Genomic DNA, 95,470 nt, shown 5'->3' on the forward strand with positions numbered 1-95,470 from the left:
CCGTGGGCGTCGTTCGGGTGGCGACGGGCCAGCACGAACGTGGGCGAGATGATCCCCTCCACCGCTCCCAGGCCGCGACCCAGGCCCTGCGTGAAGGTCGTCTTGCCGGCCCCGAGGGGGCCGTCCAGCAGGATCAGGTCACCGGCTCGCAGCTCGCGTCCCAGCCGCTCGGCCAGGCGCTGGGTCTCGATCGCCGAGCCGACCTGCACGGTGCGCTCCCAGCGCGGCGCGCTGCCGTCGGACTCAGTCATCGGCGCGGCCCTGGCCCGTCTCGGATGCGTTCGCCCGAGCGTGGGCCGCACGCTCCTGCGCCACCCGGTCGAACGCGAGGTCGGCGCGGGTGTCCACGTGCACCCGCTGCACGCGCGGGGAGATCCGGGTGATGATCTCGTAGTCGATCGTCCCGGCGGCCTCGGACCACTCGCGCACCGAGGGGGCGCCCTCGCCGCCGAAGAGGACCGCCTCCGCACCCAGCAGATGGCTCATGTCCTCCGTGGTCCGCAGGTCGACGACCATCTGGTCCATGGCGATCCGCCCGACGACCGGGTAGGTGCGGCCCTCGATCATGACCGGGGCCCCGGTGGCCACGCGCGGCACGCCGTCGCCGTAGCCCATGGGGATCAGCGCGAGGGTGGTCGCCTCGGAGGTGTGGTAGCTCAGCCCGTAGGACACCCCCTGGCCCGAGGGGACCCGCTTGATGTTGGCCACTGAAGTCCGCAGGGTCATGGCAGGCAGCAGCCCGAGCTCCTGGGCGCTGCGATCGGCGAACGGCGAGACGCCGTAGAGCCCCACGCCGGTGCGCACGATGTCCCCGCGCATGGTCTGCGGATCCGCGAGCGCACCCGGCTGCCCGAGCGACAGGGTCGCCGGCGTGTTCGCCAGGTGGGTGAACCGCGGGGCGAGCCCCGCCTCCCGTGCCTGCCGCACGGCGGCGGCGAAGGCCTCGACCTGCTCATCGGTCTCCGGGCGCTCGGGCTGATCGGCCACGGCCAGGTGGGAGAAGATCCCGTCGACGCGCAGCGCACCGCCTCGCTCCAGCCCGCGGACGGTCTCGAGGACCTGCGGCCACTGCGACAGCGCGAAGCCGTTGCGGCCCAGACCGGTGTCGACCTTGAGGTGGATCCGAGCCGTGCGCCCGATCCGCTGGGCCGTCGCGGCGATCTCGAAGAGCTCCGCACCGGAGACCCCCAGGGCGATGTCCCGCTGCAGCGCAGTCTCGAAGTCGGTGTCCACGGTGTGCAGCCAGGCCAGGATCGGGGCGCGGATCCCGGCCTCGCGCAGCTCGAGGGCCTCGCGCACATGCGCCACGCCCAGCCCGTGCGCCCCAGCGGCCAGCGCTGCACGGGCCACCGGCACCGCGCCGTGGCCGTAGGCGTCAGACTTCACCACGGCCATCAGGGCAGCCGGATGGGCGAGCTCGGCCAGCAGCCGCACGTTGTGGCGGATCGCGGCGAGATCCACGACGGCGCTGCGCTCGGCGGCCGCGCCTGGTCGATGGACATCCTGCGCGACGAAAGCCGCGGCAGGCGGCTGGCTGCGGGTGTCAGGGGCTTGGGGATCGATGCTCACCGGACCATTGTGGCACCGTAGTCGCGCGCCCAGCGGCCCTAGAGTGTTCGCGTGCTCACCTCCGAAGATCCCTGCGCCGCTCCGACCGGTCCGTCGCAGAAGTGCCTGCGCATTGCGATGCTGTGCCTGCACACCTCTCCCCTGCGCCAGCCCGGCCAGGGAGATGCGGGCGGGATGAATGTCTACGTCCGGCACCTGGCGAGTGAGCTGGCCCGGCTCGGCCATGCGGTGGACCTGGTCACCTTGTGGCGCGACAGCGAGCACCCCGGGCAAGCCCGACCGGTGGAGACCGTCACGGCCCAGCCCGTCGGCGATCCGCCGGGGCTGCGGCTGGTGAGCGTGACTCTGCCCGAGACCGCGAGCGCGACCAAGGACGAGCTGCCGCGGCACCTGCCCGCCGTCGCCACGGCTCTGCGGACCGCCGCTGCGCAGCTGCTGCCCCGCCCCGATGTCCTCCACGGGCACTACTGGCTCTCCGGGGAGGTCGGCCGGGATCTGGCGCAGGACTGGGACATCCCGCTCGCGCTGACCCTGCACACCAGTGCCCGCGGCAAGAACGCGCAGGCGGCCGCCGGGGAGTCCCTCGAGCCGGAGGTCCGCGAGCGCGCCGAGCAGCGCCTGATCCGCGAGACCTCTGCCCTGGTGGTCAACACCGCCGCCGAGGCCGAGCAGATGCGCGAGCTCTACGACGCCGACCCCGCCTGGACCCACGTGATCGCCCCGGGCGTGGACCTCGAGGTGTTCCGCCCGGACAGCCCGCAGCCTCCCGATGCTCCGTCCTCCGAGCCGCAGTCCGTTGCCCGTCAAGTCCACGAGCCGGTGATCGGCTTCGCGGGGCGCCTACAGCCGCTCAAGGGCCCGCAGGTCCTCCTGGAAGCCCTCGGCTTGCTGGCCGCCAACCGGCAGGCGTCGATCCCCCGCCTGCTGTTGGCCGGGGTGGGCGACGACGCCTTCACCGACTCCCTGCACCAGCAGGCCCTGGCTCTGGGCATCGAGGACCGGATCGAGTGGCTCGGCTCGCTGCCCGTGGCCGAGCTGGCCGCCGCCATGCGCCGGGCGGATGTGTGGGCGGTGCCCTCGTCGTCCGAGACCTTCGGCTTGGTGGCCCTGGAGGCGCAGGCCTGCGGAACTCCGGTGCTCGCCTCGGATGCGGGAGGGCTGCGCTCGGCGGTCGACGACGGCCGCACCGGCTGGCTCGTCAGCCCGCGCACGCCGGAGGCCTGGGCCGAAGCCCTGCGATCGGCCTTGGGAGATCCCGCCGAGCTGGCTCGGCGTGGCCGGGCCGCCGTTGATCGCGCCGTTCGCTTCTCCTGGGCGGCCGCAGCCGAGGCTCATGTGGACCAGGTCTACGCTCCCTTAAGCCGCCGAGCGGCTCGTTCCCCTCAAGACCTAGAGTTGCCGACGTGACGACTTCAGCGATGAGCCCCCAGGACCTGGCAGACCACCTCGATCGCGTTCACGCGACCGGCCCAGTGGCCACGCCGCGGGAAGCCAATCTGGCGAACATCCAGGGCTTCCTGGACTCCTCCGAGCACCAGTACATGGGCATCACGCCCGCCGCTGGCACCACGTACGACGACGTCTTCCGCCTCATGATCGAGCGCGTGGGCATCAGCGACGACCCCGAGTTCACCGAGGGCGTGGACACGATCAGCGCCCAGCTGTGCATGGCCGCGCTCGAGCGCTACGCCGCGGTGCTCGCCGACGCCGTGCGACCCGGCGCCACGATCTTCTTCGCCACGGCTCATCCCGCGGCCCTGCCGCCGATCTACTCCCGACTGGCCGCGGCCGCCCGCGCCGCCGGTGCCGAGGTGCTGCACATGCACGGCGGCATCGCCTGGGACGACGGCCAGGTGCGGCAGGTCTCGGACGTGATGATGGTCGAGCAGTACGGCGGGCTGCGGCATACCCACCGCCCGGAACCCATGGAGCTGGCCCTCGACCGGCTGGCCGAGCAGGCCGGCGACCCCGCGTTCCTGCCTGATCTCGTGGTCTCCGATCACGGCATGGCCGGTGCCGCCGGGACGCGCGGCGCGCGCGTGATCGCGATCGCCGACTGCAACGACCCCGCGCCGTTCGCGGGTGAGCAGCAGGGTCTGATCGAGGTCGTGGTGCCGATGGACGACAACATCCCGCCCGAGGCCTACGCGCCGCTGACCGATTTCGTGCTCGAGCGCGCCGGGCTGCCGATCGGCTGAGCGTCCGGTCGCCGCAACGGGTGACGGCACGACGAAGGGGCGCCTCCGGACGGAGGCGTCCCTTCGTGCAGCCGAGCCGCTGACCGGCGCTCGTCCCGTCAGCGCTCCGCGATCACTCCTTGGTGGACTCGGTGGCCTTGGCCCAGATGTTCACGCCGGCGTCCTGGGCGAGCTCGTCGATGCGGGAGAGCTCGTCCTGCGAGAACTCGAGGTTCTCCACGGCCTTGGCGCTGTCGGCGATCTGCTTTGCCGACGAGGCGCCGACCAGAGCGGAGGTGACCTGACCGCCGTCCTGCGGGCGCAGGGTCCAGGCGATCGCCATCTGCGCCAGGGTCTGACCGCGCTGCTGAGCGATCTCGTTCAGCCCGCGGATGCGCTCGAGGTTCTCTTCCGTGAGCCATTCGGGGTTCAGGGACTTGGAGGCCGCAGCGCGCGAATCCTCCGGGATGCCGTTCAGGTACTTGTCCGTGAGCATGCCCTGGGCCAGCGGCGTGAACACGATCGAGCCCATGCCGGCCTCCCCCAGCACCTGCACCAGGTTCTTGCCGCCGGCCGGGCCGTCCGCGTTCTCGGAGGGCTCCTCGATCCAGCGGTTGAGCAGCGAGTACGACGGCTGGTGGATGACCAGAGGCGTGCCGAGCTGGCGCATGATCTGCTGCGCCTCGGCGGTGTCGTCGGCGCTGTAGGACGAGATGCCCACGTGCAGCGCCCGGCCGGAGCGCACGATGTGGTCGAGGGCGCGCATGGTGTCTTCGATCGGGGTCTCCGGGTCCGGACGGTGGTGGTAGAAGATGTCCACGCGGTCCAGGCCCATGCGCTCGAGCGACTGATCCAGCGAGTCGATCAGGTACTTGCGCGAGCCGCCGAAGCCGTAGGGGCCCTGCCACATGTCCCAGCCGGCCTTGGAGGAGATCACGATCTCCTGGCGCAGGTCGGCGAAGTCCTCCTTGAGCACACGGCCGAAGTTCAGCTCGGCCGAGCCGTTGGGCGGGCCGTAGTTGTTGGCCAGGTCGAAGTGGGTGATGCCCGAGTCGAAGGCCTGGCGCAGGATCTGCTTCTGCGTGGCCATGGGCTTGTCATCGCCGAAGTTGTGCCACAGCCCCAGCGAGATCGCGGGCAGCTTCAGGCCCGAGGTCCCGAGCGTGCGGTAGGGCATGGACTCGTAGCGGTCCTCGGCGGGCGTCCAGCGGGTGTCATCTCCGTAGATCAGCATGTGCCCATCCTTCCACCGCCCGGCGACAGCGCAATGGGAGCAGCAGGGCGCACCGCTTCGGAGCCGAAGCGGCCTCCGCTCCCTGGAGGAAGCGGAGGCCGCTGGATCATGGCGGACCGTCCAGCACAGCCTCTCAGGCCCTGAGCACCGCTGCGCCGCTGCCCTGGAGGCGGATGGACTCCCCGGCCGGCTCCTCGGCGCCGTGGCTCCACAGCACCGACGAAGCGGCACCGCCCAGCGGCACGTCCACGGCGTCGTCGCCGAAGTTGAAGGCTGCGGACACCGGGCCGCGGTGCAGCACGAGCCAGCGGCCGTCCTCATCGAACTCGGTGCGGATCGTCTCGAAGCCGCCGCGCAGCTCGGGGGTGCGTCGGCGCAGGTCGATCAGTTCCCGGTAGGCGGCGAGCACCTTCGCGTGATCGCCCTGCTCACGCTCATCCCACTTCAGGATCGCCGAGTCGAAGGTCTCCTGCGCCTGGGGATCCGGGACGGAGTCCTCATCCCATCCCATGCGCGCGAACTCGGCCTTGCGGCCGCTGCGCACGGCATCGGCCAGCTCGGGCTCCGGATGCGCGGTGAAGAACGGCCACGGGGTCGAGGCCGCCCACTCCTCGCCCTGGAAGATCATGGGCGTGTACGGCTGGGTCAGCAGCAGGGCCGCGGCCAGGATCAGGCGATCCGTGGACAGCGTCTGCGGGAAGCGGTCGCCGGTCGCCCGGTTGCCCACCTGATCGTGGTTCTGCGTGTAGGTCACGAACTGCCACGGCTTCTGCCGCTGCGGGTCGACGGGCCCCCCGTGGGAGCGGCCGCGGAAGGACGAGAACGACCCGTCGTGGAAGAACGCGCCGGTCATCGACTTGGCGAGCGCGCCCAGGGAGGCGAAGTCCTCGTAGTAGCCCTGCGACTCCCCCGACAGCGCCCAGTGCGCGCCGTGGTGCCAGTCGTCGAGCCACTGACCGTCCATGCCCAGACCGTTGCGCTGCGTGTCCTCGACCATGCGGACGTCGTTGAGGTCCGACTCCGCGATCGTGAAGGCACGACGACGGGTGCGCTGCGAGGTCTCCGCCACACGGTCCGAGATCTGCTGGAGGATGTGGCGGGCGCGGGAGTCCTTGAGCGCGTGCACGGCGTCGATCCGGAAGCCGTCGATGTGGAAGTCCTCCTGCCACATGCGCACATTGTCGAGGATATGATCGCGCACCCCGTCGGAGCCGAAGTCATCCAGGTTGATCTGCTCTCCCCACGAGGAGGCACCGGCGGTGAAGACCTCGAAGAACTCGGGCAGGTAGTTCCCGGAGGGGCCCAGGTGGTTGTAGACGACGTCCAGCACGACGGCCAGGTTGCGCTCGTGGCAGGCATCCACGAAGCGCTGCAGGCCGATCGGCCCGCCGTACTCCTCCTGGGTCGTGTACCAGGCCACGCCGTCGTAGCCCCAGTTGCGCGAGCCGTTGAACCCGTTGACGGGCAGGACCTCGACGGCGTCGATGCCCAGCTCGGCGAGCGCATCCAGGTGCTCGATCGCGGCCTCGAAGGTGCCCTCCGGGGTGAAGGTGCCGATGTGCATCTCGTAGAGCACGGTGTCCTCGAGATCGGCCCCGCCCCAGTCGTGGTCGGTCCACTCGAAGTCGGCGGGGTCGTAGGTGCATGACAGCTCGTGCACGCCCTGCGGCTGGCGCATGGAGCGCGGATCCGGCAGCACGGCCGATTCGATCGTGCGCTCCTCGGGCGTGCCCGGGTCCAGGACCTTGGAGAGGATGTAGCCGTAGCGCACCGTCGTGGACGGCACGGACTCGGCGGCCTCGTCCGGCAGCGTCCACCAGCCCATGGGGCTGTGCTCGCCGGAGGCGTACTCGGGAGCCGGCTCCAGCCCGCGCGGGCTGTGCCCCGGCAGGTCGAGGGCCTTGATCATCTCGTGGTCCTGCCCGTCGATGCGCACGACGACACCCGCGGCATGCGGGGCGAAGACGTCGAAGCGATCCAGAGGGGCTCGGCCGTTTCCTGCGGAGTAGGACATGTCGTCCTCCGTTCTGCGGTGGGGAGACGATGCGTGCGCCCGCCTCGGAGAATGCTCGTTCGGTATGACGGTGGAACAGCTCAGTCGCGGACCAGCAGTGCAACAGGCAGCAGGTCGAGCACCTCCCCTACCCGCACGGTCCCGCTGAAGCTGCCGCCGGTGAGGGCATCCTTCCATTGCCCGTCGGGCAGCACCAGGTTCGTCTCGCCCCAACCGCCGGCAGCCTCCAGCCCCACGGGAAGCCGCGTCGCCAGGGTCAGCGCACCGCCGCGGTCGAAAGCGAACAGGTGTTCTGCCTGCTCGCCCTCCGCCTGCAGCGGTGCATAGTCCGAGAACAGCTCCGGGTGGTCGCGGCGCAGACGCAGCGCGCGCGAGGTCACCAGCAGCTTGGCATCGCCGGTCTCGTCCACCGCGGGCACGGAATGCTCGCGCGCCACCGAGGGATCGTCGCGGCGCTCGTCGAGGGCGGCCAGTCGCTGCGCGATCTCGGCGTGGTCCACCGGGCGGCGGTTGTCCGGATCCACGAGCGCAGGAGCCCACTGCTCGGAGCCCTGGTAGACGTCCGGCACGCCGGGCACGGTGAGCTGGATCAGCTTCTGCGACAGCGCGTTCGACCAGCCCGGTGCCTGGACTCGACGCACGATGCCCTCCACCGTGCCGCGCACGGCCGGGTCCTCCAGCACCAGGTCGATCAGCCCGCTGAGATCCGCCTCGAAGGCCTCATCGCCGTCGACCCATGCGGTCGCGGTCCCGGACTCGCGGGCGGCCTTCAGGGCGTAGTCCACAGCGCGCTCGCGGCTGATGGGCCAGGCCCCCACCATGGCCTGAAGCACCAGGTTCACCAGCGTCCGATCGGCCAGCGGACCGACGCCCCTGGCTTGGGCATCGCGCTCCACGGAGGCGAGCGCCACGGCCCACTCCTCCCCGATCTCGGCGAGCACGCTGATCCGCGCGCGCACCGACTCCGAGCGCTTGGTGTCGTGGGTGGACAGGGTCGTCATGGCCAGCGGCTCGTCGCGGTGACGACGCGCGAACTCGTCGTGGGCCTCCTGAGCGGACAGCGAGAACGACGACGGATCCCCGCCCACCTCGGTGAGCGAGGTGAGACGGGAGTAGCGGTAGAACGCACTGTCCTCCACGCCCTTGGCCATGACCATGCCGGAGGTCTGCTGGAAGCGTCGTGCCGCCGGAGTCAGCTCCGACTCGTCCTCGACCCCCAGCCCCAGGACCGGGCCCAGAGCGGTGAGCACCTCGGCCAGCTCCGGACGGGAGCCCTGCGAGGCCTCCAGCGCCTCGGCCAGGTGCTCCGAGCCCCACGGCAGGTAGGTGCGGTAGACGCCGAAGCAGCTGAGGACCTCGCTCAGGGCGTCCACCAGGGTCTCGTGCGAGACGCCCTCCAGGGCGGGCTCGACGGAGGCCTCGCGGGCCAGGCGCTCGACCTCGGCATGCAGGGACCCGTCCGTCACGGCCCGCTTGGTCCCGTGGATCATCCGCTCCCAGTCGCCCTCCTGAGCCTGCTCGGCGCTCGAGCCGGCGCGCAGGGAGGCGTCCAGAGCGGTCAGCGGGTACTCCCCGTCCGGGTCCACGAGCAGCCGGTCGATCACACCCAGGGCGTCGTAGCCCGTGGTGCCGGCCGTCAGGCCCTGCTCCAGCCATTCGCGCGGCAGCAGCTCCCCGGGCTCCAGGATCTTCTCGATCAGGGTGTAGCGCCCGTCGGTGAGCTCGGCCAGCCAGCCGAGGTACTGCGCGGGATCGCGCACACCGTCCGGGTGATCGATGCGCAGCCCGTCCACCAGGCCCTCGTCGATCCAGCGACGGACCTCCACGTGCGAGTCCTCGAAGACCTGGCGGTCCTCGACCCTGATCCCCGCCAGGGTGGCGATCGTGAAGAAGCGGCGGTAGTTCAGGGCAGCATCCCCGCGGCGCCAGTTGACCAGCTGGTAGTTCTGCCGCTCGTGGATCATCCGGGCAGGCTCCGTGGCCCGGCCGTCGTCATCGAACATCGCCGTGCCCTCGGCCACCGGGTAGACGTTGTCGAAGTAGGTCAGCACCGGCTGCCCATCGCGCAGCTCGACCTCGAGCTGCTCCAGCGCCTGGTCGGCCCGACCCGGGCGCGGGGTGCCGTCCTCGTCGGCGTCGTCGCCGAGCACCGGGATCATCACCCGGTCGCCGAAGGACTCCCAGTCGACGTCGAAGGCCTGCGCGTGCTCGGAGCCGCGTCCGTCGCGCAGCAGCGACCACCACCACGGGTTCTCCGGCGGGGAGGCCACGCCCTGGTGGTTCGGCACGATGTCCACCAGCACGCCCAGGTCCAGCTCGTGCGCCGAGCGGCAGAAGCGGTCGAAGGCCTCCCTGCCCCCGCGGGCCGGGTCGACCTCGGTGGGATCGGCCACGTCGTAGCCGTGGTCCGAGCCGCCCACGGAGCGCAGGACCGGCGAGAGGTAGACCCAGTCCGCGCCGAGCGCATGCAGGCGCTCGAGCTGCTCGGCTGCTGCGGTGAGGTCGAAGTCGGGGGTGATCTGGAGTCGGTAGGTCGAGGCGGGAATGCGCACGTGGTCTCCTCGTGTGCTGGTGCAGGAGCACCTCTCCTGCTGCGGGTCCTGGGTGGGAGGGCCGGCCCCGATCGGTCGGGACCGGCCCCAGTCTCAGGCGAGCCGGGATCACCCGGCTCGCGGCTCACTCGTCCGGCTGGGCCTGGGACGCGTAGGCGGCGACGGAGGCCGCCACCGAGGTGTCCGGCTCGTCCTCGGGCTCATCCCACTGGCGCAGCACCACCATGGACTTGGCCTTGAGCACGAACTCCGTCGAGTGCGTGAGCACCGAGCCGTTGCCGTGCTCGCCGGCGGTGTCCAGCAGCTCCTCCCACGTGGATCCGTACTCGGCGGGCGGGAGGGTGCACGTGATGTCCTCCGGGGAGGAGTTGAACCACACCAGGAAGTCGACGTCGGTGATCTGGCGGCCGCGGGCGTCCTTGCCTGCGATGCCATGGCCGTTGAGCCACATCCCGAGCGTGCGGGCCAGGGGCTCGTCCCAATCGGCCGGCGTCATGGCCGAGCCGTCGGTGCTGATCCAGGCGATGTCCGGCATGGGATCCTCGTCCGTGCGCTCGTCCATCTCGACCGGACGGCCGTCGAAGAACTGCGCGCGGCGGAACGTGGGGTGATCCCGGCGCAGGTGGATCAGCGCGGAGGTGAACTCCATGAGCGGGACGTCGGCGGCGTCCCAGTCGATCCAGGAGATCTCGTTGTCCTGGCAGTACGTGTTGTTGTTGCCGCCCTGGCTGCGTCCGAGCTCGTCGCCGTGCAGGAGCATGGGGGTGCCCTGGGAGAGCATCAGCGTGGCGATGAAGTTGCGCTGCTGCCGTGCGCGCAGCGACAGGACATCGGCGTCGTCCGTGGGGCCTTCCACACCGCAGTTCCAGGAGCGGTTGTGCGACTCGCCGTCGTTGTTGTCCTCGCCGTTGGCCTCGTTGTGCTTCTCGTTGTAGGACACGAGGTCGCGCAGCGTGAAGCCGTCGTGGGCCGTGACGAAGTTGATCGAGGCGAACGGACGGCGTCCGCTGTTCTCGTACAGGTCCGCCGAGCCCGTGATGCGGGAGGCGAACTCGCCCAGGGTCGAGGGCTCGCCGCGCCAGAAGTCCCGCACGGTGTCGCGGTACATGCCGTTCCACTCGGTCCACTGCGGCGGGAAGTTGCCCACCTGGTAGCCGCCGGGGCCGACGTCCCACGGCTCGGCGATCAGCTTGACCTGGGAGACGATCGGATCCTGTTGCACGAGCTCGAAGAAGGTCGAGAGCTTGTCGACGTCGTAGAACTCGCGAGCCAGGGTCGAGGCCAGATCGAAGCGGAAGCCGTCGACGTGCATATCGGTGACCCAGTAGCGCAGCGAGTCCATCATCAGCTGCAGCGCATGGGGGTGGCGCACGTTGAGCGAGTTACCGGTGCCCGTGTAGTCCATGTAGAACTTCGGGTTGTCCTCGACGGTGCGGTAGTAGGCGTTGTTGTCCACCCCGCGCATGGACAGCGTGGGCCCCAGGTGGTTGCCCTCCGCCGTGTGGTTGTAGACCACGTCCAGGATGACCTCGATGTTCGCCAGGTGCAGGGCGCGGACCATGGCCTTGAACTCCTGGACCTGCCCGCCGAGGGTCGAGGTCGAGCAGTAGTCGTGGTGCGGGGCGAAGAACGCGATGGTGTTGTAGCCCCAGTAGTTGCGCAGGCCCTTCTCCAGCAGCGTGGAGTCCTGCACGAACTCGTGCACCGGCATGAGCTCGATCGCGGTGATGCCGAGCTTCTTCAGATGCGAGATGGTCGCCGGGTGGGCCACGCCGGCATAGGTGCCGCGCTCGTTCTCCGGGATCTCGTCGAGCTGCTGCGTGAGCCCCTTGACGTGGGCCTCGTAGATCACGGACTTGTGGTATTCGCGCTTGGGCGGGCGGTCGCCCTGCCACTCGAAGAACGGGTTGATCACCACGCCCTTCATCATCAGCTCGGCCGAGTCCTCGTCGTTGAAGGAGTCCTCGTCACCGAACTCGTAGGAGAACAGCGGCTGGCCCCACTCGCGCACGAAGCCGTCCACGGCCTTGGCGTAGGGATCCAGCAGCAGCTTGGAGGGGTTGCATCGCAGGCCCTGCGACGGGTCCCACGGGCCGTGCACGCGGTAGCCGTAGCGCTGACCGGGCTCGACGTTGGGCAGGAAGCAGTGCCAGACATAGCCGTCGACGGCCTCGACCTCGATGCGCTCCTCGGTGCCCTGGTCGTCGAACAGGCACAGCTCGACCTTCTCGGCGACCTCGGAGAACAGAGCGAAGTTGGTGCCCGTTCCGTCGAAGGTCGCCCCGAGGGGGTAAGCAGTTCCGGGCCAGACTTCGGTCACGACGATGATCTCCTGAAGGTGTAGGGGTTCGGGATCCGCCGCCTGACCCTCGAGGAACGCAGACGGAAAGGCCTCCCGGTGCGTCGGCGCACTGCACCGAGCCTAGCGCAGGTGCCGACATCAGGGCCGGACGGCCCCCGTCCGTTCGCGCTCGCCCCCCTCAGCTGCCCAGATCCGCCCCGGATCCCGCGTCCCCGCGGGTCAGGGCCGCGCGGATGTCCTCGGGGCGGCAGGGCTGCGGGCCCTCTCCTCCTCGCCGCGAGGCGCGCCCCTGCAGCACCACGGCCAGCGCCGCCAGCAGCGACCAGCGCCCGTCGCCTGCGAGCCGGTCGCGCAGACCGCCCCGCAGATGCTCGGGCAGCGGGCTGTCGGCCAGCCACGGGCCCAGGGCGCGCTCGAGCCGCTGCGGCTGGGCGGAGTCGTGGGCCAGCAGCGTTCCGAGCATGCCGGCCAGGCAGTCCCCGGAGCCGGCGGTGGCCAGCCACGGGCTGCCGTCTCCGGCCGTCAGGACGCAGGATGCGCCGTCCCGGTCGTCGTCCGGATCCGGCGCGCCCTCCGCGGTGCTCGGAGCCGCGACGGTCGTGGTGGCGCCCTTGAGCACGACGGTGGCCCCGGTCGCCCGGGCGGCCGTTCGCGCCCAGTGCACGGGGTCCGCCTCGATCTGCTCGCGCTCGGCAGCCGCGACGCCCTCCGGAAGCCGGTCCCAGGCCTCGCACCAGCGCAGCAGCTCGGCCAGCTCGCCTGCATGCGGGGTGAGCACGATCCACGGCCGCAGCCGCGTGTCGGCCAGGCTGCGCCCGGCGATCTCCAGGGCTCCGGCATCGAGCACCGCAGGGATCCTGCGCTGCAGCGCTTCGGCCAGCGCCTGCTCGCAGCGCTGCTGCTGCGCCTCGTCGACGGCGCCCGGGCCCGAGATCCAGGCCTGCACATGCTCGTCGGCGGGGGCGCCATCGGAGACCACGGCCTCGGGGCTCGTCAGGTTGACCATCCTGCGCGTGGACTCATCGCCCAGGTAGCGGACCATGCCGGTCCCGGCGGCCAGCGCCGAGCGCACCGTCAGCAGAGCGGCCCCCGGGTACTCCTCGGACCCGGCCACGATCCCGACGACGCCGCGGGTGTACTTGTGGTCCGAGCCGACCGGGCGCGGCCACAGCGCCTCGAGATCGCGATCCTCGAGCCGCAGGACGTCCGGGGATCGCAGGTGCGCCTCGATGCCGATCGGCACGACCTCCACACGGCCGCACAGCCGATCGCCGGGGGCGGTGAGCTGGGCCGTCTTGGCCGCGCCGAAGGTCACGGTGGAGGCGGCGGGAAGCACAGGACCCTCGAGCGCCCCGCCGTCGGCGCTGAGCCCGGAGGGGACGTCGACGGCCACGACGACGGGCCCCTGCCCCCCTGTCTCCTGCGAGCGCTGGTCGAAGGATCCCGCGAGCTCGGCCATGGCACCGCGCAGCCCGCCGGAGGCCCCGGTGCCGAGCACCGCGTCGATCACCAGGTCCGCGCCGAGCAGCAGGTCCAGGGCCTGCTCCACGTGCTCGTCGTCCAGCGGCCATGCGCTCACCACTCCGCCGGCCTGCCGCAGAGCGCGAGCGCCGTCCTCGTGCAGCGAGTCGGCCGTGGGGATCGCCGTCACCGCCACACCGGCGCGGCGCAGCGCAGCGGCAGCCCAGAGCCCGTCCCCGCCGTTGTTGCCCTTGCCCGCCAGGACCACGGCGCGGGATCCGGCGACCCGCCCCCGACGAGTGCGCAGGAGGCGCCGGCAGTGCAGCTGCAGGCCGTGCGCGGCCACCGCCATCAGCGCCGGGCCCCTGCCCTGCTCGAGCAGCGGCTGCTCGGCCGTGCGCACGGCCTCTCCCGAGAACCCCGGGCGCATCACAGCACCGCCTCGGCGTCGTCGGGATCCGCCGAGCCGAGCGATTCCGGATCCGCTGAGCCCGTCGATTCGGCGATCACGTAGGCCATGGCCAGGCCCCCGTCGTGGGACATGCTCAGGTGCCACCGGTCGATCCCCTGACGGGCCGCCTCACGGGCCACCGTGCCCTCGGTGCGCAGGATCGGGGCGCCCCATTCGGTCTTCTCGATCCAGCAGTGCCGCCAGATCATGCCGGGCGGCGCCTTCAGCGCCTTGGCCGCGGCCTCCTTGGCGGCGAAGCGCGCCGCGAGCGACTGCGGCGGCAGCACCCGCTCGCTGGGCACGAACAGACGCTCGCGCAGCCTGGGCGTGCGCTCGAGCTGCCGCTCGAACCGCTGGATGTCCACCACGTCAATGCCGCTGCCGATGATCATGCGAGCCAGCCTAATCCCGGTGCGCTGCCCCCGATCCTTCGCAGGAGGTCATCACGGACCGCCTGGATCGGGGTGCGCCGCCTCGGCGGACTACGATGGCGCCGATGAGCACAGCCCCCGGAATCCACCGACTGTCGCCGTTCGTCGAGCTCGACCGGCTGACGTGGTCGCGCCTGTCCGATGAGATCGAGCTGCCGCTGGATGAGGCGGAGATCGAGAGCCTGCGCGGCCTGGGAGATCATCTGGACGCCGACGAGGTGCGCGAGGTCTACCTCCCCCTGTCCCGGCTGCTCACCCTCTACGACACCGCCGCCACCGCGCTGAACAACTCGACCAATCAGTTCCTGGGCCAGGAGCACGCGCGCACCCCGTTCGTCATCGCGATCGCGGGGTCAGTGGCCGCCGGCAAGTCCACCACCGCCCGCCTGCTGCGCGAGCTCATGGCCCGGTGGCCGTCCACGCCCAACGTCCAGCTCGTGACGACCGACGGCTTCCTGCACCCCAACGCCGAGCTCGAGCGCCGGGGCCTGATGCACCGCAAGGGCTTCCCGGAGTCCTACGACCGTCGGGCGCTGCTGCGGTTCGTGGCCGAGATCAAGTCCGGGGCGCTGGAGGTCCGGGCGCCCAAGTACTCGCACGTCACCTACGACATCCTCCCGGACGAGGAGGTCGTGGTCACCGCCCCGGACGTCGTGATCATCGAGGGCCTCAATGTGCTGGCCCCCGCCAAGATCGGGCCCGATGACCGCGCGGCCCTGGCCCTGAGCGACTTCTTCGACGTCTCCATCTACGTCGACGCCCGGACCCAGGACATCGAGCGCTGGTACGTGGAGCGCTTCCAGCAGCTGCGACACGGCGCCTTCGCCGACCCGGACTCCTATTTCCACCGCTATGCGAGCCTCTCCGACGAGGAGGCCGAGGAGGTCGCCACCGACATCTGGCGCCGCATCAACGAGCCGAACCTGGTCCGCAACGTCCGGCCCACCCGCGGCCGAGCGCAGCTGATCCTCTCCAAGGACTCGGACCACTCGATCCGCCGCGTCCTGCTGCGCAAGAACTGACCCCCCGAACATCCGCACCGCGCCCCCGAGCATCGGAGCCCGATCATGACCACCCCCCTCCCCCGCCGCCTGGCCGCCTCCGTCACCCTGCTGGGCCTTCTGGGCCTCTCGGCATGCGGATCCGAGCAGCCGCAGGAGGACTCCAGCAGCTCCGCCGCCGCGGACTCCGCCCAGAGCGGCGGCGCGGAGGCAGAAGCTGAATCCGGCGCGGCCGCCGTGTCCGACGCCGACGTCGACACCTCCACCTCGACCGATGTGGTCGTCAACAAGGCGCGCCCGCTGGATCCGGAGGACTACGCCCCGGAGCCGCTCGAGGACATCGAGGGCCAGCAGCTGCGCGAGGACGCAGCCGGAGCCGCCCAGCAGATGCTCTCGGACATGCGAGACGAGGGCATCACCGTGAGCATCACCTCGGCCTACCGCCCCTACGACGAGCAGGTCACCACCTATCAGCACTGGGTCGACGTCAACGGCCAGGAGACCGCCGACACCATCTCGGCCCGCCCCGGGCACTCGGAGCACCAGACGGGTCTGGTCATGGACATCGCCGACGGCTCCGGCTGCGACCTGCAGGAGTGCTTCGCCGACACGGCAGCGGCCCAGTGGGCCGCCGAGCACGCGCAGGACTACGGATTCGTGCTGCGCTACCCCCAGGACGGCGAGGACGTCACGGGCTACGCCTACGAGCCCTGGCACTTCCGCTACATCGGCGAGGAGCGCGCCCAGGAGTTCGCCGACTCCGGAGCTGCCACGCTCGAGGAGTTCTACGGAACGGGCCCCGCACCGGACTACTCCTGACGCCCCAGGTCACGACGGGGTCGCGACCGGAGAGCAGTGTGACGTAAATCACCACCTGAGATCCGAGAAAAAGCTTCCCGGCAACAGGTTGACACGTCCTTCACCGCTACTGTTGCTGTCATGCTTCAGGGTTTCAAGGAATTCATCATGAAGGGCAACGTCATCGACCTTGCCGTCGCCGTCATCGTGGGCGGCGCGTTCGCCCCCGTCATCTCCACGCTCGTGGACTCGGTCATCATGCCGCTGATCTCGGGCCTGATCGGGTTCCCCAACTTCGATCAGTTCCTGGCCATCCAGGTCAACGGCACCGAGAACTACGTCCGTCTGGGCGCGTGGCTCACCGTCATCGTCAACTTCCTCATCATCGCCGCGGCCCTCTACTTCGTGGTCGTCATGCCGATGAACAAGATGATCGAGCGCCGCAACCTGCGCCTCGGCATCAACCCGGATGAGGAGGAGGTCGACCCGCAGGTCGCCCTGCTCACCGAGATCCGCGACGCGCTCGTCCCGGGCGCCGGCCAGGCCGAGAGCGTCTCGCCCAAGGACACGCCGTCCGTCTGAGCCCCACAGGCTCCACCACCCCCATTCACCTCATGATCTGAGAGCACAGCGCCGGGCGGCGCTGGGAGAGAGAAGAAGGCCCCTGCCGCGACTCGCGGCAGGGGCCTTGTTCTGCGCTCGGAGCCGCTGATCAGAAGCAGGAGGAGCCCCGACGGGCGACGCCGTCGGGGCTCCTCCTCATCCTGCGCCGCCGCTTCAGTCGAGCAGGCAGCGGGTCTCAGCCGGGGCTTCAGCCCAGGGCGAGCCGCTGCCGCACGACCTCGGCCAGCGCGGCGGCCTCCTCGTCGGCCTGCTCCTGCGTGGCGGCCTCGACCATCACGCGCACCACGGGCTCGGTTCCGGAGGGACGCAGCAGCACACGGCCGGTCTCCCCCAGTCGCTTCTCCGACTCCGCCACGGCCTCCGCCACGCCCTCGTCGGTCGAGGCGGCGGAGCGGTCCACGCCCTTCACGTTCAGCAGACGCTGCGGCAGGCGGGTCATGACCGTGCCCAGCTCGGACAGCGGCAGGCCGGTCCCCGCCACCTGAGAGGCCAGCATGAGGCCGGTGAGCAGGCCGTCGCCGGTCGTAGCCCAGTCCGCCATGATCACGTGACCGGACTGCTCGCCGCCCAGGTTGAAGCCGTGCTCGACCATGGCCTCGAGGACGTAGCGGTCCCCGACCTTGGTCTCGACGATCCGGATGCCGCGCTCCTGCAGGGCGAGCTTGAGACCCAGGTTGGACATCACCGTCACCACCAGGGTGTCGTCCTTCAGGCGCCCGGCCTGGTGCATGGCCACCGCCAGGATGCCCATGATCTGGTCGCCGTCGATCTCCTGCCCCTGGGCGTCCACGGCCAGGCAGCGATCGGCGTCGCCGTCATGGGCGATGCCGAGATCCGCCCCGTGGGCCACCACGGCCTCCTTCAGCGGCCCCAGGTGCGTCGAGCCCACGCCGTCGTTGATGTTGAGGCCGTCCGGCTGGGCGCCGATCACGACCAGCTCGGCCCCGGCATCGCGGAACGCGTCCGGAGACGGACCGGAGGCGGCGCCGTGGGCGCAGTCCAGAACGATCTTCAGCCCCTCGAGGCGGTGCGGGATGGCCGCGACCAGGTGCATCACGTAGCGGTCCTCGGCGTCGGTGAGGGTGCGGATGCGTCCCACCCCGGCGCCGGTGGGCCGACGGAAGTCCTTGGCGTCGTAGACGGCCTGGATCCGGTCCTCCACGGCGTCCGGCAGCTTCTTGCCGCCGGCGGCCAGGAACTTGATCCCGTTGTCCGGGGCCGGGTTGTGCGAGGCGGAGATCATCACGCCGAAGTCCGCCTCGGTGTCGCCCACCAGGTAGGCCAGCGCCGGGGTCGGCACGGTGCCGGCGTCCTCGACGTCGACGCCTGAGGCCGCGAGCCCGGCGGCTACGGCCGCACCCAGGAACTCGCCCGAGGCCCGGCCGTCCCGGGCGAGCACAGCCCTGGGACGGCGGCCATCAGCCGCATGGTCGTGGCCCAGCACGATGGCCGCTGCCTGAGAGAGGTCCAGGGCCATGTCTGCCGTGAGCAGCTCATTGGCCAGACCGCGTACGCCGTCGGTTCCGAAGATTCGTGTCATCGATCCAACATCCTAGGCCCGTGGGCCGCGCTGACGCATTCCATCCACCACATGCGGGGTCGTGGCTCGGCTGGACACTGGGCCCGGGTCTCGCCGCCGACGAGTCGCAGCGGCACGGACAGCCGCCGAGGAGTCCCGTCGCAGGCGCCCTGTCGACGCGACAGCGCCCCGCCGCTGACGGACGATGTCCGTGTGCGACGGGGCGCTGGGGCAGGCAGTCCCGATCAGGCGGGAGCTGCGCAGAGGCGCTGGATCAGCGCTTGGAGTACTGCGGGGCCTTGCGGGCCTTCTTGAGGCCTGCCTTCTTGGACTCGATGACGCGGGCGTCACGGGTCAGGAAGCCTGCCTTCTTGAGGGTCGAGCGGTTGTGCTCCGCGTCGATCTCGTTGAGCGCGCGGGCGACGCCCAGGCGCATGGCACCGGCCTGGCCGGAGGGGCCGCCGCCGTGCACCAGCGCGATGACGTCGTAGGCGCCCTGCAGGTCCAGCAGCGTGAAGGGGTCGTTGACCTCCTGCTGGTGCAGCTTGTTGGGGAAGTACTCCTCCAGCGTGCGGCCGTTGATCTTCCACTGGCCGGAGCCGGGGATCAGGCGGACGCGAGCGACAGCCTCCTTGCGGCGGCCGGTGCCCTGGCCGGGGACGGTCAGCGCCGGACGCTCGGTGGCGACGGCGGACTCGGCGGGTGCGCCGGTGGACTCGGAGGTGTAGGAGGTCAGCTCCTCACCGTCCTGCGCGAACTGCTCATCAGTATTCTGAGCCACGATGTTCTCCTTGTGTCAGTCGTTCTCGTAGGCCCGGATTACTGGGCGACCTGGTTGAACTCGAAGGTCTTGGGCTTGTTGGCACCGTGCGGGTGCTCCGGGCCGGCGTAGACCTTGAGCTTGGACAGCTGCTGAGCCGCCAGCTTGTTCTTGGGGAGCATGCCCTTGATGGCCTTCTCGACCGCACGCTCGGGGCTCTTGGCGAGCAGCTCGGCGTAGGTGGTCGCGGTGAGGCCGCCGGGGTGGTTCGAGTGGCGGTACGCGATCTTCTTCTGCAGCTTGTCGCCGGTGAGGGCGACCTTGTCCGCATTGACGACGATCACGAAATCGCCGGTGTCGACGTGAGGGGCGTAGGTGGCCTTGTGCTTGCCGCGCAGCAGGACTGCCGCGTGGCTGGCCAGACGGCCCAGGACGACGTCGGTCGCGTCGATGACGTACCAGTCACGCTGGACGTCACCGGGCTTCGGGGTATACGTGCGCACGTTGATCTGCCTTCGTTCGATGAAGAGTGGCCCTGAGTTGGGGTCAGGGGCCGGGTTCCGTGTGCCTCCGGGGCTCGGGTGAGGGCCGAGCAGCATCCGGGTCCCCAGAACCTCAGCGCACCAGATCGCCCTGTGCCCTGCAACTGGACGGCGGATCCGGGTACACGTGAACCGAGGCGGGACACGCACAACAGCAGGCCACCCTACCCGAAGCGGCCGTCCGTTTCCACCGGGGCCGGCCGCGGCTCAGGCTCCTTCCCGACGCGCTCGCGTGAGCCGGGCTCGCTGCGCCAGCTGCGAGTCCTCCGGATACACGATCTCCTCCAGGACGAGCCCCTGGGCAGGCGCCAGCAGTGTCTCGGAGGACCGGGACCGCTCCTCCAGCCTGTCCCGCAGCCAGGAGGCGGGCCGCTCGCCCTTGCCCACCCGGACCATCGAGCCGACGATCGCGCGGACCATCGAGTGGCAGAACGCATCGGCGCGCAGCTCGACCTCGAGCAGACCGCTGTCGGTGCGCCGCAGCGAGATCTCCTGCAGCTCCCGGATGGTGGTCGCCCCCGTCCGGGGGCGGCAGAAGCTCAGGAAGTCGTGCAGCCCCGGAAGCGGCTCGACGGCCTCCCGCATGGCGGTCTCGTCCAGCCGATGATCGAGGGCCCAGGTGGACTTCCGGGTCAGCGGGTCGTGGCCGGCCGCTCCGTCGTCGATCCGGTACACGTAGCGCCGCGCGACCGCCGAGAATCGGGCGTCGAAGCCCTCGGGGGCGGGTCTGGCTCGTCGCACGACGATCGCCCCCGGGATCTCCGGAAGCCCCCGTCGGCGCCTGTCGGAGCCCAGGATCCGGCTCAGGCCTCCGGCCAGGCGCCGCTCCAGTCCGTCCGGTCGCGGACCCTCCCGACCGCTGAGCACCCGCATCGCCTGCTCCCCGGTGAGATCGGCATGGGCGACCTGCCCGCGGGCGTGCACACCGGCATCGGTGCGTCCTGCCACCACGAGCCGGGCCGGAGCGCGCACGACCAGCTCCAGGGCAGCCTCCAGGCTGCCCTGGACCGTCTCCAGCCCGGGCTGCACAGCCCAGCCCGCGAACGGCGTGCCGTCGTAGGCCAGGTCCAGGCGGAAGCGCACCGCCTCGGCGGCGCCCGCCCTTGCTGGGCTCTGCATCTGCGTGCTCATCGCCTCGCCTCCCTCATCCGTCGTCGATCGATTGCCGCGCACCTGGGTGGTTCACCGGGGCGGATCCTTCAGCCTCGGCAGCGTCCTGTGCGGGATCGCTGCCCGACCAGCGCACGGCCCGGCTGCTGTCGCAGTCGGCCCTGCGGAAACGCGAAAGCCGCCGTGCGGATGCGCAGGCATCCGCACGGCGGCCATCGTCGGCCCGAGACCCGAGAGCCTCAGAGCCCGAAGATCACTCGCCGTCGATCTTCTGGGCGGCTGCGCCGCCTGCCGGGGCGAACCCGGCGGCCTCGGCGTTGGCCTTGGTGTCGAACCAGACCTCGGCGCGGGTGGAGGCGTACCAGCGCGAGCCGGGCACGTGGAACTTCATGGAGTCCTTGTTGCCCTTGATGGTGAAGCCCTCGGGGGCCTCGCCGGACTCGAGCGGCTTGGCGGAGCCGGCGAACTCGTCGGCCTCGATGTCGCCGGAGGCCTGGGCCTCGGCATCCGCGGCGGCGGCGCTGACGCCGCCCTCCTCGGCCAGCGGGGTCGAGGGGTCGGACACGACGTCCTCGGCAGCAGCCGGCTCAGCGGCAGCGGCCGGCTCAGCGGCCGGAGCCGCAGTGCGCGTGGCCGCCTCGGCCTCGGCGACGGTCGCCTTGGTGGCCACGGGCTCCATGACGAGCTCGATGACCGCCATGGGCGCGTTGTCGCCCTTGCGGTTGCCGATCTTGGTGATGCGGGTGTAGCCGCCCGGACGGTCCTCCATCGCCGAGGCGATGGTGGTGAACAGCTCGTGCACGACGGACTTGTCGGACAGCTGGCCCAGGACCTTGCGGCGGGCGTTGAGATCGCCCTTCTTGGCGGCGGTGATCAGGTTCTCGGCGTACGGGCGCACGCGACGAGCACGGGTCACCGTGGTGGTGACGCGCTTGTGCTCGAAGAGCTGCTGCGACAGGTTGCGCAGGATCAGGCGCTGGTGCGCCGGGCTGCCGCCGAGACGGGGTCCCTTGGTAGGTGCAGGCATGGTGATTGGTCTCCTGGAAGTGACTCAGCCGTTGCCGTCCGGCGCTCGGGGCGCGCGACGGTCCGGATGAGGAGAGGCGGAAGGATTACTGAACGTCGAACGGGTTCTCGTCGTCGATGGCCGCGGGCCGCGCGGCGGCCTCGAACCCGGGAGGCGAGTCCTTGAGGGCCAGACCCAGCTCCTGGAGCTTGGCCTTGACCTCGTCGATGGACTTCGCGCCGAAGTTGCGGATGTCCATGAGGTCCGCCTCGGAGCGGGTCACGAGCTCGCCCACGCTGTGGATCCCCTCGCGCTTGAGGCAGTTGTAGGAGCGCACCGTCAGCTCGAGATCCTCGATCGGAAGCGCCATGTCGGCGGACATGGCGGCGTCGGTCGGGGACGGGCCGATCTCGATGCCCTCCGCCTCGATATTGAGCTCGCGAGCCAGGCCGAACAGCTCCACCAGCGTGGTGCCGGCCGAGGCCATGGCATCGCGCGGGGAGATGGACTCCTTGGTCTCCACGTCCAGGACCAGGCGGTCGAAGTCCGTGCGCTGCTCGACACGGGTGGCCTCCACGCGGAAGGTCACCTTGAGCACCGGCGAGTAGATCGAGTCGACCGGGATGCGGCCGATCTCGGCATCCGCCAGCTTGTTCTGAGCGGCGGTGACGTAGCCGCGGCCGCGCTCGATGGTCAGCTCGAGGTTGAGGCTGGCCTTCGAGTTCAGCGTGGCGATCGGCAGACCCGGGTTGTGGATCTCGACCCCGGCCGGCACCTGGATGTCAGCGGCAGTGACCTCGGCGGGCCCCTGCTTGTTCAGGTACGCGGTGACGGGCTCGTCCTCCTCGGAGGACACGGCCAGCTTCTTGACGTTCAGGATGAGCTCGGTGACATCCTCCTTCACGCCCTCGATGGTCGAGAACTCGTGGAGGACGCCGTCCATGCGCACGCTGGTGACAGCGGCACCGGGGATCGACGAGAGCAGGGTGCGGCGAAGCGAGTTGCCGAGGGTGTAGCCGAAGCCGGGCTCCAGCGGCTCGATGGTGAACCGGGAGCGGTTGTCGGCCACGACCTCTTCGGAAAGGGCAGGACGCTGTGCAATGAGCACTGATGTTTCCTTTCGGCGTGCCTCCGCTATATGACGCACGCAGGTGGTGGAGCACTCTCTGGACGCTGCCGTCGGAATCGGGCCCGACGGCTGCGGAGGGCACGGCCGGCGCGAGGGGCGAGGCCCCGTCGCGGCTCAGCCGTGCCGGTGATCAGACGCGGCGGCGCTTCGGGGGGCGGCAGCCGTTGTGAGCGCTCGGGGTGACGTCCTGGATCGAGCCGACCTCGATGCCGGTGGCCTGCAGGGAGCGGATCGCGGTCTCGCGGCCGGATCCCGGGCCCTTCACGAAGACGTCGACCTTGCGGACGCCGTGCTCCTGCGCGCGCTTGGCAGCGGCCTCGGCGGCCATCTGAGCGGCGTACGGGGTCGACTTGCGGGAGCCGTTGAAGCCCATCTCGCCGGCCGAGGACCAGGAGAGGACCGCACCCGACGGGTCGGTGATGGTGACGATGGTGTTGTTGAACGTCGACTTGATATGGGCCTGGCCCTGGGTGACGTTCTTCTTGTCCTTGCGACGCGGCTTGCGAGCGGCGGTCGCACGAGTCTTTGGGGGCATTTCTACTCCTGCTGCGTGGTGGTCTTCTGTGCATTCGGCGCGACGAGCGGTCGCACCGGTTCAGATCAGGTGAGCGCGTTACTTCTTCTTGCCGGCGACGGTGCGCTTGGGGCCCTTGCGGGTGCGAGCGTTCGTCTTGGTGCGCTGACCGTGCACAGGCAGACCGCGACGGTGGCGGATGCCCTGGTAGCTGCCGATCTCGACCTTGCGGCGGATGTCGGCGGCGACCTCGCGGCGGAGGTCGCCCTCGACCTTGAAGCTGCCCTCGATGAAGTCGCGCAGTGCGACCAGCTGGGAGTCGGTCAGGTCCTTGACCCGGACATCGGAGGGGATCTCGGTGGCCGCGAGGGCCTCCTTGGCGCGGGTCGGCCCGACGCCGTAGATGTACGTGAGTGCGATCACCACGCGCTTGTCGCGCGGAAGATCGACGCCTGCGAGACGTGCCATATCGGCTGTTCTCCTCGGTTCGTTCCGGAGGTCTGGAGCATCGCTGTCCATCGGTGGGCATGAGCCCTGTTCCGTGGTCCCCGGCCTCCGTGCCCGGGGGTGCCCGCCTGGATCTCTCCGGTCGGGAGCGGTGCCTCTGTCATCCGCCGCTGGTGCGGCGGATATCTCGCCTCAGGGCTGATTCAGCCCTGACGCTGCTTGTGGCGCGGGTTCTCGCAGATCACCATGACTCGTCCGTTGCGGCGAATCACCTTGCACTTCTCGCAGATCTGCTTCACGCTCGGCTGGACCTTCATCGCATTCCTTCGCGTTTGCTGGACGAATCGGCGCCGCCGGCAGGACCGACGACTCTCCGACTCACTTGTAGCGGTAGACGATCCGACCCCGTGAGAGGTCGTAGGGGCTCAGCTCCACCACCACACGGTCCTCCGGGAGGATCCTGATGTAGTGCTGGCGCATCTTTCCGGAGATGTGGGCCAGGACGATGTGGCCGTTGTCGAGCTCAACCCGGAACATTGCGTTCGGGAGCGCTTCGACCACGCCGCCTTCGATCTCGATGACTCCGTCTTTCTTAGCCATGTACTCCGCTCACTTCAGTGCCCGCTCCCGAAGGAGACGGGCGGGGTTCGGCTCTCTGTCTGCAGATCTCTGCTGCTTCCGGTCCCGCGCACGACAGCCGACGCCCGGGGGCGAGACAGGTGCGGGGCGATGTCCGGGCACGCAGAGGGATACGCAGACAACCAGCAGAAGACATTACGCTACTGCGGCCCTGTGGACAAGATGGTCCGGGGCCTCCTTCGGCCGCAGGAAGGGTGATCTCGATCCCTCCGGGCGGTCGCCCAGTGCTGCTCGGCTCAGCTCGCGGCGGCCAGCTGCCCGCAGGCGCCGTCGATGTCCGAGCCGCGGGTGTCGCGAACGGTCGTGGGGATGCCGTGGGCACGCAGGCGCTCGACGAAGTTCTGCTCCACGCCCCGGCGCGAGGCCGTCCACTTGGAGCCCGGGGTGGGGTTCAGCGGGATCGGGTTGACGTGGACCCAGCCTGCTCCGCGGGCGTTGAGCTTCTCCCCCAGCAGGTCGGCGCGCCAGCCCTGGTCGTTCATGTCCCGGATCAGGGCGTACTCGATGGACACACGCCGTCCGGTGGCATCGAAGTACTCACGGGCCGCGTCCAGCGCCTCGTCGACCTTCCACCGGTTGTTGATCGGGATGAGCTCGTCGCGCAGCTCGTCGTCGGGGGCGTGCAGGGACAGGGCGAGGGTGATCGGCAGGCCCTCGCGGGTGAACTTGCGCATGCCCGGCACGAGCCCGACGGTCGACATGGTCAGCCCGCGCGCCGAGATGCCCAGGCCCTCCGGCGCCGGGTCGATCAGGCGGTGGACCGCCTGCATGGTCGACTTGTAGTTGGCCAGGGCCTCCCCCATCCCCATGAAGACGATGTTCGAGACACGCTGCGGATCCTGCTCGCGGCGCCCGACCTCGCCGTCGCGGGTCATGCGGATGCCCTCGACCACCTGGCCCACGATCTCGGCGGCCGAGAGGTTGCGGGTCAGCCCCGCCTGCCCCGTCGCGCAGAACGGGCAGTTCATGCCGCAGCCGGCCTGGGATGAGATGCACATGGTCACGCGGTTCGGATATCGCATGAGCACCGACTCCACGAGGGCTCCGTCGAAGAGCCGGTGCACGCGCTTGACGGTGTCTCCGCCGTCGGCCTTGAGCGTGCGCACGGTGCTGAGCAGCTCGGGCATGGTGTCGTGCACCAGCTGCTCGCGCCCGTCCTTGGGCAGATCGGTCATATCCGCCGGATCGGAGGCGAAGCGCTCGAAGTAGTGGCGCGAGAGCTGCTCGGCGCGGAAGGGCTTGTGCCCCATCTCCTTGAGCATCTCCCGGCGTCCTGCCATGTCCGTGTCGGCGAGATGGCGCGGAGGCTTGCCGCGACGGGCGGCCTGGAACACGAGCTGGCCCGGCACCGGGCGCGGGGTGTCCGCGGTGCCGGCATCCGGATCGGTCTGCTCCATGTCCACCGGCGGCTGGGCGGTCTCGACCTCCGAGATCTCGGTCTCGGCGTCATCTCCCAGGATCTGCGCCTCGTCGAGCTCCTCGACGGGGGCGATCGGCGTCTCGGGCCGACCCACGGTCGGATCCGGCAGCGGCTGGCTGGTCTGGCTCACGATGTCTCCAGGCCCCGGTGGGGCGGTGTCGGTTCTGCGGCGCGACCCGATCAGGGTCGCTCATGAGGGGAGGGGTGTGTCTTCTCAGCTGCCGGGGATCGGCACGGGCGTGACGCCCAGGGGCTCGAGCTCGGAGGCACCGCCGTCCTCGGCGGTCAGCACCCACAGCCCGCCGCGGTGGATCGCCACGGAGTGCTCCCACTGGCTGGCGCGGCCGCCGTCGTCGGTGACCACGGTCCAGTCATCGGACAGGGTCGAGGTAGCGATGCCTCCGGTGACGAGCATGGGCTCGATGGCCAGGCACATGCCCGGCTTGAGCGCCGGCGAGCCGCCCGAGGCGCGGTAGTTGAGCACGTCCGGGGCCATGTGCATCTGCGAGCCGATGCCGTGGCCCACGTAGTCCTCCAGGATCCCCAGGCGCTGGCCCACGCGCTCGCGCACGTGGTCCTCGATCGCCGCGCCGATGTCGCCGACACGGGTTCCGGTGGCCGCCGCGGCGATGCCGCGCCACATGGCCTCGCGGGTCACGTCCGAGAGCAGCTGGTCCTCCTCCGACGGGTTGCCGAGGATCACGGTGCGGGCGGAGTCGCCGTTCCAGCCGTCGACGATCGCGCCGCCGTCGATCGAGAGGATGTCCCCCGTCTCCAGGACGCGCTCGCCCGGGATGCCGTGGACGACCTCCTCGTTGACGGACACGCAGACCGTCGCCGGGTAGCCGAAGTAGCCCAGGAAGTTGGAGGTGGCCCCGTTGGCGGCCAGCACCTCGCGGAAGGCGGCGTCGACGTCTGCCGTCGTGGCCCCCGGGCGTGCGGCGGCCACCGCGGCGTCGAGCGCGCGGGAGGTCACCACGCCGGCACGGACCATGCCGCGCAGCTGCTCATCGGTCTTGTACTCGATCTTGCGGCGGCCGAACATGCCGCCCCCTCTCTTCTCGGGCAGTGCGCAGGGCCGGTGCTCGCGGCACCGGCCCTTCGCTGTCGTGCGACCCCGCTGGGGCCATGGTGGTCTCCGCCGCGCCGCGCACCCATGGGTGCATCATGGTCCCGGAGGCTGCGCCGTCCGGCGGCGGATCAGGCCAGGGCCTGAGCGATCCGCTCGGTGACCTCGTCGATCGTGCCGAGGCCGTCGACCTCGGTGACCAAGCCGCGGTCGGCGTAGAGGCCGATCACCGGGGCGGTCTCGCGGTCGTAGACGTCCAGTCGGTGCCGGATGACGTCCTCGGTGTCATCCGTGCGGCCCTGCTCCTGGGCGCGGTTGAGCAGTCGCGCGACCAGCTCGTCCCGATCCGCGGTCAGCTGCAGGACGACATCCAGCTGGGTGCCGGACTCCTGCAGGATGCGGTCGAGCTCCTCCGCCTGGGCGGTGTTGCGCGGGTAGCCGTCGAGCAGGAAGCCCTCAGCGCAGTCCTCCCACGACAGCCGATCGCGCACCATGCGGTTGGTCACGGAGTCCGGGACCAGGTTGCCGGCATCGGTGTAGGACTGGGCCTCCTTGCCGAGCTCGGTGCCGCCGCGGATGTTCTCCCGGAAGATGTCCCCGGTCGAGATGGCCGGGATCCCCAGGCGCTCGGCGATGCGCACCGCCTGGGTGCCCTTGCCCGCACCGGGCGGGCCGATGATCAGCATGCGAGTCATGTGCTTCTCCTGATCTGGAGCGGATAGTGGATGGCTGCGCCGGGCCCGCTCTGCACGCCGACGTCAGCGCCTCAGCGCAGCAGGCCCTCGTAGTGGCGCTGCTGGAGCTGAGCGTCGATCTGCTTCACAGTATCCAAGCCCACGCCCACCATGATGAGCAGCGACGGACCGCCGAACGGGAAGTTCTGGTTGGCATCGAAGAGCACCAGGGCCACCAGCGGGATCATCGAGATCACGCCGAGGTACAGCGCGCCGGGCAGCGTGATGCGGCTGATGACGTACTGCAGGTACTTCTCCGTGGGCCGCCCGGCGCGGATGCCCGGGATGAAGCCGCCGTAGCGCTTCATGTTCCCGGCGACCTCCTCCGGGTTGAAGGTGATCGAGACGTAGAAGTACGTGAAGAACACGATCAGCAGGAAGTACGTGACCATGTAGACCGGGTGGTCGCCGGAGGCCAGGTAGGTGTTGATCCAATTGATCCACCCCGGCATGGGCGAGCCATCCGTGGGCGCCGCGAACTGGGTCACGAGCCCGGGCAGCATCAGCATGGACGAGGCGAAGATGATCGGGATGACGCCGGCCATGTTGACCTTGAGCGGGATGTACGTGGTCGAGCCGCCGATCGTGCGGCGGCCGATCATCCGCTTGGCGTACTGCACCGGCACGCGGCGCTGCGACTGCTCCACGAAGACCACGCAGATGATCACCACGAGGCCCACCAGGCAGACGAGCCCGAAGACCAGCGCACCCTGCGTGTTGAAGATCTGGCCCAGGGCCGACGGGAACGACGCGGCGATCGAGGTGAAGATCAGCAGTGACATCCCGTTGCCCACGCCGTGCTCCGTGATCCGCTCGCCGAGCCACATGATCACGGTCGTGCCGGCGGTCAGCGCGATGATGATGATCGCGATGCTCAGCACCGAGTCGTTCGGAATGATCGGCAGCGGGCAGTCGCCCAGCAGCTGGCCCGACCGGGCCAGGGAGACGATCGTGGTCGCGTTCAGCAGTGCCAGCCCGATGGTCAGGTAGCGCGTGTACTGCGTGAGCTTGGCCTGGCCCTGCGGACCCTCCTCATGCAGCTCCTGGAAGCGCGGGATGACCACTCGCAGCAGCTGGACGATGATACTCGCCGTGATGTAGGGCATCACGCCCAGGGCGAAGATGGACACCTGCAGCAGGGCTCCGCCGCTGAAGAGGTTGACCAGGTCGTAGACGCCGCCGCTGGCGTTGCCCAGGGCCAGGCACTGCTGGACGTTGCCGTAGTCCACACCGGGAGCCGGGACAAAGGTGCCCAGGCGGTAGATCACGATGATCCCGATGGTGAACAGCAGCTTGTTCCGCAGCTCGGGAGTCTTGAACGCCCGTCCGAAAGCGCTGAGCAATCGACTCTCCTCTGGTCGTGGGGGCAGACCGTCGGCCGGTCTTCCGTCATCCGGCAAACGCCCTGGGACGGGCGGGGGTCGGCATGAGGCCGTGATGGCCCGTGCAAGTCTAACCATCGTGTCCAGCATCGGCGCATCGGGCCCGGGAGCCCCTCCTCACATCCGAAGGCGGCCCTCCGCCTGCGCAGACGGCAGAAGGGCCCGTCCCCCGTGCGGGAGACAGGCCCTTCTGGTCGCGATCCGGTGGCGGACTCGGGGCGGATCCTCGGGGATCGCCTAGTCCGCCGCCAGGATCACAGAGCGGTGGTCGAACCGCCCGCGGCGGAGATCTTCTCAGCAGCCGACTTGGAGAACTTGTGCGCCGTGACGTTCACGGCCACAGAGATCTCGCCGTCGCCCAGCACCTTGACCGGCTGGTTCTTGCGAACCGCGCCCTTGGCCACGAGCTGGTCGACGTCCACCGTGCCGCCCTGAGGGAACAGCTCTCCCAGGCGGTCCAGGTTCACGACCTGGTACTCGACACGGAACGGGTTGGTGAAGCCGCGCAGCTTCGGCAGGCGCATGTGCAGCGCGAGCTGCCCGCCTGCGAAGCCCGGGCGCACCTGGTAGCGGGCCTTGGTGCCCTTGGTGCCGCGGCCTGCGGTCTTGCCCTTCGACGCCTCACCGCGGCCCACGCGCTGGCGGGCCTTCTTGGCGCCCGGAGCCGGACGCAGGTGATGGATCTTCAGGGCGCTCGAGGTCGTGCCGTCCACGGACACGACGCTGTCGGTGTTCTGCTCAGCCATGATCAGGCCTCCTCAACCTGCACGAGGTGGGCGGCGGTGTTGACCATGCCGACCGTCACCTCATCCGCCTTGCGGACGACCACGTTGCCGGGGCGCTTGAGGCCCAGGGAACGCAGGGTGTCGCGCATGTTCTGCTTCTGGCCGACCACGGAACGGGTCTGGGTGATCCGGATCTCCCGGCCGTCAGCCTTGATTCGCTTCGGAGTGGTCATCACGCACCTGCCTTCTGCTGGATGCCGCGCAGGGGCGCCGGGATGGCGTCCTCCATCGACAGGCCGCGACGAGCAGCCACAGCAGCGGGCTCCTCGAGCATGCGCAGCGCCTCGATGGTCGCGTGCACGATGTTGATCTGGTTCGACGAGCCCAGCGACTTCGACAGGACGTCGTGGATGCCGGCGCACTCGAGCACGGCGCGCACCGGACCGCCGGCGATCACGCCGGTACCCGGAGTGGCCGGACGCAGCATGACGACGCCTGCGGCGGCCTCGCCCTGCACGCGGTGCGGGATGGTGCGGTCCTCGATGCGCGGGACGCGGAAGAAGTTCTTCTTCGCCTCCTCGACGCCCTTCTGGATCGCCGCGGGGACCTCCTTGGCCTTGCCGTAGCCGACGCCGACCATGCCCTCGCCATCGCCCACCACGACGAGTGCGGTGAAGCTGAAGCGACGGCCGCCCTTGACGACCTTGGACACGCGGTTGATGGTCACGACGCGCTCGAGGAACTTGTCCTTCTCCTCGTCGCGACCTCCGCGGCCGCTACGGCCGCCACGGCCGCCGCGGTCGTTGCCGCCGCGTCCGCCACGATCGTTGCGACCGCCGCGGTCATTGCCGCCGCGCCCGCCGCGACCCTGGTTGGACTGCTCTGCACCGGTGGACTCGGTCTGAGTCTCGGTGGTGGTGTTCTCGGTGTTCTGCTCGCTCACAGTGCCAGACCTCCCTCACGGGCGCCGTCAGCGACGGCTGCCACACGACCGTGGTACTTGTTGCCCCCGCGGTCGAACACGACGGCCTCGATGCCGGCTGCCTTCGCGCGCTCGGCGACGAGCTCGCCCACGCGCTTGGCCTTCTCCGACTTGTCCGACTCCGCGGCGCGGAGCTCGGCTTCCATGGTGGATGCGGACGCGAGCGTCACACCGGCCTTGTCGTCGATGACCTGGACGAACATGTGCCGGCTGGAGCGGTTCACGACCAGGCGCGGACGCTCGGCGGTTCCCGAGACGTGCTTGCGGACGCGAAGGTGACGGCGGTTGCGCGCCGCGGACTTCGACTTGCCCCTCTTCAACTTGAGAGCCATGGTCACTTACCTGCCTTTCCGGCCTTGCGACGGATCTGCTCGCCCGCGTAGCGAACGCCCTTGCCCTTGTAGGGCTCCGGGGCGCGCAGGGCGCGGATCTTGGCGGCCACATAGCCGACCTGCTGCTTGTCGGTGCCCTTCACGAACAGCTTGTTCGCGCCCTCGACGGCGAACTCGATGCCCTCGGGAGCCTCGAACTGGACCGGGTGCGAGTAGCCGAGGGCGAACTCGAGGTCCTTGCCCTTCGGCGTGACGCGGTAGCCCGTGCCGACGATCTCGAGGCCCTTCGAGTAGCCGTCGGTGACACCGACGATCATGTTGTTGATGAGAGTGCGGGTCAGCCCGTGCAGGGACCGCGACTCACGCTCGTCATCGGGTCGCGACACCGTGATCACACCGTCCTCCAGGACGGCGGTGATCGGCGCTGCGATCTGGTGCTGGTGCTCCCCCTTAGGTCCCTTGACGGTGACCAGGGAGCCATCGATCTTCACCTCGACGCCGCTGGGCACAGAGATGGGGAGACGTCCGATACGTGACATGTTCTCTTCCTTCCTTCCTCTGCTAGCGGGTCACCAGACGTAGGCGACGACTTCGCCGCCCACGCCCTTCTTCGCGGCCTGACGATCGGTCAGCAGGCCGGAAGAGGTGGAGATGATCGCGATGCCCATGCCGCCCAGGACTCGGGGCAGGTTGGTGGACTTCGCGTAGACGCGAAGGCCGGGCTTGGAGATGCGGCGCACACCCGCGATGGAGCGCTCGCGCTGAGGGCCGAACTTGAGGTTCAGGACCAGGGTCTTGCCGACGCGAGCCGGCTCCTCGGTCCAGTCCTCGATGTAGCCCTCGGCCTTGAGGATCTCCGCCAGGCGGGCCTTCAGCTTCGAGTACGGCATGGCCACGGTGTCGTGGTAGGCCGAGTTGGCATTGCGCAGACGGGTCAGCATGTCTGCGACAGGATCTGTCATTGTCATGGTGGGCTCTAGCCCTTCCTCGTCATGGTTTCCCGCCCGGGGGCGGGACCTGCGACGTAGTGGTTCAGTTGGTCTTGAAGGGGAAGCCGAGCGCCTTGAGCAGTGCGCGGCCCTCATCATCGGAGGTGGCGGTCGTGACCACGGTGATGTCCATGCCGCGGACGCGGTCGATCTTGTCCTGATCGATCTCGTGGAACATCGCCTGCTCGGTCAGGCCGAACGTGTAGTTGCCGTTGCCGTCGAACTGACGGTCCGACAGACCGCGGAAGTCGCGGATGCGGGGCAGAGCCAGGGTCACGAGGCGATCCAGGAACTCCCACATGCGCTCGCCGCGCAGCGTGGTGTGGCAGCCGATCGGCATGCCCTCACGCAGCTTGAACTGAGCGATGGACTTGCGGGCGCGGTTGATGACCGGCTTCTGGCCGGTGATCGCGGTGAGGTCGCGCACGGCGCCGTCGATGAGCTTGGAGTCCTTGGCGGCATCTCCGACGCCCATGTTGACGACGACCTTGGTGATGCGCGGCATCTGCATGACGTTCTTGTAGCCGAACTGCTCCTGCAGCGCCGGCGCGACGACCTCGTCGTACTTGGTCTTGAAGCGCGGGGCGGTGGTGGTCTCAGTCATCACAGATCCTTGCCGGTGGTCTTGGAGACGCGGACGCGCACGGTCTTCGTCCGGCCGTTGCGCTCCACCGTCTCGGTGCGGTAGCCGACCTTGGTCGGCTTGTTGGTCTCGGGATCGACCAGGGCGACATTCGAGATGTGGATCGGGGCCTCGACCTTCTCGATCCCGCCGGACTCACCCTGCATGGTCGGGCGCTTGTGACGGGTCATCACATTGACGCCCTCCACGACCACACGCTCGGTCTCGGTGATGACACGCAGGACCTTGCCCTGCTTGCCCTTGTTTTCCTTCTTGCCGGTGATGACCTGGACCAGGTCGCCGGTCTTGATCTTGAACTTGGGCATCAGAGCACCTCCGGTGCCAGGGAGACGATCTTCATGAACTTCTTGTCGCGCAGCTCGCGCCCGACCGGGCCGAAGATGCGCGTGCCGCGCGGATCGCCGCCCTCGGACTTGAGGATGACGGCCGCGTTCTCGTCGAAGCGGATGTACGAGCCGTCCGAGCGACGACGCGACTTGCGCGTGCGCACGATGACGGCCTTGACGACATCGCCGCGCTTGACGTTGCCGCCGGGAATGGCGTCCTTCACGGTGGCGACGATGGTGTCGCCGATGCCTGCGTAGCGTCGACCAGAGCCGCCGAGGACACGGATGGTGAGAATCTCCTTCGCACCCGTGTTGTCGGCGACCTTGAGTCGCGACTCCTGCTGAATCACTGTTGCTCTCCTGTCGTCACGCTGGTTCTCGCACCCTTCGAGAGCAGGGGCGGGCCTTGCGGAACAGTTCGTCGGATGGATCCCCCTCCACCGGCTCCGCGCGAGGCGCTCCCGGCAGGGGCTCCGCCGCACCGTGCCAGAAGCATCTGGACTCGTGGTCTTGCCGGTGTGCCCGAAGGCGCGCCGAAGCCGCGAGCATTATGCGCTGGCACGGAAGGCAGAGGGTCGGGGGCATAGAGATGCCCACACAAGGGAGAGACTCTAGCACATGAGGCACCCAACCGACAGGCCGTGATCCGCGCCAGGACGCGGATCACGGCTTGAGCCGCATCACGTCCTGGCGGGCAGGACCGGCCGGCGGGGACGGCGAAGCGCCCCTCCCCCGCGCGAGCGGTGAAGGGGCGCTAGCCCTGCGGTGCCCCGCATGCGGCGGGGTCCCATGTGGCTCCCGCAGCGCGGGAGCCTCAGATCACTTGGCCTTCTCGACGATCTCCACGATGCGCCAGTTCTTCTGAGCCGACAGCGGGCGGGTCTCAGCGATGCGGACGAGATCGCCCACGCCGCACTCGTTGGCCTCGTCGTGGGCCTTGACCTTCTGCGTGCGGCGGATCACCTTGCCGTAGAGGGCATGGGTGACGTTGTCCTGCAGCTGCACGACGACGGTCTTGTCCATCTTGTCCGAGACGACGTAGCCGCGGCGGGTCTTGCGATCCCCGCGCTGGTCGGTCTCAGCGGTCTTCTGAGGCTGCTCGGTCACTTGGCACCATCCTTCGAGGTCTCGGCTGCGCCGCGGATGCCCAGCTCGCGCTCACGCAGCACCGTGTAGATGCGCGCGATGTCGCGCTTGACGGCCTTCAGACGGCCATTGCTCTCGAGCTGGCCCGTGGCCGACTGGAAGCGCAGGTTGAACAGCTCCTCCTTGGCCTTCTTCAGCTCGGACTGGAGAGCGGCGTCGTCGAGCTCGACGAGCTTCTCCATGTTCAGATCCTTGGATCCAACGGCCATTGATCATTCACCGCCTTCGCGACGCACGATGCGCGCCTTCATCGGGAGCTTGTGGATGGCCAGGCGAAGGGCCTCACGGGCCACCTCGTCGGACACGCCGCCCAGCTCGAACATCACGCGACCCGGCTTGACGTTGGCGACCCACCACTCGGGCGAGCCCTTGCCGGAGCCCATGCGGGTCTCAGCGGGGCGCTTGGTCAGCGGACGGTCCGGGAAGATGTTGATCCAGACCTTGCCACCGCGCTTGATGTGGCGGGTCATGGCGATACGAGCCGCCTCGATCTGCCGGTTGGTGACGTAGGCCGGGGTCAGTGCCTGGACGCCCCAGTCTCCGAAGGAGACCGTGGTGCCGCCGGTCGCAGTGCCACCGCGCTTGGGGTGGTGCTGCTTGCGGTGCTTCACACGACGGGGGATGAGCATCAGTTACCACCCTCTGCATTCGCTGCGGGGGCGTCGCCGGAGCGCTCTCCACGACGTCCACCGCGATCATTGCGGTCAGTGCGCTCGGGACGGCGACGGCGATCGCCGGCGCCTCCGCCGCGACGGTCTCCGCCGCGGCCGCGGGACTGGGCTGCCGCCTCCTGAGCTGCGAGCTCCTTGGAGGTCAGGTCGCCCTTGTAGATCCAGACCTTCACGCCGATGCGGCCGAAGGTGGTCTTGGCCTCGAAGAAGCCGTAGTCGATGTTCGCGCGGAGCGTGTGCAGGGGCACGCGCCCCTCGCGGTAGAACTCCGAGCGGGACATCTCGGCGCCGCCCAGACGGCCGGCGCACTGGATGCGGATGCCCTTCGCGCCGGCGCGCTGCGCCGACTGGATGGACTTCTTCATGGCGCGGCGGAAGGCCACGCGCGAGGCGAGCTGCTCGGCGACGCCCTGGGCGACCAGCTGCGCATCGGTCTCGGGGTTCTTGACCTCGAGGATGTTCAGCTGGATCTGCTTGCCCGTGAGCTTCTCGAGCTCGCCGCGGATGCGATCGGCCTCGGCGCCGCGGCGGCCGATGACGATGCCCGGACGCGCCGTGTGGATGTCCACGCGGACGCGGTCACGGGTGCGCTCGATATCGACCTTCGAGATGCCGGCGCGCTCCATGCCGGTGTCCATGAGCTTGCGGATCATGATGTCCTCGCGGACATAGTCCTTGTACTGCTGGCCCGCCTTGTTGGAATCGGTGAACCAGTGCGAGACGTGGTCCGTGGTGATTCCCAGACGGAAGCCGTTGGGATTGATCTTCTGTCCCACTTAGCGGACCTCCTCGTTCTCCGGGGTCGCCACGACCAGGGTGATGTGGCTCGTGCGCTTGTTGATGCGGAACGCGCGGCCCTGGGCTCGCGGACGGAACCGCTTCATCGTCGGACCCTCGTCCACGAAGGCCTCGCTCACGACGAGCTCCTCCTCGCGGAACGGCAGTCCCTTCTGATCGGCGGTCTGTCGCGCATTGGCGACCGCCGAGGACAGGACCTTGAACACCGGCTCGGAAGCGCCCTGCTGGGCGAACTTCAGAATCGCCAGAGCCTCGTGCGCCTGCTGGCCACGGATCAGGTTGACGACGCGCCGGGCCTTCATCGGCGTCACGCGAACGTAGCGCGCGGATGCCTTGGCTTCCATTGCTTTCCTCTTCTCGTCTTATCGGGAAGTCAAACGCTGCGACCTGAGAAGGTCAGCGGCGCTTGCCCTTCCTGTCGTCCTTCACGTGGCCGCGGTAGGTGCGCGTGGGCGCGAACTCGCCGAGCTTGTGACCGACCATGGACTCGGTGACGAACACCGGGATGTGCTTGCGTCCGTCGTGCACCGCGATGGTGTGGCCGAGCATGTCCGGCACGATCATCGAGCGACGGGACCACGTCTTGATGACGTTCTTGGTGCCCTTCTCGTTCTCCTTGGCCACCTTGAGATACAGGTGCTGGTCGACGAAGGGGCCCTTCTTCAGGCTGCGTGGCATGGTTCAGGCTCCTCAGCGCTTGTTCTTGCCGGTGCGACGGCGACGGACGATGAGCTTGTCGCTCTCCTTGTTGGGGCGACGGGTGCGACCCTCGGGCTTGCCGTTCGGGTTGACCGGGTGACGGCCGCCGGAGGTCTTGCCCTCGCCACCGCCGTGCGGGTGGTCCACCGGGTTCATGACGACGCCGCGCACGGTCGGGCGGATGCCCTTCCAGCGGTTGCGGCCGGCCTTGCCCCAGTTGATGTTGGACTGCTCGGCATTGCCGACCTCGCCGACGGTCGCGCGGCAGCGGACGTCGACGTTGCGGATCTCGCCGGAGGGCAGACGGAGCTGTCCGTACTTGCCCTCCTTGGCGACGAGCTGCACCGAGGCGCCGGCCGAGCGGGCCAGCTTGGCGCCGCCGCCCGGACGCAGCTCCACAGCGTGCAGCGTGGTGCCGACCGGGATGTTGCGCAGCGGCAGGTTGTTGCCGGGCTTGATGTCGGCCGACGGACCGGACTCGACGATGCTGCCCTGGGTCAGGCGCTTGGGCGCCAGGATGTAGCGCTTGGTGCCGTCCACGTAGTGCAGCAGCGCGATGCGCGCGGTGCGGTTCGGGTCGTACTCGATGTGCGCGACCTTGGCGTCCACGCCGTCCTTGTCATGGCGACGGAAGTCGATGACGCGGTACTGGCGCTTGTGCCCGCCGCCCTTGTGGCGCGTGGTGATGCGACCCAGGTTGTTGCGTCCGCCCTTCTTGGGCAGCGGGCGCAGCAGGGACTTCTCCGGGGTCGAGCGCGTGATCTCTGCGAAGTCCGCGACGGACGAGCCGCGGCGGCCCGGCGTCGTGGGCTTGTGAATGCGAATAGCCATGTTCTAGTTCCTCGTTGACTCTGTTCCCGGGCCTCAGCCCTGGGAACCGCCGAAGATGTCGATGGTGCCCTCGGACAGCGTCACCACAGCACGCTTGGTGCTGTTGCGCTGCCCCCAGCCGAAGCGCGTGCGCTTCCGCTTGCCGGCACGGTTGATCGTGTTCACGGAGGCCACCTTGACGTCGAAGATGGACTCGACGGCCTGGCGGATCTCGATCTTGTTCGCATCCGGGGTCACCTGGAAGATGTACTGGCCCTGATCCATCAGGGAGTACGACTTCTCGGAGAGCACCGGAGCGACGATGACGTCGCGGGGGTCCTTGTAGGTCACGCTCACTTGGCGTCCTCCTGCTTCTTGCCGGCCGTGGCGGCCTCGACGAATGCGTCGTACGCATCCTTGGTGAAGACCACGTCGTCGCTGACCAGCACGTCGTAGGTGTTCAGCTGATCCGCGTAGATGCTGTGCACGTTCTGCAGGTTGCGCACCGACAGAGCGGCGACGTCATCCTGGCGCGAGAGCACCACGAGCGCGTGCCTGCGCGAGGTCAGACCCGCCAGCGCGGCCTTGGCGGCTGCGGTGGACGGGGTCGTGCCCTCGACGAGGGTCGACACCACGTGGATGCGGCCGTGACGGGCACGGTCCGACAGGGCACCGCGCAGGGCGGCGGCCTTCATCTTCTTGGGCGTGCGCTGCGAGTAGTCGCGCGGCACCGGGCCGTGCACGATGCCGCCGCCGGTCATCTGGGGCTCGCGGATGGAGCCCTGACGGGCGCGGCCCGTGCCCTTCTGCTTGAAGGGCTTGCGGCCGGCGCCGGAAACCTCGGCGCGGGTCTTGGTCTTGTGGGTGCCCTGACGGGCGGCCGCGAGCTGCGCCACGACGACCTGGTGCATCAGCGGCACCGAGGACTTGGCGTCGAAGATCTCAGCGGGGAGGTCCACGTTGATGGTCTCAGTTGCCATGAGTATCAGGCTCCCTTCACGGAGGTGCGGACGAGGACGACCGAACCCTTGGCGCCCGGCAGGGCGCCCTTGATGAGCAGCAGGGAGTTCTCGGCATCCACACCGTGCACCTTGAGGTTCGTGGTGGTGTGGCGCTCGTTGCCCATGCGGCCGGCCATGCGCATGCCCTTGAAGACGCGCGCTGCGTAGGACGCATTGCCGATCGAGCCCGGCTTGCGGTGGTTCTTGTGGGCACCGTGGGAGGCGGAGACGCCGGCGAAGCCGTGGCGCTTCATGACACCTGCGGTGCCCTTGCCCTTGGTGGTGCCGACGACGTCGACGCGCGCGCCGGCCTCGAAGATCTCCACGGAGAGCTCCTGGCCCAGGGAGTACTCGGCGGCATCCGACGTGCGCAGCTCGACCAGGTGGCGGCGCGGGGTCACGCCGGCCTTCTCGAAGTGACCGGCCAGGGGCTTGGTCACCTTGCGCGGGTCGATCTGGCCGTAGCCGATCTGGACGGCGGAGTAGCCGTCGTTCTCCGGGGTCCGCAGCTGGGTCACAACGTTGGTGTCAGCCCGGACCACGGTGACGGGAACCAGGTTCCCGTTCTCGTCCCAGACCTGGGTCATGCCGAGCTTGGTGCCCAGGATGCCCTTCATCTGGCGTTCGTAAGTCGTAGTCATTGCGTCTGCGGTCCTTATCAGAGCTTGATTTCGATGTTCACATCGGCCGGCAGGTCGAGTCGCATGAGCGAGTCGACCGCCTTCGGCGTGGGATCGACGATGTCGATCAGGCGCTTGTGCGTGCGCATCTCGAAGTGCTCACGGCTGTCCTTGTACTTGTGCGGCGACCGGATCACGGTGTACACGTTCTTCTCGGTCGGCAGCGGCACCGGACCGACGACGGTTGCGCCGGCACGGGTCACCGTCTCGACGATCTTGCGGGCCGAGACGTCGATGACCTCGTGGTCATAGGACTTCAGCCGGATGCGGATTTTCTGTCCCGCCATGGCGTCGTGACTCTCTTTCTTCAAGTACTTCCCTGTGACGGAGCCGAGGCTCCTTATGCGTGGCGCTGCCTTCAGCGCCGCTCCGCACGGGCTGAATCCGACGTCGTCGGGTTCCTCAGCCTGCCGGAGCACCGTCCCCCGGGGTCGGGCGTGTCGTCTATTCGCTCTGCGCAGACGACAGCATCGATCCCGGATCACGGGAGGGTCGTTCAGAGGGGTTCGCTGCGGCCCAGGCCTCGCCAGGAGGCCGGACCCTGCATCGTTCGGTGCGCTGCGAGCAGCGCCGATGCGCGAACAACGCCGTCCATCTTGCCACGATCCTCGGATGCCCCGCAACCCCGGGTGCGTCGATGTGGCTCAGCTCTCCCGCCGCGCGCAGCTCGAGCGACGGCCTGAAGCAGCGGAGCGCCACTGTCGGGTGGGGACGGCGAAGGGCCCCGCACCGACGGATCGGTGCGGGGCCCTTCGAGGCTTCCGGGACTCAGGCTCGTGCGAGCCCGCGTCCGGGATCAGTCAGCCGATGATCACTTGGTGATCTTGGTGACCTTGCCGGAGCCCACGGTGCGGCCGCCCTCGCGGATGGCGAAGCCGAGGCCCTCCTCCATGGCGATCGGCTGGATGAGCTCGACCGACATCTCGGTGTTGTCGCCGGGCATGACCATCTCGGTGCCCTCGGGCAGGGAGATGACGCCGGTGACGTCGGTGGTGCGGAAGTAGAACTGCGGGCGGTAGTTCGTGTAGAAGGGGTTGTGACGCCCACCCTCATCCTTGGACAGGATGTACACGTTGGCCTCGAAGTCCGTGTGCGGGGTGATCGAACCCGGCTTGCAGACGACCTGGCCGCGCTCGACGTCGTCGCGCTTCAGGCCGCGCAGCAGCAGGCCGCAGTTCTCGCCGGCCATGGCCTCGTCCATCTGCTTGTGGAACATCTCGATGCCGGTGACCGTGGTCTTCTGGATCGGGCGGATGCCGACGATCTCGACCTCGGAGTTGATCGGCAGGGTGCCGCGCTCGGCACGGCCGGTCACGACGGTGCCGCGGCCGGTGATCGTGAAGACGTCCTCGACGGGCATGAGGAAGGGCTTATCGGTGTCGCGGACCGGGTCCGGGATGAACTCGTCGACGCCCTGCATGAGCTCCTCGATCTTGGCAACCCACTCGGGGTCGCCCTCGAGGGCCTTCAGAGCCGAGACGCGCACGACCGGAGCGTTGTCGCCGTCGAACTCCTGGTCCGAGAGCAGCTCGCGGACCTCCATCTCGACGAGGTCCAGCAGCTCCTCGTCATCGACCATGTCCGACTTGTTCAGCGCGACCATCAGGGTCGGCACGCCGACCTGGCGGGCGAGCAGGACGTGCTCGCGGGTCTGGGCCATGGGGCCGTCGGTGGCGGCGACCACGAGGATTGCGCCGTCCATCTGCGCCGCGCCGGTGATCATGTTCTTGACGTAGTCGGCGTGGCCGGGAGCGTCGACGTGGGCGTAGTGGCGCGCCTCGGTCTGGTACTCGATGTGCGAGATGTTGATCGTGATGCCGCGCTGGCGCTCCTCCGGAGCGGAGTCGATGCCGCCGAAGTCGCGGGCCTCGTTGAGGTCCGGGTACTTGTCGGCCAGGACCTTGGAGATCGCAGCGGTCAGCGTGGTCTTGCCGTGGTCGACGTGACCGATGGTGCCGATGTTGACGTGCGGCTTGCTGCGCTCGAACTTGGCCTTCGCCATGGTGGTTCCTCCTAGAGAATGATGCGAACTTGCTCGCCCTTGACGCGTGCAGAGGCGCTCAGCGGGCGGAATCCTCTGCAAGTGTAGTCGGGCTGGTTGGGGGTGAGAAATCGGTCGGTGCGGCGGGCCCGCCCGGCTCGGGGTCGGCTGCGGGCCCGCGATCGCGGCCGTGGGGCCGTCGGCGGCTCCTCACAAGGAAGCCGCCGACGGATCACTCGCCGCGGTTCTTCTGGATGATCTCCTCGGCGACGTTCTTCGGGACCTCCGTGTAGGAGTCGAAGGACATCGAGTACACCGCGCGGCCCTGCGTCTTGGAGCGCAGGTCGCCGATGTATCCGAACATCTCGGACAGCGGGACGCTGGCCTTGACGAGCTTGATCCCGGAGACGTCCTCCATGGACTGGATCATGCCGCGGCGCGAGTTCAGGTCGCCGATGACATCACCCATGTACTCCTCGGGCGTGCGGACCTCGACGGCCATGGTCGGCTCGAGCAGAACCGGGTTGGCGCGCTTGGCGCCCTCCTTGAAGACCATGGAGCCGGCGATCTTGAACGCCATCTCCGAGGAGTCGACGTCGTGGTAGGCGCCGTCGAGCAGCGTGGCCTTGACGCCCACGACCGGGTAGCCGGCCAGCACGCCGAGCTGCATGGCGTCCTGGATTCCGGCGTCCACCGACGGGATGTACTCGCGCGGGATGCGACCGCCGGTGACGGCGTTGTCGAACTCGTAGAGCTCCTCGGCCTCGAGGTCGATCGGCTCGAAGGAGACCTGCACCTTGGCGAACTGACCGGAGCCGCCGGTCTGCTTCTTGTGGGTGTAGTCGACCTTCTCGACGGACTTCTTGATGGTCTCGCGGTAGGCGACCTGGGGCTTGCCCACGTTCGCCTCGACGCGGAACTCACGCTTCATGCGATCCACCAGGATGTCCAGGTGCAGCTCGCCCATGCCGCCGATCTCGGTCTGACCGGTCTCCTCGTTGAGGGAGACCGTGAAGGTCGGATCCTCAGCGGAGAGCTTCTGGATGGCGGTGGAGAGCTTCTCCTGGTCGCCCTTGGTCTTGGGCTCGATGGCCACGAAGATCACGGGAGCCGGGAAGGACATGGACTCCAGCACGATCGGGTTGGCCGCATCGCACAGGGTGTCGCCCGTGGTGGTGTCCTTCAGGCCGATGATCGCGTAGATGTGACCGGCCTGGATCTCCTCGACCGGGTTCTCCTTGTTGGAGTGCATCTGGAACAGCTTGCCGATGCGCTCCTTCTTGGACTTGGTCGAGTTCAGGACCTGCTCGCCGGCCTTGGCCGTGCCCGAGTAGACGCGGGTGTAGGTCAGCTGGCCGTAGAACGGGTGCGCAGCGACCTTGAAGGCCAGAGCGGAGAACGGAGCGGTGCGATCGGCCGGACGGGTCATGATCTCGTCCTCGTCGCGCACCGAGTGGCCCTGGACGTCGTCGACGTCGAACGGCGAGGGCAGGTAGTCCACGACGGCGTCGAGCATCGGCTGCACGCCGCGGTTCTTGAACGCGGAGCCGCAGAAGACCGGGTAGGCCTCCGAGGCGATGGTCAGCTTGCGGACGCCGGCCTTGATCTCATCGATCGTCAGCTCCTCGCCGCCGAGGTACTTCTCCATGAGCTCGTCATCGGCCTCGGCCACGTTCTCGACCAGCTCGGCGCGGTACTGCTCGGCGCGCTCCTGGAGATCCGCGGGGATCTCCTCGGTCTTGTACGAGGCGCCCAGGGAGACGTCTCCCTTGGAGTCGCCCTCCCACACCAGGGCCTTCATGTGGACCAGGTCCACGACGCCCACGAAGTCGCTCTCCGAGCCGATCGGCAGCTGCATGACCAGCGGCTTGGCCTTGAGGCGGTTGATGATGGTGTCGACGGTGAAGTAGAAGTCCGCGCCCAGCTTGTCCATCTTGTTGACGAAGCAGATGCGGGGCACGTCGTACTTGTCCGCCTGGCGCCAGACGGTCTCCGACTGGGGCTCGACGCCCTCCTTGCCGTCGAAGACGGCGACGGCGCCGTCGAGGACGCGCAGGGAGCGCTCGACCTCGACCGTGAAGTCCACGTGGCCCGGGGTGTCGATGATGTTGATCTGGTTGCCGTCCCAGAAGCAGGTGGTGGCCGCGGAGGTGATCGTGATGCCACGCTCCTGCTCCTGAGCCATCCAGTCCATCGTGGACGCACCCTCATGGGTCTCACCGAGCTTGTGGTTGATGCCCGTGTAGAACAGGATGCGCTCGGTGGTGGTGGTCTTGCCGGCGTCGATGTGCGCCATGATGCCGATGTTGCGGACCTTCTTCAGGTCGGTAAGCACGTCTTGTGCCACGGTGAGTCCCTTCTGAGGTGTTCCCGGCGGTCTGCCGCCCCCGATGAGGGGCGGCAGACCGAGCCGATGCTACCAGCGGAGCCGGAATTACCAGCGGTAGTGGGCGAAGGCCTTGTTCGAATCGGCCATCTTGTGAGTGTCCTCGCGACGCTTCACAGCGGCGCCCAGACCGTTCGAGGCGTCCAGGATCTCGTTCATCAGACGCTCGGTCATGGTGTTCTCGCGACGGGCCTTGGAGTAGCCGACGAGCCAGCGCAGGGCCAGTGCCTGGGAACGGCCCGCGCGGACCTCGATCGGCACCTGGTAGGTGGCGCCGCCGACGCGGCGGGAGCGGACCTCGAGGGCCGGCTTGATGTTCTCCAGGGCCTTCTTGAGCGTGGCGACCGGCTCCTCGCCGGACTTGCGCTCGACACCGGCCAGCGCGCCGTAGACGATGCGCTCGGCGGTGGACTTCTTGCCGTCCTGGAGGACCTTGTTGATCAGCTGCGTGACGACCGGGGATCCGTAGACCGGGTCGACGACGAGCGGGCGCTTGGGGGCGGGACCCTTACGAGGCATTACTTCTTCTCCTTCTTCACGCCGTAGCGGGAGCGGGCCTGGCCGCGACCCTTGACGCCCTGGGTGTCGAGGGCGCCGCGCACGATGCGGTAGCGGACGCCGGGGAGGTCCTTCACTCGGCCGCCGCGCACGAGCACGATGGAGTGCTCCTGCAGGTTGTGGCCCTCACCGGGGATGTAGGCCGTGACCTCGACCCCGTTGTTCAGGCGCACGCGCGCGATCTTGCGCAGCGCGGAGTTCGGCTTCTTGGGCGTGGTCGTGTACACGCGGGTGCAGACGCCGCGCTTCATGGGGCTGCCCTGGAGGGCCGGCGCCTTGGTCTTCACGACCTTCGGGGTGCGGCCCTTGCGGACCAGCTGCTGGATAGTGGGCACATCGTCTCCTGATGGTGGCGCGCCGGTGCGGCGCGCGACGTTGGTGGATAGGCCTGCCATGGGCCGCTCGACGCGGACCCGCGGCCGATACCTCGAGGGGTGCTGCAGGAGATCGACGATGCGATCGCTGCGGGCAGCAGGGGCGAGACCCTCAAGGCATGACAAAAAGTGGCATTCGGGCACACCCTGCGTGCCTGAGGACGGAGTCCATACCTGCCACTGGAAGCGACCACGGATGGTCGAGCCAATCCCGGCTAGTGTATCAGACGCCTCCGCGCGCCGCGATGGCAGGGTCCTGGTGCCCACCCGCCCCGGACGCGGCCAGGTCCTGCTGGATGGCGCCTGCGCACTCGCGCAGCGCCGGGAGGATCGCACGCAGCGGATCCTCGTGCTCCTCCGTGGCGCCCACGCGCATAGAGACGTTGACCGCGGCGGTGATCTGCCCCCGGGCGTCCCGGATCGGCACGGCCACCGAGCGCAGCCCGGCCTCGAGCTCCTGGTCCACGTCCGCCCACCCGCTGCGGCGCACCTCGGCCAGGCGATGGCGCAGTCCGTCGAGGGTCGTGACGGTGCGACGGGCCGGCGGATGAGCCAGAGCGGCCTCGCAGCGAGCGCGGACCTGGTCGTCGGGAAGCTCGCTGAGCAGCACGCGGCCCATGGAGGTCGCATGCGCCGGGAAGCGCGTACCCACCGAGATCGCGACATTCATGATGTGCCGGGCCTGGACCCGGGCCACGTAGACGATGTCCGGGCCGTCCAGCACGGCCACCGAGGTGGACTCCCCCACGGTCTCGGAGAGCCGGCGCAGGTGCGGGGCGGCGATCTCCGGCAGACTCAGCGCGGAGAGGTAGGCGTAGCCGAGCTCGAGGACCTTGGCGGTGAGCTCGAAGTCGCGGCCGTCGGTGCGCACGTAGCCCAGCTGCTCGAGCGTCAGCAGGAGCCTGCGCGCCGTCGCCCGGGAAAGGCCCCTGCGCCGGGCGACCTCGGACAGCGTCATCCGAGGTCGCCCGGCGTCGAAGGCGGTGATGACACCGAGACCCCGAGCCAGGGACTGCACGACGTCCGTGCTCGAGCGCTGCGGTGCGCCGGTCGCGAGCTCAGCCCCTCCCGGCCCTTCGGCTTTCATAGCCGCTGCTGTCCTCAGGCCTGCTCGAGCGGGAAAGGCACGAGCTGCTGGATCTGCTCGAACGTGGCCCCGAAGGTCTCGCGCACGACCACTCGGCCGTCTCCCTCGATGAGGAAGACCGCACGGTCGGTGTACACGCGCGAGACGCAGCCGACGCCTGTCAGGGGCATGTCGCACTGCTCGACCAGCTTGGGCTGGTCCTTCTTGGTGCGCAGGTCCATCATCACGAACGTCTGCTTGGCGCCGGTGGCCAAGTCCATGGCTCCGCCCACGGCCGGGATGGCGCCGGGCTTGCCCGTGCTCCAGTTGGCGAGGTTGCCGTTGCGGTCCACCTGGAACGCGCCCAGCACGCAGCAGTCGAGGTGGCCGCCGCGCATCATGGCGAACGAGTCCGCGTGGTGGAAGTACGAGCAGCCGTCGGTCTCCACGACCGGGATCTTGCCGGCGTTGATCAGGTCGAGGTCGATGTCCTCGCCGTGGGCGGCCCCGCCCATGCCGAGCATGCCGTTCTCCGTGTGGAGGGTGACGTCGTCCTCGGGGGTGAGGTAGTCGGAGACCAGCGTGGGCTGGCCGATCCCGAGGTTCACATAGGCGCCGGCCGGGATGTCGCGGGCGACGAGCTCGGCGAGCTGCTGGTTGTCCAGCGCCGCATCCTGGGTCTGGGGAGTGCTCATGGTCGTGTCTCGCTCTCTGCGCGGCCTGGCTGCCGCTGCGGTGGCGTGTCTGCTGCGGGGAGTGGACCGGGGCGGGCGCCCGCGCGGCACCCGTGCCCTGATCCGAGGTGCGGGCTCAACCCGCGTCGGGAGTCTGCGGAGCCTGGATGCGCACCACGGTGTCGACGTAGATGCCCGGCGTCACCACGGACTCCGGATCCATCTGGCCGCGCTCCACGATCTCCGAGACCTGCACGATCGACGTCTTGGCCGCTGCCGCCATGATCGGGCCGAAGTTGCGCGCCGTCTTGCGGTAGGTGAGGTTGCCCGCGGTGTCGGCGGTGTGCGCCTTGGTCAGGGCGTAGTCGGCGATGATCGGGTACTCGAGGACCTGATGGCGGCCGTCGAACTCGCGGACCTCCTTGCCCTCGGCCAGCGGCGTGCCGTAGCCGGTGGGCGTGAAGAACGCACCGATGCCGGCACCCGCGGCGCGGATGCGCTCCGCGAGGTTGCCCTGCGGGACGACCTCCAGCTCGATCTCGCCGGCGTGGTACTTCTCGTCGAAGTGCCACGAGTCCGACTGGCGCGGGAAGGAGCAGATGATCTTCTTCACCCGCCCCAGCTGGATCAGCTTGGCCAGCCCGACGTCGCCGTTGCCCGCGTTGTTGTTGACGACGGTGAGGTCCTTCGCGCCCTGCTCGATCAGGGCGTCGATCAGCTCGACGGGCTGACCCGCCACCCCGAAGCCTCCGATCATGACGGTTGAGCCGTCCTCGATCTGCTCGACGGCCTGGGCCGCGGTGTCCACGATGCTCAGCATGCTCACTCCTTGCGAATGATCGTTCGGTCTCTGGTGCGCCGGGCTCAGGCGGCGTCGGTGTTCTCGAGCACGACGGCCAGGCCCTGCCCCACGCCGATGCACAGCGAGGCCACGCCCCAGCGGCCGCCCTCGGCCTGAAGACGGCGGGCCAGCGTTCCCAGCACTCGGGTGCCGGAGGCGCCGAGCGGGTGGCCGATGGCGATGGCACCGCCCCACGCGTTGACGATGGTCTCCTCGATCCCCCACTGGCGGATGCACGCCAGCGACTGGGCGGCGAAGGCCTCGTTGAGCTCGACGGCGCTGACATCTCCCCAGCCGATGCCGGCGCGCTTCAGCGCCAGGTTCGCGGCCTCGACGGGAGCCTCGCCGAAGAACTGCGGCTCGTTGGCGGCTGCACCGCGCCCGGCGATGCGCGCCAGCGGCGTGCGCCCCAGCAGATCGGCGGCCTTCTCGGAGCCGAGCCACGCGGCGGAGGCGCCGTCGTTCATGGGCGAGGCGTTGCCCGCGGTGACCGTGCCGTTGTCCTTGCGGAACACGGTGCGCAGCCCGCCGAGCGTCTCCGGGGTGGAATCTGCGCGGACGGTCTCGTCGCGGGTGACGTCGCTGCCGCGCTTGGAGTTGGCCTTCACGGTCACGGTGAGGTCGTCGTAGCGGCCCTCGTCCCAGGCCTTCGCGGCCAGCTGGTGGGAGCGCGCCGAGAAGACGTCCTGCTCCTCACGGGTGATCCCGTGCTTCTCGCGCAGCTGCTCGGTCGCCTCCCCCAGCGAGACGGTCCAGGCATCCGGCATCTCCGGGTTGACCAGCCGCCAGCCCAGCGTGGTGTTGGCCAGGTGCAGGTCCTGCATGGGGAACGGACGTTCGGTCTTGGGCAGGACCCAAGGGGCGCGCGACATGGACTCGACGCCGCCCACGAGCATCAGATCGGCCTCATCGACCTCGATCTGGCGCGAGGCCATCATGGCGGCGTCCAGGGAGGAGCCGCACAGGCGGTTGACCGTGGTGCCCGGCAGCGAGGTGGGCAGACCTGCCAGCAGCGTGGCCATGCGGGCGACGTTGCGGTTCTCCTCGCCGGCACCGTTGGCGTTGCCGAACACGACCTCGTCGATGCTCTCCGGGTCCAGGCCCTCGGCACGCTCGACCATGGTGCGCACCACGAGCGCTGCGAGGTCGTCGGGGCGGTGGCCGGACAGGGCGCCGCCGATCTTGGCGAACGGGGTGCGCACGGCGTCGTAGATGTAGGCGTCCTGGCGGCCGCTGGCTGAGGTGCTCATGAGGTGACTCCTTCGTCGTCTGATGAAGCTCGGTCTGTCGTGGCGGGCGCGGAGGCGCTGTCGGCCTCCGCGTCCAGACGGTCGAAGACCGCCTTGGCATGGGAGAAGGCGTTGTTGGCGGAGGGCACCGAGAGGTAGATCGAGCTCTGCAGCAGGATCTCCTTGATCTGCTCGCGGGTCAGCCCGTTGCGAAGCGCTGCGCGCACGTGCATCTCGAACTCGCCCCAGTGCCCCGCTGCGATCAGGGCGGTCAGCGTGATGGCGCTGCGCATGGGCCGGTCCAGGCCCGGACGGGTCCAGATCTCCCCCCAGGCGTAGCGGGAGATGAAGTCCTGCCATTCGGCCGTGAACTCGTCCTTGTTGGCCTCCGAGCGATCCACGTGGGCGTCGGAGAGGACCTCGCGGCGCACCCGCATGCCGTCGGCGTGCGCCTGGGAGGCGGTGCGGTCGCCGCCCGCGCGTGGTGCCGGCGCCTGAGCCGAGTCGCCGACCGAGGACGGCGCCCCTTCACGCCGCAGCGGATCGGTCGACGCGGAGCCCGGCGACTGCGCTGCCAGCTCCCTGATCAGCCCGGCGAGCGCGGCCGGCTGCTGGGCGGGGATCATGTGCGCGGCCTGCTCGATCAGCTCGAAGCGCGCACCGGGCACCTGCTGCGCCCAGTCCCGCACCGCCTGCGGCTCGACCGAGGGGTCCTGCTCGCCGGCCACGGCGATCACCGGGGCAGCGATCTCCCCCAGTCGGTCGGTGAGATCGAACGCGGCGATCGCACGGCACACCTGGGCGTAGCCGTGGCGGTCGGCGGACTGCAGCGCGTGCAGCAGCCCCGTGGTGATCCCGGTGCCGGCGGCGGCATCGCGCTCGATGAAGTCCTGGGTGAGCCAGCGCTGCGCACTGCCGATGACCTGCGTGGGAGTTCCCGCGGCCTCCACCAGGGCCGCGCGCTCGCGCCACTGCTCGGGATCGCCCAGCTGCGGGGCGGAGGCGGTGACGACGGCGCCGCGGACGCGCTGCGGCGCATCGACCAGCAGCTGCAGCCCCACGGCCCCGCCCACGGAGCAGCCCGCATACCAGAACGGGGATTCGGCCGGGAGCTCCTCGACCGCATCCACGGCGGCCAGAACGCCCTGGGCGAGCTCCTGGATCGAGAAGTCGTCGGCGCCTGCCGGTGCGCCTCCGTGGCCGGGCAGCTCCCAGCCGATGACGCGGAACTGCCCCGCCAGCTCGCGCACGACCCCGCCCCACAGCGGGACGAGAGCCGTGCCCAGCGCCGGGCCGAGCAACAGCACGGGCCGCTGCTGCGCCTGCGCCGCAGCGGGCTCGGTCATCTCCACGAGGCGGATGCTCGGAACGCTCATGAGTCCTCTCCTGTTCTGGCGCCGCCGCCGGGCAGCGCCTCTCGCTCGTCCTGGCGCGCAAGAGCCCGATCGATCAGCAGATCGGCCGCGCCGAGATAGCCGCGCGGGTCGCACAGCTGCTGCAGCCGCTGCCGGTCGAGGGCATGCCCCTGGGCGTCGCGGCCCTCCCCCGTGATCTCCGCCAGGCCGTCGACGGCTGCCTCGACATCCGCACCGGCCCGGGCCAGCACGGCCTGGATGCGCTGGGCTCCCGTGGCCCCGTCCGCCTCCTGCACCGCAGGCTTCAGCGCCGTGACGATCCGCTCGGAGAGCAGCGCCGGCCCCGAGGCGCGCAGGTTCTCCTCCATGCGCTCGACATCCACGCGCAGCCCCTGGGCAAGTTCCGTCAGCTGGGAGCACGCCGTCAGGCTCAGTCGAAGCAGCTGCTGCAGCGCTGGCCATTCGACGTGCCAGGAACCGTCCGGGCGCTCGTCGACCGAGGTCGAGGCCGCGGTGAACAGTGCGGCGAGCAGCTGCGGGGCGCTCAGCGCCGTGCGCTTGAGCTGGACCGAGAGCACCGGGTTCTGCTTCTGCGGCATGGCCGAGGAGACGCCCCGGCCCGGACCCGTGGGCTCGCGCAGCTCGCCCAGCTCCGGGCGCGAGAGCAGCAGGACGTCGTCGGCGATCTTGCCGATGGCCGCGCAGAGACTGCCCAGCGCGGCACCGGCATCCAGGACGGGCTGACGAGAGGTGTGCCAGACATGGGGGGCATGATCCAGCCCCAGCTGCGCGGCCCATGCGGCGTGCAGCTGCAGGACCTGCTCGGAGGCCTCCGCAGAGGCGTCGCCGCCCTGCGGGAGAACATCCTGCTGCGGGAACAGAGCACGGGGTCCGGCGAGTGTGCCGGCGGCGCCGCCGATGGCCACCGGGGTGCGCAGCCGCTCCAGCCGCTCGTGGGCATCCACCAGCCCCTCGAGCCACTGCGCGCAGCGCAGACCGAAGGTCGTGGGCAGCGCGTGCTGGGTCAGGGTGCGCGCCGCGCAGAGGTCCCCGCGATGGCGCTGAGCCAGGACCGCCAGCGCCGACTCCGCCTGGGCCAGGGAGTCCTCGAGGCGCTGCACGGCCTCCCGGAGCACCAGCATCAGGGCGGTGTCCAGGACGTCCTGGCTGGTCAGCCCCCGGTGCACGGCGCCGACGGCCTGAGGGTCGATCTCCCGGACCGCCGCGCGCAGATCGGCGAGCATGGGGATCACCGGATTCCCGCCGAGCTCGCTGCGCTCCGCCAGATCCACCAGATCGAAGGAGCGCTCCATCACCTCATCCGAGAGGACCTGGGCGGCGGCCTCTGCGGCGCGTCCCGGCACCAGCCCGAGATCCGCCTGGGCCGCGACCCACGCGGTCTCGGCGCGCACCAGGCAGCGCAGGACGTGCCAATCACCGGTGAGCCCCCGCGCCCGATGGGCTCCGGGGACCAGCAGGCCGTACTCGGCGTCCTGTGCTGCCATGCGTCTCGTCGTGGTCCTGTCGTCGCGATGTTCTCGAGATGATCCGGGAGCGGCCGCGCGGGCTGATTCCCCGCGCAGCCGCAGGTCCGGACCGACGATGAACGTCGACCCGGACCCGTGCTGCTCAGTCCGCGTGCTGCGGGTAGCGCAGGAAGACGGTCTCCGCCTCGCCCTGCAGGCGGACGTCGAAGCGCAGCGAGCCGTCCTGCTCGCGGCGTGCGATCAGGGTCTCGCGCCGATCCGCAGGCACCGAGGACAGCAGCGGGTCCCGCTGCAGGGCCTCCTGATCCTCGGGGAGGTAGATCCGGGTGAAGAGCCGGTTGAGCAGACCGCGAGCGAAGACCGTCATGGCGATGAACGGGGCCGCCCCGGGCTCCGTGGGCCCGGGGGCCACCGTGGTGAACGAGTACGCCCCCACGTTGTCCACGGCCTGCCGGCCGAAGCCCGTGAAGGTGTAGCCGTCGCAGATCAGGGAGCCTGGCTCCTGCGAGATCCGACCGTTCTCATCCGCCTGCCAGATCTCCAGCAGGGAGTCCGGCACAGGATCGCCGTTCCCGTCGTAGACGACCCCGTGCAGGCGCACGGCCTGGGGATGCGTCCGATCCACCAGGTTCTCCCCGCCGTCGAACGGCAGGGCGTAGCCGTAGAAGGGGCCGACGGTCTGACCGGGCGTGGGTGTCAGCTGCTCAGACATCGGTGTCCTCCTCCATGAGCGTGCGGTGGGTTCCGGTGAGCACGATGTCCCACTTGTAGCCCAGCGACCACTCGTGGGCCGAGAGGTCGTGGTCGTAGTTCGCCACCAGGCGATCGCGCGCCTTGGGGTCGACGATCGCCTGGTAGATCGGGTCCAGGGCGAACAGGGGATCGCCCGGGAAGTACATCTGGGTCACCATGCGCTGGGTGAACTCCGTGCCGAACAGCGAGAAGTGCACGTGAGCCGGACGCCACGCGTTGTAGTGGTTCTTCCACGGGTACGGGCCCGGCTTGATCGTGGTGAACGAGTACGAGCCGTCGTCGCCGGTCAGGCAGCGGCCCACCCCGGTGAAGTTCGGGTCGATCGGAGCCGGGTGCTGATCGCGCTTGTGGATGTACCGGCCCGCCGCATTGGCCTGCCAGATCTCCACCAGCTGGCGGCGCACCGGCCGGCCCTCGCCGTCGAGCACGCGCCCGCTGATCGTGATCCGCTCGCCGATGGGCTCGCCCTTGTCCTGGATCGTGAGATCCGACTCGAGGGCGTGGACGTCGCGGGGGCCGAAGGCCGGGGCCCACAGCTCGACGGTCTCCGGATCCGCGTGATGCAGGTCCTTGGTGGGGTGGCGCAGGACCGAGCTGCGATAGGGCGCGTAGTCGAGTCGAGGCTGGGACTCGACGGATCCGGAAGCCGCATAGCTCTCCGAGATCGCGTCCATCTCCGCGCTCAGGACCGACTGGGAATCCGCTGCCGCGTCCGAGGACGAGACGGGGGTGTCCGCCATGGTCATCTCCTTCATCAGCCGGGCAGTAGAGGTGCTACCGCAGGGTCGCCCCGCGGCCCCGTCATCCCCAGGGCTGCTGCCCGTGCTCTCCAGCACCTGAGGATAACGTGCGTCACTCCGAAAATGAACACTTGTGCGCATAGCGCACACAAGGTGATCGGAGCGCGGTCCGTCGCCGGACCTGGGTATGGGGGTGCGCCGGCGACGGCGCACCGTGGGCTTCAGCGCCCGCTCAGGCCTGCCAGCCCGTGTAGGAGTCGGCGAAGTACGCCCGGCCGTACGGCGAGTCCGTGATCGCGTGCAGCTCGCCGAGCTGGCGGCGGGAGTCGAACTCGGAGTCCTCGGAGCTGCTGTGCAGCATGCGGGTGACCCAGTACGAGAAGTTCTGCGCCTTCCACACGCGCTCCAGCGCCGCGGCCGAGTAGCCGGCCAGCGGCCGCTCGTCGCCGTCGCGCAGCAGTGCCACGAGGGCCGGGGCCAGGACGCGGACGTCGCAGAAGGCGAGGTTCAGGCCCTTGGCGCCTGTCGGAGGGACGGTGTGCCCGGCATCGCCCACGAGCACGAGGGAGCCGTGGCGCAGCGGCTCGCACACGTAGGAGCGGAAGGGCAGGACCGTCTTGTCGATGATCGGCCCCTCCTGCAAGCGGAAGCCGTCCGGGCCGGAGACGCACTCCTGCAGCCGGGCCCAGATCTGCTCGTCCGACCAGTCGCCGGGATCCTCCGAGGGGTCGCACTGGAAGTACATCCGCTGGACGTCGTCCGAGCGCTGGGAGATCAGCGCGAACCCGGACTCCGAGCGGGTGTAGATCAGCTCGTGGTGGCTCGGCGGAGCCTGGCACAGGATGCCGAACCAGGCGAACGGGTATTCGGTGTAGTGATCCGTGCGCACGTCCTCAGGAATCGCCTTGCGGCACACGGAGCGGGAGCCGTCGGCGCCCACCAGGATCCGGCAGCGGATCTCGCGCGCCGCCCCCTCGGCATCGACGAACGTGACCCCCGGGCGATCCGACTCGACGTCATGGACGGCGACGTCGTCGACCGACCAGAAGACCGTGCCGCCGTCGCGCTCGAAGGCCTCCTTGAGGTCCCAGAACACCTCGTTCTGCGGGTAGAGCCACACCGAGCGCCCGACGGCCTCCTGGAAGTCGATGTGATGGCTGCGGCCCTCGAAGCGCAGGGACGTGCCCTCGTGCTCGTGGCCCTCGGTGAGGACTCGGCCGTCGACGCCGGAGTCCACCAGCATGTCCACGGTGCCGGCCTCCAGGATCCCGGCGCGGTGCGTGGACCGGATCGTCTCCGGGTCGCGCTTCTCGATCACGATCGTCTCGAGGCCCTCGCGACGCAGCAGGTGCGCGAGCATCAGCCCGGCGGGGCCGGCGCCGACGATCGCGACCTGGGTCTCGAGGATGGGTGCAGCCGATGCGGGCTGCGCGGGGTTCTGGCTCACGGGATGTCCTCCTGGCGAACGGTCGTGCGCACAGTCTCAGGCGCACCGCGAGGCCTGCGCCACATACTGCTCATTCAACGGGATGATCCGGTCCTTCGACCGCGCGAGCGATGCCGTGGGCGGCCGTGTGCAGCGCCTGCACGACGGCGGAGGGATCCACCGGGGCCAGGGCTCGATCGGCGACGATGCCGAGACCTGCGATCACCGAGCCGTCGGCGGCGTGGACGGGCACGGCGATCCCTGTGCGATCCGGCTCCAGATTGCCGGTCTGCACGCAGTGACCGCTCGCGCGGATCTCGCGCAGCACCTGCTCGAGCTGCTCGGGCCCACCCTGCGGCAGCTGCTCGCCGCGCTCGAGCACGCGTCGGGCGTGGTCGCGGCGCTGCGCCTCGGGCAGCCCCGCCAGCAGCACCAGTCCGGTCGCCGAGAGGTGCAGCGGAAGCCTCCCCGCCACCGCGGAGCTGATGGGGCGGGTGCCGGGCTGGGAGAGCCGCTGCACGAACAGGACCTCGTCGCCCTGGATCCGGCCGAGCTGGACATGCTGTCGCAGCGCCGATTGGACCCCGTGCAGGAACGGCGCGGCCGCCGCCGCCAAGGAGGTCTCCGGGGCCGACCGGGTGGCCAGCTCCCACAGCCGGGTCCCCACCGAGTAGGAGCCCCCCGCCCCGCGCGTCAGCCAGCCGGCTGCCGCCAGATCGGCGCACAGGCGATGGGCGGTGGCCGGGGGCAGGCCCGTGCGGCGCGCGATCTGCGCGGAGGTCAGCCGGGGCTGGTCGCGCCCGAAGGCGGCCAGCACCCGGTCGAGGCGCACGAGCACGGAGTCTCCGGAGGACGAATTGGCCATGTCCCGGATTCTCCCCCGCTCGGGCCAGGATCAGCGGACGGTGAAGGCCCGGCTGGTCGCCGTGATCGGCAGGATCCTCCCGAGACCGGTGCGGCGGTCGCCCTGGTAGACGAAGCGGTAGGTGCCGGCAGCGCCTGCGGGCACGGTCCACTCGAGGGTCACCAGCGAGCGCCAGAACAGCTTGTCCTCCCAGCGGAACCGGGGGTCGAAGTCCTGGTCGTCGCGGAAGCGCTGCCAGGCGCCGTCCACCTGGCGCTCGAGCACCAGGTAGGAGCCGCCGTGGCGGACGTTGTTGTTCGGATTCGCCCCCACGAACACGGCGCGGGCGACCTGCCCGGCGGTGACGTCGACCGGCTGCGTCCAGACATCGCCGAAGGCCCGCATCGGCATGGGCAGGTCCGCGCCGTCGGCTCCCTGCAGGGAGCGCAGCGCCGTGGCCGACTCATCCCGCGGAACGGGGCCCAGGGCCACCTCCGTGTCGTCGACAATCGCCCGGGCCAGCCCGTCGAGGATCTGGCAGTACGCGGCCGCCGAGTGCTTGCCGTAGATCGTGGCCCCGCCCTCGTACTGCTGCGACTCGTACTCCCAGCGCGTCGTGACGTAGTGCGTGCAGCCGTTGGAGGTCGCCTGGATGATGACATCGCGCTCCTGCGCGCCGGTGGCCTCAGCGACCGCCCTGCGGTACATCACACCCACGGCGGCCGTGACCTCGCCGGGCATGACCGCCAGCCACAGCCGGCCCAGGCGGATCAGCTGCACCGGGACCTGCTGCTGGACCCAGCCCATGGCCCCGACGGACAGCAGGGTGGACTTGGGCGCCTGGATGGCCGCCTCGTAGCGGTCGACCCGATAGCGCCATGAAGCCAGCGTGGCCGAGAAGGGGTTGTTCCACAGCCCCTCGCTGAAGATGCTCGGGCCCGGGCCGTCCTCCTGGGATCCGGCGCCGAAGGCCGTGCCCAGGATCGCCCAGCCCGTGCGCTCGGTGCGTCCCGTGCCGGAGAACTCCGGTCGCACCTGATAGCCGCGCATGTCCACGTAGGTGATGCGGCTGGCGACCCCCGAGCCCACCGGGTCCCCCGCCGAGGCGAGCTGGGAGCGCACGGCATCGGCCTGGCGCGTGCCGATCTCCCGCGTGTTCTCGAACTCGTCGTCGGTGGGCCCGCTGCCCGGGCTCAGGTTCAGGTTCGGGCTGATGTCGCCGGAGTTCGAGTTGGCGAACGCCCCCACGAACTCCGCTCGCTGCTGCGCCGTGAGGTGCACGCCGTGGTCCAGGCGCTCGAGGGCGTACTCGGCGCAGCCCTTGTTGTCCTCCGAGACCAGGCGGTTGGTGTTCGTCAGCGAGGTGCTGTGGGTCGCGTACCAGTTCACGACGGCGTCGACCGCTCCCCCGCGCTCCATCCGCAGCGTGGTCGAGGAGGTGTCCAGGCCGTCGGGCAGCGCCGAGCGCAGCTCCTCGGGGTTCAGGCGGAAGGCCTCCATGGACCGGTTGACCCCCGCATCGGCCAGCTCCGAGCGGCTCACTCGCAGTCTGCCCTCCGCCCGGTCGGCGTCTGCGGCCACGATGCCCTCGACCTGCGCCTCGAAGACCTGGGGCTGGAAGCCCAGCGTGGTGATGTTCTGCAGCTCGTCGACTCCGGCGCCGCCCGGAGTGGCATGGGTGTGAGCGGCTCCCAGGCTGACCGTGGCCTGCGACCAGCGCCATGTGCGAGCCGTCGGCCGGGTCCTGGATGACGAAGGCGCGGGCGTGCTGGCGAATGTGGACGCCGAGCCCCAGCTTGCTCGTGGACCCGTAGCCCAGAAAGCCCACCCCGGCGAGCCTGCCGGTGATGTCACGCACCACGCGTCCGCTCAGGAAGCGGCCGTCCCCCTCGCCGCCGGGAGCCGCCGCAGCACCGAGGGCACCCAGCCCGACCTGCCTGCGCGACGGGCCGCTGAAGCCCTCGCTGTCGGCCTCGGCCCGCGCCCGACGCCGGGGGCTCGACGCGGTCTCGACGGCGCTGCGCTGGGAGCGAGCGGAACGACGGGCGGAGGGCGCGCCGGATGTCGCCTCGTGAGTGGACCGTGCGGCGTCATGATCGGGGGATGGCGGAAGCCCCGCCCCTGCAGGTGCAGGGACGGGGCTTCCGCCTGGGACGCTCAGCGTCCGGGTCCGATCTCGCGGCGGCATCTCAGCTCAGCGCCGAAGTGCCGCCGATCGATCAGTTGGCGCCGAAGTCGTAGTCCTCCAGCGGGATCGCCTGGAACTCGCCCAGCGACGAGTCGTCGGCGTAGGAGAAGTCCGCGTACGCGCCGCTGTCCGTGAACAGGGCGGCCTTGGCCTCCTCGGTGGGCTCCACGCTCACATCGTTGTAGCGAGCCAGGCCGGTGCCGGCCGGGATCAGCTTGCCGATGATCACGTTCTCCTTCAGGCCCACCAGCGGATCCGACTTGGCCTCCATGGCGGCCTGCGTGAGCACGCGGGTCGTCTCCTGGAAGGAGGCGGCCGACAGCCACGAGTCCGTGGCCAGCGAGGCCTTGGTGATGCCCATCAGCTCCGGACGGCCGGCGGCCGGACGCTGCTGGGAGGTCACCGCCTTGCGGTTGGCCTCGCGGTAGCGGACGTCGTCCACGAGCTCGCCCGGCAGCAGGTCGGTGTCGCCGGACTCGATGACCGTGTTGCGACGCAGCATCTGCCGGACGATGACCTCCACGTGCTTGTCGTGGATGCCCACGCCCTGGGAGCGGTACACGCCCTGGACCTCGTCCACCAGGTGCTTCTGGGCCGCACGGCGACCGCGGATGCGCAGGACCTCCTTGGGGTCCACCGCACCGGCCACGAGCTGCTGGCCGACCTCGACGGACTCGCCGTCGGCCACGAGCAGCTTGGCGCGGCGCAGCACTGGGTACGCGAAGTCCTCGTCCCCGTTGTCCGGGGTGATGACGACGCGCACGCCCTTCTCGGTGTCCTCGATCGTGGCGCGACCGGCGACCTCCGAGATCGGCGCGACGCCCTTGGGCGTGCGGGCCTCGAAGAGCTCCTGGATTCGCGGCAGACCCTGCGTGATGTCGCCGTCCGAGGAGGCGACGCCGCCCGTGTGGAACGTGCGCATGGTCAGCTGCGTGCCGGGCTCGCCGATCGACTGCGCGGCGATGATGCCCACGGCCTCGCCGATGTCGACCAGCTTGTTGGTCGCCAGCGAGCGGCCGTAGCAGGCCGCGCACACGCCGACGGCGGAGTCGCAGGTCAGCACCGAGCGCACGCGGACCCCGTCCACGCCGGCGTCGAAGATCGCCTTGATGAGACCGTCCGAGAGGTCCTGGCCCGCCTGGGCCACGATCTCGCCGTTCGCATCGGCCACGTCCACGGCCAGCACACGGCCGTGGATGGTGTTCTCCACCTCGGCGTCCAGCACGCGCTGACCCGTCTCCGAGGTCTCGGAGACCGGCAGCGTCAGGCCGCGATCCGTGCCGCAGTCGCCCTCGCGGACGATGACGTCCTGGGAGACGTCGACGAGACGACGGGTCAGGTAGCCCGAGTTCGCCGTGCGCAGCGCGGTGTCGGCCAGGCCCTTGCGGGCGCCGTGGGTCGCGATGAAGTACTCCAGCACCGTCAGGCCCTCGCGGTACGAGGACTTGATCGGACGGGGCATGATCTCGCCCTTGGGGTTGGCCACCAGGCCGCGGATGCCCGCGATCTGACGGACCTGCATCCAGTTGCCTCGTGCACCCGAGGAGACCATCCGGTTGATGTTGTTCAGCCGGCCGAGGTTCTCGCGCATGGCCGCAGCAACCTCGTCGGTCGCCTTGGTCCAGATGTCGATCTGCTCGGTGCGGCGCTCGTCGTCGTCGATCAGACCGGTCTCGTACTGGGTCTGGATCTTGGCGGCCTGGGCCTCGTAGCCCTCCATGATCTGGGGCTTGGACGGAGGCGTCGCGATATCCGAGATCGCCACCGTGATGCCCGACCAGGCGGCCCAGTAGAAGCCGGCGTCCTTGAAGTTGTCGAGGGTCTGCGCCACGACGCCCATCGAGTTCTCCTCGGCGAGGTCGTTGACCAGGCGCGAGAGGCTCTTCTTGTCCGCGACTCCCTCGAACCAGGGGTGCCCGGCGGGCAGCTGCTGGTTGAAGATGACGCGGCCCAGGGTGGTCTCGACCGTGGCGGTGTCGCCCTCGGTCCAGCCCTCCGGAGCCTCCCAGCCCTCACCGGGGACGAAGTCCTCGATGCGGACCTTGATCGGCGCGTTGAGGTGCAGCTTGCGGGCGTCGAAGGCCATGACGGCCTCGGCCACCGACGAGTAGCTCTCCCCGGCCCCGACCTCGTCCTCGCGGACGGTGGTCAGGTGGTACAGGCCGATGATCATGTCCTGCGAGGGCAGGGCGATCGGCTTGCCGTCCGACGGCTTGAGGATGTTGTTCGACGACAGCATCAGCACGCGCGCCTCGGCCTGGGCCTCCGGCGACAGCGGCAGGTGCACGGCCATCTGGTCGCCGTCGAAGTCCGCGTTGAACGCCGAGCACACGAGCGGGTGCAGCTGGATGGCCTTGCCCTCGACGAGCTGCGGCTCGAAGGCCTGGATGCCCAGGCGGTGCAGGGTGGGGGCGCGGTTGAGCAGCACCGGGTGCTCGGTGATGACCTCTTCCAGGACGTCCCACACCTGCGGGCGGAAGCGCTCGACCATCCGCTTGGCCGACTTGATGTTCTGCGCGTGGTTCAGATCGACCAGGCGCTTCATCACGAACGGCTTGAACAGCTCGAGCGCCATCTGCTTGGGCAGACCGCACTGGTGCATGCGCAGCTGCGGGCCGACCACGATGACCGAGCGGCCCGAGTAGTCCACGCGCTTGCCGAGCAGGTTCTGGCGGAAGCGGCCCTGCTTGCCCTTGAGCATGTCCGACAGCGACTTGAGCGCGCGGTTGCCCGGGCCCGTGACGGGACGGCCGCGACGGCCGTTGTCGAACAGGGAGTCCACAGCCTCCTGGAGCATGCGCTTCTCGTTGTTCACGATGATCTCGGGGGCGCCGAGATCCAGCAGGCGCTTCAGGCGGTTATTGCGGTTGATCACGCGGCGGTACAGATCGTTGAGATCCGAGGTCGCGAAGCGGCCGCCGTCGAGCTGGACCATGGGACGCAGCTCCGGCGGGATGACCGGGACGGCGTCCAGGACCATGCCCAGCGGCGAGTTGTCCGTGGACAGGAACGCGTTGACGACCTTGAGGCGCTTCAGGGCGCGCGACTTGCGCTGGCCCTTGCCCGTGGCGATGGTCTCGCGCAGGGCCTCGGCCTCAGCAGCCAGGTCGAAGGTCTCGAGGCGCTTCTTGATCGCCTCGGCGCCCATGGAGCCCTCGAAGTACATGCCGAAGCGGTCCTGCAGCTGGCGGTACAGCGCCTCGTCGCCCTCGAGGTCGTTGACCTTGAGGTTCTTGAAGCGCTCCCACACGCGGTCGATCGAGTCGATCTCGCGGTCGGCGCGCTTGCGCACGTTGGCCATCTGGCGGTCGGCGGCATCGCGCAGCTTGCGCTTCTCGGCGGCCTTGCCGCCCTCCTTCTCCACCTCGGCCAGATCGGTCTCGAGGTCCCCGGCGATGGCGACGACGTCGGCATCGCGCTGGTCCTCGAGGGCCTTCTTCTCGCGGTCGATCGAGGCCTGGAGGTTCGGGAGGTCCTCGTGGCGGGCCTCCTCATCGACCTTCGTGACCATGTAGGCCGCGAAGTAGATGACCTTCTCCAGGTCCTTGGGCGCCAGGTCCAGCAGGTAGCCCAGACGAGAGGGCACGCCCTTGAAGTACCAGATGTGGGTCACCGGAGCGGCGAGCTCCAGGTGCCCCATGCGCTCGCGGCGCACCTTGGCACGGGTCACCTCGACGCCGCAGCGCTCGCAGATGATGCCCTTGTAGCGCACGCGCTTGTACTTGCCGCAGGCGCACTCCCAATCGCGGGTGGGGCCGAAGATCCTCTCGCAGAAGAGCCCGTCCTTCTCCGGCTTGAGCGTGCGGTAGTTGATGGTCTCGGGCTTCTTGACCTCGCCGTAGGACCAGGAGCGGATCTGGTCGGCCGTGGCGAGGCCGATGCGCATGAGGTTGAGCGAAGAATCGTTGGACATGAGGATCCTTGATCCCTTTCTAAGCAGTCTTCAAAAAGAGTGGGCGGTCGACGTGAAGAGGTGATCAGACCTCTTCGACCGAGCTCGGCTCGGAGTGGGACAGGTCGATGCCCAGCTCTTCAGCGGCGCGGAAGACCTCGTCATCCGCATCGCGCATCTCGACGGTCTGGCCGTCGGCCGAGAGGACCTCGACGTTCAGGCACAGGGACTTCATCTCCTTGATGAGGACCTTGAACGACTCGGGAACACCCGGCTCCGGGATGTTCTCGCCCTTGACGATCGCCTCGTAGACCTTCACGCGGCCGTGCACGTCATCCGACTTGACGGTCAGGATCTCCTGCAGCGTGTAGGCGGCGCCGTAGGCCTCCAGTGCCCAGACCTCCATCTCGCCGAAGCGCTGGCCGCCGAACTGGGCCTTACCGCCCAGGGGCTGCTGCGTGATCATCGAGTACGGGCCGGTCGAGCGGGCGTGGATCTTGTCGTCCACCAGGTGGTGCAGCTTCAGGATGTACTGGTAGCCGACCGAGATCGGGTCCGGGAACGGCTCGCCGGAGCGGCCGTCGAACAGCTGCGCCTTGCCCGTGTGGTTGATCAGGCGATCGCCGTCGCGGGTGACGTTGGAGTGATCCAGCAGGTCGAAGATCTCGTCCTCGCGGGCACCGTCGAACACCGGGGTCGCCACGTTGGTGGGGCCGGTCTCCTTGGGGAAGTCCGTGAGGTGATCCAGCCACTGCGGGTCGCCCTCGACCTTCCAGCCCTGCTTGGCCAGCCAGCCGGTGTGGACCTCGAGCACCTGGCCGAGGTTCATGCGCCCGGGCACGCCCAGCGGGTTCAGGATGACGTCGACGGGGGTGCCGTCCGCCAGGAAGGGCATGTCCTCCAGGGGCAGGATCTTGGAGATGACGCCCTTGTTGCCGTGGCGCCCGGCGAGCTTGTCGCCGTCCGTGATCTTGCGCTTCTGCGCGACGTAGACGCGCACGACCTGGTTGACGCCGGCCGGGAGATCGTCCGAATCCTCGTCGCGGTCGAAGACGCGCACGCCGATGACCGTTCCCGACTCGCCGTGGGGCACCTTCAGGGAGGTGTCGCGGACCTCGCGGGACTTCTCGCCGAAGATCGCGCGCAGCAGGCGCTCCTCCGGGGTCAGCTCGGTCTCGCCCTTGGGCGTGACCTTGCCGACCAGGATGTCGCCGGCCTGGACCTCGGCGCCGATGTGGATGACGCCCCGCTCGTCCAGAGCCGAGAGCACCTCCTCCGACACGTTGGGGATGTCGCGCGTGATCTCCTCGGCACCGAGCTTGGTGTCGCGGGCATCGATCTCGTGCTCCTCGATGTGGATCGAGGTCAGGACGTCGTCCGAGACCATGCGCTGGGACAGGATGATGGCGTCCTCGTAGTTGAGGCCCTCCCAGGACATGTAGGCCACGAGCAGGTTCTTGCCCAGGGCCAGCTCGCCGTGATCGGTCGACGGGCCGTCGGCCAGCACGGTGCGCGGTTCGACGCGATCTCCCTCGGAGACCACGACGCGCTGGTTGTACGTGTTGCCCGGGTTGGAGCGCACGAACTTGCCGATCGTGTACTCCTTCTCGGTGCCGTCGTCGTTGGCCACGATCACGTGATCGGCGGCCACCTCGGTGACCACGCCGGCCTTGACGGCCAGCACGGAGTCGCCGGCATCCATGGCGGCGTAGCGCTCCATGCCGGTGCCCACGAGCGGGGCCTCCGACACGAGCAGCGGCACGGCCTGGCGCTGCATGTTGGCGCCCATGAGCGCGCGGTTGGCGTCGTCGTGCTCGAGGTACGGGATCAGGGCGGTCGCCACCGACACCATCTGGCGCGGGGAGACGTCCATGAACTCGACGTCCGCGGGCTCGACCAGCACGGCCTCGCCGGAGCCGTCGGCGGCACGGGCCAGCACGGCGTCCTCGGCGAAGCGCATGTCGTCCGTCAGCGGGGCGTTGGCCTGGGCGATCGTGGCGCCGCGCTCGTCATCGGCCGTCAGGTAGACGACCTCGTCGGTGACGACGCCGTCGCGGACCTTGCGGTACGGGGTCTCGATGAAGCCGAACGGGTTGATGCGGGCGTAGGTGGCCAGCGAGCCGATCAGGCCGATGTTCGAGCCCTCAGGGGTCTCGATCGGGCACATGCGGCCGTAGTGCGACGGGTGGACGTCGCGGACTTCCATGCCGGCGCGGTCGCGGGACAGGCCGCCGGGGCCCAGGGCGGACAGCCGACGCTTGTGGGTCAGGCCCGCGAGCGGGTTGTTCTGATCCATGAACTGCGAGAGCTGGGAGGTGCCGAAGAACTCCTTGATCGCCGCCACCACGGGGCGGATGTTGATCAGGGTCTGCGGGGTGATCGCCTCGACGTCCTGGGTGGTCATGCGCTCGCGCACGACGCGCTCCATGCGGGACAGACCGGTGCGGATCTGGTTCTCGATCAGCTCGCCCACCGCGCGGATGCGGCGGTTGCCGAAGTGGTCGATGTCATCGACGTCGATGCGGATCTCGCGGGTCTCGCCGTCGCGCACGCCCTCGATGGAGTCTCCCCCGGCGTGCAGCGTGACGAGGTAGCGGATCATGGCGACGATGTCCTCGACCGAGAGCACGGAGGCATCCGGATCGGTGAAGGGCTTGTCGATCCCGAGCTTCCGGTTGATCTTGTACCGGCCGACCTTGGCGAGGTCGTAGCGCTTGGGGTTGAAGTACATGTTGTCCAGCAGCTGCTGGGCGGCCTCGACCGTGGGCGGCTCGCCCGGACGCAGCTTGCGGTAGATGTCCAGCAGCGCGTCGTCGCGGGTCTCGGTCGCGTCCTTCTCGAGGGTGGCGCGGATCGAGTCGAACTCGCCGAACTCCTCGAGGATCTTGGACTCGGACCAGCCCAGGGCCTTGAGCAGCACCGTGACGGACTGCTTGCGCTTGCGGTCCAGGCGCACGCCGACCTGATCGCGCTTGTCGATCTCGAGCTCGAACCAGGCGCCGCGCGAGGGGATGATGCGCGCCGAGTAGATGTCCTTGTCCGAGGTGCGGTCCTGGCCGCGCTCGAAGTAGGCGCCGGGCGAGCGGACCAGCTGCGAGACGACGACGCGCTCGGTGCCGTTGATCACGAACGTGCCCTTGTCGGTCATGAGCGGGAAGTCGCCCATGAAGACCGTCTGCTGCTTGATCTCGCCGGTGGTGTTGTTCATGAACTCGGCCTTGACGTACAGGGGGGCCGAGTAGGTGGCGTCACGGTCCTTGCACTCATCGACCGTGTACTTGGGGTCGTAGAACTCCGGCTCCGTGAAGGACAGGGACATGGTGCCCTGGAAGTCCTCGATCGGGGAGATCTCCTCGAAGATGTCCGAGAGGCCAGAGGTGGTGGCGACGCCGGTCTCGCCGGCCTCCAGGGCCAGGCGCAGGCGCTCCTGCCACTTCTCGTTGCCGATGAGGCGATCGAAGCTCTCGGTCTGGAGAGCCAGGAGGTTGGGGACCTCCAGGGGCTCGTGGATCTTGGCGAAGGAGACGCGGCGGGGCACGCTGCCTCCTGCCTGGGATGCGGTGACGGACGAATCGGTGCTCGAGGCGACCAAAGTGAGATTCCTTCCACAGATCTGCAGGTGAATCGCGCGGTTCCCGTCCGGAGGACTCGGAGACGGCCGGAACGCGGCGCTGCGGGCGAGGGGACTGCTCGCACGGGGCGCAGGGTGCCGTGCGAGGATCGATCCGACGCGGGTCGCAGAGCCGGCGGCTCGGGTCCGAGGGGCGCCCACCGCTATATGAAGGCACGCAGAACTCAGGGACGACGCAAAGAAACAGGTTACGTCAAGTCCAGAGCCATTGTCTACCCCTTGTCGAACATCCGTCGGCCTCGGTCGACGGCGGCGCAGCGGCGACCCGTGAGACGACGAGCGCCCCGCCCGGCCGGAGCCGTGCGGGGCGCTGATCCGACCGCAAGACGGTCTGAAGCGAGGTGCGGGCTCAGGCCCGCATGGATCACTTGAGGGTGACGGTGGCGCCGGCGCCCTCGAGCTGCTCCTTGGCCTTCTCGGCGTCCTCCTTGGAAGCGCCCTCGAGGACGGGCTTGGGAGCGCCGTCGACGAGCTCCTTGGCCTCCTTCAGGCCGAGGGAGGTCAGGGCGCGCACCTCCTTGATGACGCCGATCTTCTTGTCGCCGGCAGCCTCGAGGATGACGTCGAACTCGGTCTGCTCCTCCTCGGCGGCGGCGGCGTCGCCACCGGCAGCCGGGGCGGCGGCCACGGCGGCCGGAGCCGCAGCGGTGACGTCGAAGGTCTCCTCGAAGGCCTTGACGAACTCGGAGAGCTCGATGAGGGAGAGCTCCTTGAAGGCCTCGATCAGTTCATCGGTGGTCAGCTTGGCCATGATGTGGCTCCTTCTGGTGTCTGTTCCCGTCGGCCGCATGGGGCGCGGCGCGACGGAGGATGGTTCTGGTACGTGGTGAGTCGACGCTCAGGCGTCGGCAGCGGTGTCCGAGCCGGTCTCCTCGACCTTGGCGCGCAGCGCCTCGGCCGTGCGGACCGTCTTGGACAGCGGCGCCTGGAACAGCGCTGCGGCCTGGGACAGCGAAGCCTGTGCGGCTCCGGCGACCTTGGCCAGCAGGACCTCGCGGGACTCGAGGTCCGCGAGCTTCTTGATGCCGGCCTCATCGAGGGCGGCACCGTCCATGTAGCCGCCCTTGACGACGAGCGCGGGGTTCTCCTTGGCGAAGTCGCGCAGGCCCTTTGCGACGGCGACCGCATCGCCGGAGACGAACGCAATCGCGGTGGGGCCCTGGAGCTGTCCCTCGAATGCGTCGATCCCGGCCTCGCGGGCGGCGATGCCGGCCAGCGTGTTCTTCACCACGGCGTACTCGGCGTTCTCGCCGAGCGAGCGGCGCAGCTGCGAGATCTGCGCCACCGAGAGCCCGCGGTATTCGGTCAGCACAGCTGCAGTGGACGACTCGAAGCGTCCCTTCAGCTCGGCCACCGCGGCGTACTTCTCAGAGTTCGCCATGGCACTCCTTCCTGGTGTGCCGGGCGCCTGCCGTTCGTGCCCCAGACGAGAAAAGCGCCCCGGCAGGAGCCGAGGCGCATCAGGACGCTGACCGCCAGAGGCGGATCAGAGGTCTTGCACGTTCAGGACACCTGCGCTGGACGCCCCGAGGGGCTCTTACGGCGATCCGCTCCGTCCGCTTCGAGGTGAAGCAGGCACGACGGATCCGCGACCGGCGGTCTTTGGATGCCACGAGATTACCCGCTCGCGCAGCCAGCGGCAACTCCATCGCGGCAGCCTCGCCTCAGGCCTCCCCGATCGCCCGCTCCCAGACCGCGGAGCGGCCCACCACGACGGAGCCCAGTCGGCGGTTCACCCAGTTCATGCGGGTGTTGCCGCTGTGCGTCCACACGTAGATCGACTCGACGCCCGGGGTCTCCCGCGCGATCTGACGGAGGTTCTCGAGCTTGAGCCGCAGTCCCAGCCGCCGACCGCGATGCTCCCGCAGCACGACGGTCTCGTCCTGCAGCCCGGCCCCGCGATGGGGACGGGGCACGACGACCTCGGTCATCCCCACGAGCTCGCCGGAGGGGATGTGCTCCATGACGGCCATCAGGGACCGATCGCCGCCGGAGCTGCGCAGCGCCTCGGTGCGCCGGACCCGCTCGGCGTCCCACGGCTCCGGGTCCCACACCTCCGGGGCGGCGAAGGCGTCCGACGGGATCCGCGAATGCAGGCGGGCGAGCGACTCGAGCCACTGCTCCGGCGCCTCGTCCTTCCACACGTGGGTCCGGTAGTCCTCCGCGCCCTCGCTGGCCAGCACATCCTGGCCGAGCCTGCGCATCTCCTCCGGATCCAGGGGGACGGACAGCCGGCTCACGTCCGAGACGGTGCGCAGGGTGTACCCCGCGCGCTGGGCGAAGCGTGTCTGACGATTGGACAGCGGCAGCCGCCCCGAGCCGTCCGAGGCGGTGATCCAGTCCTCGGGGCTGACCTGGGCCATGGTCCCGGTGGGGGATCCGATGCGGCCATCGCCCTGCAGGTCCTCGGGCCCGGGGTGCTCCGACTGGAGCGTGACGCGGCGCCGAGCCTCCGCACCGGAGAGCTGCTCCGCGGCCGCCAGCAGCTCCAGGCCCACTCCCCTGTCCTCGCACTCCGGATCGACCGTCACGAGCACCACGGCGGAGCGGGTGTGCACGACGAGCGGCAGCCGGATCTCGGCGCGCCCCACGAGCCGGTCCTCCAGGAAGGCGCCCAGCAGGACAACGCGCTCCCACGGATCATGGAGGTCGTGGAAGATGTCCTCGGCCTCGTTCGACAGCTGCCCGGTGCCCCAGATCGCCTCTCGCGAGCGGCGCACCAGATCGGCCACCTCGCCCAGGGTGCGCTCGGCGGCCTCGTCGAAGACCTCCGGCGTGCGGATCTGGCGGATCTGGACGGCTTCGCTCGGGAGCACATCGGGCCTTTCGACGGTGAGCGCGCCCGGCTGCGCACGTGCGGCAGGGGCCGCACGGAGGGCTTCGCTCGTCAACGGAAGAGGGGCCCAGTCGCTGTCGACTGGACCCCTCAGGATCATGCATCCCTCACGCGGCGGTCAATCGCCGGGGAAAGGAGCTGTCATCTGCCGCTGGCAGATCGGGCGAGGCTCAGGCCTCCGACTCGACGGAGGTGGAGTTCGGATCCACCGGGATGCCGGGGCCCCAGGTGGAGGCGACCGTCATCTTGGAGACGTAGCGACCCTTGGACGAGGCCGGCTTGAGGCGCAGGACCTCCTCCAGAGCGGCGGCGAAGTTCTCCGCCAGAGCCTTCTGCTCGAACGAGGTCTTGCCCACGATGAAGTGCAGGTTCGAGTGCTTGTCGACGCGGAAGTCGATCTTGCCGCCCTTGATGTCGCCGACGGCCTTGGCGACATCCATGGTGACGGTGCCGGTCTTGGGGTTCGGCATCAGGTTGCGGGGGCCCAGGACCTTGCCCAGGCGGCCGACCTTGCCCATCATGTCCGGCGTGGCCACGGCGGCGTCGAAGTCGACCCAGCCGCCCTGGACCTTGGCGATCAGGTCGTCGGCGCCCACGAAGTCGGCGCCTGCGGCCTCAGCGGCCGCGGCCTTGTCGCCCTGGGCGAAGACGGCCACGCGAGCGGTCTTGCCCGTGCCGTTCGGCAGGTTGACGGTGCCGCGCACCATCTGGTCGGCCTTGCGGGGATCCACGCCGAGCCGCATGGCGACCTCGACGGTGGAATCGGCCTTGGAGCCGTCGAGCTCCTTGACGAGTGCGATCGCCTCGGCCGGGGTGTAGAGACGGTCGCCGTCGATCTTCTCGGCGGCGGCCCGGTACGCCTTGCTGCGCTTTGCCATCTGCTTGTTCTCCTTGTGCAGTCGTGGTCATGCGGACCGCGCTCGGCCCTGCCACGGGATTACGTGTGCTGTGTCGTGCTGCGGCTGGAAGCCGGATCAGACGACGTCGATGCCCATCGAGCGTGCGGTGCCCGCGATCGCCTTGGCGCCGGCCTCGACGTCGTTGGCGTTCATGTCCGCGGCCTTGGTCTGGGCGATCTCGCGCGCCTGGTCCCAGGTGATCGAGCCGACCTTGTCCGTGTGCGGGACGCCGGAGCCCTTCTGGATGCCGGCTGCCTTCTTGATCAGCTGCGCGGCAGGCGGGGTCTTGGTGACGAAGGTGAACGAGCGATCCTCGTAGACCGTGATCTCGACCGGGATGATGTTGCCGCGCTGGGATTCCGTGGCCGCGTTGTAGGCCTTGCAGAACTCCATGATGTTGACGCCCTGCGCACCGAGCGCGGGGCCGACGGGCGGTGCCGGGTTGGCGGCGCCGGCCTGGATCTGCAGCTTGATCAGACCCGAGACCTTCTTCTTCTTGGGAGCCATGGTGTGGTCCTCCTGACGTGATGTACCGCCGCACAGGAGCGTACGACGGCGGTGTGGCCGCCGTGGCGCGGCGACCGGACGGCGCCCGCCGCGCGAAAGCGCGTCCCGCGGCGGTGCCGAAGCATGTGGGGCAGGCCCTGGGCCTGCAGTCGGCATCCGAGTCGGGCCCCCGGAGGAGCAGCCGGCGTCGGGACGACGATCGACCAGTCTGCCAGATCCGCGCGCGAGCGGGCCCCGGCGGACCGGTCGGGGATCAGATCTTGGAGACCTGGTCGAACGAGATGGTGACCGGCGTCTCGCGCTCGAAGATCGACACGAGGACGACCAGCTGCTGGGACTCCACCTTGATCTCGGAGATGGTCGCCGGGAGGGTCGCGAACGCGCCCTCCTTGACGATCACGGACTCGCCGACCTCGAAGTCGACGGTCACGGCCGGGGCGGAGGCGGTCGCACCCGCGGAGGCGCCCGAGGACGGGGACTGGCCCTCGGCGGCGGCCGGGGTCTCGAACACCGGGTTGAGCATGTCGACGACCTCGTCGATGCGCAGCGGGTTCGGGTTGTAGGCGTCCTGGCCCACGAATCCGGTGACGCCCGGCGTGTGGCGGACGGCGCCCCAGGAGGCGTCGGTGAGGTTCATGCGCACCAGGACGTAGCCGGGGATCCGGACGCGGCGCACGGTCTTGCGCTGCGCGTTCTTGATCTCCACGACTTCCTCCATGGGGACCTCGATCTGGAAGATGTCCTCCTCCATGTTCAAGGACTGGATGCGGGTCTCCAGGTTGGTCTTCACGCGGTTCTCGTAGCCGGCGTAGGTGTGGATGACGAACCAGTCGCCCTCCTGCCGACGCAGCTTGGCCGCGAACTCCTTGCGGGGATCCTCGGCGGGCGCCTCCTCCACAGGGGCCTGGGCGGGCTCCTCCGACTCGGCGCCCTCGGCGATCGCCAGGTCGGCGTCCTGCACGGACTCCTGCTCGACGGGGGCCTCGACGGCCTCTGCCGAGACGCTCGCCGGCGCAGCCGTCTCAGCCTGCTCGGCGGCGTCCTGCGCGGGAGTCGTGTCCTCCGGCGCCAGGTCGACGTCGTTCTCAGCTTCGTGCTGGGTCACTGGGAGTCCCTGCTTTCCTCTGCTCTGGGGTGGCCGCGAGGCCGTGCTCGCGAAGCGGTCGTGCTCTGCGCCGGTGTCTGCTCCCGGCGGGCGTGCGTCGTTCAGGAGGCGATCGCGCCGTCGCCGAAGACCAGCATGGCCAGCTGGCCGAAGCCGAAGTCCAGCAGCGAGATCAGGCCCATCATGAAGGCCACGAACACGAGGACGACGAGCGTGTACTGCACGAGCTCGCGACGCGTGGGGGTGTGGACCTTGCGCAGCTCGGCGATGACCTGGCGCAGGAACAGGAGGAGTCCGCCGACCATCCCGTTCGACTTCTGCTCCGGCTCACCGCCCGGCTGATCAGCGGCTGTGCTCTGCGACATCGGTTCTCCTCAAGAGGGCCTCGCGCTTGGTCCGCACCATCAGGTGATGGCCTGCGCTGTTCGCATCCGCCCTCCCGCGAGCGCTCGGCGACGCCGTGCTGCTCGCGGGAGGAGGATGCGGGCTGCGCAGGGCAGACAGGACTCGAACCTGCAACCTGCGGTTTTGGAGACCGCTGCGCTACCAATTGCGCCACTGCCCTTCAGGCCTGTGGGGCGGATGCCCCGCACGCCGGTCCTCGAGCCTACCACTGCCGCGGTGCGCCCCGTGCGGGGCGCCCGTGCGAGCGGCGGGCTCGGTTGGACACCAGCGGGCGATTCTAGTCCAGACAGTGCCGCTCGGCAAGGCCCGACGGCGCCTCATCGCCCGGGGATCGCCCCCGGTGCAGAGGCAGCGCCCCAGTAGCATGGGAGGGTGCCGCGGCCGCGACGAGCGGCGGACGGCGCTCCCAGGCTCACCCAGATGGAGGAACCGCAGGTCATGTCCGAACGCATCTCCCGCCGCATCGCGGCGATCGCCCCGTCGGCCACACTGGCAGTCGACGCCCAGGCCAAGGCCCTCAAGGCCGAGGGGCATCCGATCATCGGCTTCGGCGCCGGCGAGCCCGACTTCCCGACCCCCGCGCACATCGTCGAGGCCGCTGCCGAGGCCCTGCAGGACCCGTCGAACTTCCGCTACTCCCCCGGCCCCGGCCTGCCCGATCTGCGCCGCGCGATCGCGGACACGACCGCCGAGCGCAGCGGCTGGCAGGTGGACCCCTCGCAGGTCGTGGTGACCAACGGCGGCAAGCAGGCCGTCTACGAGGCCTTCGCCGCGGTGCTGGACGAGGGCGACGAGGTCCTGCTGCCCGCCCCGTACTGGACCACGTATCCGGAGGCCATCCGCCTGGCCGGCGGCGTGCCCGTCGAGGTCTTCGCCGGTGCCGAGCACGGCTACAAGGTGACCCCCGAGATGCTCGAGGAGAAGCTCACCGATCGCACCAAGGCGATCCTGCACTGCTCGCCGTCGAACCCGACCGGCGCGGTGTTCTCCCCGGAGGAGACCAGGGCGCTGGGCGCCTGGGCCGCCGAGAAGGGGATCTTCGTGATCGCCGATGAGATCTACCAGCAGCTCACCTACGACGGCACCCCGTTCACCTCGATCGCCGGGGCCTGCCCGGAGCTCGGCGAGAACGTCATCGTGCTCAACGGCGTGGCCAAGACCTACGCCATGACCGGCTGGCGCGTGGGCTGGCTGATCGGCCCCGCGGACGTCGTGAAGGCCGTGAGCACGCTGCAGTCGCACCTGACCTCGAACGTCAACAACATCGCCCAGCGCGCGGCGGTCGCCGCGCTGACCGGGCCGCAGGACGATGTCACCGCCATGGGCGAGGCCTTCGACCGCCGTCGGCGGCTGGCCGTGGAGATGCTCTCGGCGATCGACGGCGTCACCGTCCCCGAGCCCCAGGGCGCGTTCTACGTCTATCCGGACGTCAGCGCGCTGCTGGGCCGCGACTTCGAGGGCAGCACCCCGCAGACCTCGGCCGAGCTGGCCGGGCTGATCCTCGAGAAGGCGCAGGTGGCGGTCGTTCCGGGCGAGGCCTTCGGCCCGTCGGGCTACTTCCGGCTCTCCTACGCCCTGGGCGACGACGACCTGCGCGAGGGCCTGACCCGGCTGCAGGACTTCCTGGGCGGTGCCCGATGAGCGCGGGCACGTCCGAGCCCACCGGTGCCCAGCGCGCCGGTGAGGCCGCAGCGCGGGCCGTCGGGGTCTTCGAGCAGATCCCGACCGCGGCCTGGACCACGGTCGGGCTGATCGGCGGCTACGGGATCGCCCGGGCGACCGGGGTGCGCTGGCTCGGCGGCGCGGCGCTGCTCGGCGCAGGGGCGGCTGCGGCCCACACCTGGTGGCACCGCGGCGGGCCCGCTCAGACCAGTGCGCTCAGCGCGGTCTACCTCCTGGGCTTCGGGCTCTCCCATCCGCTGGCCAGGAAGCTCGGTGCCTGGCCCTCCGTGCTCACGGTCACCGCCGTGTCCGCCGCAGCCAGCTGGGCCCTGGTGGACAGCCGCCTTCAGGACTGAGCCCCGCAGACGTCAGGGCCCGCAGGTGGAGCACCTTCCGGTGCTCCACCTGCGGGCCCTGACTGCGTCCCAGGCGCTCTGCCGGGCGGATCAGTCGTCGACGGCGTCGCGGCCGCGGCGCACGATCTGCGGATCGGGCGGGTAGACGACCGACTCGTCCTTGTCCTCGTAGTCGAACTGGTTCAGGAAGTAGCGCATGGCGTTGAGGCGCGCTCGCTTCTTGTCATTCGACTTGATCGTGATCCAGGGAGCGTGATCCGTGTCCGTGCGGCGGAACGTCTCCTCCTTGGCCAGCGTGTAGTCGTCCCAGCGATCGAGCGAGGCGAGATCGTTCGGCGAGAGCTTCCAGCGCCGGACGGGATCGATCTGGCGGATCGCGAACCGGGTGCGCTGCTCGTGCTGGGTGACCGAGAACCAGAACTTGGTCAGGTGGATCCCGGCGTCCACGAGCATCTTCTCGAAGACCGGGGCCTGCTTCATGAAGACCTCGTACTCCTCATCGGTGCAGTAGCCCATGACCCGCTCGACATTGCCCCGGTTGTACCAGGATCGGTCGAACATCACGATCTCGCCGTTCGTGGGGAAGTGCTCGATGTAGCGCTGGAAGTACCACTGCCCCTTCTCCCGCTCGGTGGGGGTGCTCAGAGCGACGGTGCGCGCGGCACGGGGGTTCAGGTGCTCGGTGAAGCGCTTGATCGTGCCGCCCTTGCCGGCGGCGTCGCGGCCCTCGAACAGGATGATGTGCTTGAGGTCGTTGTCCTGGCCCCAGTACTGGAACTTCAGCAGCTCGATCTGCAGGCGGTACTTCTCGAGCTCGTAGTCCTCGCGCGACATCCGCTCGTCGTACGGGTACCCGCCTTCGCGCCAGGTCTCCACGGCGGATCCGCCCGGATCGATCAGATCGGGGTCGGCGGTATGGCCGTCGGTGACGGTGTAGCCCTGCTCGACGAGCTTGTCGATGAACTCGCGGAGGTTCTCCTGCGGCGCTTCTGCCATTGCGGCTCCCAAGGGCTGGGACCGCGGCCCCGAAGGGCTGCGATCGTTGCGGCGGCCCCGAGGCGCTGCCAGCCGCCGGGGCCTGTGGCTGACTGACCGTCCATTCTAGTCGGGTGCAGGTGAACGGCTCCTGAACTGCCGCGAATTGCCGCGGGCCGACACCCACGCCCAGCCCCGCACCTAGACTGGGAGCAGAATCCATCGGCTGCAGGCGGGTCCGCTTCCGCGACCCCTCGCCTGCGGGCGTGGCCCGTCCCCGAGCAGGAGGAGCGACACCCATGAAGATCGGTCTGCTGACCAGCGGCGGCGACTGCCCCGGGCTCAACGCCGTCATCCGCGCGGCGGTGCTGCACGGCATCAAGAGCTACGACCACGAGTTCGTCGGCTTCCGCGACGGATGGCGCGGCCTGGTCGAGGGAGACATCATCGATCTTCCCCGCACCAAGGTGCGCGGCCTGGCGCGCCAGGGCGGCACGATCCTGGGCACCTCGCGCACCAACCCGTACGACCATCCCCAGGGCGGTCCGGAGAACATCTCGATCATGCTCGAGAGGCACGGGATCGACGCCGTCGTGGCCATCGGCGGCGAGGGCACCCTGGCCGGGGCCCGCCGCCTGGCCCTGGACGGGCTTCCCGTCGTCGGCGTGCCCAAGACGATCGACAACGACCTGATGGGCACCGACTACACGTTCGGCTTCGACACCGCGGTCTCCATCGCGACCGATTCCATGGACCGCCTGCGCACCACCGGCGAGTCGCATCACCGCTGCATGGTCGCCGAGGTCATGGGCCGTCATGTCGGCTGGATCGCCCTGCACTCCGGCATGGCCGCCGGTGCGCACGCGGTGCTGATCCCCGAGCAGCGCACGAGCATGGACGAGGTCTGCCGCTGGGTCACCGAGGTCCACGAGCGCGGACGCTCCCCGCTGGTCGTGGTGGCCGAGGGCTTCATCCCGGAGGGCTTCGACGACGTCACCGCCGTGCACGGCACCGAGGCCGACGGCCGTCCTCGCCTGGGCGGGATCGGCGAGTACATCACCCGCCAGATCGAGGAGCGCACGGGCATCGAGACCCGCAACACGATCCTGGGCCACATCCAGCGCGGCGGAGCCCCCACCGGCTACGACCGCGTGCTGGCCACGCGCTTCGGCATGAGCGTGGTCGATCTGATCCAGCAGAAGAAGTGGGGCTACATGGTGGCCCTGCGCGGCACGGACATGGTCCCGGTGAGCTTCGACGAGGCTCTCACGGGGCTCAAGACGGTGCCCCAGGACCGCTGGGACGAGGCCAAGGTCCTCTTCGGGCGCTGAGAGGCGCACCTGGGCCGCCTCGGCCCAGGAACGCACCGGGGGCCCGCGATCCGTGGATCACGGGCCCCCGGTCCCATCCTCCGAGCATCGTCTCGCCCGTCAAGCACCTCTTCGCCCGTCGAGCGCCGTTTTGCCCCCCCCCAGCCCCGGAGTCCTGCTGGGCCGGATGCCCCTGGGGCCGTGCGTCAGCTCCGAGGCTTCCGCAGGAAGCCGGATTCGCGCTGGACCACCTGACCGGCATCCGGCGGCACCACGACGGTCTGGGCGGCGGCCCACTGCTCGGACTGCGGGGCCTCTGCCTGCTCGCCCTCGGTCTGCTCCGGGGCCTCGAGGACCTCGCGCACCCGCAGCTCGGCCTGGGTGTCCACCGAGCGCTTGACGACCGCCAGCGCGATGGGCCCGGCCTCGTGGTGCAGCTGAACGGAGGTCACCCGGCCGACCGTGCGCTGCCCGGCGATCACCTCGGCTCCGGCGGAGGGCAGGGTGTGCTCAGAGCCATCGAGGTCCAGGAAGACCAGGCGCCGCGGAGGATGGCCCAGGTTGTGGACCCGCGCGACCGTCTCCTGGCCCTTGTAGCAGCCCTTGGCCAGATGGACCGCCGTGCGCAGCCAGTCGAGCTCGTGCGGCACGGTGCGGTCATCGGTGTCCGGGCCCAGGCGGGGCCGCCACGCCTCGATGCGCAGGGCCTCCCCCGCCCACGAGCCGGCCAGGCTCAGCCCGTCGGCCTGGGGGCCGGTCACGGCCTGCACGAGGCGCTCGCGCGGCACGAGGATCTCGTGCCAGCGCCGCTGCTCGCCCGGATGATCCTGCTGCTCGCCGTAGGCCCATCCGCCCTCGGCGACCCCTGGCCACGGATCCGTCCAGACCAGCGCGCTGCGCCCCTCGGCCGGCTCGGCCGCCAGCAGGCGCAGGTGCTCCGGCACCTCCGCGGCGCCGAGCACGGCCACCTCCTGAGTGCGGTCCTCGATCTCGACCCGCAGCGCGAAGCGCATGGACTCGAGCCACTGGCGCAGCGGCTCGGTCTCCTGCGGCTCCGTGATCAGCCAGGCGGTGCGCCCGTCCTCGATCACATGGGGTGCGAACTCCACGCGTCCCTGCACGGACAGGAACAGCGTCTCCGAGGACTGCCCCGGCCCCAGCCCGGTGAGGATCTGGGAGCTCAGGGTGCTCAGCCAGGACAGCCGATCGGGTCCGCTGACGCAGACGACACCTTTGTGCGACAGGTCCACGATCGCGCTGCCGCGGGCCAGCGCCCGCTGCTCCCTGACCGGGTCGCCGTAGTGGGCGGCCGTCCCGGCATCCTGGCCGGTGGCCTCGACGGCTCCGTCGACGACGTCCAGAAGCGCGGATCGCCGCACCTGGGCCTGGGGCTCGGATGCGGCGAGGGAGGCGGGGTCATGCGAAGTGTCAGTCATATCCTCTTCAGCTCAGCCGAGGCGTGCGTGCTCAGCGATCGGCCTTCGGCCGCCATGTCCCAGGCCCAGAAGAGGTCTCCGTTGACCAGGCCGAACATGCGGGTCGAGGCGGTGTGCTCCTTGGCTCCGTCGGCGCGGACGACGGCGTCCGTGCCCATCTGGATGCGGGGACCGTCGATCTCTCCGACGTAGAGCTCGCTCACGCCGCCGGGGCGGCTGAACGTGGCCACGAGGGGGAATCCGCCTCCGGGCAGGCGCAGGGCCTCGACCTGATCGGCGGTGGTGATCTCCGGCTCCGGTGCCCCGGGCATCAGGCCGGGTCCGGAGTCGCCGCTGCGCTGCGGGCGCGCCAGCTGCCAGAAGCCGTGCTCGACCGTGATCAGGCGCTCCGGCTTGCCGTCCTGGTCCACCAGGTGGGACTCGGCGCGGTACTCCAGGAAGGGCAGACCGCTGTGCGCGAACTGGACGTGCTGGCGGAAGGGGCGCTGCTCGGACTCGCCGTAGCCGACGAAGCCGTCGCCCTGCCACTCGCCCAGCAGCCAGGCGAAGGGGACGAGCTCAGCAGGGAGATCGGTGGGGATCTCGACAGGCACGGCTTACATCTGCCCCTTGTAGAGGTTCTTGACGACGACCACGCTGATGAGGCCGATCGTCACGACCGCGAGGGCGAGCAGGACCAGGAAGAAGATCTCGATAGCAAGGAGCATGGGCTCAAAATACCATGAGCGCCACGATGCGGGCCGCGAAGAGGGCGGTCGGGCCCAGCAGAGCGACCGGCAGGACGCTCAGCGCCAGCAGGCCGCGCTTGGGTCCGCGCTCGGGCGCCGAGAGCAGCAGGCGCAGGCCCACCACGCCGATGATCAGTCCCGTGAGCACCCCGGGGACCACGACCATGGCGACGGGGGTGTCGCCCAGATCGTGCAGGTGCCGCGACAGGGCGATCCAGCCCGAGGACGAGACGGCGGCGAGCACTCCGGCGGTCGAGGAGATCGTGGACTCCAGGCGGTGCTCGGCGCCCTCGCCGCGCACGAGCTCGGCCACGAAGATCGCGATCAGTGCGACCGCCACGATGGCCGGGATCCAAGTCAGGCGATCGCCTGCCGGCAGAGCAGAGACCGCGGCGGCCAGGGCGCCGCTGAGCAGGATGATGATGCTGTGCCGGTACCGGGCGCGGATGCCCACCGCCGAGGCCCATCCCAGGCCGAGCACCAGGCTCATGGCGGCGGCCAGCAGGTAGGGCGCGATGCCTCCCGCCACGGCCGCGGCCAGCGCGAGACCCAGCACGAGGGTCGCGCACACGCCGATCGTGGCCACCTTCATGCCCGGTCGGGGCGCGGTTCTCGCCTCTGTCCTGAGCGCTGTCATGGAAGACCACGATAGTTGCCCGGAGCCGACAGGCCGACCGTGACGCCGCGTGGAGCCGCCGGGACGGCCCACGACACGCCCCGCGTAAGCTGGTCGGGCGCCGGCGCCGCCATCGACCACACTGTCGCGGCGTCCGCCCCGGAAGGCATTGCACGACGATGGAAGTGGAGCCTGGATGACCCGGATCATCATGCTGGCCGATCCCGGCCAGGCGCCGTCTGCGGTGCTCCCCGCCCTGGATCTGCTCCCCCACCCCGTCTCGACCCTGGATCGCGGCGCCGTCGGCGGGTCCGTGCCGGAGCTGCAGCAGGCGGACCTGCTGCTGATCGACGGCCGCTCGGGACTGGTCGCGGCGCGCAACCTGGCCCAGCTGCTGCGCGGGATCGCCCCGGACAAGGCCGTGATCATGGTGCTGACCGAGGGCGGGCTGGCCGCCGTGGCCGCCACCTGGCTCGTGGACGACATCGTCCTGGCAGGCGCCGGACCCGCCGAGCTCGATGCCCGCATCCGCCTGGCCTCGGCGCGCAGCCAGGCCGACGAATCGGCGGGCGGCGAGCTGATCACGGCCGGCTCGATCATGATCGACGAGGCCTCCTACTCTGCTCACGTGGCCGGCGAGAGCCTGAATCTCACGTTCAAGGAGTTCGAGCTGCTGAAGTTCCTCGCCCACAACGAGGGCCGGGTCTTCACCCGCAGCCAGCTGCTCTCCGAGGTGTGGGGCTACGACTACTTCGGCGGCACGCGCACCGTCGACGTCCATATCCGGCGCCTGCGGGCGAAGCTGGGGCCGGATCACGAGAAGATGGTCACGACCGTGCGCAACGTCGGGTACAGCCTGACCGCCCGACGCGCTCCCGAGGGACGCTGAGACCACCGCCCGACGAGCACCGCACGAGACCCGAGGCAACCCAGGAGGTTCCGATGGACCGCAGCACGCACCCCATCCAGCGTCTGAACCCCGAGCAGGCCGATCTGGAGACCGTCCTGGCCCTGGCCCGGGCCGCCGAGGACGACGACGGCGACCCTCCGCTGTCCGATCAGACCCTGGTCGACCTCCGCACGGAGCCCGAGCGCGCGGACCTGGCGGAGGCCACGGCGGACGGCAGGGCGCTGGCGGCCGCCGTGCTCGTGCGCTCCCGCGCCCAGGGCGCACCGGCGCTGCTCGAGGGCGTCGTGGACTCCCAGGAGCGTGGCCGGGGGCTGGGGCGCCGCCTCATCGAGACGATCCTCGAGGGCCATCACGGCCCGGTTGACGCCTGGTCCCACGGCGACCACCCCGCCGCCCGGCATCTGGCGCAGACGCTGGGCTTCGAGCAGGTGCGCGAGCTGCACCGGCTGCTGCGCACCGATGCGAGCCCGGAGCGGCTTCCGGAGGTCAAGCTGCCAGACGGCGTGGTCATCCGCTCGTTCGAGCCCGGCCGGGACGAGCAGGAGCTGCTGCGGGTCAACGCCGCGGCCTTCGCCCATCACCCCGAGCAGGGCCAGATGAGCCTCGAGGACCTGCGCCAGCGACAGGCGGAGTCCTGGTTCGACCCCGCAGGGCTGCTGCTGGCCGTCGAGCAGGACGATCCTGATCGCGTGCTCGGCTTCCACTGGACCAAGCGGCACCCGGGCTCCGGCCAGGAGCCGGCCCGCGGCGAGGTCTACGTGGTGGGCATCGCCCCCGATCAGCAGGGGCGTCGCCTGGGCCGGGCGCTGACCGTCGCGGGGATGCGGCATCTGGCCGAGCAGGGGCTCGACGAGATCCTGCTCTACGTCGATGCCGAGAACACGGCCGCCTTCCGGCTCTACGAGTCCCTGGGCTTCGAGCGCTGGCACGTGGATGTGATGTTCTCGCGGCGCTGAGAGCGCCGGCCCTGATCAGCGGTGCGCGCCGCGATCGGGTCCTGAGTCGCGGCCGCGGGCCGGTTAGCATGACTGCGCGCCGCCGTCGGAGCCAGAGCGTCAGGGCCTCCGACCGGAGGCCCTGACGGACGCGCCGCACGGCGATCGCATCCCACCACGAGAGGACCCGAAAGCCGATATGGCCAAGAACCCGGACCGGCTGGCGTACCGCATGACGGAGCCGTCGCCCGATACCGATCCCTCGGTGCGCGCCGCCGGCTGCCTGTGCTGGCGCTCCGACGGCAGATCAGGCCTGGAGCTGCTGATCATCCACCGGCCCCGCTACGACGACTGGTCCTGGCCCAAGGGCAAGCAGGAGGACCAGGAGACGCTGCCCGAGACGGCGCACCGCGAGGTGCTCGAGGAGGTCGGGCTCGACGTCAGGCTGGGCGTCCCGCTGCCCGCGATCCGCTACAGGGCCAAGAGCGCGGAGAAGCACGTCCACTACTGGAGCGCCGAGATCGGCCCCCAGGATCGCCCGGAGGCCGACGGCCACGAGGTCGACCGGCTGGAGTGGGTCTCCCCCGAGCGAGCCCGCGAGCTGCTGAGCAACCGGAGCGACCTGGAGCCGCTGGAGCGGCTCGTCGAGCTGCACGCCGCCGGCGATCTCTCGGTGCGGCCCGTGATCATCGTGCGCCACGCGAAGGCCAAGCCGCGCTCGTCGTGGTCGCGCCCGGAGGGCGACCGTCCCCTGGCCGCCACGGGCAAGCGCCAGGCCATGGCGGTCACGCGCCTGCTCGAGGTCTGGTCCCCGAAGCGCGTGGTCAGCTCGCCGTGGCTGCGCTGCCTGTCCACCGTGACCCCGTACGCGCGCGCGGCCGGGCTCAAGCTCAAGGAGAAGCCGCAGCTCACCGAGGCCGCTCACAAGCGGCGTCCGGCGAAGGCAGGGGCCGTAGTGGAGTCCCTGTTCGACAAGGAGCCCTCGGCGGCGCTGTGCACCCACCGGCCCGTGCTGCCCACCGTCCTGCGCGTGCTGCGCGGCCGGCTCGATCCGCAGCTGCGCTCGATCCTGCCGGAGGAGGATCCCTACCTGGCCCCCGGCGAGATGATCGTGCTGCAGGTCTCGCGCAAGCACCGCCGCCGCGTGGTGACGGTCGAGATCGTCAAGCCGTTCGACGACTGACCCGAAGGCCGCACCCTCTTCCGTCCGGGGCGGCCGGCCCCGCCGCCTCGCCGCCTGAGCGCCGCGCGGAAGAACCGCTCCCTCGGCAGCGCTGACGACACCGCATCCGACACGCACGAGACCCCGCACTTGGAGGCGACCCCACGTGAGCCCGAACCCGTCCACGGCCATCCCGACCCCCTACGAGGACCTCCTGCGCGAGGTCATGGCCGATGGCGTGCCCACCTCCGATCGCACCGACACGGGCACCCGCTCCGTGTTCGGGCGCCAGATCCGCTACGACCTCTCGCAGGGCTTCCCGCTGCTGACGACCAAGCGCGTGCACTTCCGCTCGGTGGCCCTGGAGCTGCTGTGGTTCCTGCGCGGGTCCTCGAACGTGCGCTGGCTGCAGGAGCGCGGCGTGAGCATCTGGGACGAGTGGGCCGACGCAGACGGCGAGCTCGGCCCCGTCTACGGAGTCCAGTGGCGCTCGTGGCCGGCTCCCGACGGCAGCGGCATCGACCAGATCGCCCGGGTGGTGGACTCGATCCGCACGAACCCCTACTCGCGCCGCCACATCGTCAGCGCCTGGAACCCGGCGGAGGTCGATCAGATGGCCCTGCCCCCGTGCCACGCGCTCTTCCAGTTCCACGTGCAGCCGCAGCAGGACGGTCCGGGACGGCTGTCGTGCCAGCTCTACCAGCGCTCGGCGGACATGTTCCTGGGGGTCCCCTTCAACATCGCCTCCTACGCGCTGCTGACCCACATGATCGCCCAGCAGACCGATCTGGTGCCCGGGGACTTCGTGTGGACCGGCGGCGACGTCCACGTCTACGACAACCACGTGGAGCAGGTGCAGCGCCAGCTCGCCCGCGAGCCGTACCCGTATCCGCGGCTGCGCTTCGCGCGCAGGCCGGAGGACCTCTTCAGCTACGACCTCGAGGACTTCGTCCTCGAGGGCTATGAGCACCACCCCGGGATCAAGGCCCCGGTGGCGGTCTGATGCCCGCCCCGCGCCTGTCCGCGATCTGGGCCCAGACCCCCGACGGGGTGATGGGCCGCGACGGCGGCATGCCGTGGCACCTGCCCGAGGACCTGGCTCATTTCAAGGCCACCACCCAGGGCCATCCCGTGCTCATGGGCCGGCGCACCTGGGAGTCCTTCCCCGAGCGCTTCCGCCCCCTGCCGGGCCGGACCAACGTGGTCGTGACCTCCCGCCCCGAGAACCCGGGGCTGCAGGCGGACCCGCGCGAGGACGGCACCGCGGTCATCGCGGTGAGCTCGTGGCGCGAGGCCGTGCGCGCCGGCGCCGAGGCGCCGGGCGGCGAGCACCTGTGGGTCATCGGCGGGGCGCGCCTGCTCGAGGACGCCATGCCCGAGCTCGAGCACGCGGTCGTGACGGTGATCGAGATCGACGAGCCCGGAGACACCCGCGCACCCCGTCTGGAGACCCCGTGGCGGCTGGAGCGCCGCGACGAGGACCGCCTCTCGCGCACAGGGCTGCGCTGGCACGTGGAGCACTGGCGGCGCTGATCCGCCGCGCCGTCGTCGCGGCCGATAGAGTGGTGTGCACCATATCCATGGCCGACCCGGGGCCCCGTCGATGGCGCGGGGACCGGCAGCGGCCGGGCAGGAGGCCCTCGTGAGCACCCAGCAGGACGTCCCGGGCGATGCGCAGCGCCCCGAGCCGGAGATCCACGACGAGCCGGGTCTGCGCCTGGTCGACAACACCACCAGCGGGCGCGTGGAGCTGTGGCTCGACCAGACCTTCATCGGGTTCGAGGGCGTCGAGAAGCACCCGGACGGCACGCTCGAGCTGCAGCACACGATCATCGACGAGCGCCACGGCCGCCAGGGCTACGCCCGCACGCTCGTGACGCTCCTGCTGGAGGCCTGCCAGGCGGCCGGCGTGCTGGTGCGTCCCACCTGCACCTACGTCCAGGACTACCTGGAGCGCTTCCCGCAGTACCGCTCAGCCGTCGCGGACTGAGCCCTCTCGGGTCTCGGAGCCCGGACAAGGAATCGCAAGGGTCCCTTGACGCCGCCTAGACTGGGATGATGACCATCGATCACAGCTCCGCACCCGCCGTCGGCTTCGTCGGATGGCGCGGGATGGTCGGCTCCGTCCTCATGGACCGCATGCGCGCCGAGGGCGACTTCGCCGACATCCAGCCCGTCTTCTTCTCGACCTCCTCCCCCGGGGCCCCCGCCCCGCAGATCGAGGGCCTCGGCGACACCGGGGTCCTCCAGGACGCGAACGACATCGAGGCTCTTCGGCGCCTGCCGATCATCGTGACCGCCCAGGGCGGCGGCTACACCTCCGAGGTCCACCGGAAGCTACGCGAGACCGGATGGGACGGCCTGTGGATCGACGCCGCCTCGACCCTGCGCATGGAGGACAGCTCGATCATCGTGCTGGACCCCGTGAACCGCGACGTCATCGACGCAGCGCTGGCCGGCGGCACCAAGGACTTCGTGGGCGGCAACTGCACCGTGTCCTGCATGCTCATGGGCCTGGGCGGGCTGTTCCGCAGCGGGCTCGTCGAATGGGCCACCTCTATGACGTATCAGGCGGCCTCCGGCGGCGGCGTCCGTCACATGCGCGAGGTCCTGCGCCAGTTCGGCGACCTCTCCTCGGCCGTGTCCGACGAGCTCGCCGATCCGGCCTCGGCCATCCTGGAGATCGATCGCAGGGTCCTGGAGACCCAGCGCTCCGGGCAGCTCGACGTCGAGCAGTTCGGCGTGCCGCTGGCCGGCTCCCTCATCCCCTGGATCGACGCCGATCTGGGCAACGGCCAGTCCCGCGAGGAGTGGAAGGCCGAGAAGGAGACCAACAAGATCCTGGGCCTGTCCGGCGACGACCAGATCGCGATCGACGGGCTGTGCGTGCGCATCGCCGCCATGCGCTCGCACTCGCAGGCGCTGACGATCAAGCTCACCGAGGACGTCCCCGTCGAGGAGATCGAGCGGATCCTCGATGCCGACAACGAGTGGGCCACCGTGGTCGCGAACGAGAAGGAGGCCTCCATGAACGGACTGACCCCCGTCTCGGCCTCAGGGTCCCTGCAGATCCCGGTGGGGCGCCTGCGCAAGATGTCCATGGGCCCGCAGTACCTCTCGGCCTTCACGGTGGGCGACCAGCTGCTGTGGGGCGCGGCCGAGCCGCTGCGCCGCATGATGCGCATCGCCATCGGAGCGCTGTGAGGCGCACGCGGCGCTGAGCACCGCCGGCTCGTCCCGGTGCGGCCCCTCGGGGCCGCGGATGCGCCGCCCTGCGCGCCGACCACGAGCGGCTCGAGCAGCCCCTCGTCAGGCACCCGGGGCTGCATTATGAGGGCCGCCGCGCACGCGGCGGCCCTCTCGCTGCGCCTGGGCCGCCTCCTCAGCTCGACGGGAGCGCTCCGCGGCTCCGGAGAGGCACCAGCGCCACCAGCCCGCCGCACGCGTGCCCTTCCACCAGGTCCACAGGCGGGTCACCTGGTGCAGCGCCCAGTGGTTGAGCCGCTCGGCCCAGGCGAACTCGAGCGACCACACGCCGATGCCGAGGAACACGAACAGCCAGCCCGGCCCCGGGATGAACCACATGATCACCCCGGCCATCAGCAGGACGAATCCCGCCACGGAGATCAGCCCGACCACCAGCGTCCGCCGCAGGCGGGATCCTCGGTGCGACCAGTCCTGGAATGCGCGCATCCGCCGCCGGATCGGGTGGCTGTGGCTCTGACCGCGGCGGATCTCGTCGGCCAGGTCCTCGCCCTGCGGCGGAACCTCGGCGAGAGGCTCCTGCGGGGTCACAGGCGGAAGCCCACCATCACCGGCTCGGGCACCAGCTGCACGCCGAAGGCCTCCTGGACTCCGTCGCGCACGGTGCGGGCCAGGGCCTCCACGTCCGAGGCGCTGGCCGAGCCGCGATTGGTCATGGCCAGGGTGTGCTTGGTCGACACGGCGGCTCGGCCCTGGGCCACATCCGGGCCCTCGAGCCCGAGGCGCTCGTTGCGCGTGCCGGGCAGCCCGAAGCCCTTGCCGAACCCCGAGCGATCGATCAGCCAGGCCGCCGAGAGCTTCACCCGGCCCTCGACCGGCGAGCCGGAGCCGTCGAGCACCGGATAGCGCGGGGCCTCGGCCGGCAGCAGCCGCTCGGCCTCCTGGGCCTCGACGATGGGGTTGGTGAAGAACGAGCCGGTGGAGAAGGTATCGGGGTCCTGCGGGTCCAGGACCATGCCCTTGGAGGCTCGCAGCTCCAGGACGGTGCGACGCACCTGGGCCGGATCCGCGCTGCCGCCGACCTCCATGGCCAGGGCGTCGGCCAGCTGGCCGTACTGGATCGGCGCGGAGTCCGTGCCCTGTGCCAGCCGGAAGCCGACCTCGAGGACCACGTAGCGCGGAGAGCCCGCCTCGGTGGTGCGCTTGAGCAGGGAGTCGCGGTAGGCGAAGTCGAGCTCGGCGGCCTCGAACTCGCGGACCTCCCGCGCGCGCCGGTCCCAGGTGCTGACACGCACGATCGTGCGGGAGACCTCCGCGCCGTAGGCTCCGACGTTCTGCACCGGGGTGGCCCCTGCAGTGCCCGGGATGCCGGACAGGGCCTCGAGGCCCACCAGCCCGCGGGAGACGGTCTGCTCGACGACGTCATCCCAGGCATGCCCCGCCTGCGCGGTCACGATCACGGAGCCGTCGTCCGACGGGTCCGAGACCTCGAGGCCCTGCGAGGCCAGGTGCACCACCACGCCGTCGAAGCCGTCATCGCCGACCAGCAGGTTGGATCCGCCGCCGACGAGCAGCACGGGCCTGCCCTGCTCGTCGGCGGCGCGGACGGCGTCGATGATCTCCTGCTGGCTGCCGGCGCGGATCAGGGACCCGGCGGGGCCGCCGATGCGGGTGGTGGTCAGCGTGGAGAGCTCGGGGGAAGTCATGCCCCCGATCCTATCGACCTCAGGCCGCGGTGCCCGCTCGAGCTCCGGCCGAGGCCGGCGGCCGCAGATTCGAGACCAGCAGCATCGAGACGATCACGAAGATCATCACGAAGCCCAGGGCGCCTCGCACGCCCACGGCCTCGCCGAGCAGCCCCAGCAGCGGCGGACCGCCCAGGAACGCGCCGTAGCCGATGGTCGAGACCACGGAGACATTGGCGGCGGCCCGACGGGGATCGTCGGCGGCGGCGGACATGCCCACGGGGAAGCCGAGGGAGGCGCCGATGCCCCACAGGAACAGCGCGATCATGCCGGCGGCAAGGGAGGGTGAGAACACGAAGACGCCCAGTCCGACCAAGGCGAGCACGCAGGCGGTGCGCAGCACCGCGAGGCGGCCGAACCGGTCGATCAGCCGGGTGCCGCTGAGCCGGCCGGTGGTCATGGCAGCCACGAAGATGCCGTAGCCGATCGCGCCCAGGTGCGCCGGGGCCTCGTAGCCGTCGGTGATGGCCAGGGCCACCCAGTCGTTGGCCGCGCCCTCCGTCAGCGCCATGCCGAGCACGAAGACCCCCGCCAGGACGGTGCGCCTGTCTCTCCAGGCATCGCCGACCCCATAGGTCTCGTCCTGCGCGGTCGCAGCGCCGGAGTCGCGTCCGCGGCCGTCGGAGGCCAGGTCGATCTGCTGCATGGTGCCGGTGATGATGGGCATCTGCGAGGAGACGGGGTTGAGCTCGGCGGCGGCCCGCCGGTCGCCCTGGAAGCGCGGCAGCGCCAGGGCCACCAGCAGACCCATGACCAGGGCCATGGCACCCACATGCCACACCACGGCCACCCCGCCGGCGGTCGCGATCGAGCCCACGACGGCACCGGTCACCGTGCCGATCGAGAAGAACGCGTGCATCAGCGGCATGATGCTGCGGCCCATGGCCGTCTCCAGCGCGGTTCCCTCGACGTTGGAGGCCACGTTCCAGGTGGCGGAACCCAGGCCGAAGAGCAGCATGCCCACGGCGGTCACCAGGACCGAGCCGATGACGCTGACGCCCACGCCGATCAGGATCATGCCCATCACGACCATGGATGCGGTGACGGCGATGCTGCGCTTGGCCCCCAGCCGCATCACGGTCATGCCCGAGGTGGACACCGAGGCGAAGGCCGCGATGGTCTGCGTGAGCAGCAGCGCCCCCATGGCCGCCGGGCCCAGCTCGAGCCGCTCGGAGATCGCGGGGATGCGGGTGAGCCACGCGGAGATGCCGATGCCCGAGGCGAAGTAGATCGCGAAGACGCTGATGCGCCACGGGCGCAGGCTGGACGGCTCAGGCTTCGTGCGCCCCCGGGTCAACGGCAGACCACCATCGCCTGCGCCTTGACCAGGACCTTCTGCGAGGCCGCCTCAGCGGGATCGGCCTGCGGGTCCGAGAGATCGGGGGCCGTGACGGTCAGGTCGATGCGGGCGGTGCCGGCCTGCTCGTCCAGGGCGCCCACGACGCCGACGATGCTCAGCGTGGTGGACGGCTGGATCTCGGCGGCGCCCTCGCGGACGCCGTTCGGCACCACGACCGGCTTGGTGAAGCGGGTCTGGACGTCGACGACGCGCCCCGGATCCCCCGCCCAGTCGGCCACGAGCTGCATGGCGGCACCCATGGTCAGCATGCCGTGGGCGATGACGTCCGGCAGGCCCACGGAGACGGCGAACTCCTGGTTCCAGTGGATGGGGTTGAAGTCCCCGGAGGCGGCGGCGTAGCGCACGAGATCGGCGCGGGAGAGCTGGAGGTCGCGGCGAGCGACCTCCTGGCCCTTCTCGAGCTCGGCGAGCACCGGAGCGGTGTCTGCAGCGGTCACTGGTCGTCTCCTCTCACCAGCAGGGACGAGCGCGCGGTGGAGACAGGCTGGCCCTGGCGGTCGGTGATCTCGGTGCGGAACGTCACCATGGCCCCGGTGCCGACGGCGCGCACGGCATCGACGGTCGTGGCCGCGACGAGCTCGTCGCCGACGACGATGGGGCGGGCGTGGGTGAAGCGCTGATCGGCGTGCACGACGCGGGAGAAGTCGATCCCGGCCTCCGGGTCCGCCACCACGGCGGCCTCCGCGCGCTGGGCGACGATGATCGCGAAGGTCGGCGGGGCGAGGAGGTCCGCATGGCCCAGAGCACGAGCTGCCTCCGGGTCCGTGTGGGCCGGGTCCTGCGCGAAGACGGCCGCGGCGAACGCGCGCACGGCCTCCCGCGAGACGGTGTAGGGCTCGATGGCCGGATACGTCCGACCGACGAGCTCGGGGCTGATGGCCATGGCGGTGCAACCTCCCGTGGGTGCGCGGGCCCGATCCTGCGGCCGCTGACGGATTCTCGGGGACGGGGCCCCGGAGGCTGCACCGGGAAGGCGCCCCCACCGCTGCCCCTGCAATAGGAGAAGCCCGCGATCCGAGTGGGGATCACGGGCTTCATCTTCCGTAGCGGTGGACGGGCTCGATCCGTCGACCTCACGATTATGAGTCGTGCGCTCTAACCAGCTGAGCTACACCGCCAGGAGAGACGATGACGCCCGCATCCCCGTCATGACGCGGATGCGGGCCCTCATCTCGAGAGCCCCGACCGGGAATCGATCCCGGGACCTCCATCTTACCAAGATGGCGCTCTACCACTGAGCTATCGGGGCAACGCGGAATACTGTACAGCACACCTGGCTGAGACATGAAATCGGAGCCGGCTCAGTCATCATCCCAGTCGTCGTCGTAGTCGCCGTCGTAGTCGCCGTCCGCATCGTCGTCCCAGTCGTCGTCGTAGCCCTGGGACTGCTCGAGCGGGACGGGAACGGGGACGGGCTCCTGCGCCGGAGCCGGAGCAGGCGTCGCGGCCGGCTGCTGCCCTTCCCGGGTCGGCTGCGAGGCGGCCTCCTCCCGTGACGGCTCCGACGACGGCTGTGCCGAGGCCTCCTGCGACGGGCCCGCAGAAGGATCCTGCGAGGCAGCGTACGAGGAGTCGTCCTCGGCCGGCTCGCTCGTGGCGCCGTCCTCGGGATCCTCGCTGCTGCCGACGCCGTCGCGCAGGACCTCGGTCTCCGGGGCCGCAGGGCCCGCAGAGACCCACAGGGCGACGGCGAGGATCGAGGCGACGATCAGGGCGAGGGCGGACCAGAGGATGCGCATGTCCCCACCGTGGCCTCCGCACGTGAGACGAGCATGAGGACCGCCTCGCTCGGCGCCGATCGGCTCAGATCTCCGCGAGCCTGTAGCCGGCTCCGCGCACCGTGATGATCCGCTCGGGCCCGAGCTTGTTGCGCAGGTAGCGCACGTAGACGTCCACCACGTTCGAGGAGCCCTCGAAGTCGTAGCCCCAGACCTTGTCCAGCAGCAGGTCGCGGGTGAGCACCTGGCCCGTGTTCTCGAGGAGCACCTGGGCCATCGAGAACTCGCGGGCCGACAAGGCGATCTCCTGGTCGTGGACGAACGCGCAGCGCCGCGAGATGTCCAGCGTCAGGCTCCCGGCGGTGAGCCTGCCGTCGTCCCCGGCGGAGCCCGTCTGACGCAGGCGCGCCTTCACCCGCGCCAGAAGCTCGGCGAAGCGGAAGGGCTTGGCCAGGTAGTCATCGGCCCCGGAGTCCAGGCCCTGCACGGTGTCCTCCACCGAGTCCCGAGCCGTGCACATGATCACGGGCATTCCGGAGCCGCCGGCGCGCAGCTCGGCGAGCACCTGGAAGCCGTCGAGCCCGGGCAGTCCGACGTCGAGCACGAGGAGGTCGTAGACGCCGGTGCTGGCCAGATCCAGGGCCTCGACGCCGTCCTCGACGACCGCGGTCTCGTAGCCGGAGGCGCGCAGCCCTTTCTGGATGAAGCGGGAGATCCGCTCCTCGTCCTCCGCGATCAGGATGTTGGCCATCTCCCGGTCCCTTCCTGGTGTCGTGACTGCCGCGGGGCTCTCCCGCTCGGGGCAGGCTCGCACAGGAAGATGAGGGGATCAGGAGAGAGATTCGACCGGCGTCTCGGCGGGCTCCGGCGAGGGCCCGCCCTCCGGCAGCATCAGGGTGAACTGAGAGCCCGCGCCGAGCGACGAGCGCAGCGCGACCCGCCCGCTGTGCCCGCGCGCGATGGCCTCGACGATGGCCAGGCCCAGCCCGGAGCCCTCGACCGTGCGCCCCGCCGAGGCCCGGCCGAAGCGCTCGAAGATCCGGGCCTGGTCCTTCACATCGATGCCGGCGCCGGTGTCGCGCACCCACAGCTGCAGCCGCCTGCCGCCGTCGTCGAGCTCGCCCCAGGAGGCGCCGATCGCGATGGTGTCGTCCTCGGCGCTGAACTTCACGGCGTTGGCGGCCAGCTGGATGACGGCCTGCATGAGCCGTTCGCGGTCGGCCACCAGCAGGCCCTCGCAGCGGGAGTCGACCCGCCAGCGGCGCTGCCCGGAAAGGGCCGAGAGCCGCGCGAAGGCGTCGTCCAGGAAGGCGGAGACCTCGAAGGAGGCCGGGCGCACGAAGTCCGGGCGCCGCGACCGGGCCAGCATCAGGAGGTCATCGACCAGGCGGTTCATCCGCGAGATCTCGTCGAGCATCAGATCGCGGGTCTCGGCGGCGTCGTGCGGATCGTGCTCGTCCATCAGCTCGAGGTTGCCGTGCAGGATGGTCAGCGGCGTGCGCAGCTCGTGGGCGGCGTCGTCCAGGAACTGGCGCTGCTCCTCGAAGCCCTCCTGGAGGCGGTCGAGCATCCCGTTGAAGTTCTCCGCCAGGTGAGCCACGTCCGAATCCTGGCTGGGCACCTCCACGCGGCCGGAGAGATCGTTCACCGAGATCGACTCGGTGGCCTCGCGCAGCCTCGAGATCGGTGCGGTGACGCGCCCGATCAGGTAGTAGGCCACCGCTGAGGCGGCGACCAGGAACAGCAGGGAGATCATGACGTAGCGCCACCATGAGTCCAGGATCTCCTGGCGGCCCTGCGTGATGTCCGTGGCCACGACCAGGTAGCCCTCGGACGCATCGCCGTCGATGTCCACGTGGATCAGCCCGAAGCCGATGTCGCGGCCGTCGTGCTGTCCGATGGTGTGGACCGTGCGGTCCGACTGGCCGTGCTCGCGCACGACCTCCTCGATCACGTCGTGGCTCAGGCCCTCGCCGGCCGGGCCGTCGTAGGTGTAGCGGACCTCGCCGTCGACCAGCCCCACGATGACCTCGTCAGGGGCCGGCACGGAGGTGGACATGAACGTCCACAGCAGGTGCTCGACGCTGTCGAACCGGCTGTCGAAGGCGTCCTCCGGTGCCGTCTCGGCAGGCGGGCCGGCCATGGCATCGGCCTCCGCCGAGGCGGGGCCGCGATCGAGCAGCCGCTGCAGCTCCCCGGCCTCCTGCTCGGTGCCCTGGGCCACCGAGGCCTCGAGCTGGCCGTAGCGGACCCAGTGCGTGGCCGCGCCGATCGCCAGCACCGTCAGAGCGGTGATGGTCACGACCACCACGAGGGCCCGTCCACGCACCGACGTCAGCTGCCGGAGCACAGCGCCGCCCCGGGCGGCGGCGGCGGGCTCTGCGGTCATGACTCACACGATACGCAGGCCCGCCTTCTACGATCAGCGCGATCCGTGGCGCTGCGAGCCCTTCCGGCCGCCCGTGACCTTCTTGTGGCCGCCGCTGTGCTCGGGACGGGCCGAGCGGCCTCCGCGGCGGTCGTCGCCGCGGTAGCCGCCGCGATCGCCGCGGTCGCTGCGCGCGCCGCTGGACTTGGGGCCGCGGTCCTGGCGGATGTCCAGGCGCTGGCCGTTGATCTCGATGGCGCCCAGGCGGTCCAGGTCTGCGCGGGAGAGATCGTCCGGCAGCCCGATCAGGGTGAACGACGGCTTGATCTCGATCGCGCCGATGTCCGAGCCCTTGAGCCCGCCCTCGTTGGTCAGGGCGCCGACGATCGAGCCCGGAAGCGCACGGTGCTTGTGGCCCACGGCCATCCAGTACGTCGCCTTGCCCTCCTCGGAGCGCGGGGTGCGTCCGCCGCGCTCCGAGCGCTCGCCGCGATCGCGCTCCTTGCGCTTGGGCTCGGGCAGCTCCTGGGCGAAGAAGGGCTGGTCGCCCTGCGAGATCACGGCCAGGGCCGCGGCGACCTCGAGCGGGTCGACGTCGTGGTCCTCGACGTAGGCGGTGACCATCTCGCGGAAGGCCGAGAGATCCTGGGTCTCGATCGTGTCCGTGATCGACTGCCCGAACTGATCGACGCGAGTGCGGTTCACGTCCTCGACCGAGGGCATGGGCATCTGCTCGACCGGCTGGCGCGTGGTCTTCTCGATCGCGCGCAGCAGGTACTTCTCGCGCGGGGTCATGAACAGGATCGCATCGCCCGAGCGGCCCGCGCGGCCGGTGCGGCCGATGCGGTGGACGTAGGACTCGGTGTCGTGCGGGATGTCGTAGTTCACGACCAGGGAGATGCGCTCCACGTCCAGTCCGCGGGCGGCGACGTCGGTGGCGACCAGGATGTCGATCTTGCCGCTGCGCAGCTGCTCCACGGACTTCTCGCGGGCCTGCTGCGGGATGTCGCCGTTGATCGCGGTGGCGGCATGGCCGCGGGCGCGCAGCTTCTCGGCGACCTCCTCGGTCGCGGCCTTGGTGCGCACGAAGACGATGATGCCGTCGTGCTCCTCGACCTCGAGCAGGCGCGTCATGGCCTCGAGCTTGTGGGCGCCCATGACCTGCAGGTAGCGCTGGCGGATGTTCGTGGCGGTGGAGGTCTTGGCCTTGACCGAGATCTCCTCCGGGTTGCGCAGGTAGCGCTGGGCGATCTTGCGGATCGCCGGGGGCATGGTCGCGGAGAACAGGGCGACCTGCTTGTCCTCGGGGGTCTGCGACAGGATCGTCTCGACGTCCTCGGCGAAGCCCATGCGCAGCATCTCGTCGGCCTCGTCGAGCACGAGGTACTGGAGGTCGTCGAGCTTCAGGGAGCCGCGCTTGAGGTGATCGATCACGCGGCCCGGCGTGCCGACGACCACCTGGGCGCCGCGGCGCAGCCCGGCCAGCTGCGGACCGTAGGAGGAGCCGCCGTAGACCGGCAGGACGGTGAAGTCCTCGAGCTGGACGGCGTAGGAGGCGAAGGCCTCGCCGACCTGCAGCGCCAGTTCGCGGGTGGGGGCCAGCACCAGGACCTGCGTGGAGGTCGACGGGCCGTTGAGATCGGCCAGCTCGGCCAGGCGCGACAGGGCCGGGACCGCGAAGGCCGCGGTCTTGCCGGTGCCCGTCTGCGCCATGCCGACGACGTCGCGGCCCTCCAGCAGGACCGGGATGGTCGCCTCCTGGATGGGCGAGGGCTTCTCGTAGCCGATGGCCTCGAGCGCTGCGAGCACGCGGGCGTCGATGCCGAGCTCGGCGAAGGTGGGGGTGGTGTCCTGGGTGTTCTGGTCGGGGGCGTTCTCGCTCATCCGAGCTCCTCACGGGATCGAGCGCACGACGAGGCGCCGCTGGAGGAGCGGTCGTCTGAAGTGGCTGCACATGGCTCCGGTGCTCCCCGAGTGCAGAAGGCGTCCTGCGTCGCTGGTTCCGCGCGGTTCGAAGCGCGGTGCGAGCCGAGGCTCGACGGTGGAGGCGACGGGATTCCAGCGGCCTGAGGCGGCCGCCGATCACCGACGAGAAGACGTCGGTGCACGACAGACAGATCCAGGGATGTGACCGGAAGGGTCGGTCCACCCTAACCCACGCCTCCGCTGCTCGACCGGGGATGCAGGCCATCGTGAGCAGAGACACTCGGGCGGCTGCACCGCCGCGGCTGTGCTGTCGCCCCGCTGTGCCACGATCAGCGCCATGTCCGCCGGTCGCACACGCAGCACCCCCGCTCGCCCTCGCGGCGCGGTCCAGGACGGGACAGCGCAGGCCGGCGAACATCGTCGGCGCTGGAGCCCGCCTGGGCCGGTGGACCTGGCGCAGTCGCTGGGGGCGCTGGCGCGCGGGGCGCGGCACACGACCGCGCAGGTCCCCTCCCCGCAGCAGGCCTGGATCACCGCCCGGGTCGACGGCGCCCCGCTCACCGCGCGCTTCACCCGCGCCGGGGACGGCGACCTCCTGCGCCGGGACATCCTCGTCGATGCCTGGGGCCCCGGATCCCGGGGCTTCCTGGACGAGGCTCCCCTGTGGTGCGGGGCCCGCGACGACTGGTCCGCGTTCGAGGACTCCCCCGCCTGGGACGCCCTGCCGAGCTCCCTGCGTCAGGCCCGGCATCACAGCCCGGGGATGCGCCTGATCTCCACCGGTCGGCTCTTCGAGGCTCTGTGCGCCGCGGTGCTCGAGCAGCGCGTCACCGGGCACGAGGCCATCCGCGAGCAGCGCTGGCTGGCCCGCGCCCATGGGGACGCAGCCCCGGGTCCCGCACCCCGCGGCATGGCGGTCGCACCGACCCCGCAGCAGGTGCGGGCGATCCCGTCCTGGGCCTGGCATCGAGCAGGGGTCGATCCCGCCCGCTCGCGGACCATGGCTCGCATCGCCGCCCGGGCCGGTGCGCTGGCCCGCTGGAACCGCCGCCCGCTGGATGAGGATCTTGAGCGCGCGCTGAGATCTCTGCCCGGCGTGGGCCCGTGGACCGTCGCCGAGACCCTTCAGGTCACGCATGGCGATCCCGATCGCGTCAGCGTGGCCGACTACCACCTGGCGCATCACGTCACCGAGTTCTTCGACGGCTGCCGGGGCGACGACGCCCGCATGCTCGAGCTGCTCGAACCCTGGCGCGGGCACCGTCAGCGCGTCGTGCGGCTGCTGCACGCCTCGCAGTGGCGGGCCCAGCGCATGGGGCCGCGGCTGTCCCCCGAGGACCACCGCGAGCACTGACTCCAGGCGCTGCAGGCCGGTCTTCGGAGCTGCCTGCGCGCCGGTCGAGGCCATCCGGCCTGGACACGGCGAAGGGCGCCTCCCTTCGGGGGAGACGCCCTTGCGCTGGGGTGTCGGTGCCTGGCGGGTGGACTCAGCTCTGCTGGTCGTCGCCGGACTCCGCAGCGGCCTGCTGCTCGGCGACCTGCTTGTGGACCTCCTCCATGTCCAGGCCCTTCACGGCCTCGACGACCTGGTCCAGCCCGGACTCGGGCAGCACGCCGGCCTGCGAGAAGACGAGCACGCCCTCGCGGAAGGCCATCAGGGTGGGGATCGAGCTGATCTGGGCGGAGGCGGCCAGCATCTGCTGGTCCTCGGTGTCGATCTTGCCGTGCACGACGTCCTGGTGCTTCTCCGAGGACGCCTCGAAGGTGGGTGCGAACTGCTTGCAGGGCCCGCACCAGTCCGCCCACCAGTCCAGCAGGACGATGTCGTTCTGGGTGAGGGTCTCCTGCAGGTTCTCCTGCGTGATCTCAACGGTAGCCATGGGCGCCACCCTACGGACCGCGGCCTCGCGCGTCAGCGGCGGTTCGCCGTCGGTGGACACACCCCCTTCCCGCGAGGGCCGACGAGGGACCTGCCGGGGCGCCCGGAGCCGCAGATGCGAGAAGGCGCCCCGGACCGTGTGGTCCGGGGCGCCTTCCTGGTCCTGCACAGCAGGACGCGAGTGGCAGATGAGGGATTCGAACCCCCGTAGGCAGTGCCAGCTGATTTACAGTCAGCCCCCTTTGGCCGCTCGGGTAATCTGCCGCGACCGCACCGGACGAGCCGATGCCGGAGATGCTCCCTGTGCAGGAGCACCGCTACTTTAGCGAAGCACCGGCCTGCGGCCAAATCCCGGCACGAGGCCAGTGCTCGCCCGCTCCGTCAGAGCTCGCCGGCCTAGGGCGCTGAGACGCGGGCGGACAGGCGGCCGAGAAAGGCATCGGCCTGCTCGCGGGAGACGTCTCCGCGCGAGACGGCCTGAGCCAGCTCCTCCGCCACCGCTTCCAGGCGGGGGTCGGAGCCGGCGGTGCTTCCGCCGAGGCGGGAGCTCGCGATCGCGGCGCTGCGACTCGAGGGGCTGTCGATCAGATTCATGCCTCCATGCTCGGCCGTTCACCTGTGCGAACCCGGTGGAGAGCATCACGGATTCATCACGACTCCCTAGACTGGAGCCCAGAGGCCCGTGATCACGCGGGCGACGGCCCCGTCGTCGGCCGGAATCCCCAGGCAACTGCTGCGGCTTGTTGCCGTGCAATGCGTCCGACGACCCCGTCGATGACCCTGAAGAGCCCCAGGAGGAGCACCATGGCCAGCGATTCCACCTTCGATGTCGTGAGCAAGGTCGACAAGCAGGAGGTCTCCAACGCGATGAATCAGGCGCAGAAGGAGGTCGCCCAGCGCTACGACTTCCGCGGCGTGGGCGCAGAGATCGACTTCTCCGGCGAGAAGATCCTCATCAAGGCCAACTCCGAGGAGCGGGCCAAGGCCGTGCTGGACGTCTTCCAGTCCAAGCTGGCCAAGCGCGGCATCTCCCTGAAGTCCTTGGACTCCGGCGAGCCCTTCGCCTCGGGCAAGGAGTACCGGATCGAGTCCACCATCAAGGAGGGCATTGCCCAGGACGACGCCAAGAAGATCACCAAGATCGTGCGCGATGAGGGCCCCAAGGGCGTCAAGGCCACGATCCAGGGCGACGAGCTGCGCGTCTCGTCCAAGTCCCGCGACGACCTCCAGGAGACCATCGCGCTGCTCAAGGGCAAGGACCTGGACGTCGACCTGCAGTTCATCAACTTCCGCTGACAGTCCCCCGCCGCCGCCCC

General features: G+C 69.9%; 98 protein-coding genes, 4 tRNA genes and 1 pseudogene (1 of these 103 only partly in view). 17 read left to right on the plus strand and 86 right to left on the minus strand.

Annotation, left to right across the window (positions count from 1 at the left end; genetic code table 11):
* Window positions 1–251, minus strand: partial view of a tRNA (adenosine(37)-N6)-threonylcarbamoyltransferase complex ATPase subunit type 1 TsaE gene (gene tsaE, locus FFS25_RS13715; protein ID WP_058871790.1) — the start only. The gene continues 349 nt to the left of window position 1, outside the view; only the first 251 of its 600 coding nucleotides appear in the window; it begins with the start codon at window positions 249–251; the stop codon falls past the left edge of the window.
* Window positions 244–1,569: an alanine racemase gene (alr, locus tag FFS25_RS05010; protein WP_249933780.1), complete on the minus strand. Its 1,326-nt coding sequence runs from the start codon at window positions 1,567–1,569 to the stop codon at window positions 244–246. The genes tsaE and alr overlap by 8 nt, the downstream gene beginning before the upstream one ends.
* Window positions 1,570–1,620: 51 nt before the next feature.
* On the opposite strand from alr, the gene FFS25_RS05015 reads away from it, so the two are divergent.
* On the plus strand, window positions 1,621–2,976 hold the full coding sequence (locus FFS25_RS05015; protein ID WP_137802124.1) for a glycosyltransferase: 1,356 nt from the start codon (window positions 1,621–1,623) through the stop codon (window positions 2,974–2,976).
* Complete coding sequence (locus FFS25_RS05020) at window positions 2,973–3,767, plus strand: phosphatase (RefSeq protein WP_249933781.1); 795 nt, start codon at window positions 2,973–2,975, stop codon at window positions 3,765–3,767. The genes FFS25_RS05015 and FFS25_RS05020 overlap by 4 nt, the downstream gene beginning before the upstream one ends.
* Before the next feature lie 112 nt (window positions 3,768–3,879).
* Here the strand turns inward: FFS25_RS05020 and mgrA are convergent, their stop codons facing one another.
* The 6 genes from mgrA to FFS25_RS05050 all read right to left on the minus strand — a co-directional run bounded on the left by mgrA (window position 3,880) and on the right by FFS25_RS05050 (window position 14,152).
* Window positions 3,880–4,980: an L-glyceraldehyde 3-phosphate reductase gene (gene mgrA, locus FFS25_RS05025; protein WP_137802125.1), complete on the minus strand. Its 1,101-nt coding sequence runs from the start codon at window positions 4,978–4,980 to the stop codon at window positions 3,880–3,882.
* Between the two features lie 133 nt (window positions 4,981–5,113).
* Complete coding sequence (gene treZ, locus FFS25_RS05030) at window positions 5,114–6,994, minus strand: malto-oligosyltrehalose trehalohydrolase (RefSeq protein ID WP_006213467.1); 1,881 nt, start codon at window positions 6,992–6,994, stop codon at window positions 5,114–5,116.
* 80 nt (window positions 6,995–7,074) lie between these two features.
* Window positions 7,075–9,546, minus strand: coding sequence for a malto-oligosyltrehalose synthase (treY, locus tag FFS25_RS05035; RefSeq protein ID WP_137802126.1), 2,472 nt, complete (start codon window positions 9,544–9,546; stop codon window positions 7,075–7,077).
* A gap of 124 nt (window positions 9,547–9,670) precedes the next feature.
* Window positions 9,671–11,866, minus strand: coding sequence for a glycogen debranching protein GlgX (gene glgX, locus FFS25_RS05040; protein ID WP_006213469.1), 2,196 nt, complete (start codon window positions 11,864–11,866; stop codon window positions 9,671–9,673).
* A 160-nt stretch (window positions 11,867–12,026) separates the two neighbouring features.
* The gene (locus tag FFS25_RS05045) at window positions 12,027–13,739 is read right to left on the minus strand and encodes an NAD(P)H-hydrate epimerase (protein WP_137802127.1); all 1,713 of its coding nucleotides are present in this window, start codon (window positions 13,737–13,739) and stop codon (window positions 12,027–12,029) included.
* On the minus strand, window positions 13,739–14,152 hold the full coding sequence (locus FFS25_RS05050; RefSeq protein ID WP_137802128.1) for a holo-ACP synthase: 414 nt from the start codon (window positions 14,150–14,152) through the stop codon (window positions 13,739–13,741). The genes FFS25_RS05045 and FFS25_RS05050 overlap by 1 nt, the downstream gene beginning before the upstream one ends.
* A 104-nt stretch (window positions 14,153–14,256) precedes the next feature.
* Here FFS25_RS05050 and coaA point away from each other — a divergent pair, with 104 nt between their 5' ends.
* The 3 genes from coaA to mscL all read left to right on the plus strand — a co-directional run bounded on the left by coaA (window position 14,257) and on the right by mscL (window position 16,572).
* Window positions 14,257–15,213: a type I pantothenate kinase gene (gene coaA / locus FFS25_RS05055; RefSeq protein WP_006213473.1), complete on the plus strand. Its 957-nt coding sequence runs from the start codon at window positions 14,257–14,259 to the stop codon at window positions 15,211–15,213.
* A gap of 45 nt (window positions 15,214–15,258) precedes the next feature.
* The gene (locus tag FFS25_RS05060) at window positions 15,259–16,011 is read left to right on the plus strand and encodes a M15 family metallopeptidase (protein ID WP_006213474.1); all 753 of its coding nucleotides are present in this window, start codon (window positions 15,259–15,261) and stop codon (window positions 16,009–16,011) included.
* Between the two features lie 120 nt (window positions 16,012–16,131).
* Window positions 16,132–16,572 (plus strand): large conductance mechanosensitive channel protein MscL, encoded by a 441-nt coding sequence (mscL, locus tag FFS25_RS05065; protein ID WP_051990381.1) that lies wholly within the window; start codon window positions 16,132–16,134, stop codon window positions 16,570–16,572.
* A 229-nt stretch (window positions 16,573–16,801) separates the two neighbouring features.
* Here the strand turns inward: mscL and glmM are convergent, their stop codons facing one another.
* From glmM to FFS25_RS05360, 60 genes and pseudogenes are all read right to left on the minus strand, one after another.
* Window positions 16,802–18,154 carry a phosphoglucosamine mutase gene (glmM, locus tag FFS25_RS05070; protein ID WP_053447815.1) on the minus strand — a complete coding sequence of 451 codons (1,353 nt, stop codon included), beginning with the start codon at window positions 18,152–18,154 and terminating at the stop codon, window positions 16,802–16,804.
* A gap of 253 nt (window positions 18,155–18,407) precedes the next feature.
* On the minus strand, window positions 18,408–18,914 hold the full coding sequence (gene rpsI / locus FFS25_RS05075; protein ID WP_006213477.1) for a 30S ribosomal protein S9: 507 nt from the start codon (window positions 18,912–18,914) through the stop codon (window positions 18,408–18,410).
* Window positions 18,915–18,952: 38 nt separating this feature from the next.
* A complete protein-coding gene (gene rplM, locus FFS25_RS05080; RefSeq protein ID WP_006213478.1) occupies window positions 18,953–19,396 on the minus strand; it encodes a 50S ribosomal protein L13 in 444 nt (147 codons plus the stop codon).
* Between the two features lie 246 nt (window positions 19,397–19,642).
* On the minus strand, window positions 19,643–20,566 hold the full coding sequence (gene truA / locus FFS25_RS05085) for a tRNA pseudouridine(38-40) synthase TruA (RefSeq protein ID WP_171004103.1): 924 nt from the start codon (window positions 20,564–20,566) through the stop codon (window positions 19,643–19,645).
* A gap of 232 nt (window positions 20,567–20,798) precedes the next feature.
* Window positions 20,799–21,572, minus strand: a complete 774-nt coding sequence (gene rplQ / locus FFS25_RS05090; RefSeq protein ID WP_006213480.1) for a 50S ribosomal protein L17, sunset domain variant — start codon at window positions 21,570–21,572, stop codon at window positions 20,799–20,801.
* An 85-nt stretch (window positions 21,573–21,657) separates the two neighbouring features.
* Window positions 21,658–22,659: a DNA-directed RNA polymerase subunit alpha gene (locus FFS25_RS05095; protein ID WP_006213481.1), complete on the minus strand. Its 1,002-nt coding sequence runs from the start codon at window positions 22,657–22,659 to the stop codon at window positions 21,658–21,660.
* Between the two features lie 151 nt (window positions 22,660–22,810).
* Window positions 22,811–23,215: a 30S ribosomal protein S11 gene (rpsK, locus tag FFS25_RS05100; RefSeq protein WP_006213482.1), complete on the minus strand. Its 405-nt coding sequence runs from the start codon at window positions 23,213–23,215 to the stop codon at window positions 22,811–22,813.
* A gap of 78 nt (window positions 23,216–23,293) precedes the next feature.
* On the minus strand, window positions 23,294–23,662 hold the full coding sequence (gene rpsM / locus FFS25_RS05105) for a 30S ribosomal protein S13 (protein ID WP_006213483.1): 369 nt from the start codon (window positions 23,660–23,662) through the stop codon (window positions 23,294–23,296).
* 182 nt (window positions 23,663–23,844) lie between these two features.
* Entirely contained in the window at window positions 23,845–23,958 is a 114-nt protein-coding gene (gene rpmJ, locus FFS25_RS05110; RefSeq protein ID WP_006213484.1) for a 50S ribosomal protein L36, read from the minus strand.
* Between the two features lie 61 nt (window positions 23,959–24,019).
* Complete coding sequence (infA, locus tag FFS25_RS05115; protein WP_006213485.1) at window positions 24,020–24,241, minus strand: translation initiation factor IF-1; 222 nt, start codon at window positions 24,239–24,241, stop codon at window positions 24,020–24,022.
* A 275-nt stretch (window positions 24,242–24,516) separates the two neighbouring features.
* A complete protein-coding gene (rlmN, locus tag FFS25_RS05120) occupies window positions 24,517–25,677 on the minus strand; it encodes a dual-specificity RNA methyltransferase RlmN (protein WP_058871892.1) in 1,161 nt (386 codons plus the stop codon).
* 237 nt (window positions 25,678–25,914) lie between these two features.
* Entirely contained in the window at window positions 25,915–26,745 is an 831-nt protein-coding gene (map, locus tag FFS25_RS05125; RefSeq protein ID WP_006213487.1) for a type I methionyl aminopeptidase, read from the minus strand.
* Between the two features lie 155 nt (window positions 26,746–26,900).
* Window positions 26,901–27,464: an adenylate kinase gene (locus FFS25_RS05130; protein WP_058871800.1), complete on the minus strand. Its 564-nt coding sequence runs from the start codon at window positions 27,462–27,464 to the stop codon at window positions 26,901–26,903.
* A gap of 71 nt (window positions 27,465–27,535) precedes the next feature.
* Window positions 27,536–28,846 carry a preprotein translocase subunit SecY gene (gene secY / locus FFS25_RS05135; protein ID WP_137802129.1) on the minus strand — a complete coding sequence of 437 codons (1,311 nt, stop codon included), beginning with the start codon at window positions 28,844–28,846 and terminating at the stop codon, window positions 27,536–27,538.
* Window positions 28,847–29,139: 293 nt separating this feature from the next.
* Complete coding sequence (gene rplO, locus FFS25_RS05140; RefSeq protein ID WP_006213490.1) at window positions 29,140–29,631, minus strand: 50S ribosomal protein L15; 492 nt, start codon at window positions 29,629–29,631, stop codon at window positions 29,140–29,142.
* A 2-nt stretch (window positions 29,632–29,633) separates the two neighbouring features.
* Window positions 29,634–29,843, minus strand: coding sequence for a 50S ribosomal protein L30 (gene rpmD, locus FFS25_RS05145; protein WP_058871802.1), 210 nt, complete (start codon window positions 29,841–29,843; stop codon window positions 29,634–29,636).
* Window positions 29,843–30,553 carry a 30S ribosomal protein S5 gene (gene rpsE, locus FFS25_RS05150; protein WP_137802130.1) on the minus strand — a complete coding sequence of 237 codons (711 nt, stop codon included), beginning with the start codon at window positions 30,551–30,553 and terminating at the stop codon, window positions 29,843–29,845. The genes rpmD and rpsE overlap by 1 nt, the downstream gene beginning before the upstream one ends.
* Window positions 30,550–30,924, minus strand: a complete 375-nt coding sequence (gene rplR, locus FFS25_RS05155) for a 50S ribosomal protein L18 (protein ID WP_024289933.1) — start codon at window positions 30,922–30,924, stop codon at window positions 30,550–30,552. Before rplR ends, rpsE begins: the two co-directional genes overlap by 4 nt.
* Before the next feature lie 2 nt (window positions 30,925–30,926).
* Entirely contained in the window at window positions 30,927–31,463 is a 537-nt protein-coding gene (gene rplF / locus FFS25_RS05160) for a 50S ribosomal protein L6 (RefSeq protein ID WP_058871804.1), read from the minus strand.
* A 30-nt stretch (window positions 31,464–31,493) separates the two neighbouring features.
* Window positions 31,494–31,892, minus strand: coding sequence for a 30S ribosomal protein S8 (rpsH, locus tag FFS25_RS05165; protein ID WP_006213495.1), 399 nt, complete (start codon window positions 31,890–31,892; stop codon window positions 31,494–31,496).
* 64 nt (window positions 31,893–31,956) lie between these two features.
* Window positions 31,957–32,517 (minus strand): 50S ribosomal protein L5, encoded by a 561-nt coding sequence (rplE, locus tag FFS25_RS05170; protein WP_006213496.1) that lies wholly within the window; start codon window positions 32,515–32,517, stop codon window positions 31,957–31,959.
* Window positions 32,517–32,861, minus strand: a complete 345-nt coding sequence (gene rplX, locus FFS25_RS05175; RefSeq protein WP_006213497.1) for a 50S ribosomal protein L24 — start codon at window positions 32,859–32,861, stop codon at window positions 32,517–32,519. Before rplX ends, rplE begins: the two co-directional genes overlap by 1 nt.
* Entirely contained in the window at window positions 32,861–33,232 is a 372-nt protein-coding gene (rplN, locus tag FFS25_RS05180) for a 50S ribosomal protein L14 (protein ID WP_006213498.1), read from the minus strand. The genes rplX and rplN overlap by 1 nt, the downstream gene beginning before the upstream one ends.
* 469 nt (window positions 33,233–33,701) lie before the next feature.
* The gene (rpsQ, locus tag FFS25_RS05185; protein WP_006213499.1) at window positions 33,702–33,989 is read right to left on the minus strand and encodes a 30S ribosomal protein S17; all 288 of its coding nucleotides are present in this window, start codon (window positions 33,987–33,989) and stop codon (window positions 33,702–33,704) included.
* Window positions 33,986–34,210: a 50S ribosomal protein L29 gene (gene rpmC, locus FFS25_RS05190; RefSeq protein WP_006213500.1), complete on the minus strand. Its 225-nt coding sequence runs from the start codon at window positions 34,208–34,210 to the stop codon at window positions 33,986–33,988. Before rpmC ends, rpsQ begins: the two co-directional genes overlap by 4 nt.
* A gap of 30 nt (window positions 34,211–34,240) precedes the next feature.
* A complete protein-coding gene (gene rplP / locus FFS25_RS05195) occupies window positions 34,241–34,657 on the minus strand; it encodes a 50S ribosomal protein L16 (protein ID WP_006213501.1) in 417 nt (138 codons plus the stop codon).
* Window positions 34,657–35,475 carry a 30S ribosomal protein S3 gene (rpsC, locus tag FFS25_RS05200; RefSeq protein ID WP_058871805.1) on the minus strand — a complete coding sequence of 273 codons (819 nt, stop codon included), beginning with the start codon at window positions 35,473–35,475 and terminating at the stop codon, window positions 34,657–34,659. Before rpsC ends, rplP begins: the two co-directional genes overlap by 1 nt.
* Window positions 35,476–35,841 carry a 50S ribosomal protein L22 gene (rplV, locus tag FFS25_RS05205; protein ID WP_006213503.1) on the minus strand — a complete coding sequence of 122 codons (366 nt, stop codon included), beginning with the start codon at window positions 35,839–35,841 and terminating at the stop codon, window positions 35,476–35,478.
* 52 nt (window positions 35,842–35,893) lie between these two features.
* On the minus strand, window positions 35,894–36,175 hold the full coding sequence (rpsS, locus tag FFS25_RS05210) for a 30S ribosomal protein S19 (protein ID WP_006213504.1): 282 nt from the start codon (window positions 36,173–36,175) through the stop codon (window positions 35,894–35,896).
* A gap of 12 nt (window positions 36,176–36,187) precedes the next feature.
* Window positions 36,188–37,027 carry a 50S ribosomal protein L2 gene (gene rplB, locus FFS25_RS05215; RefSeq protein ID WP_058871806.1) on the minus strand — a complete coding sequence of 280 codons (840 nt, stop codon included), beginning with the start codon at window positions 37,025–37,027 and terminating at the stop codon, window positions 36,188–36,190.
* A 33-nt stretch (window positions 37,028–37,060) separates the two neighbouring features.
* A complete protein-coding gene (gene rplW, locus FFS25_RS05220) occupies window positions 37,061–37,363 on the minus strand; it encodes a 50S ribosomal protein L23 (protein WP_006213506.1) in 303 nt (100 codons plus the stop codon).
* On the minus strand, window positions 37,360–37,986 hold the full coding sequence (gene rplD, locus FFS25_RS05225) for a 50S ribosomal protein L4 (RefSeq protein ID WP_006213507.1): 627 nt from the start codon (window positions 37,984–37,986) through the stop codon (window positions 37,360–37,362). The genes rplW and rplD overlap by 4 nt, the downstream gene beginning before the upstream one ends.
* Before the next feature lie 5 nt (window positions 37,987–37,991).
* Complete coding sequence (gene rplC, locus FFS25_RS05230) at window positions 37,992–38,648, minus strand: 50S ribosomal protein L3 (RefSeq protein WP_024289929.1); 657 nt, start codon at window positions 38,646–38,648, stop codon at window positions 37,992–37,994.
* A 17-nt stretch (window positions 38,649–38,665) separates the two neighbouring features.
* Window positions 38,666–38,974 carry a 30S ribosomal protein S10 gene (rpsJ, locus tag FFS25_RS05235; RefSeq protein ID WP_006213509.1) on the minus strand — a complete coding sequence of 103 codons (309 nt, stop codon included), beginning with the start codon at window positions 38,972–38,974 and terminating at the stop codon, window positions 38,666–38,668.
* A 524-nt stretch (window positions 38,975–39,498) separates the two neighbouring features.
* On the minus strand, window positions 39,499–40,689 hold the full coding sequence (gene tuf / locus FFS25_RS05240; protein ID WP_058871808.1) for an elongation factor Tu: 1,191 nt from the start codon (window positions 40,687–40,689) through the stop codon (window positions 39,499–39,501).
* Between the two features lie 211 nt (window positions 40,690–40,900).
* On the minus strand, window positions 40,901–43,015 hold the full coding sequence (gene fusA / locus FFS25_RS05245; RefSeq protein ID WP_137802131.1) for an elongation factor G: 2,115 nt from the start codon (window positions 43,013–43,015) through the stop codon (window positions 40,901–40,903).
* Between the two features lie 87 nt (window positions 43,016–43,102).
* Window positions 43,103–43,573 carry a 30S ribosomal protein S7 gene (gene rpsG / locus FFS25_RS05250; protein WP_006213512.1) on the minus strand — a complete coding sequence of 157 codons (471 nt, stop codon included), beginning with the start codon at window positions 43,571–43,573 and terminating at the stop codon, window positions 43,103–43,105.
* A complete protein-coding gene (gene rpsL / locus FFS25_RS05255; protein ID WP_006213513.1) occupies window positions 43,573–43,947 on the minus strand; it encodes a 30S ribosomal protein S12 in 375 nt (124 codons plus the stop codon). Before rpsL ends, rpsG begins: the two co-directional genes overlap by 1 nt.
* 262 nt (window positions 43,948–44,209) lie before the next feature.
* A complete protein-coding gene (locus FFS25_RS05260; protein WP_137802132.1) occupies window positions 44,210–45,073 on the minus strand; it encodes an IclR family transcriptional regulator domain-containing protein in 864 nt (287 codons plus the stop codon).
* A gap of 14 nt (window positions 45,074–45,087) precedes the next feature.
* Window positions 45,088–45,747 carry a CoA-transferase gene (locus FFS25_RS05265; protein ID WP_137802133.1) on the minus strand — a complete coding sequence of 220 codons (660 nt, stop codon included), beginning with the start codon at window positions 45,745–45,747 and terminating at the stop codon, window positions 45,088–45,090.
* Between the two features lie 115 nt (window positions 45,748–45,862).
* Window positions 45,863–46,546 carry a 3-oxoacid CoA-transferase subunit A gene (locus FFS25_RS05270; RefSeq protein ID WP_137802134.1) on the minus strand — a complete coding sequence of 228 codons (684 nt, stop codon included), beginning with the start codon at window positions 46,544–46,546 and terminating at the stop codon, window positions 45,863–45,865.
* Window positions 46,547–46,590: 44 nt separating this feature from the next.
* A complete protein-coding gene (locus tag FFS25_RS05275) occupies window positions 46,591–47,817 on the minus strand; it encodes a thiolase family protein (RefSeq protein WP_137802135.1) in 1,227 nt (408 codons plus the stop codon).
* Window positions 47,814–49,172: a bifunctional 3-oxoadipate enol-lactonase/4-carboxymuconolactone decarboxylase PcaDC gene (pcaDC, locus tag FFS25_RS14110; RefSeq protein ID WP_137802136.1), complete on the minus strand. Its 1,359-nt coding sequence runs from the start codon at window positions 49,170–49,172 to the stop codon at window positions 47,814–47,816. The genes FFS25_RS05275 and pcaDC overlap by 4 nt, the downstream gene beginning before the upstream one ends.
* The gene (locus FFS25_RS05285; RefSeq protein WP_137802137.1) at window positions 49,169–50,656 is read right to left on the minus strand and encodes a lyase family protein; all 1,488 of its coding nucleotides are present in this window, start codon (window positions 50,654–50,656) and stop codon (window positions 49,169–49,171) included. Before FFS25_RS05285 ends, pcaDC begins: the two co-directional genes overlap by 4 nt.
* Before the next feature lie 124 nt (window positions 50,657–50,780).
* Entirely contained in the window at window positions 50,781–51,350 is a 570-nt protein-coding gene (pcaG, locus tag FFS25_RS05290) for a protocatechuate 3,4-dioxygenase subunit alpha (protein WP_137802138.1), read from the minus strand.
* Window positions 51,343–52,131: a protocatechuate 3,4-dioxygenase subunit beta gene (gene pcaH / locus FFS25_RS05295; protein ID WP_249933782.1), complete on the minus strand. Its 789-nt coding sequence runs from the start codon at window positions 52,129–52,131 to the stop codon at window positions 51,343–51,345. Before pcaH ends, pcaG begins: the two co-directional genes overlap by 8 nt.
* 232 nt (window positions 52,132–52,363) lie before the next feature.
* On the minus strand, window positions 52,364–53,578 hold the full coding sequence (locus tag FFS25_RS05300; protein ID WP_082676995.1) for a 4-hydroxybenzoate 3-monooxygenase: 1,215 nt from the start codon (window positions 53,576–53,578) through the stop codon (window positions 52,364–52,366).
* Between the two features lie 70 nt (window positions 53,579–53,648).
* Entirely contained in the window at window positions 53,649–54,422 is a 774-nt protein-coding gene (locus tag FFS25_RS05305; protein ID WP_058871818.1) for an IclR family transcriptional regulator, read from the minus strand.
* Window positions 54,423–54,452: 30 nt separating this feature from the next.
* The gene (locus FFS25_RS14115) at window positions 54,453–54,971 is read right to left on the minus strand and encodes a neutral/alkaline non-lysosomal ceramidase C-terminal domain-containing protein (protein WP_350870377.1); all 519 of its coding nucleotides are present in this window, start codon (window positions 54,969–54,971) and stop codon (window positions 54,453–54,455) included.
* A 24-nt stretch (window positions 54,972–54,995) separates the two neighbouring features.
* Window positions 54,996–56,589, minus strand: a pseudogene (locus FFS25_RS14120) (neutral/alkaline non-lysosomal ceramidase N-terminal domain-containing protein); the annotation flags it as partial.
* 31 nt (window positions 56,590–56,620) lie between these two features.
* The gene (locus FFS25_RS05315; RefSeq protein WP_058871820.1) at window positions 56,621–60,502 is read right to left on the minus strand and encodes a DNA-directed RNA polymerase subunit beta'; all 3,882 of its coding nucleotides are present in this window, start codon (window positions 60,500–60,502) and stop codon (window positions 56,621–56,623) included.
* Between the two features lie 64 nt (window positions 60,503–60,566).
* A complete protein-coding gene (rpoB, locus tag FFS25_RS05320; protein ID WP_137802141.1) occupies window positions 60,567–64,073 on the minus strand; it encodes a DNA-directed RNA polymerase subunit beta in 3,507 nt (1,168 codons plus the stop codon).
* A gap of 403 nt (window positions 64,074–64,476) precedes the next feature.
* The gene (gene rplL / locus FFS25_RS05325) at window positions 64,477–64,863 is read right to left on the minus strand and encodes a 50S ribosomal protein L7/L12 (RefSeq protein WP_006213531.1); all 387 of its coding nucleotides are present in this window, start codon (window positions 64,861–64,863) and stop codon (window positions 64,477–64,479) included.
* Between the two features lie 87 nt (window positions 64,864–64,950).
* On the minus strand, window positions 64,951–65,493 hold the full coding sequence (gene rplJ / locus FFS25_RS05330) for a 50S ribosomal protein L10 (RefSeq protein WP_058871821.1): 543 nt from the start codon (window positions 65,491–65,493) through the stop codon (window positions 64,951–64,953).
* 283 nt (window positions 65,494–65,776) lie between these two features.
* Window positions 65,777–66,928 (minus strand): GNAT family N-acetyltransferase, encoded by a 1,152-nt coding sequence (locus tag FFS25_RS05335; RefSeq protein WP_249933783.1) that lies wholly within the window; start codon window positions 66,926–66,928, stop codon window positions 65,777–65,779.
* A gap of 190 nt (window positions 66,929–67,118) precedes the next feature.
* Window positions 67,119–67,826: a 50S ribosomal protein L1 gene (gene rplA, locus FFS25_RS05340; protein WP_137802143.1), complete on the minus strand. Its 708-nt coding sequence runs from the start codon at window positions 67,824–67,826 to the stop codon at window positions 67,119–67,121.
* Between the two features lie 96 nt (window positions 67,827–67,922).
* Window positions 67,923–68,354 carry a 50S ribosomal protein L11 gene (rplK, locus tag FFS25_RS05345; RefSeq protein WP_006213535.1) on the minus strand — a complete coding sequence of 144 codons (432 nt, stop codon included), beginning with the start codon at window positions 68,352–68,354 and terminating at the stop codon, window positions 67,923–67,925.
* A gap of 253 nt (window positions 68,355–68,607) precedes the next feature.
* Window positions 68,608–69,459, minus strand: coding sequence for a transcription termination/antitermination protein NusG (nusG, locus tag FFS25_RS05350; protein WP_137802144.1), 852 nt, complete (start codon window positions 69,457–69,459; stop codon window positions 68,608–68,610).
* Between the two features lie 101 nt (window positions 69,460–69,560).
* On the minus strand, window positions 69,561–69,824 hold the full coding sequence (gene secE, locus FFS25_RS05355; RefSeq protein WP_137802145.1) for a preprotein translocase subunit SecE: 264 nt from the start codon (window positions 69,822–69,824) through the stop codon (window positions 69,561–69,563).
* 127 nt (window positions 69,825–69,951) lie between these two features.
* Window positions 69,952–70,024, minus strand: a tRNA-Trp gene (locus tag FFS25_RS05360).
* 278 nt (window positions 70,025–70,302) lie between these two features.
* Between FFS25_RS05360 and FFS25_RS05365 the strand changes: the two genes are divergently transcribed.
* Both FFS25_RS05365 and FFS25_RS05370 read left to right on the plus strand, forming a co-directional pair.
* Window positions 70,303–71,505 (plus strand): pyridoxal phosphate-dependent aminotransferase, encoded by a 1,203-nt coding sequence (locus tag FFS25_RS05365; RefSeq protein ID WP_249933784.1) that lies wholly within the window; start codon window positions 70,303–70,305, stop codon window positions 71,503–71,505.
* The gene (locus FFS25_RS05370) at window positions 71,502–71,882 is read left to right on the plus strand and encodes a hypothetical protein (protein WP_006213539.1); all 381 of its coding nucleotides are present in this window, start codon (window positions 71,502–71,504) and stop codon (window positions 71,880–71,882) included. Before FFS25_RS05365 ends, FFS25_RS05370 begins: the two co-directional genes overlap by 4 nt.
* 90 nt (window positions 71,883–71,972) lie before the next feature.
* Here the strand turns inward: FFS25_RS05370 and ppk2 are convergent, their stop codons facing one another.
* Window positions 71,973–72,878 carry a polyphosphate kinase 2 gene (gene ppk2 / locus FFS25_RS05375; RefSeq protein ID WP_006213540.1) on the minus strand — a complete coding sequence of 302 codons (906 nt, stop codon included), beginning with the start codon at window positions 72,876–72,878 and terminating at the stop codon, window positions 71,973–71,975.
* Window positions 72,879–73,156: 278 nt separating this feature from the next.
* On the opposite strand from ppk2, the gene FFS25_RS05380 reads away from it, so the two are divergent.
* The gene (locus FFS25_RS05380; protein WP_137802147.1) at window positions 73,157–74,188 is read left to right on the plus strand and encodes a 6-phosphofructokinase; all 1,032 of its coding nucleotides are present in this window, start codon (window positions 73,157–73,159) and stop codon (window positions 74,186–74,188) included.
* A gap of 185 nt (window positions 74,189–74,373) precedes the next feature.
* Here FFS25_RS05380 and ygfZ read toward each other — a convergent pair whose 3' ends face one another.
* From ygfZ to FFS25_RS05395, 3 genes are all read right to left on the minus strand, one after another.
* Window positions 74,374–75,603 (minus strand): CAF17-like 4Fe-4S cluster assembly/insertion protein YgfZ, encoded by a 1,230-nt coding sequence (gene ygfZ / locus FFS25_RS05385; RefSeq protein WP_249933785.1) that lies wholly within the window; start codon window positions 75,601–75,603, stop codon window positions 74,374–74,376.
* Window positions 75,600–76,196 carry a heme-binding beta-barrel domain-containing protein gene (locus FFS25_RS05390; RefSeq protein ID WP_137802148.1) on the minus strand — a complete coding sequence of 199 codons (597 nt, stop codon included), beginning with the start codon at window positions 76,194–76,196 and terminating at the stop codon, window positions 75,600–75,602. The genes ygfZ and FFS25_RS05390 overlap by 4 nt, the downstream gene beginning before the upstream one ends.
* A 118-nt stretch (window positions 76,197–76,314) precedes the next feature.
* Window positions 76,315–76,923, minus strand: a complete 609-nt coding sequence (locus FFS25_RS05395; protein ID WP_006213544.1) for a hypothetical protein — start codon at window positions 76,921–76,923, stop codon at window positions 76,315–76,317.
* 220 nt (window positions 76,924–77,143) lie between these two features.
* Here FFS25_RS05395 and FFS25_RS05400 point away from each other — a divergent pair, with 220 nt between their 5' ends.
* The 7 genes from FFS25_RS05400 (at window position 77,144) to asd (ending at window position 83,158) form a co-directional block, all read left to right on the plus strand.
* Window positions 77,144–77,836 (plus strand): winged helix-turn-helix transcriptional regulator, encoded by a 693-nt coding sequence (locus FFS25_RS05400; RefSeq protein ID WP_137802149.1) that lies wholly within the window; start codon window positions 77,144–77,146, stop codon window positions 77,834–77,836.
* Between the two features lie 53 nt (window positions 77,837–77,889).
* The gene (gene mshD, locus FFS25_RS05405; protein ID WP_137802150.1) at window positions 77,890–78,813 is read left to right on the plus strand and encodes a mycothiol synthase; all 924 of its coding nucleotides are present in this window, start codon (window positions 77,890–77,892) and stop codon (window positions 78,811–78,813) included.
* Window positions 78,814–78,991: 178 nt separating this feature from the next.
* Complete coding sequence (locus tag FFS25_RS05410; protein ID WP_006213548.1) at window positions 78,992–79,975, plus strand: NUDIX hydrolase; 984 nt, start codon at window positions 78,992–78,994, stop codon at window positions 79,973–79,975.
* A 145-nt stretch (window positions 79,976–80,120) separates the two neighbouring features.
* Entirely contained in the window at window positions 80,121–80,957 is an 837-nt protein-coding gene (locus FFS25_RS05415; RefSeq protein WP_137802151.1) for a thymidylate synthase, read from the plus strand.
* The gene (locus FFS25_RS05420; RefSeq protein ID WP_137802152.1) at window positions 80,957–81,487 is read left to right on the plus strand and encodes a dihydrofolate reductase; all 531 of its coding nucleotides are present in this window, start codon (window positions 80,957–80,959) and stop codon (window positions 81,485–81,487) included. Before FFS25_RS05415 ends, FFS25_RS05420 begins: the two co-directional genes overlap by 1 nt.
* 109 nt (window positions 81,488–81,596) lie before the next feature.
* Window positions 81,597–81,944, plus strand: a complete 348-nt coding sequence (locus FFS25_RS05425; RefSeq protein WP_006213551.1) for a GNAT family N-acetyltransferase — start codon at window positions 81,597–81,599, stop codon at window positions 81,942–81,944.
* A gap of 65 nt (window positions 81,945–82,009) precedes the next feature.
* Window positions 82,010–83,158 (plus strand): aspartate-semialdehyde dehydrogenase, encoded by a 1,149-nt coding sequence (gene asd, locus FFS25_RS05430; RefSeq protein ID WP_137802153.1) that lies wholly within the window; start codon window positions 82,010–82,012, stop codon window positions 83,156–83,158.
* A 105-nt stretch (window positions 83,159–83,263) separates the two neighbouring features.
* On the opposite strand, the gene FFS25_RS05435 is transcribed toward asd, so the two are convergent.
* The 11 genes from FFS25_RS05435 to FFS25_RS05485 all read right to left on the minus strand — a co-directional run bounded on the left by FFS25_RS05435 (window position 83,264) and on the right by FFS25_RS05485 (window position 92,233).
* Window positions 83,264–83,749: a PGPGW domain-containing protein gene (locus tag FFS25_RS05435; protein WP_024289905.1), complete on the minus strand. Its 486-nt coding sequence runs from the start codon at window positions 83,747–83,749 to the stop codon at window positions 83,264–83,266.
* Window positions 83,746–84,864 (minus strand): UDP-N-acetylmuramate dehydrogenase, encoded by a 1,119-nt coding sequence (locus tag FFS25_RS05440; protein WP_137802154.1) that lies wholly within the window; start codon window positions 84,862–84,864, stop codon window positions 83,746–83,748. The genes FFS25_RS05435 and FFS25_RS05440 overlap by 4 nt, the downstream gene beginning before the upstream one ends.
* A 19-nt stretch (window positions 84,865–84,883) precedes the next feature.
* The gene (locus tag FFS25_RS05445; protein ID WP_137802155.1) at window positions 84,884–86,200 is read right to left on the minus strand and encodes an MFS transporter; all 1,317 of its coding nucleotides are present in this window, start codon (window positions 86,198–86,200) and stop codon (window positions 84,884–84,886) included.
* Window positions 86,197–86,700: a MaoC/PaaZ C-terminal domain-containing protein gene (locus tag FFS25_RS05450; RefSeq protein WP_006213556.1), complete on the minus strand. Its 504-nt coding sequence runs from the start codon at window positions 86,698–86,700 to the stop codon at window positions 86,197–86,199. The genes FFS25_RS05445 and FFS25_RS05450 overlap by 4 nt, the downstream gene beginning before the upstream one ends.
* The gene (locus FFS25_RS05455) at window positions 86,697–87,146 is read right to left on the minus strand and encodes an FAS1-like dehydratase domain-containing protein (protein WP_053447838.1); all 450 of its coding nucleotides are present in this window, start codon (window positions 87,144–87,146) and stop codon (window positions 86,697–86,699) included. Before FFS25_RS05455 ends, FFS25_RS05450 begins: the two co-directional genes overlap by 4 nt.
* 161 nt (window positions 87,147–87,307) lie before the next feature.
* A tRNA-Met gene (locus FFS25_RS05460) sits at window positions 87,308–87,381 on the minus strand.
* A 59-nt stretch (window positions 87,382–87,440) separates the two neighbouring features.
* Window positions 87,441–87,512 (minus strand) — tRNA-Thr (locus FFS25_RS05465).
* 52 nt (window positions 87,513–87,564) lie between these two features.
* Window positions 87,565–88,002: a hypothetical protein gene (locus FFS25_RS05470; RefSeq protein WP_137802156.1), complete on the minus strand. Its 438-nt coding sequence runs from the start codon at window positions 88,000–88,002 to the stop codon at window positions 87,565–87,567.
* Window positions 88,003–88,066: 64 nt separating this feature from the next.
* On the minus strand, window positions 88,067–88,732 hold the full coding sequence (locus tag FFS25_RS05475; protein WP_053447840.1) for a response regulator transcription factor: 666 nt from the start codon (window positions 88,730–88,732) through the stop codon (window positions 88,067–88,069).
* 78 nt (window positions 88,733–88,810) lie between these two features.
* Window positions 88,811–90,370, minus strand: coding sequence for a sensor histidine kinase (locus FFS25_RS05480; RefSeq protein ID WP_137802157.1), 1,560 nt, complete (start codon window positions 90,368–90,370; stop codon window positions 88,811–88,813).
* Between the two features lie 33 nt (window positions 90,371–90,403).
* Window positions 90,404–92,233 (minus strand): DEAD/DEAH box helicase, encoded by a 1,830-nt coding sequence (locus FFS25_RS05485; RefSeq protein ID WP_137802158.1) that lies wholly within the window; start codon window positions 92,231–92,233, stop codon window positions 90,404–90,406.
* Window positions 92,234–92,720: 487 nt separating this feature from the next.
* Between FFS25_RS05485 and FFS25_RS05490 the strand changes: the two genes are divergently transcribed.
* Window positions 92,721–93,629 carry a DNA-3-methyladenine glycosylase family protein gene (locus FFS25_RS05490; protein ID WP_137802159.1) on the plus strand — a complete coding sequence of 303 codons (909 nt, stop codon included), beginning with the start codon at window positions 92,721–92,723 and terminating at the stop codon, window positions 93,627–93,629.
* A 133-nt stretch (window positions 93,630–93,762) separates the two neighbouring features.
* Here FFS25_RS05490 and trxA read toward each other — a convergent pair whose 3' ends face one another.
* The 3 genes from trxA to FFS25_RS05505 form a co-directional block, all read right to left on the minus strand.
* Complete coding sequence (trxA, locus tag FFS25_RS05495) at window positions 93,763–94,155, minus strand: thioredoxin (protein WP_040560385.1); 393 nt, start codon at window positions 94,153–94,155, stop codon at window positions 93,763–93,765.
* 181 nt (window positions 94,156–94,336) lie between these two features.
* Window positions 94,337–94,418 (minus strand) — tRNA-Tyr (locus FFS25_RS05500).
* Between the two features lie 132 nt (window positions 94,419–94,550).
* On the minus strand, window positions 94,551–94,748 hold the full coding sequence (locus FFS25_RS05505) for a hypothetical protein (protein ID WP_137802160.1): 198 nt from the start codon (window positions 94,746–94,748) through the stop codon (window positions 94,551–94,553).
* A 210-nt stretch (window positions 94,749–94,958) separates the two neighbouring features.
* Here FFS25_RS05505 and FFS25_RS05510 point away from each other — a divergent pair, with 210 nt between their 5' ends.
* Complete coding sequence (locus FFS25_RS05510; protein WP_006215871.1) at window positions 94,959–95,450, plus strand: YajQ family cyclic di-GMP-binding protein; 492 nt, start codon at window positions 94,959–94,961, stop codon at window positions 95,448–95,450.
* The last annotated feature ends 20 nt before the right edge of the window (window positions 95,451–95,470 follow it).

Origin of the sequence: Kocuria sp. 2SI (genome assembly GCF_005502825.1) — a bacterium.
Lineage (GTDB): Bacteria > Actinomycetota > Actinomycetes > Actinomycetales > Micrococcaceae > Kocuria > Kocuria palustris.

Coding starts and splice junctions, on each gene's coding strand:
- truA (WP_171004103.1), bottom strand. CDS start 20,566: ATGAGCACGCAGATGCAGAGCCCAGCAAGGGCGGGCGCCGCCGAGGCG.
- rplO (WP_006213490.1), bottom strand. CDS start 29,631: ATGGCTGAGCAGAACACCGACAGCGTCGTGTCCGTGGACGGCACGACC.
- mscL (WP_051990381.1), top strand. CDS start 16,132: ATGCTTCAGGGTTTCAAGGAATTCATCATGAAGGGCAACGTCATCGAC.
- FFS25_RS05315 (WP_058871820.1), bottom strand. CDS start 60,502: ATGTCCAACGATTCTTCGCTCAACCTCATGCGCATCGGCCTCGCCACG.
- FFS25_RS05305 (WP_058871818.1), bottom strand. CDS start 54,422: ATGGCCAATTCGTCCTCCGGAGACTCCGTGCTCGTGCGCCTCGACCGG.
- asd (WP_137802153.1), top strand. CDS start 82,010: ATGATGACCATCGATCACAGCTCCGCACCCGCCGTCGGCTTCGTCGGA.
- rlmN (WP_058871892.1), bottom strand. CDS start 25,677: ATGGAGCAGACCGATCCGGATGCCGGCACCGCGGACACCCCGCGCCCG.
- FFS25_RS05130 (WP_058871800.1), bottom strand. CDS start 27,464: ATGACTCGCATGCTGATCATCGGCCCGCCCGGTGCGGGCAAGGGCACC.
- FFS25_RS05380 (WP_137802147.1), top strand. CDS start 73,157: ATGAAGATCGGTCTGCTGACCAGCGGCGGCGACTGCCCCGGGCTCAAC.
- mgrA (WP_137802125.1), bottom strand. CDS start 4,980: ATGCTGATCTACGGAGATGACACCCGCTGGACGCCCGCCGAGGACCGC.
- rplJ (WP_058871821.1), bottom strand. CDS start 65,493: ATGGCGAACTCTGAGAAGTACGCCGCGGTGGCCGAGCTGAAGGGACGC.
- FFS25_RS05270 (WP_137802134.1), bottom strand. CDS start 46,546: ATGCTGAGCATCGTGGACACCGCGGCCCAGGCCGTCGAGCAGATCGAG.
- rplV (WP_006213503.1), bottom strand. CDS start 35,841: ATGGAAGCCAAGGCATCCGCGCGCTACGTTCGCGTGACGCCGATGAAG.
- rpsJ (WP_006213509.1), bottom strand. CDS start 38,974: ATGGCGGGACAGAAAATCCGCATCCGGCTGAAGTCCTATGACCACGAG.
- rplX (WP_006213497.1), bottom strand. CDS start 32,861: ATGCCCAAGTTCAAGATCAAGACCGGCGACCTGGTCCAGGTCATCACC.
- pcaDC (WP_137802136.1), bottom strand. CDS start 49,172: ATGAGCGTTCCGAGCATCCGCCTCGTGGAGATGACCGAGCCCGCTGCG.
- FFS25_RS05420 (WP_137802152.1), top strand. CDS start 80,957: ATGCCCGCCCCGCGCCTGTCCGCGATCTGGGCCCAGACCCCCGACGGG.
- FFS25_RS05455 (WP_053447838.1), bottom strand. CDS start 87,146: ATGGCCATCAGCCCCGAGCTCGTCGGTCGGACGTATCCGGCCATCGAG.
- FFS25_RS05410 (WP_006213548.1), top strand. CDS start 78,992: ATGGCCAAGAACCCGGACCGGCTGGCGTACCGCATGACGGAGCCGTCG.
- FFS25_RS05365 (WP_249933784.1), top strand. CDS start 70,303: ATGTCCGAACGCATCTCCCGCCGCATCGCGGCGATCGCCCCGTCGGCC.
- rplP (WP_006213501.1), bottom strand. CDS start 34,657: ATGCTCATCCCCCGTCGTGTGAAGCACCGCAAGCAGCACCACCCCAAG.
- rplD (WP_006213507.1), bottom strand. CDS start 37,986: ATGGCAACTGAGACCATCAACGTGGACCTCCCCGCTGAGATCTTCGAC.
- FFS25_RS05260 (WP_137802132.1), bottom strand. CDS start 45,073: ATGAAAGCCGAAGGGCCGGGAGGGGCTGAGCTCGCGACCGGCGCACCG.
- rplK (WP_006213535.1), bottom strand. CDS start 68,354: ATGGCTCCCAAGAAGAAGAAGGTCTCGGGTCTGATCAAGCTGCAGATC.
- FFS25_RS05370 (WP_006213539.1), top strand. CDS start 71,502: ATGAGCGCGGGCACGTCCGAGCCCACCGGTGCCCAGCGCGCCGGTGAG.
- FFS25_RS05285 (WP_137802137.1), bottom strand. CDS start 50,656: ATGGCAGCACAGGACGCCGAGTACGGCCTGCTGGTCCCCGGAGCCCAT.
- FFS25_RS05510 (WP_006215871.1), top strand. CDS start 94,959: ATGGCCAGCGATTCCACCTTCGATGTCGTGAGCAAGGTCGACAAGCAG.
- FFS25_RS05045 (WP_137802127.1), bottom strand. CDS start 13,739: ATGCGCCCGGGGTTCTCGGGAGAGGCCGTGCGCACGGCCGAGCAGCCG.
- rplB (WP_058871806.1), bottom strand. CDS start 37,027: ATGGCTATTCGCATTCACAAGCCCACGACGCCGGGCCGCCGCGGCTCG.
- FFS25_RS05440 (WP_137802154.1), bottom strand. CDS start 84,864: ATGACTTCCCCCGAGCTCTCCACGCTGACCACCACCCGCATCGGCGGC.
- ppk2 (WP_006213540.1), bottom strand. CDS start 72,878: ATGGCAGAAGCGCCGCAGGAGAACCTCCGCGAGTTCATCGACAAGCTC.
- rplL (WP_006213531.1), bottom strand. CDS start 64,863: ATGGCCAAGCTGACCACCGATGAACTGATCGAGGCCTTCAAGGAGCTC.
- rpsG (WP_006213512.1), bottom strand. CDS start 43,573: ATGCCTCGTAAGGGTCCCGCCCCCAAGCGCCCGCTCGTCGTCGACCCG.
- FFS25_RS05485 (WP_137802158.1), bottom strand. CDS start 92,233: ATGAGCGAGAACGCCCCCGACCAGAACACCCAGGACACCACCCCCACC.
- glmM (WP_053447815.1), bottom strand. CDS start 18,154: ATGACACGAATCTTCGGAACCGACGGCGTACGCGGTCTGGCCAATGAG.
- rpsH (WP_006213495.1), bottom strand. CDS start 31,892: ATGACAATGACAGATCCTGTCGCAGACATGCTGACCCGTCTGCGCAAT.
- coaA (WP_006213473.1), top strand. CDS start 14,257: ATGAGCACAGCCCCCGGAATCCACCGACTGTCGCCGTTCGTCGAGCTC.
- rplF (WP_058871804.1), bottom strand. CDS start 31,463: ATGTCACGTATCGGACGTCTCCCCATCTCTGTGCCCAGCGGCGTCGAG.
- rplC (WP_024289929.1), bottom strand. CDS start 38,648: ATGACTACGACTTACGAACGCCAGATGAAGGGCATCCTGGGCACCAAG.
- FFS25_RS05395 (WP_006213544.1), bottom strand. CDS start 76,923: ATGAAGGTGGCCACGATCGGCGTGTGCGCGACCCTCGTGCTGGGTCTC.
- FFS25_RS05060 (WP_006213474.1), top strand. CDS start 15,259: ATGACCACCCCCCTCCCCCGCCGCCTGGCCGCCTCCGTCACCCTGCTG.
- trxA (WP_040560385.1), bottom strand. CDS start 94,155: ATGGCTACCGTTGAGATCACGCAGGAGAACCTGCAGGAGACCCTCACC.
- rpsS (WP_006213504.1), bottom strand. CDS start 36,175: ATGCCACGCAGCCTGAAGAAGGGCCCCTTCGTCGACCAGCACCTGTAT.
- FFS25_RS05400 (WP_137802149.1), top strand. CDS start 77,144: ATGACCCGGATCATCATGCTGGCCGATCCCGGCCAGGCGCCGTCTGCG.
- rpsK (WP_006213482.1), bottom strand. CDS start 23,215: ATGCCCCCAAAGACTCGTGCGACCGCCGCTCGCAAGCCGCGTCGCAAG.
- secE (WP_137802145.1), bottom strand. CDS start 69,824: ATGTCGCAGAGCACAGCCGCTGATCAGCCGGGCGGTGAGCCGGAGCAG.
- FFS25_RS05050 (WP_137802128.1), bottom strand. CDS start 14,152: ATGATCATCGGCAGCGGCATTGACGTGGTGGACATCCAGCGGTTCGAG.
- rpmJ (WP_006213484.1), bottom strand. CDS start 23,958: ATGAAGGTCCAGCCGAGCGTGAAGCAGATCTGCGAGAAGTGCAAGGTG.
- rplR (WP_024289933.1), bottom strand. CDS start 30,924: ATGGCTCTCAAGTTGAAGAGGGGCAAGTCGAAGTCCGCGGCGCGCAAC.
- rpsM (WP_006213483.1), bottom strand. CDS start 23,662: ATGGCACGTCTCGCAGGCGTCGATCTTCCGCGCGACAAGCGCGTGGTG.
- FFS25_RS05470 (WP_137802156.1), bottom strand. CDS start 88,002: ATGCGCATCCTCTGGTCCGCCCTCGCCCTGATCGTCGCCTCGATCCTC.
- FFS25_RS05275 (WP_137802135.1), bottom strand. CDS start 47,817: ATGAGCACCTCAGCCAGCGGCCGCCAGGACGCCTACATCTACGACGCC.
- FFS25_RS05505 (WP_137802160.1), bottom strand. CDS start 94,748: ATGAATCTGATCGACAGCCCCTCGAGTCGCAGCGCCGCGATCGCGAGC.
- treZ (WP_006213467.1), bottom strand. CDS start 6,994: ATGTCCTACTCCGCAGGAAACGGCCGAGCCCCTCTGGATCGCTTCGAC.
- rplQ (WP_006213480.1), bottom strand. CDS start 21,572: ATGCCTGCACCTACCAAGGGACCCCGTCTCGGCGGCAGCCCGGCGCAC.
- ygfZ (WP_249933785.1), bottom strand. CDS start 75,603: ATGACTGACACTTCGCATGACCCCGCCTCCCTCGCCGCATCCGAGCCC.
- rplE (WP_006213496.1), bottom strand. CDS start 32,517: ATGACTGAGACCACCACCGCCCCGCGCTTCAAGACCAAGTACGACGAG.
- FFS25_RS05265 (WP_137802133.1), bottom strand. CDS start 45,747: ATGAGCACTCCCCAGACCCAGGATGCGGCGCTGGACAACCAGCAGCTC.
- rpmD (WP_058871802.1), bottom strand. CDS start 29,843: ATGACCACTCCGAAGCGAATCAAGGCTGACGGCCGGGAGATCCGGATC.
- rplA (WP_137802143.1), bottom strand. CDS start 67,826: ATGGCAAAGCGCAGCAAGGCGTACCGGGCCGCCGCCGAGAAGATCGAC.
- infA (WP_006213485.1), bottom strand. CDS start 24,241: ATGGCTAAGAAAGACGGAGTCATCGAGATCGAAGGCGGCGTGGTCGAA.
- FFS25_RS05480 (WP_137802157.1), bottom strand. CDS start 90,370: ATGACCGCAGAGCCCGCCGCCGCCGCCCGGGGCGGCGCTGTGCTCCGG.
- rpmC (WP_006213500.1), bottom strand. CDS start 34,210: ATGGAGAAGCTCGTCGAGCTCGACGACGCCGCTCTCCAGTCCGAGCTG.
- pcaG (WP_137802138.1), bottom strand. CDS start 51,350: ATGTCTGAGCAGCTGACACCCACGCCCGGTCAGACCGTCGGCCCCTTC.
- mshD (WP_137802150.1), top strand. CDS start 77,890: ATGGACCGCAGCACGCACCCCATCCAGCGTCTGAACCCCGAGCAGGCC.
- tuf (WP_058871808.1), bottom strand. CDS start 40,689: ATGGCGAAGGCCAAGTTCGAGCGCAGCAAGCCGCACGTCAACATCGGC.
- map (WP_006213487.1), bottom strand. CDS start 26,745: ATGTTCGGCCGCCGCAAGATCGAGTACAAGACCGATGAGCAGCTGCGC.
- FFS25_RS05475 (WP_053447840.1), bottom strand. CDS start 88,732: ATGGCCAACATCCTGATCGCGGAGGACGAGGAGCGGATCTCCCGCTTC.
- pcaH (WP_249933782.1), bottom strand. CDS start 52,131: ATGGCGGACACCCCCGTCTCGTCCTCGGACGCGGCAGCGGATTCCCAG.